Source organism: Streptomyces clavifer, from assembly GCF_036345975.1.
GTDB classification, from domain to species: Bacteria; Actinomycetota; Actinomycetes; order Streptomycetales; family Streptomycetaceae; genus Streptomyces; species Streptomyces clavifer.
In genome coordinates, this window is sequence record NZ_CP107793.1 from 5,434,236 (window position 1) to 5,549,578 (window position 115,343).

Genomic DNA, 115,343 nt, shown 5'->3' on the forward strand with positions numbered 1-115,343 from the left:
AACCAGCGTTGGCTCGGTGGCATGCTCACCAACTTCTCCACCGTCTACAAGCGCCTTCAGCGTCTGAAGGAGCTCGAGCTCATCGACTTCGAGGACGTGGCCGCCTCCGGCCTCACCAAGAAGGAGCTCCTGGTCCTCTCCCGCGAGAAGACCAAGCTGGAGAAGACCCTCGGTGGTATCCGCGAGATGCAGAAGGTGCCGAGCGCCGTCTGGATCGTCGACACCAAGAAGGAGCACATCGCCGTCGGTGAGGCGCGCAAGCTCCACATCCCGGTCGTCGCGATCCTCGACACCAACTGCGACCCCGACGAGGTCGACTACAAGATTCCGGGCAACGACGACGCGATCCGCTCCGTCACCCTGCTCACCCGCGTGATCGCCGACGCCGTCGCCGAGGGCCTCATCGCCCGTTCCGGTGCCGCCACCGGTGACTCGAAGCCGGGCGAGAAGGCCGCCGGCGAGCCGCTCGCCGAGTGGGAGCGCGACCTGCTCGAGGGCGAGAAGAAGGACGACGCCGAGGTTCAGTCCTCCGCCGAGACCGAGAAGGCCGCCGACGCCGAGCCGGCCGCCGCCGCTGCCGAGCAGGACGAGGCCGCAGCTGCCGAGGCCCCCGCAGCCGAGGCTCCCGCCGCCGAGGCCGAGGCTCCGGCCGCGGACGGCGAGCAGGCCTGACACCCGTCAGTCACGGCTGAAGACGGCGGGGGCAGGTGCGCAGGCACCGCCCCCGCCGTTCACCCGTAGATCTTTCAGACTTCGAGAGAGAAAACAGACTCATGGCGAACTACACCGCCGCTGACGTCAAGAAGCTCCGCGAGCTCACCGGCGCCGGCATGATGGACTGCAAGAAGGCGCTCGACGAGGCCGACGGCAACGTCGACGGTGCCGTCGAGGCCCTCCGTATCAAGGGCCAGAAGGGCGTCGCCAAGCGCGAAGGCCGTTCTGCCGAGAACGGTGCCGTCGTCTCCCTCATCTCCGAGGACAAGACGTCCGGCGTCCTGCTCGAGCTGAAGTGCGAGACGGACTTCGTCGCCAAGGGCGAGAAGTTCCAGACCGTCGCCAACACGCTCGCCGCGCACGTCGCCGCGACCTCCCCGGCCGACATCGAGGCGCTCCTCGCCTCGGAGATCGAGGCCGGTAAGACCGTCCAGGCGTACGTGGACGAGGCGAACGCCAACCTCGGCGAGAAGATCGTCCTGGACCGCTTCGCGCAGTTCACCGGCGGTTACGTGGCTGCGTACATGCACCGCACGATGCCCGACCTCCCGCCGCAGGTCGGCGTCCTCGTCCAGCTGGACAAGGAAGACGCCGAGGTTGCCAAGGACGTCGCGCAGCACATCGCCGCCTTCGCCCCGAAGTACCTCACCCGCGACGAGGTCCCGGCCGAGACGGTCGAGAACGAGCGTCGTGTCGCCGAGGCCACCTCGCGTGAGGAGGGCAAGCCCGAGGCCGCCCTCCCGAAGATCGTCGAGGGTCGCGTCAACGGCTTCTTCAAGGACGTCGTCGTCCTCGAGCAGGCCTTCGCCAAGGACAACAAGAAGTCGGTCCAGAAGGTCCTGGACGGAGCCGGTGTCAGCCTGACGCGCTTCGCGCGCATCAAGGTCGGCATCTGAGTCCGTCCGCGAACAACGGTGGACCCCGATAGGGTCTGGTGCAGTCGTCGGCCGCACCCATGCCGGACGACCGCAGAACTGACGAGGAGGCCATTGCCGCTGAGGGACAACAGACCCACGGCAATGGCCTTCTTCGTATGTGCACGAGGAGAATCTCCATGAACAAGGGCGCGGACGCCACCCAGGCCGACCACAAGCGCGACGACGGCTCGATCTCCGGGCGCTTCATGCTGAAGCTGTCCGGCGAGGCGTTCGCCGGCGGCGGGGGACTCGGCGTCGACCCCGACGTCGTGCACGCCATCGCCCGCGAGATCGCGGCGGTCGTACGCGACGGCGCGGAGATCGCGATCGTCATCGGCGGCGGCAACTTCTTCCGTGGAGCCGAGCTCCAGCAGCGCGGCATGGACCGGGCGCGGTCCGACTACATGGGCATGCTCGGCACGGTCATGAACTGCCTGGCGCTGCAGGACTTCCTGGAGAAGGAAGGCATCGACTCGCGCGTCCAGACCGCCATCACCATGGGCCAGGTCGCGGAGCCCTACATCCCGCTCCGTGCCGTACGGCACCTGGAGAAGGGGCGAGTCGTGATCTTCGGTGCCGGTATGGGGATGCCGTACTTCTCCACCGACACGACGGCCGCCCAGCGAGCCCTGGAGATCGACGCCGAGGCGCTCCTGATGGGCAAGAACGGGGTGGACGGGGTCTACGACTCCGACCCGAGGGCGAACCCCGCAGCGGTGAAGTTCGACGCGCTGGAGTACGGCGAGGTGATCGCCCGCGATCTCAAGGTCGCCGACGCCACCGCGATCACGCTCTGCCGCGACAACCAGCTCCCGATCCTCGTCTTCGAGCTGACCACCGAGGGCAATATCGCCCGCGCGGTCAAGGGTGAGAAGATCGGCACGCTCGTGAGTGACGTGAGCACCCGGGCCTGACGGCCCAAAGGATGGACAACGGCCTGCCGGTCGGACACCGTGCAGGTGAGGACGCGACGCAGGATCCGCAGGGCCCGATGATGCCGGGTCCACACAAGACACGCAGGAGCACGTGGTGATCGAAGAAATCCTCCTCGAGGCCGAGGAGAAGATGGAGAAGACGGTCGTGGTCGCCAAAGAGGACTTTGCCGCGATCCGTACCGGCCGTGCGCACCCGGCGATGTTCAACAAGATCGTCGCCGACTACTACGGCGCGCTGACCCCGATCAACCAGCTGGCCTCGTTCTCGGTTCCCGAGCCGCGGATGGCCGTGGTGACTCCGTTCGACAAGACCGCACTGCGCAACATCGAGCAGGCGATCCGTGACTCCGACCTCGGTGTCAACCCGAGCAACGACGGCAACATCATCCGAGTGACGTTCCCGGAGCTCACGCAGGACCGTCGCAAGGAGTACATCAAGGTCGCCAGGACCAAGGCCGAGGACTCCAAGATCTCGATCCGGGCCATCCGCCGCAAGGCCAAGGAGACGCTCGACAAGCTCGTCAAGGACAAGGAGTCCGGCGAGGACGAGGTCCGCCGCGCGGAGAAGGAGCTCGACGACACCACCGCGAAGTACGTCGCGCAGGTGGACGAGCTGCTCAAGCACAAGGAAGCCGAGCTGCTCGAGGTCTGATGAACGACTCTTCCTGGGGCGCCCCGCAGGGAGCCGGTTACTGGGGCGCGCCCGAGATGGGGGCCGCCCCGGCGGGTCCTGCATACGATGTGCACGGCGCCCAGCAGACTCGGCCCATGCCCATCGTGCCGGACGTTCCCGACGCAGGTAGAGACGCTGACGACCGGAACAGGGACGCCGCCGCGCGTGTCGGCGGCCCCCTGTTCCGTGACGAGAAGCCGCAGGAGCCCATGTCCACCCCGTTGCCGTCGCCCCCGCCGCCGAAGAAGCGCGCGGGGCGTGATCTGCGTGCCGCCATAGGGGTCGGTCTCGGGCTCGGCGCGGTCGTCGCCGGGTCGCTCTTCGTCGTGAAGGCCGTCTTCGTCGGCGTCGTCGTGGTCGCGGTGGTGGTGGGGCTCTGGGAGCTCACCTCCCGCCTCAAGGAGCGCAAGGGGATCAACGCCCCCCTCGTGCCGCTCGCCGTCGGCGGCGCCGCCATGGTGGTCGCCGGCTACGTGCGGGACGCGGAGGGCGCCTGGGTCGCCATGGCGCTCACCGCGCTCGCGGTGCTCGTCTGGCGGATGACGGAGCCGCCGGACGGCTACCTCAAGGACGTCACGGCCGGTGTGTTCGCCGTGTTCTACGTGCCGTTCCTGGCGACGTTCGTCAGCATGATGCTCACCGCGGACGACGGTTCGTGGCGGGTCCTGACCTTCCTGCTCCTCACGGTGGTCGCCGACACCGGTGCGTACGCCGTCGGCTGGCGCTTCGGCACGCACAAGCTGGCACCGCGCATCAGTCCCGGGAAGACCCGTGAGGGCCTTCTCGGCGCGATCGGCTTCGCGATGGTCGCCGGTGCGCTCTGCATGGAGTTCCTGATCGACGACGGCCGCTGGTGGCAGGGTCTGCTGCTGGGTCTCGCCGTCGCCGCCAGCGCCACGCTCGGCGACCTGGGCGAGTCCATGATCAAGCGGGATCTCGGCATCAAGGACATGGGCACGCTGCTCCCGGGCCACGGCGGCATCATGGACCGGCTCGACTCGCTGCTGCCGACCGCGCCGGTCGTGTGGCTGCTGCTGGTGCTGTTCGTCGGATCCGGCTGATCGGCCTTCCTGCGCACACCGCCTGACCTGCGGTTTTTCGAATGAGGGTCCGTTGTCCACAGGGCGGCGGGCCCTCACTCGTATGTCTGCGACACTGGAAGAACCATGCCTAAGCCCGGAGAACTCCAGTTTGTCGCGCCCCGCGGAGCCAAGCAGCCGCCGCGGCACCTCGCCGACCTCACCCCCGACGAGCGCAAGGAAGCAGTCGCCGCGACCGGCGAGAAGCCCTTCCGCGCCAAGCAGCTGTCGCAGCACTACTTCGCGCGGTATGCGCACGAGCCGGCGGAGTGGAGCAACATCCCGGCCGGTTCGCGGGAGAAGCTCGCGGAGGCGCTGTTCCCCGACCTGATGTCCGTGGTGCGCCACATCAGCTGTGACGACGACACCACCCGTAAGACGCTCTGGAAGCTGCATGACGGGACGCTCGTCGAGTCCGTCCTCATGCGGTATCCGGACCGGGTGACGATGTGCATCTCGTCACAGGCGGGGTGCGGGATGAACTGCCCGTTCTGCGCGACCGGGCAGGCCGGACTCGACCGCAATCTGTCGACCGCCGAGATCGTGCACCAGATCGTGGACGGTATGCGGGCGCTCCGTGACGGCGAGGTGCCGGGCGGGCCCGCGCGGCTGTCCAACATCGTCTTCATGGGCATGGGCGAGCCCCTCGCCAACTACAAGCGAGTGGTCGGGGCGATCCGGCGGCTGACGGATCCGGAGCCGGACGGCCTCGGGCTCTCGCAGCGCGGGATCACCGTCTCCACGGTGGGTCTGGTGCCCGCCATGCTGCGGTTCGCCGACGAGGGCTTCAAGTGCCGCCTCGCCGTCTCGCTGCACGCCCCGGACGACGAGCTGCGCGACACCCTCGTACCCGTGAACACGCGCTGGAACGTCCGGGAGGTGCTGGACGCGGCGTGGGAGTACGCGGACAAGTCCGGCCGGCGCATCTCCATCGAGTACGCGCTGATCCGCGACATCAACGACCAGGCGTGGCGCGGCGACCGGTTGGGCCGGCTCCTCAAGGGCAAGCGGGTCCATGTCAACCTGATCCCGCTGAACCCGACGCCAGGCTCCAAGTGGACCGCTTCGCGGCCCGAGGACGAGAAGGCGTTCGTCGAGGCGATCGCCGCCCACGGCGTGCCCGTCACGGTCCGGGACACCCGCGGTCAGGAGATCGACGGAGCCTGCGGACAGCTCGCCGCCCTCGAGCGCTGAGATCCGGGTCGGCCCGGTGCGTCCGGGCCGCACAGGCCCGGCCCGCACAGGCCCGGCAGGCTCACTTCGCCCGGCCGGCGGGCACCGGCCCGCCGGCCGGGCGGAGTGCCGGCCCCGGGACGATACGGCCGGTGCCCCGGGCCGATACGGCCGGTGCGCCGCCCCGATTCGGCCGGTGTAGCCTGGTCCGAAAATCAACTTCATATTCCGACAGGGGAGCGCCACAGCGCTGAGAGTGCGGCACCGGAACAGGTCGGCCGCAGACCCTCTGAACCTCGCCCGGGTCATTCCGGGTAGGAAGTTCGGACCTTACTCAAGCTGTTGCGCCCTGCCCGCTCACGAGCGGGCGGGGCCGCGTCTCTTCCTGGTCATCTCCAGGAGGAATCACATGAACACCACGACGAAGTACGCCGCGACGGCGCTCGCCGCCGCGCTCGGCGTCACCGTGCTCGCCGGCTGCGGGGGCTCGGGCGGCGACGCCTCCGGTTCCGAGGGCTCCGAGAAGACGGTCACCCTGGTCAGCCACGACTCCTTCAACGCCTCGGACGCCGTCCTGAAGGCGTTCACGAAGGAGACCGGGTACAAGGTCAAGGTGCTGAAGAGCGGTGACGCGGGCGCCGCGCTCAACCAGGAGATCCTGACCAAGGGCTCCCCGCGCGGCGACGTGTTCTTCGGCGTCGACAACACGCTGCTCTCCCGCGCCCTGGACAACGGTCTGTTCACACCGTACGAGGCTGAGGGCCTCGACCGTGTCGCGTCCGGTGCCCAGCTCGATTCCGCCGAGCACCGGGTCACGCCCGTCGACACCGGCGACGTCTGCGTCAACTATGACAAGAAGTACTTCGCGGACAAGAAGCTCGACCCGCCGCAGTCCTTCGACGACCTTCTGAAGCCCGCGTACAAGAACCTCCTCGTCACGGAGAACGCGGCGACCTCCTCGCCCGGCCTCGGCTTTCTCCTCGGCACGGTCGCCGCCTACGGCGAGACCGGATTCGAGGACTACTGGAAGAAGCTGAAGGACAACGGGGTCAAGGTCGTGGACGGCTGGGAGCAGGCCTACAACGAGGAGTTCTCGGGCTCCGCGGGCGGCAGGAAGAGCAAGGCGGACAGGCCGCTGGTGGTCTCCTACGCGTCCAGCCCGCCCGTCGAGGTGCTGTACGCCGAGCCGCAGCCGGCCGAGGCGCCCACCGGGGTCGCCACCGGCACCTGCTTCCGCCAGATCGAATTCGCCGGCCTGCTGAACGGCGCGAAGAACGAGGCCGGCGGCAAGGCGCTGCTGGACTTCCTGATCAGCAAGCAGTTCCAGGAGGACATGCCGCTGAACATGTTCGTGAACCCGGTCGCGAAGGACGCGGAGCTGCCGGAACTCTTCACGAAGTTCGGTGCGACCGTCGACGCGCCGGCGACGGTGGCCCCGGAGAAGATCGCCGAGAACCGTGAGCAGTGGGTCCAGTCATGGTCCTCGCTCGTCGTGAAGTAGCCACCCCGCCCGCAGGCAGGGGCAGGGGCAGGAAGACCGGCCACGGCAGCGTACGGGGGAACGCGGTGCGGTTCGGCCTGATGGCCGTGCCCGTCGCGTTCTTCGGGCTGTTCTTCGCCTACCCCGTCGTCGCGATCGTCGGCCGGGGTCTCAGGACGGACGGCGTCTGGCAGTTCGGCCGGATCGGCCAGGTGCTGAGCCGGCCGGACATTCTCGACGTCCTCCGGTTCACCACCTGGCAGGCCCTCGCGTCGACCGCGCTCACCCTGCTGATCGCGCTGCCGGGCGCCTACGTCTTCGCCCGGTTCGACTTTCCCGGTAAGCAGCTGCTGCGTGCGGTCGTGACCGTGCCGTTCGTTCTGCCGACCGTCGTCGTGGGGACGGCGTTCCTGGCGGTGCTGGGGCGCGGCGGGTTCCTCGACGAGCTGTGGGGGGTCCGGCTCGACACGTCGGTGTGGGCGATCCTGCTCGCCCACGTGTTCTTCAACTACGCGGTCGTCGTGCGGACCGTCGGCGGCCTGTGGTCGCAGCTCGACCCCCGCCAGGAGGAGGCCGCCCGAGTGCTCGGCGCCGGACGCCTCGCCGCCTGGCGGAGGGTGACCCTGCCCGCGCTGGCCCCGGCCGTGGCGGCAGCCGCGCTGATGGTCTTCCTCTTCACGTTCACCTCGTTCGGAGTCGTCCAGATCCTCGGCGGTCCGGCGTACTCCACACTGGAGGTGGAGATCTACCGGCAGACCGCGCAGCTCCTCGACCTGCCCACAGCCGCGGTGCTGACGCTGGTGCAGTTCGCCGCGGTCGGCGGGATCCTCGCCGTGCACGCCCGGACCGTGCGGCGCAGGGAGACGGCACTGAGACTGGTCGACCCCGCGCAGACGGCCCGCCCGCCGCGTGGCGCCGGGCAGCGGGCACTGCTCGGCGGGGTACTGCTGACCGTCCTGCTGCTGATCGTGGTGCCGCTCGGTGTTCTGGTGGAACGCTCCCTGGACACCTCGGGCGGCTACGGCTTCGGCTTCTACCGTGCTCTGCAGTCCGCCGATGCGAGCGGTTCCACCTTCCTGGTGCCGCCGCTCGAAGCCATCGGGAACTCGCTGCAATACGCGGCGGTCGCCACCCTGATCGCGCTCGTGGTCGGCGGTCTCGCCGCGGCGGCCCTGACCAGGCGCGCGGGCCCACTGGTCCGGGGCTTCGACGCGCTGCTGATGCTGCCGCTCGGAGTGTCCGCCGTCACCGTCGGCTTCGGCTTCCTGATCACCCTCGACGAACCGCCGCTCGACCTGCGGACGTCCTGGATCCTTGTCCCACTGGCCCAGGCGCTCGTGGGCGTCCCCTTCGTCGTACGGACCATGCTGCCCGTCCTGCGGGCGGTCGACGGCAGGCTGCGGGAAGCCGCTGCGGTGCTCGGTGCCTCGCCGCTGCGGGCCTGGCGCGAGGTCGACCTGCCGCTGGTGCGCAGGGCGCTGCTGGTGGCCGCCGGCTTCGCGTTCGCCGTGTCGCTCGGCGAGTTCGGCGCCACCGTGTTCATCGCACGCCCCGACAACCCCACCCTGCCGGTCGCGGTGGCGAGGCTGCTGGGACGGTCCGGCGAGCTCAACTACGGGCAGGCGATGGCCCTCAGCACGATCCTGATGCTCGTCTGCGCGGTGTCGCTGCTCCTGCTCGAACGTATCCGCACCGACCGATCCGGGGAGTTCTAGAGATGCTGGCACTGGACGCGGCCACGGTCCGCTTCGGGGAGCGGACCGCGCTGGACGCGGTGGACCTGGAGGTCGCCGACCACGAGATCGTCTGTGTCCTGGGACCGAGCGGCAGCGGCAAGTCGACACTGCTGCGGGTGGTCGCCGGACTGCAGCGGCTGGACGGGGGACGGGTGCTCCTGGACGGTGCCGACCAGGCCGCGGTGCCCGTGCACCGGCGCGGGCTCGGCCTGATGTTCCAGGACCACCAGCTGTTCCCGCACCGGGACGCCGGCGCCAATGTGGCGTTCGGACTGCGCATGCACGGGGTCTCCCGCGCGGAGCGGGACCGCAGGGCCGACGAGCTCCTCGACCTGGTGGGCCTGCCCGGTGCCGGCCGCCGGGCCGTCGCCGCGCTGTCCGGTGGCGAGCAGCAGCGCGTGGCTCTCGCCCGGGCCCTGGCACCCCGCCCGAAACTGCTGATGCTGGACGAGCCGCTCGGACAGCTGGACCGGAGCCTGCGCGAACGGCTCGTCGTCGAACTCCGCACCCTGTTCGGCCGGCTGGGCACGACGGTGCTCGCCGTCACCCACGACCAGGGAGAGGCCTTCGCCCTCGCCGACCGGGTGGTGGTGATGCGGGACGGCCGCATCGCCCAGACGGGCACCCCGCTGGAGGTCTGGCAGCGGCCGGCGTCCGCCTTCGTCGCCCGGTTCCTCGGCTTCGACAACGTCGTCGGGGCGACCGTGACCGGGACGGCCGCCGACACCGTCTGGGGCAAGGTGGCCGTGCCGGACGGTTCACCCGGGGGGCGGTGCGAACTGCTGGTCAGGCCCGCGGGGGTACGGATCGGCGGACCCGAGGACGGGCTGCGCTGCACCGTCGGAGCGCGCACCTTCCGCGGCCACCACGTCGCCGTGACCCTGCGCCCCGACGAGGGGCCGGACCTGGAGGCGGAGTGCGCCCTGCGGGACGCCCCGGACGAGGGTGCCACGGTGGGTGTGACGTTCGACGTGGCGGAGACCGTGGTGCTGCCCCCGGCCGGCCCGCGCTGAACCGGTACGGTCAGCCGGTCAGCCGGGCGAGCGCCTCCGGAGCCTCGTCGACCGTGTCGACGAGGGCGATGCGCGACTCCATCGTCCGGCCCGAGGCGAGGGCGCTCAGCAGCGGCCAGGCCGGCAGCTTCTCCGTCCAGTGCGCACGGCCCACCAGCACCATCGGGGTGGGGGCCGAACGCGACTCGTAGTAGTTCGGCGTCGTGTTGTCGAAGATCTCCTGCACGGTCCCGGCCGCGCCGGGCAGGAAGATCACACCCGAGGTCGAGCGGGCCAGCAGCCCGTCCTCGCGCAGGGCGTTCGCGAAGTACTTGGCGATGTGGTCGGCGAAGGCGTTCGGCGGCTCGTGGCCGTAGAACCACGTGGGGATCGCGACCGACGAACCGCCCTCCGGCCAGCGCTCCCGTACGGTGAAGGCGGCGGTCGCCCAGTCGGTGACCGAAGGGCTGAACGACGGTGCGGCGGACAGCAGCTCACAGGCCTTGACCAGCATCGCGTCGGAGTGCGGCGCGGCGTAGGCGCCGAGGTTGGCCGCCTCCATGGCCCCGGGGCCGCCGCCCGTCGCCACCGTCAGACCGCTGCGGGCCAGCTCCCTGCCCAGCACGGCGGCCTCCCGGTACGCACCGGTGCCGCGCGCCATCGCGTGGCCGCCCATGACGCCCACCACCCGGGTCCCGGCGAGGTGTTCGTCCAGCGCGTCGGAGACCGCGTCGTCGTGGAGGGCCCGCAGCATCGAGGAGAAGACGTCACCGTCGGCCTTCGTCCGCTGGAACCAGCGGTACGCCCGCGCGTCGGGCGTCACCTCGTAACCGCCGCCCGCCAGACCCTCGTACAGGGCGTCGGGGGTGTAGAGCAGGCCCCGGTACGGGTCGAAGGGAAGCCCGGGCACGGGCGGGAAGACGAAGGCTCCGTCCGCCCGCACCTTCGCCTCCGCGCCGGAATCCATCCGGCAGCCGAGGAAGACAGCACCTCGGGTGTCGGTCGCGAACAGCGCCGCACCGCGCTCCGTCAGGTCGACGGACTGGATCCGATGATCGGTCAGGGTCCCTGCGGTGACCGCCAGGTCGAATGCGGCGAGCGTCTCTATCTCGACGCCGGGTGCGTACGTGTTCTCGTCCGGGTTCTCCACCCGGCCATGCTACGTACCGGCCGGCGGGGGCGTCACCCCGTCAGAGGCAGCGCCGCCAGCTCCGCGATCACCCAGGTCAGCGGGGCGAACACGGCCAGCAGCACCGTCGCACGAAGGACCGTGGCGATGCGCAGGGCGGACATCGGTGCGCCCACCCGCACCAGCGCCTCCGCCGTGCGCGCCCGGGCCTGCTTGGCCTCCAGGGCGGAGGTCAGCAGCGTCGCCGTCGTGCAGCCCACGACGAGTACGGCTCCGAGCGCGGTGAGCGGGCCGAAGGGGCGCGGCCCGTCGGTGTACAGCACCGAGGCCGCGACGACTCCGGACACCACCGCGCAGACCACTCCGAGCGGGCGCCCGATCCGGGACGCCTCGTCCATCAGGACCCGGCCCGCCAGCAGCCGTGCGGCTCCGGGGCGCACGGCCTGGAGGAGCCGCCCGCAGAGGTGGGTGAGCCCGGGGCCCGCCATGGCCAGACCGATCGCGGTGAGGGTCCAGCCGGCCAGCACGCTCGCCGGGGTCGAGTCCAGCCGTCCGGGCAGCGGGAGGGGACTGCCCGCCGAGCCGCGGCTCGCGTACGCCTCGACCGCCAGTCCGGCGGCGGTGAGCGCGACACCCCAGGGCAGTCCCGTCGGCGCGGGTGCGGGGGTGAGCAGGTCCTCGGCCTCCTGGGCCTCGGACGGCGCGGCCGGCCGGGAGCGCAGCGCGAGTCCGCCGGCCGCGGAGGAGACCAGCGGGACGAGCGCCAGCAGCGTGAGCGCGGCGGCGAGGGGCAACGGTGTGCCGCCGCCCAGGAACTCCGCCGCACCGCCGTCGAAGGGCAGTCCGGTCAGATCGCCCCGCAGGTGGAGGAAGAAGAGGAGCGCCACCATCGAGCCCAGCGTGGTGGACACCGCCGTGGAGACCGCGGCGAGCACGGTCAGCCGGACCGGCCCGAGTCCGGCGGCGAAGAGCCCGGGGCGAGGGCGGGTGCTCGGGTCCGTACGGGCCACCGCGACCGCGAAATGGACGGTCGCGGCCAGCGGCACGGCGCACCACAGCAGCCGCAGGAGGGAGCCGGAGGCGTGCGCGGGGTGTCCGGAGGCGTATCCCAGGGTGCACAGGAGCAGGAAACCGACGCCCGCCGACGCCGCGGCGAGGAGCAGCCGCCGCATGAGCACCAGGGGATGGGATCCGCGGGTCAGACGGAGAGCGAGCACGCCGAGCGGCCTTCCGGATCGGACACGGCGGGCAGGGCGGCGGTGGCGACGCGGCGGCCGTCGAGCAGCGAGACCGTACGGTCGGCGAGGGCGGCGACCTCCGCGTCGTGGGTGGCGAGCACGACCGTGATGTCGTGGGACCGCGCCGCCGTGGTGAGGGTGCGCAGCAGCTGCGAGCGCTCGGCCCGGTGAAGCGTCGCCGTCGGTTCGTCCGCGAAGAGCACGGTCGGCGCGGCGGTCAGCGCCCTGGCCACGGAGACGCGCTGGCGCTGCTCCTGCAGCAGGGTGTGCGGCCGCTTCTTCGCGAGTGCGCCGATGTCCAGGCGCTCCAGCCACTCCGTCGCCGCCTTCTTCGCGGCCCGGTGCGGGACACCACGCAGCAGCAGCGGCAGGGCGGCGTTCTCCCAGGCGGTCAGCTCCGGTACGAGCTGGGGTTCGGCGGCGATCCAGGCGAAGCGGTCGCGGCGCAGGTGTTCGCGCAGCCGCGGGCCCATGGTGTGCACCGGGACGTTGTTGAACCAGACCTCGCCCTGCTGGGGCACCAGTTGGCCGGACAGGCAGTGCAGCAGCGTCGTCTTGCCGCTCCCGCGCGGACCTGTCACGGCCAGGATCTCCGCGTCGCGGACACCGAGGGAGACACCGTCGAGCCCCGGGGATCCGTTGTGGGAGTGCTGCAGGGAACGAGCCCAGATCACGTCGTTGTCCGGCGGGGCCACCATGGCGTACACCTCGGTTCAGATCAGATTTCCCGTTCCCCCGAACGGGGGAACCAAGACAGGGCCGATCGGTCACTCGGCACGCTAGGGAGTCGGACCGGGGTGTCGGCACAGCACGCGGCCCGGATGCACCCCTTCTCACTCGAACGGGTGCATCCGGGCCGTGTGGACCGTATGAAATGACTGCTGGAAGCGGTGCTGCCGGTCGTCGGAGCGCCGGTCAGAGCTTCGTCCAGGCCTCCGTCAGGACGGCCCGGAGAATGCCTTCGATCTCGTCGAACGTCGACTGGTCGGAGATCAGCGGCGGCGCGAGCTGGACGACCGGATCGCCGCGGTCGTCGGCCCGGCAGTAGAGGCCGTTCTCGTACAGCGCCTTGGACAGGAAGCCGTACAGGACGCGCTCGGTCTCCTCGTCGGTGAACGTCTCCTTGGTGGCCTTGTCCTTCACCAGCTCGATGCCGTAGAAGAAGCCGTTGCCGCGGACGTCGCCGACGATCGGCAGGTCGTGCAGCTTCCGCAGCGTCGTGAGGAAGGCGTTCTCGTTGTCCAGGACGTGCTGGTTGAGGCCTTCGCGCTCGAAGATGTCGAGGTTGGCGAGACCGACCGCGGCGGACACCGGGTGGCCGCCGAAGGTGTAACCGTGCAGGAAGGTGTTGCCATCCCGGTAGAACGGTTCGGCCAGCCGGTCCGAGATGATGCAGGCGCCGATGGGGGAGTAGCCCGACGTCATGCCCTTGGCGCAGGTGATCATGTCCGGCACGTAGCCGAACTTGTCGCAGGCGAACATCGTGCCCAGCCGGCCGAAGGCGCAGATGACCTCGTCGGAGACGAGCAGTACATCGTGCCGGTCGCAGATCTCGCGCACCCGCTGGAAGTATCCGGGCGGCGGCGGGAAGCAGCCGCCGGCGTTCTGCACGGGCTCCAGGAAGACGGCCGCGACGGTGTCCGCGCCCTCGAAGAGGATCTCCTGCTCGATCTGGTCGGCGGCCCAGCGGCCGAAGGCCTCCGGGTCGTCGCCGAAGAGCGGAGCGCGGTAGATGTTGGTGTTCGGCACCTTGTGCGCACCGGGTACGAGCGGCTCGAACGGCGCCTTGAGCGCGGGCAGTCCGGTGATCGACAGGGCTCCCTGGGGGGTGCCGTGGTAGGCGACCGCACGCGAGATGACCTTGTACTTGGTCGGCTTGCCCTTGAGCTTGAAGTACTGCTTGGCCAGCTTCCAGGCCGTCTCCACGGCCTCGCCGCCGCCCGTGGTGAAGAAGACCTTGTTGAGGTCGCCCGGGGCGTAGTCCGCGAGTCGTTCGGCGAGCTCGACGGCCTTGGGGTGGGCATAGGACCAGATCGGGAAGAAGGCCAGCTCCTGCGCCTGCTTGTACGCCGTCTCGGCGAGCTCGTGGCGGCCGTGCCCCGCGTTCACGACGAACAGGCCGGAGAGCCCGTCGAGGTAGCGCTTGCCCTTGTCGTCGAAGATGTAGGTGCCCTCGCCGCGCACGATGGTGGGAACGGGCGCGTTCTCGTAGTCCGACATGCGGGTGAAGTGCATCCACAGGTGGTCGTACGCGGTCCGGCTGAGGTCCTTGCTCACGGCTATCGGGTTCCCCACATGTAGGTCTGCTTCTTGAGCTTGAGGTAGACGAAGCTCTCGGTGGAGCGCACACCGGGAATGGCCCGGATGCGTTTGTTGATCGTCTCCAGCAGGTGGTCGTCGTCCTCGCAGACGATCTCCACCATCAGGTCGAAGGAGCCCGCGGTCATCACCACGTACTCGCACTCGGTCATCGCCGACAGGGCCTCGGCGACGGGATCGACGTCGCCCTCGACGTTGACGCCGACCATGGCCTGGCGACGGAACCCCACGGTCAGCGGATCCGTGACGGCGACGATCTGCATCACGCCCTGGTCGAGCAGCTTCTGCACGCGCTGGCGCACGGCCGCCTCGGACAGGCCCACGGCCTTGCCTATCGCGGCGTACGGCCTGCGGCCGTCCTCCTGGAGCTGTTCGATGATCGCGAGGGAGACGGCGTCGACCGCTGGTGACGATCCGTTCCCGGTCCTGGAGTCTGCGCTACGACTGGCCACGCATCCACTCTGCACCGCTACTCGTCTGTCTGGCAAGCCTGAATCGATGAAATTCGTTGTCTGAGCGCCCTAATGTCACTGAATCCGAAGTGTGCGGCGGGTGGGTATGTCGAAAGCGTCACCGGAGCGATTAGGGTGGATGTCTCACCCATCGGACAGCCGACAGGAGGGGTGGTTGTGACCACCGAGGTGCGCCGTCTGCGCAACTACATCAACGGACAGTTCCGGGACGCCGCGGACGGGCGGACCATCGACGTGGTCAACCCGGTGACGGAGGAGGTCTACGCGACCTCGCCGCTCTCGGGACAGGCCGACGTCGATGCCGCCATGGACGCGGCCGCCGCCGCGTTCCCCGCCTGGCGGGACGTGACGCCCGCCGAGCGCCAGAAGGCACTGCTGAAGATCGCGGACGCCTTCGAGGAGCGGGCGGAGGACCTGATCGCGGCCGAGTCGGAGAACACCGGCAAGCCGCTGGAGCTCACCCGCACCGAAGAGATCCCGCCGATGGTGGACCAGATCCGCTTCTTCGCGGGCGCCGCACGGCTGCTCGAAGGCCGCTCGGCCGGCGAGTACATGGAGGGTCTGACCTCGATCGTGCGCCGCGAGCCGGTGGGCGTCTGCGCGCAGGTCGCACCGTGGAACTACCCGATGATGATGGCCGTCTGGAAGTTCGCCCCGGCGCTCGCCGCGGGCAACACGGTCGTCATCAAGCCGTCCGACACCACCCCGGCGTCGACGGTGCTGATCGCCGAGATCATCGGACAGATCCTCCCCAAGGGCGTCTTCAACGTCATCTGCGGCGACCGGGAGACCGGCCGCGCGATGGTCGAGCACCCGACCCCGGCGATGGCCTCCATCACCGGTTCGGTGCGGGCCGGCATGCAGGTGGCCGAGTCCGCCGCCAAGGACGTCAAGCGCGTACACCTGGAGCTCGGCGGCAAGGCGCCCGTCGTCGTCTTCGGGGACACCGACATCGCCAAGGCCGTCGAGGGCATCTCCGTCGCCGGCTACTTCAACGCCGGCCAGGACTGTACGGCCGCGACCCGCGTCCTGGTCCACGAGTCCATCCACGACGAGTTCGTCACGGCGCTCGCCAAGGCCGCGGCCGACACGAAGACCGGCCTGCCGGACGACGAGGACGTGCTGTACGGCCCGCTCAACAACGCCAACCAGCTGGCCCAGGTCAGCGGGTTCATCGAGCGGCTCCCCGCGCACGCCAAGGTCGAGGCGGGCGGCCACCGGGTCGGCGACAAGGGGTACTTCTACGCCCCGACCGTCGTCTCCGGCCTCCAGCAGGACGACGAGATCGTCCAGCACGAGGTCTTCGGGCCCGTCATCACCGTCCAGTCCTTCACGGACGAGGCCCAGGCGCTCGCGTACGCCAACGGCGTCGAGTACGCCCTCGCCTCCTCGGTGTGGACCAAGGACCACGCCCGCGCGATGCGGATGTCCAAGAACCTCGACTTCGGCTGCGTGTGGATCAACACCCACATCCCGCTCGTCGCCGAGATGCCGCACGGCGGCTTCAAGAAGTCCGGCTACGGCAAGGACCTCTCCGCGTACGGCTTCGAGGACTACACCCGGATCAAGCACGTCATGACGTCGCTCGACGACTGACCCGCGCGGCGCCCGCCACGGCCCCGGACTCCGGTCCGGGGCCGTCCCTGTGCCCGGGGGCGCGCTCCCGGGCGCCCCGCGTCGGGGGCGGAGTGCCGGCCCGGGCAGGTGGGCGGAGGAGGCGCCGGCGAAAGACCGGGAAGGGTCCGGGACCGGGTCGCCGGAGCCTCGCGGTGAACCCGTACAGGAGCTGCCGGTGCGTGAGAACCCCGGCTTTTGAACGTGTTCATGATGGGCGTACGCTGCGGGCATGAGCGAGCGAGCCCTCTTGCGGCGCATACGCGTGTGGTTGGTCGTCTTCATCGTCTGCCTGGTGCTGAGCGGCCTGACCGCCTTTCCGCTGGTGCATGAACTCCGGTGGACGGAGGACCTGTTGATGTCCTCCGCCTCCCCCGCCCCCGAGCACTTCCCGGCCCTGACGGAATGGATCACCAGGGTCCGCACCGGACTCGACGAGGCCGATGCGAAGCACCCCTTCCTGCTCTACGGCACCGACTGGCTGGCCTTCGCCCACCTGGTCATCGCGGTCGCCTTCTACGGGCCCTACCGCGATCCGGTCCGCAACATCTGGGTCATCGAATTCGGCATGATCGCCTGCGCCGGCATCATCCCGCTGGCGCTGATCTGCGGCCCGATCCGGGACATCCCCTTCTGGTGGACCGTCATCGACATGTCCTTCGGAGTCTTCGGCGTCATTCCCCTGCTCCTCGTCCGCCGCATGATCAAGCGACTGGAAGGGATGCGGGAGGGCTCCGCGACGGTGTGAGGTCATTGCACCGGCGGGGGTCCGAAGGCCGCCACCACGATGTCCCTCAGGGTGGACATCTCTTCGCTGTGCGGGTCGAAGCGGTGGTCGTACGCCTCCTCCAGGGTGTCACCCGGCATCTCCGGCACCGGTATCCGGTCGGCGTCGTCAGCCCGTACGCGGCCCAGGTGGCCGGTGGCAGCCCGGCCGGGCGGGGCACCACGAAACGGCATGGTCACCGCGGCCTGGACCAGCAGTGCGACGCCGATGTCGGTGGCCCACGGCTCCCGCGGAAGCCATCGCGCCCCCGGTCTCCGCACCATTGGGCCCCGCGTCGGACGTCCTCGCGCCGGGGGCCCGTGCATCAGGGCTTCCGGCCCACCGCACCGAACTGGGCGACCGGCGCGGGCAGGAGGCGGCCGTCGGGGCGCCAGTGCGCGCACGACACGATGCCCGGGTCCAGGACGTCGAGGCCGTCGAAGAACGAGGCGAACACGGGGCGGCTGCGGGCCGTGATCGGCGGCGTGGCGTTCTTGTTCCAGAAGCTCATCGCGGCCTCGTTGCCCTCACCGCCCAGCTCCAGCGTGGGGTGGGTGAGCACCAGGTGGCTGCCGGACGGCAGCGGGCCCATCAGTCCGTCGACGACGGACCGTGCCTCGTCCGTGTCCAGGACGAAGTTGAGGATGCCGAGCATCATCACCGCCACCGGGCGCCGCAGGTCCAGGGTCCCTTCCGCGGCCCGCAGGATGCGCTCCGGATCGCGGGCGTCCGCGTCGAGGTACTCGGTCGCCCCTTCGGGGGAGCTGGTGAGCAGGGAGCGGGCGTGTGCCAGCACGGTCGGGTCGTTGTCGACGTAGACGACCCGGGCGTCGGGTGCCGTGTGCTGGGCGACCTCGTGGGTATTGTCCGCGGTCGGCAGGCCGGTGCCTATGTCGAGGAACTGGCCGATGCCGACGTCCCCGGCCAGGTGCCGCACCACCCGGCCGAGGAACGCGCGGTCGGCGCGCGCCACTTCGCCGATGCTGGGATACATGCCGGTGACCCGGTCGCCGACCACCCGGTCCACCGGGTAGTTGTCCCGGCCGCCCAGCCAGTAGTTCCACACCCGGGCGTTGTGGGCGATGTCGGAACGTATGCGGGCGGGTGTGGTGCGGGGGTCGTTCACATCTGCTCCTCTGGTGCCGGGCCGGGCATCACGCGTGATGCGGCACCCATGATGCCGGACCGATCAAGAGGAGGCGTGGGAAAGGGACTTGGCCAACCGGGTACGAAGGGTGTCGATCCGGTTGGTGGTGATCGAGTCGACGCCGTACGCGATCAGCCGGCGCATCGTGCGACCGGTGTCGGCCGTCCAGGCGGAGACGAGCAGGCCGTCCCGGTGGACACGGTCCGTCAGTTCGCGGCTCACCAGGCCGAAGCGGTAGTTGAGCCAGTGCGGGCGCACCGCGTCGAGCAGGACGGGCCGGGGTGGGGCCAGGGTGGTCCAGGTCAGCGCGATCTCGGCGGACGGTTCCGCCGCGCGCACCCGCAGCATCGCGTCCGTGTCCGCGCAGTAGTACACGCGCTCGCCCGCCCCGCACTCGCGGACCACGCCCGTGACCGCTCGTACGGACGCGTCCGTCGAGCCCGGCAGGTCGATCATGAGCCGTCGGGCACCGACGGCGGACAGGGCCTCACGCAGGGTGGGGACGCCGCCGTCGGTCAGCTCCAGCAGCTCCCGGTGGTCGATCCGGTCCAGGCGGACGTCATGGCCCCACAGGCGCTCCAGAGTGGAGTCGTGGAGCAGGACGGGCACCTTGTCACGGGTGACGCGGACATCGATCTCGACCGCGTCCGCCCCCCGCTCCACGGCGGACCGGATCGAGGGGAGCGTGTTCTCGCGGGCGCGGTACGGATCGCCGCGGTGGGCCACGGCGGTGACGGTGAGGGCCATGGGTCCATTGTGACCACGCGGGTCACCGAGCGGGGGAGGCCTCCAGCCAACTCGTCGTGTACGTGTCGATCTCGGCGGCCAGCGTCCGCTTTCCGGCCGCGTCCAGGAAGGACGCCTCGACGGCGTTCTTCGCCAGGCCGGCGACACCGCGCTCGTCCAGGCCGAGCAGCCGCGCCGCCACCGCGTACTCGTTGTTGAGATCGGTACCGAACATGGGCGGGTCGTCGCTGTTGACGGTGACGAGGACGCCCGCCTCCGCCATCTCCCTCAACGGGTGCCGCTCGATGTCGGCGACGGCGCGGGTGGCGATGTTCGACGTCGGGCACACCTCCAGCGCGATGCGGTGCTCGGCGAGGTGCTCCAGCAGCTTCGGGTCCCGGACGGAGCTCGTGCCGTGCCCGATGCGCTCGGCGCGCAGGGCCGTCAGCGCGTCCCAGACGGTCTGCGGGCCCGTGGTCTCCCCGGCGTGCGGGACCGAGTGCAGCCCTTCGGCGATCGCCCGGTCGAAGTAGGGCTTGAACTGCGGGCGGTCCACCCCGATCTCGGGTCCGCCGAGACCGAAGGAGACGAGCCCCTCGGGCCGCAGGTCCACCGCGAGGCGGGTCGTCTCCTCGGCGGCCTCGAGACCGGCCTCGCCCGGAATGTCGAAGCACCAGCGCAGGACGACGCCCAGCTCGGCCTCGGCGGCCTTGCGGGCGTCCTCGATGGCCTCCATGAAGCCCTGCTCGGGGATGCCCCGGCGGGTCGAACTGAACGGGGTCACGGTCAGCTCGGCGTACCGGATGTTCTGCCGCGCCATGTCCCGGGCGACCTCGTACGTCAGCAGCCGGACGTCCTCGGGCGTGCGGATCAGGTCCACCACCGAGAGGTAGACGTCGATGAAGTGGCCGAAGTCGGTGAAGGTGAAGAAGTCCGCCAGCGCCTCCGGGGCCGTGGGGACCTTCGAGTCGGGGTGGCGGCCCGCCAGCTCGGCCACGATGCGGGGCGAGGCGGAACCGACGTGGTGGACGTGGAGTTCGGCCTTGGGCAGCCCCGCGATGAAGGGGTGCAGATCGTTCATCGGATTCTCCCGGATCTCGGATATCGGCCGGGCACACCGGCTGCACCGATCATCGTAGGCGGGGCCCGGAGGCTCGGAGGCGGGCCGTAGCATGGCGGGACCACGATGGGGGAGGCCCATGTCAGACAACACGCAGCAGCCCGGGGGCGGGGCCGCGCCACGCGATCCGTGGGCGCCGCCGGACAGCAGGGTGGAGCTCGGCAAGCAGGCCGAGGCGCGCCCGCCGGCCGTGCACGACCAGCCGACGGTCACGTCCATGCCGAGTGCCGAGCCGGGCACCGGACCGATACCGGGGGCGGTCGGAGCGTTCGGTCCGCCGCAGGCGGACGTGCCCCCGCCGCCCGTCGCGCCGAACGGACCCGGAGGGCCGGCCACGCCGCCCGCCGGGCAGTACGGCTACCCGGCGCCCGCCCCGCCCGCGGTCCCTTACGGCGGCTACCCGGGATACCCCGGCTACGGCGGTCAGCCCGCCTGGGGCGGCCAGGCTCCCGCGAACGGTCTCGGGACCGCGGCGATGGTGCTCGGCATCATCGCGGTGGTCGGCTTCTGCCTCTACGGGGTCAACATCATCCTGGGGATCCTCGCGCTGATCTTCGGCATCATCGGCCTCGGCCGTGCCAAGCGCGGTGAGGCCACCAACCGGGGCATGGCGATCGCCGGGATCATCCTCGGCTCCGTCGGCGTGGTCCTCGGCTCGGTGATCCTCGGCATCATCATCTGGGCGGCCACGAACGCCGAGAGCGACGAGGATTTCGGCGACTCCTACGACCCGTACCCCACCTCGCTGGTCGTCGGCTCCACGCGCTGACCGCGGGAGAACCGCCGTCCGTGGCGGGGGACCGGGATCTGTGCCCCGGCCCCCCGCCACGGGCCGTTTCACAGGGCGCGCAGCCGTGTACGCGCCTCCATGAGCGCGAAGCCCAGCAGATTCAGCCCGCGCCAGGCAGCCGGGTCCCCGGTCCGCGCGTCGTCCTTCGCCAGCCCGATGCCCCAGATCCGGTCCATCGGGCTCGCCTCGACGAGCACCCGTTCCCCCGTGCCCAGCAGGTACGCCCGAAGCGCCGGGTCCTGCCCGAACTTGTGGACGCTGCCCGCCACCACCAGGCCGAACCGTTCACGTGCCCACACGGCGTCGTCGAAGTGCCGGACCAGCCTGCCCACCTTCTTCGCCGCGGCCGGGCTGCTCGCGGCCACGGCCTTCGCCTCGGCCTCCGCGTCACCGAAGAGGCGGGCCTTCGCGGCCATCATCCAGTGCTCGGCCGAGGCGTAGGTCACCGAGTCCACCGTGAACGGCGCGGGCCACCACTGACTGAGGCAGCTCTCCCCGAGCCGGCCGTCGGGGCGGGGCCGGTGCCCCCAGAACGGCAGGTACTTCACACGCTCACCGCGTGCCGCCCGAGCGATGAGATCGGCCATGCAACTCTGCTCCATGACAGCCGAGTCTGGCATCCACCACGGACAGTCCGTAGGGGGATTTCCGCAACCACACGACACATCGTCGACAGATTCCGTCGCGTAACCAAAAGGAAACAACGGAATCCCTTGTTGGTGAAGGTCTCCTCTGTCAGGATCGGCACTCAATTCGACAAAGGACTACGCCGCCCCGGTCCCCGGGGACGGCGGAGGAGAGCGTCATGGGCAACGGCTTCCAGATGCAGGACCGCTTCGCCGACGGTGCGCAGTACATCGGCGGACGGCTGCGGCCCGGCACGTCGGGACGCCACCAGGAGGTGGTGAACCCCGCCACGGGCGAGACGGTGTACCGCTACGAACTGGCCGGAACCGACGAGGTGGACGCCGCCGTCGCCGCCGCCCGCGAGGCGTTCCCCGGATGGTCCGGGGCCACCCCCGCCGAACGGTCCGACCTGCTGCACCGTTTCGCCGCCGTACTCGCCGGACAGGCCGAGGACTTCGCCCACGCCGAGTCCCTGCAGTGCGGCAAGCCCGTCAAGCTCTCCACCGAGTTCGACGTGCCCGGCACCGTCGACAACACCGCGTTCTTCGCCGGCGCGGCCCGTCACCTGGAAGGGAAGTCGGCCGCCGAGTACAGCGGGGACCACACCTCCTACGTACGCCGGGAGCCCCTCGGGGTCGTCGGGTCCATCGCACCCTGGAACTACCCGCTCCAGATGGCGGCCTGGAAGATCCTCCCGGCCGTCGCCGCGGGCAACACCGTGGTGCTGAAGCCTGCCGAGATCACCCCGCTGACCTCGCTGATGTTCGCGCAGGCGGCCACGGAGGCCGGCCTCCCCGACGGCGTGATCAACATCGTCTCCGGAGCGGGCAGGGACGCGGGCGAGCACCTCGTGGGACACCCCGACGTGGTGATGACCTCCTTCACGGGCTCGACCGCGGTCGGCAGGCGGGTCGCCGAACTCGCCGCCTCCACCGTCAAGCGCCTCCACCTGGAGCTCGGAGGCAAGGCGCCGTTCCTCGTGTTCGACGACGCCGACCTCGGGGCCGCGGTCAACGGGGCGGTCGCCGGAGCCCTCATCAACACCGGCCAGGACTGCACCGCCGCCACCCGCGCGTACGTGCAGCGCCCGCTGTACGACGCCTTCGTCGCGGGCGTCGCAGGACTCATGGAGACCGTACGGCTCGGCGACCCCTTCGACCCGTCCACCGACCTCGGCCCGCTGATCAGCCACCAGCAGCGCGACCGGGTGGCCGGATTCGTCGAGCGCGCGCGGGCGTACGCCACCGTCGTCACCGGCGGCGAAGCGCCCGGCGGAGCCCTCGCGGAGGGGGCGTACTACCGGCCGACCCTGATCACGGGGGCCGCCCAGGACAGCGAGATCGTCACCTCGGAGATCTTCGGCCCCGTCCTCGTCGTCCTGCCCTTCGACACCGACGACGAGGGAATCCGCCTCGCCAACGACACCCCCTACGGACTCGCCGCCTCAGCGTGGAGCCGCGACCTGTACCGGGCCAACCGCGCCACCCGCGAGCTCAGGGCGGGATGCGTGTGGATCAACGACCACATCCCGATCATCAGCGAGATGCCGCACGGCGGATACAAGGCCAGCGGCTTCGGCAAGGACATGTCGTCGTACTCGTTCGACGAGTACACGCAGGTCAAGCACGTCATGTACGACAACACCGCGGTAGCCGCGAAGGACTGGCACCGCACCGTCTTCGGGGACCGATAGCAGGCCGCCGCCCGGCGGCCCCACCCACCCGAAAGGGCAACGCGTATGCAGGAGTACGAGGCCGAGAGCCTCTCCGCGCCACAGCTGGCCGCCATGCGGCGGAGCCTGGCGGGCGGCAGGGGTGCCCTCACCCGCCGTTCACTTCTCCGTGCTTCGGGCACGGGCGCGCTGGCGCTCGGCGGCCTCGGCACACTGAGCGCGTGCGGCATCCCGCCCGCGAAGCGGGAAGGGGACGCCGCGGCGGCCTCGGACGACCACTCGGCCCGGGAGAAACGGATCACGTTCTCCAACTGGACCGAGTACATGGACGTCGGTGAGGACGAGAAGAGCCGTCCGACCCTGGAGGCGTTCACGAAACGCACCGGGATCACGGTCAAGTACACCGAGGACATCAACGACAACGTCGAGTTCTTCGGGAAGGTCAAACCGCAGCTCGCCGCGGGTCAGGACACCGGCCGTGACCTGATCATCGTCACCGACTGGCTCGCCGCGCGCATCATCCGGCTGGGCTGGGCGCAGAAGCTGGACCCGGCGAACCTGCCGCACGCGTTCGCCAACCTCTCGGCACAGTTCCGCAGCCCGGACTGGGACCCGGGACGCGCCTACTCCTACCCCTGGACCGGCATACCCACCGTCATCGCCTACAACGAGAAGGCGACCGGCGGCCGGAAGGTCGACTCCGTGACCCAGCTGCTCGACGACCCGAAACTCAAGGGCAGGGTCTCCTTCCTCTCCGAGATGCGCGACTCGGTCGGCATGACGCTCCTCGACATGGGCAAGGACCCCGGCTCGTTCACCGACGCCGACTACGACGCGGCGATCGGCCGGCTCCAGAAGGGCGTCGACAGGAAGCAGATACGGCGCTTCACCGGCAACGACTACACCGCGGACCTCAGCAAGGGCGACATCGCGGCCTGCGTCGCCTGGGCCGGCGACATCATCCAGCTGCAGGCCGACAACCCGGACATCAAGTTCACGATCCCGGCCGCCGGCTACATCACGTCGAGCGACAACATGCTGGTCCCGGCCAGGGCCCGGCACAAGACCAATGCCGAGAAGCTCATGGACTACTACTACGAGCCCCCGGTCGCCGCCCAGCTCGCCGCGTACATCAACTACGTCTGTCCGGTGGACGGGGTCGCCGCGGAGCTCGCGAAGATCGACGAGTCGATGGCCTCGAACACGCTGATCCTCCCCGACAAGGAGATGGCCGCGAAGTCGCGCTCCTTCCGCTCGCTCAGCGCCGAGGAAGAGACGGCGTACGAGGAGAAGTTCGCCGAGCTCATCGGTGCCTGACCGGGCCGGCCCCTGACGGGCCCGTCCTGTCACCGGCACCCGACCGGGCCGGTGCCCCTCGGTATCCGTACGGCCCGTCCCCCTTCCTCCCGAACTCCCCCGACACCACTGGGACTGCGACCCATGACACAGCGGCAGACAGCGGGCGGCGACGTCCGACTCACCGGGATCAGCAAGACCTACGGCTCCTTCACCGCAGTACGGCCACTCGACCTCACCGTCCCGCAGGGCTCCTTCTTCGCCCTGCTCGGCGCGTCCGGCTGCGGCAAGACCACGACCCTGCGGATGATCGCGGGCCTGGAGGATGCCACCACCGGCACGGTCTCGCTCGGTGGTACGGACATCACGGGCCTGCCCCCGTACAAACGGCCCGTCAACACCGTCTTCCAGAGCTACGCGCTCTTCCCGCACCTCGACGTCACCGAGAACATCGCCTTCGGGCTGCGCCGCCGCGGCATCAGGTCGGTGAAGAAGCAGGTCGGCGAGATGCTGGAGCTCGTCCAGCTCGGCGACTTCGCCCACCGCAAGCCGCATCAGCTGTCCGGCGGCCAGCAGCAGCGCGTCGCCGTGGCCCGCGCGCTCATCAACCACCCCCAGGTCCTCCTCCTCGACGAGCCGCTCGGAGCCCTCGACCTCAAGCTGCGCCGCCAGATGCAGCTCGAACTCAAGCGGATCCAGACCGAGGTCGGCATCACGTTCATCCACGTCACCCACGACCAGGAGGAGGCCATGACCATGGCCGACACCGTCGCGGTGATGAACGGCGGCCGGGTCGAACAGCTCGGCGCCCCCGCCGATCTGTACGAGAACCCGCGGACCACCTTCGTGGCGAACTTCCTGGGGACGTCCAACCTCATCGAGGGCGAGGTCGTCTCCGCGGGCACGAAGGGCGCCGGCACCGACATCGTCGTCGCCGCGGGGGGCGGGAGGATACGGCTGTCCGCCGGCCGATGTCCCGCCCCGGTGACGAGCGGCGGCAGGCTGCTGGTCGGCGTCCGCCCCGAGAAGATCTCCCTCGCCCACGCCGACGAGGCGGAGTCCATAACCGACGGCCGCAACCGCGTCACCGGAAGGATCGTCGACTCCAGCTTCATCGGCGTCTCCACCCAGTACGTCGTGGAGAGCCCGGCGGGCAAGGCGCTGCAGGTGTACGAGCAGAACATCGAGCGGGACACCCGGCTCGTCCCCGGCGCCGAGGTCGTCCTGCACTGGAATCCCGCCCACACCTTCGGCCTGGACGCGGGCCAGCCGATGGACGCCGGTGTGGAGAGCGTGGAGGACGCCGCGTGAGCGTCACCGACGCGCCACCGGCGCCGGACACCGGACCGGAGGTCCGCAGGCCCTCCACCCGCAGGCGGCTCGTCCCGTACTGGCTGCTGCTCCCCGGCATCCTCTGGCTGCTCGTCTTCTTCGCGCTGCCGATGGTCTACCAGGCGTCGACCTCCGTGCAGACCGGATCCCTGGAGAAGGGCTTCGAGGTCACCTGGCACTTCCGGACGTACTGGGACGCCCTCGCCGACTACTACCCGCAGTTCATCCGGTCCCTGCTGTACGCCGGATCCGCCACGCTCCTGTGCCTGCTGCTCGGCTACCCGCTCGCGTACCTGATCGCCTTCAGGGCGGGCCGCTGGCGCGGTCTGGTGCTCGTGCTGGTCATCGCGCCGTTCTTCACGAGCTTCCTGATCCGGACGCTCGCCTGGAAGACGATCCTCGCGGACGGCGGTGCGGTCGTCGACGTGCTGGACGCCCTGCACGTCCTGGACGTCACCAGCCGGCTCGGCTGGACCGAGAACAACCGGGTCCTGGCCACCCCGCTGGCCGTCGTCTGCGGTCTGACGTACAACTTCCTGCCCTTCATGATCCTGCCGCTCTACACCTCCCTGGAGCGGATCGACGGCCGGCTGCACGAGGCGGCGGGCGATCTGTACGCGACTCCCGCCACCACCTTCCGCAAGGTGACGTTCCCGCTGTCCATGCCCGGGGTGGTCTCCGGCACCCTGCTGACCTTCATCCCGGCCAGCGGTGACTACGTCAACGCGGAACTGCTGGGTTCCACCGACACCAAGATGGTCGGCAGCGTCATCCAGAGCCAGTTCCTGCGGGTACTGGACTATCCGACGGCCGCCGCGCTCTCGTTCATCCTCATGGCGGTCGTCCTGCTCGTGGTCACCGTCTACATCCGCCGCTCCGGCACGGAGGACCTGGTCTGATGCCCGTACTCCGCCTGCTGCGCCGGAACCTGGTCGTGATCGCGGGTCTGCTGACCCTCGCGTACATGATCCTGCCCAACGTCGTCGTCATGGTGTTCTCCTTCAACAAGCCGAACGGGCGCTTCAACTACGCCTGGCAGCGCTTCTCGCTGGACGCCTGGAAGGACCCCTGCGGTGTCGCCGACCTCTGCGGGTCGCTCTCGCTCTCGCTGCGGATCGCCTTCTGGGCGACGCTCGGCGCGACGGTGCTCGGCACGATGATCGCCTTCGCACTGGTCCGCTACCGGTTCCGGGCGCGCGGCGCGATCAACGCACTGATCTTCCTTCCGATGGCGATGCCCGAGGTCGTCATGGCCGCCTCGCTGCTCACGCTCTTCCTCAACATGGGCGCCGAGCTCGGCTTCTGGACCGTGCTGATCGCCCACATCATGTTCTGCCTCAGCTTCGTGGTGACGGCGGTCAAGGCGCGCGTGATGTCGATGGACCCGCGGCTGGAGGAGGCAGCCCGCGATCTCTACGCGGGGCCCCTGCAGACCTTCCTCCGGGTGACCCTGCCCATCGCCGCCCCCGGAATCGCCGCGGGAGCCCTGCTCGCCTTCGCTCTCTCCTTCGACGATTTCATCATCACCAATTTCAACGCGGGTTCGACCGTCACGTTCCCCATGTTCGTCTGGGGATCGGCACAGCGCGGAACGCCCGTGCAGATCAACGTCATCGGTACGGCCATGTTCGTCATCGCCGTCGCGGTGGTGCTCCTCGGCCAGCTCATAGCGAACCGGCGGAAGAGCAGAGCAGGTAAGTAGACACCTCTAAGGAGTTGGAAACCATGGCCCCGGACGCCATGCGTACTGCCGCGCATTCACTCGCCGACGCACAACCCCTCTCCTACTGGCTCGACGATCCGGGAAAGCCCGGAGCGCTCCCCGCGCTCACGGGCGACGAGAGGTGCGACCTCCTCGTCGTCGGTGGTGGCTACAGCGGGCTGTGGACCGCGCTGCTCGCCAAGGAACGGGATCCCGGGCGCGATGTCGTTCTCGTCGAGGGACATGAGGTGGGCTGGGCCGCTTCGGGCCGCAACGGCGGATTCTGTGCGGCCTCCCTGACCCACGGCCTGGCCAACGGGCTGGAACGCTGGCCGGACGAGATCGGGGAACTGGAGGAGCTGGGCGCGCGGAACCTCGACGCCATCGAGTCGGCCGTCGCCCGCTACTCCCTCGACTGCGACTTCGAGCGCACCGGTGAGATCGATGTGGCCACCGAGCCGCACCAGCTCGACGAGCTGCGGGAACGGCACCGCCGGACCCGGCAGCTCGGCTTCTCCGGGGAGGAGTTCCTGGACCGCGACCAGGTGCGCGCCCAGGTCGACTCACCGACCTTCCTGGGCGGTCTGTGGGACCGGCGCGGGGTCGCGATGCTGCACCCGGCGAAGCTCGCCTGGGGACTGAAGCGAGCCTGTCGGGGGCTGGGCGTGCGGATCTACGAGCACACCCCGGCCCTCGAACTCGCCAGGTCGGGCGCGGGCATGGCGGTGCGCACCCCCTACGGGAGGGTCTTCGCCCGTGACGTGGCCCTCGGTACGAACGTCTTCCCGTCGCTGGTCAAGCGGGTGCGTCCGTACACCGTCCCGGTGTACGACTACGCGCTGATGACGGAACCCCTCACCGACGGCCGGCTCGCCTCGATCGGCTGGGGGAACCGCCAGGGCCTGGGCGACAGCGCCAACCAGTTCCACTATTTCCGGCTCTCCGCGGACAACCGGATCCTCTGGGGCGGGTACGACGCGATCTATCCCTACGGCGGCCGTCTGGATTCCTCGCTCGACCACCGGCCGGAGACCTTCCTGAAACTCGCCGGGCAGTTCTTCGAGTGTTTTCCGCAGCTTTCCGGAGTGCGGTTCAGCCATTCTTGGGGAGGTGCCATCGACACCTGTTCGCGCTTCTCCGCATTCTTCGGAACGGCCTTCCGCGGACAGGTCGCCTACGCGGCCGGATACACCGGACTGGGCGTCGGAGCCACACGCTTCGGGGCGGACGTCATGCTCGATCTGCTGTCCGGCGGGAGGACGGAACGCACGGCCCTTCGCATGGTCCGCTCGAAGCCGATGCCCTTTCCGCCCGAGCCGTTCGCCTGGACGGGGATCGAGCTCACCAAACGGTCGCTCGCCCGCGCGGACGCCCACGGCGGCCACCGGAACCTGTGGCTGCGCACCATGGACCGGATGGGGCTCGGGTTCGACAGCTGAGCAGCGGCGGCGTGACCCGGCTCACTGCCGAGGAACAGCCGAAACCCGCGTCATGATCCGGGCCCACCCCTCTCTCCCCCTGTGAACGCACCGGCGGGACCCCGCCGGTGCCCACGGGGAAAGAGGGGCAGTCCATGGCCGCCACGGAGGCGAAAGCCGCAGTCGAATGGCTCGTATCGGTCGCACCGGATCCGGACGCGTGCCGGCGGGAGTGGGAGCGGGACCCCCGGGGGATCGCGCTCCTTCCCGCCGGGAAGCGCTGGGACGTGCTGATCCTCCCGGGGGAGCTGGGCCGTCCGACGCTCGACGTGCTCACCCGTCTCATCGACCGGCCGGGACCCGTGCTCGCCGATTTCGGGGACGCCCGGATGGGCTTCCTCGTGCCACCGGGAACGGCCGCGCGCTGGCTCGGCACAGGTGTCCGCGGGGCGGGCCCCGGCACCTGGATCGTCGTCCCCTACCCGGGTCGCACCGTCGGCCGGGTGCGGTGGCTGATCAGGCCGGACGGGTCGGGGACGCTCACCGATCCGGCGCTCCTGGAACTCGCGATGCACGAGGCCGCGGCCGTACGCGGGGCCCGCGGCGCGGGGCGCGGCGGAAGGTGACGTACTGCCGGAAGCCTTGACAACAGGATTGGTCTGGACCATGTTGTGCGCGGCCCCACTCGATTCCCCCTTGCACGGAGGCTGTTGTGGCACGCACTGGACCACCCGTCCGATTCACCGGACTCCTGGCCGCGTTCTCGGCCGCCCTGCTCGCCGTCGGCGGTCTGGTCGCGTCGGCGCCGGCCGCGGGGGCGGCCGACGCCGATCTCGCGCGCAACGGCGGCTTCGAGGCCGGCCTCGACGGCTGGAACTGCACGGGGGCGAGCGGAGCCGCCGTCACCACGCCGGTGCACAGCGGTTCGTCGGCGCTGAGGGCGACCCCCGCCGGCAGCGACAACGCCAGGTGCTCCCAGACCGTGACGGTGAAGCCGGACTCCGCGTACACACTGAGCGCGTGGGTGCAGGGCGGTTACGTCTACCTCGGCGCGTCCGGCACCGGGACCACCGACGTCTCGACCTGGACCCAGTCCGCCGGCGCGTACAAGCAGCTCACCACCACGTTCAGGACCGGTGCGGCGACGACCTCCGTGACCGTCCATCTCCACGGCTGGTACGGCACCCCGGCCTACTACGCCGACGACCTCACCCTGACCGGCCCGGGAGGCGGGCCCGTCACCGTGCCCGCCGCGCCCTCCGGGCTGCGGGCCGGTGCGGCCACCTCGTCCTCGGTCCCGCTGTCCTGGACGGCGTCCTCCGGAGCGACCGGCTACCACGTCTACCGCAACGGCACGAAGGTCCTCGACACCACCGGCACCTCGGCGACCGTGACGGGACTGGCCGCGTCCACCGCGTACAGCTTCCAGGTCACCGCCTCCAACGCCGCCGGAGAGTCCGGCAGGTCCGCCGCGGCCGCTGCCACCACGACCGCGGGCGGCGGCGGGAACAGCGGCCTCCCGGCCCGCGCCCTCGTCGGATACCTGCACTCCAGCTTCGCCAACGGCTCCGGCTACACGCGGATGGCGGACGTGCCCGACTCGTGGGACGTCATCAACCTCGCCTTCGGCGAACCCACGTCCGTCACCTCCGGCGACATCCGCTTCTCGCTCTGCCCGGCCGCCGAGTGCCCGGGTGTGGAGTCCGAGGCGGAGTTCAAGGCGGCCATCAAGGCCAAGCAGGCCGCGGGCAAGAAGGTGCTGATCTCCATCGGCGGCCAGAACGGGCAGGTGCAGCTCGCCTCCACCGCCGCGCGCGACACCTTCGTCTCCTCCGTCAGCAGGATCATCGACACCTACGGCCTCGACGGCCTCGACATCGACTTCGAGGGCCACTCGCTGTCGCTGAACACCGGGGACACCGACTTCCGCAGCCCGACGAGCCCCGTCATCGTCAACCTGATCTCCGCGGTGAAGTCCCTCAAGGCCCGGTACGGCGCCGACTTCGTCCTCACGATGGCCCCCGAGACCTTCTTCGTCCAGCTCGGCTACCAGTACTACGGCTCGGGCCCCTGGGGTGGCCAGGACCCGCGCGCCGGCGCGTATCTGCCGGTCATCCACGCTCTGCGCGACGACCTCACCCTGCTCCACGTCCAGGACTACAACTCGGGCTCCGTCATGGGTCTCGACGACCAGTACCACTCCATGGGCGGCGCCGACTTCCACATCGCCATGACCGACATGCTGCTCACCGGCTTCCCCGTGGCCGGCGACCGGACCAGGGTCTTCCCGGCGCTGCGCCCCGAGCAGGTCGCCATCGGCCTCCCCGCCTCCACCCAGGCGGGCAACGGCCACACCTCGCCCGCCGAGGTCACCAAGGCGCTGAACTGCCTCACGAAGAAGACCGACTGCGGCTCCTACCAGACCCACGGCACCTGGTCCGGGCTCCGCGGGCTGATGACCTGGTCCATCAACTGGGACCGGTTCAACGCCTGGGAGTTCTCGAAGAACTTCGACGCCTACTTCGGTAGCTGACTGGCCCGGGGACCGCCCGGAGGGCGGGTGCCCGCCCTCCGCAGCGCCGCCCGCAGGGCGAGCAGCAGTACCGCGCCCAGGCACCAGCTGGCCAGCACGTCCAGCGGCCAGTGGTACCCGCGCAGCACCAGACCGGTGCTCGTCGTCGCCGTGAGCAGGACGGCGGCGACGAGCGCCACCCATGACCGACGCACGTAGGGCGCCAGCAACAGCGCCGCGGCCCCGTACGCCACGGCTGCCGTGGCCGTGTGGCCCGAGGGGTAGTAGCCGGTCGCGTCCGTCAGCGGACCCTGCCGGTCCGTCCACAGCTTGAGGGGCACGACCAGCGCCGGTACGGCCGCCATGACCGCCACGCCGTACAGCGCCGCACGGCGGGCACCGCGGAACCACGCGAGGAGGACCGCGCACGCCAGGACCGGAACGGCGACCTGCGTGTTGCCGAGATCCGCGAAGAGGTCGGCGAGCCCGGCCGGACCCCGCCCGGCCAGCTCCAGACCGAGCCGCTCGTCGGGCCCGAGCAGCGGGCCGTCGGCCAGGACCTGCCAGGTGACCACCGCGAAGACCGCCAGCAGCGCCGACACCTGGACAACGAGAGAGACCGGCCACCGGGGAACAGGGGGGATTGTTCCGGGGTGGCCGGTCGGATCGGTTTGCCGCGCGCCCCGGGGGGTGTGGGGCGAGCGGCCATCCGATCGGTGAGGAGTTCCGGAGCCCGAAGCTCCAGCGGTGTGCGCAAGGGCACGGCCGGGTCGGTGCGGGGGGAGCCCCGTCCCGGCATCGCCCGCAGTCTCCTGCGAGCGGGGTGTTTCTCTCATCTGTGGAAACCGTACGTCAGGGGAAGGGGGACGGACAGCGTCCACGGTATCCCGCCATTGCCCTCGCACACCTTCTTCACAGGGCCTGACCCGGGGGCCGGTCATTACCGCCGAAAACGGCACATGGCGCCGGTCCCGCACGTCAGCCCCGGAGTGTGGCGCCCGTCCCGGGCGGCCCGCACGGATCAGACCCCGGCGAAGGCCCGCTCGATGATGTCCAGCCCCTCGTTCAGCAGGTCCTCGCCGATGACGAGCGGCGGCAGGAAGCGCAGGACGTTGCCGTACGTGCCGCAGGTCAGCACCAGCAGGCCCTCCGCGTGGCAGGCCTTGGCCAGTGCCGCCGTGGTGGCCGGGTCGGGGTCCTTCGTGCCGGCCTTCACCAGCTCGATCGCGATCATGGCACCGCGGCCGCGGATGTCGCCGATGATCTCCCCGTTGGGGAGCTTCGCCCGCATCTCGGCCAGGCGGCCCTTCATGACCTCCTCGATGCGCCGGGCCTTCCCGTTCAGGTCCAGCTCACGCATCGTCTCGATGGCACCGAGCGCGCCCGCGCACGCCACCGGGTTACCGCCGTACGTGCCGCCCAGGCCGCCGGAGTGCGCGGCGTCCATGATCTCGGCGCGGCCGGTCACCGCGGACAGCGGAAGACCTCCCGCGATGCCCTTGGCCGTGGTGATCAGGTCGGGGACGATGCCCTCGTCCTCACAGGCGAACCACTGACCGGTCCGGCAGAAACCGGACTGGATCTCGTCCGCGACGAAGACGATGCCGTTGTCCTTCGCGAACTGCGCGATCGCGGGGAGGAAGCCCTTGGCGGGCTCGATGAACCCGCCCTCGCCGAGGACCGGCTCGATGATGATCGCGGCGACGTTGTCCGCGCCGATCTGCTTGGTGATCTCGTCGATGGCCTGCGCGGACGCCTCGGCACCGGCGTTCTCGGCACCCGTCGGCCAGCGGTAGCCGTACGCCACCGGGACGCGGTAGACCTCGGGCGCGAACGGGCCGAACCCCTGCTTGTACGGCATGTTCTTCGCGGTCAGCGCCATCGTGAGGTTCGTCCGGCCGTGGTAGCCGTGGTCGAAGACGACGACCGCGGTGCGCCTGGTCCAGGCACGGGCGATCTTCACGGCGTTCTCGACGGCCTCGGCGCCCGAGTTGAACAGCGCCGACTTCTTCGCGTGGTCGCCCGGCGTCAGCTCGGCGAGCTGCTCGCAGACCTCGACGTACCCCTCGTACGGCGTGACCATGAAACAGGTGTGGGTGAAGTCGGCGAGCTGTGCCGACGCGCGGCGTACGACCGCCTCGGCCGAGGCGCCCACCGACGTCACGGCGATGCCGGAGCCGAAGTCGATCAGCCGGTTGCCGTCCACGTCCTCGATGATTCCGCCGCCCGCCCGGGCGGTGAACACCGGCAGCGTGGAACCCACGCCCGCGGCGACCGCCGCGACACGGCGGGCCTGCAGCTCCACCGACTTCGGGCCGGGAATGGCGGTGACGACGCGGCGCTCCTGCGGAATGTCGGACATGCGGGGCTCCTGGGGGTGTATCGGACGCTTCTCCTCCGCAGGCTAGGGGCGGGTACGGGCCGCGGTCATGCTCCGATCGGGAGTGGTGGGGGCGTGTCCTTGTCCGCTGCGGACAGATGACCGGGCGGCGGCACCGTGCGCCCGGCACCGGCGCCATCCGGCCGGGTTGCTGAACTCCCCGTGTCCTGGCACTAGATTGGCCGGTGCAGAGGCGGGACCTGGCTGGTCAGGGGGCAGCGGTTCATGGACACCGAAGGCACGTACGAGGCACGCGGCACGGGTGCGGCGCCACCCCGCCCGGCGGGACCACCGCCGTCCGCACCGCCACGCCCGGCGGCACCGCCCCCCGGGCACGCCCCGGCCGCCGGCCCGGGCCTGGCGGAATGGCTGCGCACCCCGCGCCCCGAGCGGGAACCCGGCGTCTGGCGGTACGGGCACACCCCGCGCCCGCCCGAGAAGCCCGAAGGGGTGTCCGACCGCTCACTGCTGGTGGGCGTGCTGATCTCCGCGCTCTGCGGGCTGCTCCTGTGGTCCCTGTGGCGCAACGGCTACATCCCCTACCGCCTCGTCCCGCTGAAGCTCTTCACACCGGGCGAATGGTGGTACGCGGGCACCTTCGGCGGCCCCAGGACGATCGAGGGCGGGGACGCCCTCACCGTCTACGAGGCCGTCCTCTTCGGACTGCTCGTCTACGGGTGCGGACGCCTGGGCAACTGGTCCGAGATCTTCCGGCGCCACGTCGTCGCACGGGGCCTGCTCTTCCTCGCCCTCACGACGGCCGCTGCCGGGGCCCTGGCCCAGCTCCTCGTCTGGAAGGACGCCGTGCCGGTCGTCCGGCCGGTGCTGATCCTCGTGGCCTCGGTCGCGGGCGGGGAGGTCTTCCAGAGCCAGACCGTGGTGAACGTGATCTACACCCTGATCACCCTCGGGGTGCTCTGGCCCTTCGCCCGCCTCGGCCGCTGGCGCGAGCTGATCGCCGGGCGCCGGAAGGGCGCCGCGGCCCCCGAGGCCCCCTCCGTACCCCCGCACGCCGAAACCCCCGAGCGATGGCCGGAGATGCGCGCGGCGGGACGGACCGATGCCGCCGAGGCACTGACCGCCGAGGTGCGCACCGGCCGGATGAACGACGTCGACGTGGCGCGCCTGCGCCACGCGTGGGCCGTGGGCCGGTCGCACCCGGACCGTCTGGCGACGCTCACCGAGGCCGTGCTGCGCACCGGCGGCGCCGCCGCGCTGCACCCGTCCGGTGCCCGCGACCTCCCCCGGCGCACCGCCCGCCACGACCTGCTCACCGGCCAGGTCCGCATCGGCAACTGCGCGGAGGACCCGCACAATCCGTACGTCCGCCGCGGCTCGGGCGTCGCCCTGGAACCCGCACTGCTCGGCACCTCTCTGCTGGCGGTCGGACCGCCCGGGGCCGGGAAGTCCGACCGTCTGGTCCGGCCGGTCGTCGAGTCCCTCGCCCTCCAGGCCCTCGCCGGACGGGCCGCGGTGCTCGCCGTCGGCGGCGCAGGGGAGCAGCTCGGCCCCGACGAGGCGTACGACGTCGTCGTGCGGATCGGCGACCCGGCGTCCGTGCACGACTTCGACCTGTACGGCGGCACGACCGACCCGGACGAGGCCGCGGGCGTACTCGCGGAGGGGCTGGTCGGCGACGTGACCAACCTGGACAGCAGGCGGGCCGCCACGGTCCTCGCCCAGCTGCTCGGCCCGTACCGCGCGGTGCACGGGCACTTCCCCGGGGTGCCCGCGCTCCGGGAGCTCCTCGACGGCGACCTGGACGCGATCGGCGCGCTGCGGGAGGCACTCGGAGCGGGCGGCCACCAGGCCATGCTGCGCGAGCTGGAGGCCCGTACCCGGCAGAAGGGCGGATCCGGGGACCCCGGTCCGGTGCTCGCCGACCGGATCGCCCTGCTCGACCGCCCCGCGTTCGCGTCGTTCTTCGCCACCGGGCCGCTGGCCCGGCCCTTCTCGCTGCGGTCCCTGGAGCACCTGCCGCTGCGGGTCAGGATCGACCTCCCCGAACGTGCGCACGCCGAGGCGTCCCGGCTGCTGGCGCGGCTCGTCCTCGCCCAGTTCACCGCGATCGCCGCCGCCCGCACCGACCGGTCGCTCTTCGTCTGCCTCGTCCTGGACGACGCCACGCACACCGTCACCGCGGAGACGGTCCGGGGTGTCAGGCGGCTGCGTTCCGTCAACGCGGGAGCCGTCCTCACCCTGCGCACCGTCGACGACGTGCCGGAGGGGCTGCACACCGCGCTGCTCGGCGCGGTCGGCTGCTGCATGGCCTTCTCCGGCGTCACCACCTGGGACGGCAAGCGCTTCGCGGAGGTCTGGGGCAAGGAGTGGGTGGAGACCCGGGAGGTCGCCCAGCACGCGGTCTTCGCGGACCAGCCGTTCACCCGCGCCCTGCACGGCCTGCGCAAGCTCGTCACCGGCAAGGCCGTGACGAGGGACGCCGTGACCGTGCGGCAGGTCGAACGCGAGCGCTGGTCGGCCTCCGAGCTGGCCTACTCGCTGCCCACCGGACACGCGGTGCTGTCGCTGACGACCGTGGACGGTGAGCACGCACCCCCGCTCCTGGTCGACCTGGGCGGCTGAGCGCGGGGCCGGTGACGCCGACCCTGCCGCCCTGGCAGAATCGAATGCGGCCGTCTGTACGGGACGGCGCAATCGACTCCCAGAGGTCCGGCGGTCCCATGCCCCCCACTCTCGCCTCGCTCGTCCAGCACTCGGTGCTCAAGCTCACGGTCCGTGCGGGTGCGGACCGGCTCGGCACGCCGGTCCGCTGGGCGCACGCCAGCGAGCTCGCCGACCCCGTCCCGTACATGGAGGGCGGCGAGCTGCTCCTCGTCACCGCGACCAACCTCGACGCCGAGGACCCCGCCACGATGCGCAGGTACGTGCGGCGCCTGGCGGGCGCCGGAGTCGCCGGGCTCGGCTTCGCCGTCGGCGTCACCTACGAGGACATCCCGCCGGCCCTCGTCGACGCGGCGGAGGAGGCCGGGCTGCCGCTCCTCGAAGTGCCCCGGCGCACGCCGTTCCTCGCGATCAGCAAGGCGGTGTCCGCGGCGATCGCCGCCGACCAGTACCGTGCCGTCACCGCCGGATTCGAGGCCCAGCGCGAGCTGACCCGCGCCGCGCTCGCCGGGGACGGGCCCGCCGAACTCCTCACCCGCCTTGCCGCACACGTCGACGGCTGGGCCGCGCTGTACGACACCGCGGGCGCCGTCGTGGCCGCCGCACCCGACTGGGCGGCCCGTCGCGCCGCCCGGCTCACCCCCGACGTGGAACGCCTGCGCGACCGGCCCGCCCCGGCCAGCGTCGTCGTCGGAGACACCGACGACCGGGTCGAGCTCCAGTCCCTGGGCACCGGCCGCCGCGCCCGCGGTGCGCTGGCCGTCGGCACGGGCGCGGCGCTGGGCACGGCGGAGCGGTACGCGGTCCACTCGGCGGTCGCCCTGCTGACCCTGACCACGGCGCGCTCCCGCGCACTCCTGGGTGCCGAGCAGCGGCTGGGCGCCGCGGTCCTGCGGATGCTGCTGGCCGGGCAGTCCGACCACGCCCGGGCCGTCGCCGGCGACCTGTACGGGGAACTGCTCGACGCCCCCTTCCGGCTGCTCATCGCGGAGGCGCCCGAGCCCGCAGCCCCCGAGCTGCTCGCCGAGACGATGGAGGCAGCGGCGGCCCGGTCCGGCGAGACGCTGCTGATGGTGCCCGAGGGCGGACGGATCGTGGTGCTGGCCGCCGACGGCGGCGCCGCGGTCGCGGCCTGCACGGCCTACGCGCAGGCGCAGGACGACCGCCCGGCGCGTGAGCCGGGCAACGAGGACGGCGACGTGGTCGTCGGCCTGTCCGCCCCCTCGGGGCCGATCGCCGTCGCCGCCGCGTACAAGCAGGCCGAGCAGGCGCTCTCGGTCGCCCGCCGACGGGGCAGGGCGCTGGTCGAGCACGAGGAGCTCGCGGCCGGCTCGGTCCTGCCGCTCCTCGCCGACGACGCCGTACGGGCCTTCGCCGACGGGATACTGCGCCCCCTGCACGAACACGACGCGAAGGGCCGCGGCGACCTGGTCGCGTCGCTGCGCGCCTGGCTCTCCCGGCACGGCCAGTGGGACGCGGCCGCCGCGGACCTGGGGGTCCACCGCCACACGCTGCGCTACCGCATGCGCCGGGTGGAGGAGATCCTGGGCCGCTCCCTGGACGACCCGGACGTACGGATGGAACTCTGGCTCGCCCTGAAGACCACGGCGGCCTCCGGGACGCCGTGAACCGTCCGCGTCCTTGCCGACGCGCTCCCGTCCACCCCGGGTGCCCCCGGTCCGGCCGCACCGCGACCCCCGACAAACCGGCGCATCGCCGTTCCCCTCCGCTCCACGCCGGACAAACGCCATCGGCGTCCGGTCGCCCTACGGTGGGGGCCGGAAGGGTGCCCCCGCGGTGCCCGCGATCTTTGTCTCACCACCCCCGAAGGGCCGGAACCGCCATGACTTCCACCCACGCCTTCTGGCTGGCCGGCCGACGGGCCACCGGCGAGGACAGCTTCGACGTCTCCAACCCGTGGGACGGCCGTCTCGTCGGCACGGTCGGCGTGCCGACCGACGCCCAGGTCGAGGAGGCCGTCGCCGCCGCGTACGCCGTCCGCGAGGAGTTCGCCGCGACCCCCGCCCATGTACGGGCCGCCGCGCTCGACCACGTCGTACGGCGTCTCACGGAGCGCACCGAGGAGATCGCCCAGCTGATCTCCGCCGAGAACGGCAAGCCCATCAAGTGGGCCCGCGGCGAGGTCGGCCGTGCCGTCTCCGTCTTCCGGTTCGCCTCCGAGGAGGCCCGCCGCTTCAACGGCGGCGACGCCCAGCGGCTGGACACCGACGCCGGCGGCACCGGCCGCCTCGCGCTGACCCGGCGCTTCCCGCGCGGCCCGGTCCTCGGCATCGCGCCCTTCAACTTCCCGCTCAACCTGAGCGCCCACAAGGTCGCCCCGGCCATCGCCGTCGGCGCCCCGATCATCCTCAAGCCCGCCCCGGCCACGCCCCTCTCGGCCCTGGTCCTGGGCGAGCTGCTCGCCGAGACCGACCTCCCGGCCGGTTCCTGGTCCGTCCTGACCGTGCCCAACGACCGGATGCCCGCCCTGGTCAAGGACGAGCGGCTGCCCGTGATCTCCTTCACCGGATCCGGGCCGGTCGGCTACTCGATCATGGAGTCGGTACCGCGCAAGCACTGCACCCTGGAGCTCGGCGGCAACGGCGCGGCCGTCGTCCTCGCCGACTGGGCCTCGGAAGAGGACCTGGACCTGGCCGCGACCCGCATCGCGACCTTCTCCAACTACCAGGGCGGCCAGTCCTGCATCTCGGTCCAGCGGGTCATCGCCGACGCCTCGGTGTACGACCGGCTCGTCCCGAAGATCGTCGCGGCCGTCGAGGCCCTGGTGACCGGCGACCCCTCCGACGCGGCCACCGACGTCGGCCCGCTGGTCGACGAGAACGCCGCCCGCCGCGTCGAGTCCTGGGTCGACGAGGCCGTCGCGGCCGGCGCCCGGCTGCTCACCGGCGGCCGGCGCGACGGGGCCACCTACGCCCCGACGGTCCTCACCGACCTCCCCGCCGACACGAGGATCGCCTGCGAGGAGGTCTTCGGCCCGGTCCTGTCCGTCCAGCGGACCGAGGGCGAGGCCGAGGCCTTCGCCGCCGTCAACGCCTCCCCGTACGGGCTGCAGGCCGGCGTCTTCACCCACGACCTGCAGACGGCGTTCCGCGCCCACCGCGCCCTGGAGGTCGGCGGTGTCGTCATCGGCGACGTCCCCTCGTACCGCGCCGACCAGATGCCGTACGGCGGCGCCAAGCAGTCCGGTGTGGGCCGCGAGGGCGTCCGTTACGCGATGGACGACTACACCTACGAGCGGGTCATGGTCCTCACCGGCCTGGCCCTGTAGCCGCACCCGCGATAGGGACCGGCCGGAGCCCGCGGTGCGCGGGCCCCGGCCGGTCCCCCACCCCGCCCCGGGGGTGCCGCAGGGGTGGTGGGGGTGACGCGGATCGGGTAGATACGGACGAGTGGTACCGATCGGTACGCGTACGGCCCGACCCTGACCCGACTCGCGGCGAGGTGAGCTCCTCATGTCCGCCCCATCCGACATCCCCCAGGCCCCCAAAGTCACCGAGCGTGAAGCACGGCAGGTGGCCGAGGCCGCCCGCGAACAGGACTGGCGCAAGCCGAGTTTCGCCAAGGAACTCTTCCTCGGACGCTTCCGGCTCGACCTGATCCACCCGCACCCCGTGCCACCCGCCGACGACGTACGGCGCGGCGAGGCCTTCCTCGCCCGGCTGCGCGAATTCTGCGAGACCCGCATCGACGGGGCGCTGATCGAGCGCGAGGCCAGGATTCCCGACGAGGTCGTCAACGGCCTCAGGGAACTCGGCGCCCTCGGCATGAAGATCGAGACCAGGTACGGAGGCCTGGGGCTTACCCAGGTCTACTACAACAAGGCGCTGGCCCTGGTCGGTTCGGCCAGCCCCTCGCTCGGCGCGCTGCTCTCCGCCCACCAGTCCATCGGCGTACCGCAGCCGCTGAAGATGTTCGGCACCCAGGAGCAGAAGGACGCCTTCCTGCCCCGCCTGGCCCGCACGGACATCTCGGCCTTCCTCCTCACCGAACCCGACGTCGGCTCCGACCCGGCCCGGCTCGCGACCACGGCCGTGCCCGACGACGACGACTACGTCCTGGACGGGGTCAAGCTCTGGACGACCAACGGCGTCGTCGCGGACCTGCTCGTGGTCATGGCCCGGGTCCCGCGGTCCGACGGCCACAGGGGCGGCATCACGGCCTTCGTGGTCGAGGCGGACTCCCCGGGCATCACGGTGGAGCACCGCAACGCCTTCATGGGGCTGCGCGGGATCGAGAACGGGGTGACGCGCTTCCACGGGGTCCGGGTGCCGGCGGGCAACCGGATCGGACCCGAGGGCGCCGGTCTCAAGATCGCCCTCACCACGCTCAACACCGGACGCCTCTCGCTGCCCGCCATGTGCGTCGGCGTCGGGAAGTGGTCCCTGAAGATCGCCCGCGAATGGTCCGAGGTCCGCGAGCAGTGGGGCAGGGCGGTCGCCCGGCACGAGGCGGTCGGCGCGAAGATCTCCTTCATCGCCGCCACCACCTTCGCCCTCGAAGCGGTCGTGGACCTCTCCTCGCAGATGGCCGACGAGAGCCGCAACGACATCCGCATCGAGGCCGCCCTGGCCAAGCTGTACGGCTCCGAGATGGGCTGGCTGATCTCCGACGAGCTGGTCCAGATCCGTGGCGGACGCGGCTTCGAGACCGCCGACTCGCTCGCCGCCCGCGGCGAACGCGCCGTCCCCGCCGAGCAGATGCTCCGCGACATGCGGATCAACCGGATCTTCGAGGGCTCCACGGAGATCATGCACCTGCTGATCGCCCGTGAGGCCGTCGACGCCCACCTCAAGGTCGCCGGGGACATCATCGACCCCGACAAGCCACTCGCCGACAAGGCGAAGGCGGGCGCCAACGCCGCCGGGTTCTACGCACGCTGGCTCCCGAAGCTGGTCAGCGGCCCCGGACAGCTCCCCGGCGCCTACGCCGAATTCCGTGTTCCGGGCCACCCCGACCTCTCCGCCCACCTGCGGTACGTCGAGCGCTCCGCCCGCAAGCTGGCCCGCTCGACCTTCTACGCGATGTCCCGCTGGCAGGGCCGCATGGAGACCAAGCAGGGCTTCCTCGGCCGGATCGTCGACATCGGCGCCGAACTCTTCGCGATGAGCGCCGCCTGCGTCCGCGCCGAACACCTGCGGGTCAACGACGACCACGGCCGCGAGGCGTACCAGTTGGCCGACGCCTTCTGCCGGCAGTCCCGCATCCGGGTGGAGGAGCTCTTCAACCGGCTCTGGTCCAACACCGACGACATCGACAGGCGCGTCGTCGACGGAGTCCTCTCCGGGACCTACACCTGGCTGGAGGAGGGCGTCATCGACCCCAGCGGCGACGGCCCCTGGATCGCGGACGCCACCCCCGGCCCGGCCACCGGGGAGAACGTCCACCGCCCCATCCGCTGAACCCGGCACCCGCGGGGCGCGTCCACAGCCTGGACGCGCCCCGCGGGCATGCCCGCCGGACGGCAAAATGGACGCCCGTGACCGTCATCGACATCCCCGGCTCCAAGTCCGTCACCGCCCGCGCCCTCTTCCTGGCCGCGGCGGCGGACGGCACCACCACCCTCCTGCGGCCCCTGCACTCGGACGACACCGAGGGGTTCACCGAAGGGCTGACGCGCCTCGGATACGGGGTGACGCGCGAGCCGGACCGCTGGCACATCGAGGGCCGCCCCGCCGGCCCCGCCGTCACCGATGCCGAGGTCCACTGCCGTGACGGGGCCACCACCGCGCGCTTCCTGCCGACGCTCGCCGCCGCCGCGTCCCGGGGCACCTACCGCTTCGACGCCTCCGCGCAGATGCGGCGCCGCCCCCTCGCCCCGCTCACCGAGGCCCTGCGGACCCTCGGCGTCGACCTTCGGCACGAGGGGGTCGAGGGCCACCATCCGCTCACCATCGAGGCATCGGGCGTCAAGGGCGGCGAACTGACCCTCGACGCGGGGGAGTCGTCCCAGTACCTCACCGCCCTGCTCATGCTCGGGCCGCTCACCGCCGAGGGCCTCCGGATCGACGTCACGGAGCTCGTCTCGGCCCCCTACATCGAGATCACCCTTTCGATGATGCGCAGCTTCGGTGTCGAGGTCACCAGGGAGGGGAACACGTTCACCGTCCCTTCCGGCGGCTACCGCGCCACCACGTACGCCGTGGAGCCCGACGCCTCCACCGCGAGCTACTTCTTCGCCGCGGCGGCCCTCACCGGCCGCGAGGTCACCGTCCCGGGCCTCGGCGCGAACGCGCTCCAGGGCGACCTGCGCTTCACCGAGGTGCTGCGCCGCATGGGCGCCGACGTCCGCACCACCGCGGACGCCACGACCGTACGGTCCTCCGGACGGCTCTCCGGCCTGACGGTCAACATGCGCGACATCTCCGACACGATGCCGACCCTCGCCGCGATCGCGCCGTTCGCCACCTCGCCGGTGCGGATCGAGGACGTCGCCAACACCCGGGTGAAGGAGTGCGACCGGCTGGAAGCCTGTGCGCAGAACCTCCGCGCCATGGGGATCACCGTGCACACCGGGCCCGACTGGATCGAGATCCACCCCGGTACGCCCCGTCCCACCGAGATCGTGACCCACGGCGACCACCGCATCGTGATGTCGTTCGCGGTCGGCGGGCTGCGCGCGCCGGGAACGACCTACGACGACCCCGGCTGCGTACGCAAGACGTTCCCCGGATTCCACGCGGCGTTCGCGGAGTTCACCGCCGGAAGCGCCGGCTGACCGGAAGACTGCGTGCACCCGGACGGCGGCGGCGCCTGCCCCTGCCCCTGCGCCCGCGATGTCCACGATGCGGTGATCGCCGGTGGCCGGGGCATCGACGCCCCTCACGGTCCTGGGCTCCGGCTCGACCACGCCCGCCTTCCGCGGAGGGCCCCCCGGCGCCGAGGACATCGGCGGGGCCCCGGAGGACGCCGTGGCCGACCGGTGGAAGGGATTCCGTGCCGGCCGGGCCCGAGGCACGTGCCGACGGGGACGCACTGTCGGAGCACACAGCGGATGCGGCAACAATGGGGGGCATGAGCGACAGCCCCGTACCCCTCGCCGATCCGCATCTCGTATTCGACGCCGCGGACGGACGCCGGGACCTTGTGATCCTCGGCTCCACCGGGTCCATCGGCACCCAGGCCATCGACCTGGTGCTGCGCAACCCCGACCGCTTCCGCGTCACGGCGCTGTCCGCCGCGGGCGGCCGGGTCGAGCTCCTCGCCGAGCAGGCGCGGCAGCTGCGGGTGCGTACGGTCGCGGTCGCTGCCGAGGACAAGGTGCCCGCGCTGCGCGAGGCCCTGCGCGCGGCGTACGGGGCGGGGGAGCCGCTCCCCGAGGTCCTGGCCGGCCCCGACGCCGCCACGGACCTCGCCGCGAGCGACTGCCACACCGTGCTGAACGGGATCACCGGCTCCATCGGCCTGGCCCCCACGCTCGCCGCGCTCCGGGCGGGCCGCACGCTGGCCCTCGCCAACAAGGAGTCGCTGATCGTCGGCGGTCCGCTCGTGAAGGCCCTCGCGGCCCCCGGGCAGATCATCCCGGTCGACTCCGAGCACGCCGCTCTCTTCCAGGCCCTCGCCGCCGGCAAGCGCGCCGATGTGCGCAAGCTCGTCGTGACCGCCTCCGGCGGCCCGTTCCGCGGCCGGACGCGGAGCGAGCTGGCCGACGTCACCCGTGAGCAGGCCCTGGCGCACCCGACCTGGGCCATGGGCCCGGTCATCACCGTCAACTCGGCGACCCTGGTCAACAAGGGCCTGGAAGTCATCGAGGCGCATCTTCTCTACGACATTCCGTTCGACCGGATCGAGGTCGTGGTCCACCCCCAGTCGTATGTTCACTCGATGGTGGAGTTCACCGACGGTTCCACCCTTGCCCAGGCGACCCCGCCCGACATGAGGGGCCCGATCGCCATCGGGCTCGGCTGGCCCGAGCGCGTCCCCGACGCGGCCCCCGCGTTCGACTGGACGAAGGCCTCCAGCTGGGAGTTCTTCCCGCTGGACACCGAGGCGTTCCCGTCCGTGGGCCTCGCCAGGCACGTGGGCACCCTCGGCGGCACGGCGCCCGCGGTGTTCAACGCGGCCAACGAGGAGTGCGTCGACGCCTTTCTGGCCGGACGGCTGCCGTTCAACGGAATCATGGATACGGTCACCGCAGTGGTGGCCGAACACGGCACCCCCGCCACGGGAACTTCACTGAGGGTCGCGGACGTCCTGGAAGCGGAGACCTGGGCCCGGTCCCGGGCCCGGAAACTCTCGGCGGAAGCGACAGCGGAGGCGCGCGCATGAGTATGACGTCGATCCTGATGACGATCCTGGGGATCGCCATCTTCGCCGTGGGCCTGCTGTTCTCGATCGCCTGGCACGAGCTGGGCCACCTGTCGACCGCCAAGCTCTTCGGCATCCGGGTGCCGCAGTACATGGTCGGCTTCGGCCCGACGGTCTGGTCGCGTAGGAAGGGTGACACCGAATACGGCATCAAGGCCATCCCCGCGGGCGGCTACATCCGGATGATCGGCATGTTCCCGCCGGGAGCCGACGGGCGGCTCGAGGCGCGCTCCACCTCCCCCTGGCGCGGCATGATCGAGGACGCCAGGTCCGCCGCCTTCGAGGAGCTCCGGCCGGGCGACGAGAGCCGGCTCTTCTACACGCGCAAGCCGTGGAAGCGCGTGATCGTGATGTTCGCCGGACCGTTCATGAACCTGGTCCTGGCCGTCGCGATCTTCATGGGCGTGGCCATGACCTTCGGCTTCCAGACCCAGACCACCGAGGTCGCGGGCGTCCAGCAGTGCGTGATCGAGCAGAGCGAGAACCGCGACGCCTGCAAGACCTCCGACCCGGTCTCGCCCGCCAAGGCCGCCGGACTGCAGGAGGGCGACCGGATCGTCGCCTTCGACGGGAAGCCGATCGACGACTGGGCGACGCTCTCGGACCGGATCCGGCAGACCGTCGGCCCGGCCACCCTCACCGTGGAGCGCGACGGCCGGGAACAGACGCTGAACGCGGTGCTGCAGGAGAACACCGTCGCGAAGAAGGACGCCGACGGCGAGGTGGTCCCCGGCGAGTACATCACCGCCGGCTACCTCGGCTTCGCCGCCAACACGGAGATCCTGCCGCTCTCCTTCGGCGACTCGGTCGTCCGCATGGGCGACATGATCGAGAACGGCGTCGATTCGATCATCGCGCTGCCCTCCAAGATCCCCGACCTGTGGAACGCGGCCTTCAGCGACGGCGAGCGTGCCGACGACTCACCGGTCGGCGTGGTGGGCGCGGCCAGGATCGGCGGCGAGGTGATGAACCTCGACATCCCGGCGCAGAACCAGGTCGCGATGATGCTGTTCCTGCTGGCCGGCTTCAACCTCTCGCTCTTCCTCTTCAACATGCTGCCCCTGCTGCCGCTGGACGGTGGACACATCGCGGGCGCGCTCTGGGAATCCCTGCGCCGCAGTCTGGCCCGGGTCTTCAAACGCCCCGACCCCGGCCCGTTCGACGTGGCCAAACTGATGCCGGTCGCCTATGTCGTCGCCGGGATCTTCATCTGCTTCACGCTGCTGGTGCTGGTCGCCGACATCGTGAACCCCGTCAAGATCACCTGACACCTCTCCCGTCCCACAGGTGACGGCCGGGCACACAGGTGGTGTCCGGCCACTCACCGTCCGGCGGACTTGCCGACGGGGTGCGCCCGGTATTCCTCCGGTGCCGTAACCTCGAAGCCTGGAGCCCGCCGTTCTCGGGACCTCGATCCACACTGATCCACACCTTGGGGATGCACAGCGCATGACTGCGATTTCTCTCGGAATGCCGGCCGTTCCGACCAAGCTCGCCGACCGACGCGTCACCCGTCAGATCCAGGTCGGGTCGGTGGCGGTCGGTGGGGATGCTCCCGTGTCGGTGCAGTCGATGACGACGACGCGTACGTCGGACATCGGTGCGACGTTGCAGCAGATCGCGGAGCTGACGGCGTCGGGCTGTCAGATCGTGCGGGTGGCGTGTCCGACGCAGGACGACGCGGACGCGTTGTCGACGATCGCGCGGAAGTCGCAGATCCCGGTGATCGCGGACATTCATTTCCAGCCGAAGTACGTGTTCGCCGCGATTGACGCGGGGTGTGCGGCGGTGCGGGTGAATCCGGGCAACATCAAGCAGTTCGACGACAAGGTCAAGGAGATCGCGAAGGCTGCCGGGGATGCGGGGACGCCGATCCGGATCGGTGTGAACGCGGGTTCCCTGGACGCGCGGCTGTTGCGGAAGTACGGGAAGGCGACGCCGGAGGCTCTGGTGGAGTCGGCGCTGTGGGAGGCGTCGCTGTTCGAGGAGCACGGGTTCCGGGACATCAAGATCTCGGTGAAGCACAACGACCCGGTCGTGATGGTGAACGCCTACCGCCAGCTGGCCGCGCAGTCCGACTACCCGCTGCATCTGGGTGTGACCGAGGCCGGCCCCGCGTTCCAGGGGACGATCAAGTCCGCGGTGGCGTTCGGTGCGCTGCTGTCGGAGGGGATCGGGGACACGATCCGGGTGTCGTTGTCGGCTCCTCCGGTGGAGGAGGTCAAGGTGGGTCTGCAGATCCTGGAGGCGCTGAATCTGAAGCAGCGGCGTCTGGAGATCGTGTCGTGTCCGTCGTGCGGGCGGGCGCAGGTGGATGTGTACAAGCTGGCGGATCAGGTCAGTGCGGGGCTGGACGGTCTGGAGGTCCCGCTGCGGGTCGCGGTGATGGGCTGTGTCGTGAACGGTCCGGGTGAGGCCCGTGAGGCTGATCTGGGTGTGGCGTCGGGCAACGGCAAGGGCCAGATCTTCGTGAAGGGCGAGGTCATCAAGACCGTCCCGGAGTCGAAGATCGTGGAGACCCTCATCGAGGAAGCCATGAAGATCGCCGAGCAGATGGAGAAGGACGGCATCGCCTCGGGCGAGCCCCAGGTCTCCATCGCGGGCTGACCCCGCCCCCACTGTGCCCCGCAGGGCCCCCTGCGGGGCACAGCCGTGTCCGCGGCGGGTTCCGCACCCCTACCCGTACGGACCGGCATCCCGTGCGGGCGGCGTCTCCCGGGCTTGTTGGGTACAGTGCGGAAATCAGCAGACCATATGGTGAGGCCCCCCAGTGTTGACGCAGACCACCACCCGGGTCCTCGACCCGAGCGAGCTCCCTGCCGCGCTCGCGATCCTCGAGAGCCAGCCCGTGGACAATGCGTTCGTGATGTCCCGCGTCCAGGTCGCGGGCCTCGACCCCTGGCGTCTCGGCGGCGAGATGTGGGGCTGGTACGCCGACGGCAGGCTGCGCTCGCTCTGCTACTCCGGCGCCAATCTCGTACCCATCTGCGCCACCCCCGAGGCCATCAGGGGCTTCGCCGACCGCGCCCGGCGGGCCGGGCGCCGCTGCTCGTCGATCGTCGGCCCCGCGGGCCCCACCGCCCAGCTGTGGCGGCTGCTCGAACCGAGCTGGGGACCCGCCCGCGAGGTCAGGCCCAACCAGCCCCTCATGGTCACCGAGAGCCCTTCCGCCGAGGTCGTGCCCGACCCGCTCGTCCGCCGTATCCGCAAGGACGAGGTGGCGGTGCTCATGCCGGCGTGCGTGGCCATGTTCACCGAGGAGGTCGGCATCTCCCCGCTCGCCGGTGACGGAGGGCTCCTCTACCAGGCCCGGGTCGCCGAGCTGATCGGCACCGGCCGCTCCTTCGCCCGGATCGAGGACGGCAAGGTCGTCTTCAAGGCGGAGATCGGCGCGGCCACCAGCCGGGCCTGCCAGATCCAGGGCGTCTGGGTCGCCCCCGAATTCCGCGGCCGCGGCCATTCCGAGACGGGCATGGCGGCCGTCCTGCGCTACGCGCTGGCCGATGTGGCACCGATCGTCAGCCTGTACGTCAACGACTACAACACCGCGGCACGCAGGGCCTACAGCCGCGTCGGCTTCCGCGAGACCGGTACGTTCATGAGCGTGCTGTTCTGACCGGGCGGCCCGGCCAGTAGGGTTCCGGCATGGCAGCAGCAACCCCCGCTTCCCCCCGGGGCTCCGGGGCCCCCGACTTCGTGGTCGGACCGCTCGACCTCGTCGCGCACGTCGACGAGGCACTCGCCGTCCAGGCCGTCGCCTTCGGCCTCTCCCAGGACGAGATCGACGTGCGCCGCCATATCGTGCTCAGGCACCTCGACCACCCGCAGGCCCGCGCCCTCGGCGCCACCACGCCCGCCGGCCGGCTCGTCGGATTCGTCTACGGCCTGCCGAACAACCGTGCGCACTGGTGGTCCACGGTCGTCGAGCCCTATCTGCGCGCGACCGGCTCCGAGCGCTGGCTCGACGACTCGTTCGTGATCACCGAGCTCCACGTGCACCCGGACTTCCAGCAGCGGGGCATCGGGCGCAGCCTGATCACCACCATCACGGACGCCGTCGTACAGCCCCGTTCGATCCTCTCCGCGATCGACACGGAGAGCCCGGCCCGCGGCCTCTACCGCGCCCTCGGCTACCAGGACCTGGCCCGGCAGGTGCTCTTCCCCAGCGCCCCCATGCCCTACGCGGTGATGGGCGCGCCCCTCCCGCTGCGCCGCCGCTGAACGAATCGATTTCCGCCCGCGCGGGGCGCCCGGCTAACCTCGGGCCCACCACCCTTCCGAGCAGGAGTTCATCATGGCCCAGGTCCAGCGCATGTCCCGATTGCTGATCAAGACACTGCGCGACGACCCGGCGGACGCCGAGACGCTCAACCACAAGCTCCTCGTCCGGGCCGGATACGTACGTCGCACCGCAGCCGGCATCTGGACGTGGCTCCCGCTCGGCAAGAAGGTCCTGGAGAACATCACCCGCGTCGTCCGCGAGGAGATGGACGCCATCGGCGGCCAGGAGGTCCTGCTGCCCGCGCTGCTCCCCAAGGAGCCGTACGAGGCGAGCGGCCGGTACGACGAGTACGGCGACCTGCTGTTCCGGCTCAAGGACCGCAAGGGTTCCGAATACCTCCTCGGCCCGACCCACGAGGAGATCTTCACCCAGGTCGTCAAGGACATGTGCTCGTCCTACAAGGACCTGCCCGTGATCCTCTACCAGATCCAGACCAAGTACCGCGACGAGGCCCGCCCCCGCGCCGGTGTGCTGCGCGGCCGCGAGTTCCAGATGAAGGACTCGTACTCCTTCGACACCACCGACGAGGGCCTCGTCGAGGCGTACCAGGCGCACCGCGCCGCCTACATCCGGATCTTCGACCGCCTCGGGCTCGACCACCGCATCGTCTCGGCCGTCTCCGGCGCCATGGGCGGCTCGGCATCCGAGGAGTTCCTGGCGCCCGCCCCGGCCGGCGAGGACACCTTCGTCGACTGCCCGGACTGCGACTACGCCGCCAACACGGAGGCCGTGACCTACAAGGCCGCCCCCGCCGACGGTTCCGCGACCGCACCCGTCGAGGAACTGGACACCCCCGACACCCCGACCATCGAGACCCTCGCCGCCCACCTCGGCGTCCCGGCCTCCGCCACCCTGAAGAACCTCCTGGTCAAGGTCGACGGCGAGATCGTGGCCGTGGGCGTGCCCGGCGACCGCGAGGTCGACCTCGGCAAGCTCGGCGAACACCTCGCCCCCGCCGTCGTCGAGCTCGTCACCGCCGAGGACTTCGTGGGCCGCCCCGACCTGGTGCGCGGTTACGTCGGCCCGCAGGGCCTGGAGAAGGTCCGCTACATCGCCGACCCGCGCGTCGCCCCCGGCACCGCCTGGATCACGGGTGCCAACAAGGAGGGCAAGCACGCGAAGAACGTCGTCGCGGGGCGCGACTTCGAGGTCGACGACCACCTCGACGTCGTCGTCGTCCAGCCGGGCGACCCCTGCCCCAACTGCGGCGCCGGCCTGCGGGTGGACCGGGCCATCGAGATCGGCCACATCTTCCAGCTCGGCCGCAAGTACGCCGACATCTTCTCCCTCGACGTCCTCGGTCAGCAGGGCAAGCCCGTCCGCGTCACGATGGGCTCGTACGGCATCGGCGTCTCCCGCGCGGTGGCCGCCCTCGCCGAGCAGACGGCCGACGACAAGGGCCTGTGCTGGCCCCGTGAGATCGCGCCGGCCGACGTGCACGTCGTCGCCGCGGGCAAGGCGCTCCAGACCGAGCTCGCCCTCGACGTCTCCGAGAAGCTCGGCGCCGCGGGCGTCCGCGTCCTGGTCGACGACCGCCCGGGCATCTCGCCCGGCGTGAAGTTCACCGACTCCGAGCTCATCGGCGTCCCGCAGATCCTCGTCGCGGGCCGGCGTTCGGCCGAGGGCGTCCTGGAGCTCAAGGACCGCCGTACGGGCGAGCGCGAGGAGCTCACCGTCGACGAGGCGATCGCCCGCCTGACCGCACGGAGCTGATCCGCACACAGCGGAACGCGCAGGGCCCCCCACGAGCTCGTGGGGGGCCCTCCGCGTTCCGTGCTACAGCCAGCCGGCGAACTCCAGCGCCATCTCCCCGTCCTGCCGGCGCCCCACCGACAGAGCGCGGGAGCCGGACTCCACGGCCCGGAAGAGCGTCCAGCCGCGCAGCCGGGCCTGGTCCACCTCCAGCGAGTCCGCCAGCTTCCTGACCCGGCGCCGTGCCGTCGCCGCGCCGCCCGGCGAGGCGATCAGGTCCTCCACCCGGTCACGCACCAGACGGGCCAGATCGTAGGCACGCTCGCCGACGAGCGGCTCGGGGCCGACCGCCAGCCACGGTGCCCGGTCGCCGGACAGCACCTTGCTCTGCCGGAAGTTGCCGTGCAGCAGCAGGAGTTCGGGGGAGTGCGCGACCAGTTCGTCACGGGCCTCGAGCGCCGAGGCGACCAGTGGTCCGAGCGCCGGGTCCGACTCCGCGGAGGCCCGCATCGGCCCCGTCCGCCGGGCGGTGCGCTCGGCGACCGTCTCGAAGGGATGACCGGCCGGCGGCTCGACCCACAGCCGCCGCACCGTGCCCGCGGCCTCCAGCAGGGCCTTGGCCTCGGGGAGGGAGCGCAGGGACACCTCGTGGTGCAGCCGCTCCAGCAGCAGGCCGGCGTCGGTGGCGTCGGGGGCCGCGGGGGCCAGCAGCTCCACCGCACCCCAGCCGTTCCAGTGGGCGAGCGCCGCCCGCTCCTGGGCGGGCGCGGCACCGGGCGGGGCGATCTTCAGGACGGCCGCCGAGCCGTCCGCCCGCGTCACCAGCAGGACGAGGCTGCTGCGCCCGCCGGGGGCGACCACCCGGTCGAGGGTGACCTCGTTGCCCTCGGCGGACAGCGCCTCGGCGGTGAGCGCGGGGAGCCGCTCGAGCCAGTCGGCGGCGTCGGCGTCCCCGCACGTCTCGCCGAGCGCTCGCACCAGACGCTGCGGCGGTTCGAAACCCATACGTGCCTTGTTCCCTTTCAGCATGTGCTTCAGCGCGTGACGCCCTCGGCGCCTGCCTCCGCCGTTCCGTCCGACGGATCGGCCGCGGCCTTCTCGGCGAGCCCCGGAAAGGCTACGCCGGTGCCGCGCCAGCGCACCGCACGCACGGCGGCCTCCCGGAGCGCGCCCGCGGCCTCCTGCCGCAGCGCGCCCCCGGCGGCCCGTACGAGATCGGAGTAGACGCCCGCGACCCGGTCCTCCAGCACGGCGGCGAGCCGCAGCGCGGCCGAGGGGTCCGGCACCGCGAACGGCAGAGCGTACGCGGCGTCCGCCGCGACCGGCGTACCGCCGAGGTCGCGCACGCTCCGCACCAGCGCGTCACGCCGGGCCCGGTGCGCGTCGTGGGCCGCCTTCGCGTCGGTGCGCCGTCCGCCCTCCAGCCGTCCGCCCAGCACCCCGTAGCCGTAGACCGCGGCGTGCTCGGCGGCCAGCGCCGCCTGCGCCGCGGGCAGGGGGCCCGACTCCTCGTCCTGCCCGGTGCCGTCCGTCATGACGAGGTCTCCTTGGCCAGCTCGGTGAGCAGGTAGGCATGGGCCGCACCGGCGGCCGCCACCGAGGCGAGCAGCCGGGCCAGCTCGGGTCCGGTCCTCAGCAGGGTGCCGGCGCGTTCGTCGGCGACCCGGCGCTCCTCCGCCGCCAGTTCCCGCAGGGCCGCCCCCGGGTCCGTGGGGGGTGCCGGGAGTGCGGCCGCCTTCGGGTCCTCGGCGGCCGGCTTCTCCGCCGCTCCTCCGGAGAACACCGTGGCGTGCTCCCGCACGGCGGCCCGCAGCGGTGCGAGGCCGGCCACCGTCGCAGGGTGGGCGGCCGCCACCTGTTCGTACCGGGTGAGCAGCGTGGTGCTGGCGCGTGCCGCGGCCGTCCGCAGGGCTGTCTCCGCACGCAGTGAGGCGGCCCGCGCGTCAGCGCTGGCGGACGCACGGCCCGCGCCGTCCCCGCCGCCGCACCCTGTCAGCACCGCGGCCAGGGCGACCGCTCCCGTACCGGCGAGCGCGTTCCTGCGCGTCGTCCCCGTGCGCCGCACTTGTCTCCTTCGACCTGGTTTCTGACAGATTCTGTCCCGAAGTGATCACCGCTGAGCGTACCCGCGGCCCGGCGGGAGGCGGACGGCAACACCCCTGCGGACCGGATACCCTTTGACCTGACACGCGACGATCCCCACAACAGCACACGCGGCCGAGGAGTCACCCGGATGAGCACCACCCAGAGCGAGAGGCTGCGCGGGCTGCTCGAACCGCTCGTCAGCGCCAGAGACCTGGATCTCGAGGAGATCGAGGTGTCCCGGGCGGGCCGCCGGGGGGTGCTGCGGGTCATCGTGGACTCCGAGGACGGCGTGGAGCTCGACACCTGCGCCGAGCTGAGCCGCACGATCTCCGCGGCGCTCGACGAGACCGACGCGATGGGCGACGGCGAGTACGTCCTCGAAGTGAGCTCTCCGGGCGCGGACCGCCCGTTGACCGAGCACCGCCACTACGTACGCGCCCTCGGCCGGCTGGCGAAGCTGACCCTGACCGACGGCGACGAGCTGGTCGCCCGCATCATCGCCGTCGACGACGAGGGGCTCGACCTCGAAGTGCCGGGCGTCAAGGGCCGCAAGCCCACGGCGCGGCGCGCCGCTTTCGCCGACATCGCCAGGGCGCGCGTGGAGATCGAATTCAACCGCAAGGACAAGAAGGAAGAGGAGGCGTAGCCGTGGACATCGATGTGAAGCTTTTGAAGGGCTTGGCGCAGGACAAGGAGATCCCCTTCGACGTGCTCGTCGGGGCGATCGAGTCGGCCCTCCTCATCGCGTACCACCGCACCGACGGCAGCCACCGCCGGGCGCGCGTGGAGCTGGACGCCAACGGCCACGTCACGGTGTGGGCGAAGGAGGACCCGGCCGACCTCGAGGAGGGCCAGGAGCCCAAGGAGTTCGACGACACCCCGTCCGGCTTCGGCCGTATCGCCGCGACCACCGCCAAGCAGGTCATCCTGCAGCGGCTGCGCGACGCCGAGGACGACAGGACGTTCGGCGAGTACGCCGGCCACGAGGGTGACGTCGTCACGGGCCTGGTCCAGCAGGGCAAGGACCCGAAGAACGTCCTCGTCGACATCGGCAAGCTGGAAGCGATCCTGCCCGTGCAGGAGCAGGTGCCGGGCGAGGAGTACACCCACGGCCTGCGGCTCCGCACGTACGTCGTCCGGGTGGCCAAGGGCGTGCGCGGCCCGTCCGTGACGCTCTCGCGGACCCACCCGAACCTCGTGAAGAAGCTCTTCGCCCTGGAGGTCCCGGAGATCGCGGACGGCTCGGTCGTCATCGAGGCCATCGCCCGCGAGGCCGGCCACCGCACCAAGATCGCCGTACGTTCCACCCGGGCCGGTCTGAACCCCAAGGGCGCCTGCATCGGCCCGATGGGCAGCCGTGTGCGCAACGTCATGGCCGAGCTGCACGGCGAGAAGATCGACATCGTCGACTGGTCGGACGACCCGGCCGAGATGGTCGCCAACGCCCTGTCGCCCGCGCGGGTGAGCGAGGTCGAGGTCGTGGACCTCGGCACCCGGTCCGCACGGGTGACCGTGCCCGACTACCAGCTGTCGCTGGCGATCGGCAAGGAGGGCCAGAACGCCCGCCTCGCCGCCCGGCTGACCGGCTGGCGCATCGACATCAGGCCGGACACCGAGACCGGTGCCGAGCGTGACATCGCCGACCGTGAGCGGGCCGAGCGCGCCCGGGAGCGGTCCCAGCGCGGCTGAATCCGTACGTCCGGGGGAGCCCGCTCCGGCGGCTCCCCCGGGTCTCCGAAGGAATAGATCGAGGCGCCACACCGCTGAGATCACGACAACATCCGTTCGATTCTTGCCCCCAACGGGTGAGGTCGGTACGGGGAGGTAGACTTAGACGTGTCTGGCCGGACGCACGCCCGCGCTTGCCCCGAACGAACCTGTGTGGGATGCCGGGAGCGGGCGGCCAAGAGCGAGCTGCTGCGCATCGTGGTGGACGAGGGTGAAGTCGTCCCTGATCCACGCGGTACGCTGCCCGGCCGGGGTGCGTACGTGCACCCGGTCTCCGCCTGTCTCGACCTGGCGGTCCGCCGCCGGGCATTCCCCCGGGCCTTCAAGGCCAAGGGGCCGTTCGATCCCGCGGCACTGCAGCGGTTCGTCGAGCGGGTGACACCGCAAGAAAAGTGAACGGCACGGGTCCCCGTGCGGTCAGGTACCTCGCGAGTTGGAAGTAGGTCGAGATTGCGATGAGCACTCGATGAGTACGCGATGAGTACGCCCATGAAGTAGCGACGGTCCGGCGGTAACCCGGACCTAAAAGGAGCGAAGTGGCTAAGGTCCGGGTATACGAACTCGCCAAGGAGTTCGGGGTTGAGAGCAAGGTCGTCATGGCCAAGCTCCAAGAACTCGGTGAATTCGTCCGTTCGGCGTCCTCGACCATCGAGGCGCCGGTCGTACGCAAGTTGACTGACGCACTGCAGGGTCCCGGTGGCAACGCCGGCAAGTCCGCTGCAAAGCCTGGCGCGCCCCGCAAGGCCGCCCCCTCGAAGCCCGCAGCGCCCTCCCCGGCCGCTGCGGCACGTCCCGCCGCTCCGAAGCCCGGCGTCCCGGCCCCCAAGCCGGCCGCCGCCGAGGCTCCGGCGAGCAGCGCCCCCGCGGCACCGTCCGCAGGCCCGCGTCCGGGTCCGAAGCCGGCGCCCAAGCCCGCTCCGGTCACCCCGGTGCCCGCCGCCGAGTTCTCGGCTCCGGAACCGGCCCAGCCGGCCGCACCCCAGCAGCCCCAGGCCCCGCGTCCCGCGGGTGCCACCCCGGGCCCCCGCCCCGCCCGTCCGGCTCCGGCCGGCGGTCAGCGTGACGGTGGCCGCGGTGGCGAGCGTGACGGCGGCCGCGGCGGCGAGCGCGGCGGCGACCGTCCGGCGCGTCCCGCGGGCCAGGGCGCACCCCGCCCCGGCGGCGCACGTCCGGCGGGTCCCCGTCCGGGCAACAACCCCTTCACCTCCGGCGGTTCCACCGGTATGGCGCGCCCCCAGGCGCCCCGTCCCGGCGGTGCCCCGCGTCCCGGCGGCGGTCAGGAGCGCCCCGGCGCCCCGCGCCCGCAGGGTGGTCCCGGCGGCGCCCCGCGCCCGCAGGGCCAGGGTGGCGCACGTCCGTCTCCGGGCGGCATGCCCCGTCCGCAGGCTCCCCGTCCGGGCGGTGCCCCCTCGGGTAACCGTCCGAACCCGGGCATGATGCCGCAGCGTCCCGCTGCGGGCCCGCGTCCCGGTGGTGGCCCCGGCGGCGGTGGCCGCGGTCCCGGTGCCGGTGGCGGTCGTCCCGGCGGTGCCGGCGCAGGTCGTCCCGGTGGCGGCGGCTTCGCAGGCCGTCCGGCCGGTCCCGGTGGTGGCGGCGGCGGCTTCGCCGGCCGTCCCGGTGGCGGCGGTGGCGCTCCCGGTCGTCCGGGTGGTGGCGGCGGCTTCGGCGGTCGTCCCGGCTTCGGTGGACGTCCCGGCGGCCCGGGTGCCCGTGGTGGCACACAGGGTGCGTTCGGCCGTCCCGGCGGTCCCGCGCGTCGTGGCCGCAAGTCGAAGCGGCAGAGGCGCCAGGAGTACGAGTCGATGCAGGCCCCGTCGGTGGGCGGCGTCATGCTGCCCCGCGGCAACGGGCAGGCTGTCCGGCTGTCTCGCGGTGCTTCGCTCACGGACTTCGCGGAGAAGATCAACGCGAACCCGGCGTCGCTCGTCGGCGTGATGATGAACCTCGGCGAGATGGTCACTGCCACGCAGTCCGTCCCCGACGAGACGCTGAAGATGCTCGCGGACGAGATGAACTTCGTCCTGGAGATCGTCAGCCCCGAGGAGGAGGACCGCGAGCTGCTCGAGTCCTTCGACATCGAGTTCGGCGAGGACGAGGGCGGCGAAGAGGCCCTGGTCTCCCGTCCGCCGGTCGTGACCGTCATGGGTCACGTCGACCACGGTAAGACCCGACTGCTGGACGCGATCCGCAAGACGAACGTCGTTGCGGGCGAGGCCGGCGGTATCACGCAGCACATCGGTGCGTACCAGGTCGGCGCCGAGGTCAATGGCGAGGACCGCAAGATCACCTTCATCGACACCCCGGGTCACGAGGCGTTCACCGCCATGCGTGCACGTGGTGCGAAGTCCACCGACATCGCGATCCTCGTGGTGGCGGCGAACGACGGTGTGATGCCCCAGACGATCGAGGCGCTGAACCACGCCAAGGCGGCCGACGTGCCGATCGTGGTCGCGGTCAACAAGATCGACGTCGAGGGTGCCGACCCGGTCAAGGTGCGCGGTCAGCTCACCGAGTTCGGTCTGGTGGCCGAGGAGTACGGCGGCGACACGATGTTCGTCGACATCTCCGCCAAGCAGGGCCTCAACATCGAGGCTCTTCTGGAGGCCGTCGTCCTCACCGCCGACGCCTCGCTCGACCTGCGGGCCAACCCGGAGCAGGACGCGCAGGGTATTGCGATCGAGTCCCACCTCGACCGCGGTCGCGGTGCCGTCTCGACCGTCCTGGTCCAGCGCGGAACGCTGCGCATCGGTGACACGGTGGTCGTCGGCGACGCGTACGGCCGTGTCCGGGCGATGCTCGACGACAACGGTCAGAACGTCCAGGAAGCGGGTCCGTCGACCCCCGTCCTGGTCCTGGGTCTCACCAACGTCCCGGGTGCCGGCGACAACCTCCTGGTGGTCGACGACGACCGTACGGCCCGTCAGATCGCTGAGAAGCGTGCCGCTCGTGAGCGCAACGCCAACTTCGCCCGCAAGGGTGTCCGGTTCTCCCTGGAGAACCTGGACGAGGCGCTCAAGGCCGGTCTGGTCCAGGAACTCAACCTCATCATCAAGGGCGACGCGTCCGGTTCGGTGGAGGCTCTCGAGTCCTCACTGCTCCAGCTCGACGTCGGTGAAGAGGTCGACATCCGGATCCTGCACCGCGGTGTGGGTGCGGTCACCGAGTCGGACATCAACCTGGCGACCGGCTCCGACGCCATCGTGATCGGCTTCAACGTGCGCGCCGCAGGGCGTGCCGAGCAGATGGCCGAGCGCGAAGGCGTGGACGTCCGGTACTACTCGGTCATCTACCAGGCGATCGAAGAGATCGAAGCGGCCCTCAAGGGCATGCTCAAGCCGGAGTACGAAGAGGTCGAGCTCGGCACGGCGGAGATCCGCGAGGTCTTCCGCTCGTCCAAGCTGGGCAACATCGCCGGTGTGCTGGTCCGCTCCGGCGAGGTCAAGCGCAACACCAAGGCGCGCCTGCTGCGCGATGGCAAGGTCATCGCGGAGAGCCTCAACATCTCCGGTCTGCGCCGCTTCAAGGACGACGTCACCGAGATCCGCGAAGGCTTCGAGGGCGGTATCAACCTCGGAAACTTCAACGACATCAAGATCGACGACGTCATCGCGACGTACGAGATGCGCGAGAAGCCGCGAGGCTGATCCACGGGGAACCCCGGGGGGTGACCCCCGGACTCTCCTGCACGGTCGGGGCCGGTCGACGGGTCGTATTTCCGTCGATCGGCCCCGGCCGTTCCGTGTACGGTTCGGGTGTCCCCGCCCAGTGACGGCGGGGCGTGGCTGTGCCAGTCCGGAGGGCGACCTCCGGACCCCCGAACCCGAACCGGCGGGACATCCGGACACACATGTATGTGGGGACACTGTCCTTCGATCTGCTCCTCGGCGACGTACGGTCGTTGAAGGAGAAACGCTCCATCGTCCGCCCGATCGTCGCCGAGATCCACCGCAAGTTCGCGGTGAGCGTCGCGGAGACGGGCGGCCAGGACCTCTACCGCAGGGCCCAGATCGGTCTTGCCGTGGTCTCCGGGGACACCGGACACCTCACAGACGTACTCGACCGGTGCGAACGCATGATCGCGGGCCGGCCGGAGGTGGAGCTGCTGTCCGTACGGCGGCGGCTGCACAACGACGAAGAAGATTGAGCACGTATCAGAAGGAGACGGACCAGTGGCCGACAACGCGCGGGCGAAGAAGCTGGCGGACCTCATCCAGGTGGTGGTCGCCGAGAAACTGCAGCGCGGTATCAAGGACCCGCGTCTGGGCACGCATGTGACCATCACGGACACCCGGGTCACCGGTGATCTGCGGGAGGCCACGGTCTTCTACACGGTCTACGGCGACGACGAGGAGCGGGCGTCGGCGGCGGCGGGCCTGGAGAGCGCCAAGGGCATCCTGCGCTCGGCGGTCGGTGCGGCGGCGGGGACGAAGTTCACCCCGACCCTGGCCTTCGTGGCGGACGCCCTGCCGGACAACGCCAAGGCGATCGAGGACCTCCTCGACCGGGCCCGGGCCTCGGACGCCAAGGTCCGGGAAGCCTCCTCGGGCGCCACGTACGCCGGTGGAGCGGACCCGTACCGCAAGCCGGAGGACGAGGACGAGAACGGCGAGGGTTCACCTTCCGCATGACGCAGAACAAAACGCCGGACGGCCTTGTCATCGTCGACAAGCCGTCCGGCTTCACTTCGCACGACGTCGTGGCCAAGATGCGCGGGATCGCCCGGACCCGGCGGGTCGGCCACGCCGGCACGCTGGACCCGATGGCGACCGGCGTCCTCGTGCTCGGCGTCGAGAGGGCGACGAAGCTGCTCGGCCACCTCGCCCTGACCGAGAAGGAGTACCTCGGTACGATCCGGCTCGGCCAGGACACCGTGACCGACGACGCGGAGGGCGAGATCACCTCGTCCACCGACGCCTCCGGTGTCACCCGTGAGGGCATCGACGCGGAGGTCGCCGCGCTGACCGGCCCGATCATGCAGGTGCCGTCGAAGGTCAGCGCCATCAAGATCGACGGCAAGCGCTCGTACGCCCGGGTGCGCGGCGGCGAGGAGTTCGAGATCCCGGCCCGACCGGTGACCATCTCGTCCTTCCGCGTCTACGACGTCCGCGAGGCGGTCGCCGAGGACGGCACCCCCGTGGTCGACCTGGTCGTCTCGGTCGTCTGCTCCTCGGGTACGTACATCCGCGCCCTGGCCCGCGACATCGGCGCCGGGCTCGGCGTCGGCGGGCACCTCACCGCACTGCGCCGCACCCGGGTGGGGCCGTACGGGATCGACGCGGCCCGGACGCTGGAGCAGCACCAGCAGGAGCTCACCGTGATGCCGGTGGCCGAGGCCGCCGCCTCGGCGTTCCCCCGCTGGGACGTCGACGAGAAGCGCGCCAAGCTGCTGCTCAACGGTGTCCGGCTCGACATGCCGGCGTACCCGCCGGGGCCGGTCGGGGTCTTCGGACCCGACGGGACCTTCCTGGTGCTCGTCGAGGAGCAGAAGGGCAAGGCCAGGAGCCTCGCCGTCTTCGCCTGAGGGACGGATCCACCGTGGAGCGGGCAGCGCCCCCGTGCCCGCTCCACGATCCCCCTCCCGCGACCATTCCTGTCCAGGCGGACGCGCCGATTCACCCCAATGGACGGGCGCTCGGAGTGACCGAGGGGTGTGAGGGGGGCGCTTTCGCCACCTCCATTTCTCGCACCGATCACCCGGGACCTACCGTCGGACCATGGGCAGCGGGGACCGGTCGAAACTGGTAAGAATCTGCGATCAGGCCGGCCGGCCGCGAGGAACCGGATTCGTGGCGGACGACCGGGGGACGGTCGTCACCGGCCATCAGGCCGTCGCTTCCCGCGCGCCCCTGGTGGTGCACGGCGCGGACGGCCGCACCTGCCCCGTGGGGCCCGACGACATCACCGCTCTGCCCGGCCTCGGGATCGCCCTGCTGCGCACCGCGGGTCCCGAGGCCCTCGGCGTGGACCCGCTCCCCATCGCCGTACGCGAGCGGATCGAGACGGGCACCTATGTGCGGATCGCCGCCCACGGCTGGCGGGAGGCCCGGGTGCTCGGCACGACCCCCGCGACGTACGCCGAGGGCGGGCACAGCCACCTGGTGGAGGAGGCGTTGGAGCTCGCCCTCGGTACGGACGGGCGCGACGCGCTCAGGTCGGGCGGGGCAGCCGTCGGCGGGCCGGTGACCGACCCGTGCACCGGAGCCGTCCTGGGCGTGCTCTCCACCGCGCTGCGCGCCGGGCACGAGGCGGCGGGGCTCGCCGTGCCGCTCACCGGCCCGGACCACCTCCGGGGTGCGGAGGGTCCGCTGGCCGAGCTGCTGCGGCGCAACGCAGGCGGAGTCCCGGGATACGGCTGCGACCTCAACCTCGCGGGAGCCCTGCAGCTGACCGGGACCTCGCTCGGGCACGCGGGGCACGCGGGCCGCCCGGGAGGCGCCGACGCGGTCGAACGCCCGGGCGTCGCAGCGGAGTTCACCGCGTTCGAGGCCGGTACGGGCTCCGTGCTCGGCCTCGTCGGCGGACCCGGTACGGGCCGGACCACCGAACTGGCCGCGCTGGCAGGCCGCCGGGCCCGCGGGCCCGTGCCGGCGCTCACGCTCTGGCTGCGCGGCGCCGATCTGCACGCCGACGACACCTCGGTCGCCGACGCGATGGCACGGGCGCTCCGGGCCTCCGGGCGGATCGTCGCCGCCGCCGGGGCCCGGGGCGACATGACGACGGCCACCCCCGAGCGGGTGGCCACGCTGGCCGCCGAGTCCGGGAACCCGCTGCTCGTCGTCGTGGACGGCCCGGAGGAGATGCCGCCGCTGCTGGCCCACCGCCTCGCCGGGTGGACCGTGGCGACAGCCGCGTGGCTGGGGGCGCACGGGGTGCGGATGGTCGTCGCGTGCCGCCCCGAGCACTGGGAGACCGCCGGCGCCCTGTACCCCTCCGGCGCCCTGCACCGCCCCGATCGGACCGCCCGCGGCCTGCCGCCCGCCTTCCGGCTGGGCGACCTGACGGCGGAGCAGGCCGAGACGGCCAGGGAGCGGTACGGCATCCCGCCCGAGGCGATGGCCCCGGGCCACGACCGGCATCCGCTCACCCTGCGGCTGCTCGCCGAGGTGCGGGCGGCGCTGCCGCCCGACGTACCGGGCAGGCCCGGCACGGAGGAGGTCTTCGCCGCCCACCTGGACCTCGTGTGCGTCCGGATCGCCGTGCGTATCGGGGCCGAGGCCGAGCCCCGGCTCCGGGGCTCGGCCGTCCGCCGGCTCGCGGCGAAGGTGGCGGGCCAGGTCCACGAAGCGGCCCGGCGCTGCCTCGGTCCGGGGCAGGGGGAGCTGGACGGGGCCACCTTCGAGGAGATCTTCCCCTGGCGCACCGGATGGGCCCCGGCGGTCCTCACCGAAGGGCTGCTGGCCCCGGCGGGCGCCGGATACCGCTTCGCCCACGAGGAGCTGGGCGACTGGGTCCAGGGCGCGCACCTGGACCTCGACGCCGCGCTGCGTTCACTGGTGCACCGGTGGCACGCCGAGGGGGCGCACGCTTCCGCGCCCCCTCGGGGCGAGGAGGCGCTGCGGTCCGTCGCCCGGCCGAAGGACCCGGAGGGCGCTCCGGAAGCAGGGCCCCGCAACCTCCCGGTACCGCGCCATCGCATCGGCCCGGTGATCCAGGCGATGCTCCTGCTGGGACGCCGTCAGGGAACCGCCGCCCTGGCCCACCGGATGGCCGACCTCATCGAGGCGATGGACCGTCTGCCGGACGCGGGGGCCGCCGGGACGGCGGTCCGGCCCGTCGACGCCTCGTGGTGGGCCTCCCACCTGCTGCGGGAGAGCCTGCTCAGGGCCCCCGACGCGCGGCCGTACCTCGGGGTGCTGCGGGTGCTCACAGGGCGGATCACCCGGCGCTCCGTGACCGGTGGCGGACCGACGGGGCTCGGGCCGTACGCCGTGTTCGAGCCGTGGTTCTGGCGGCGGATCCGGCTGCCCGAGGACGACCGGATCGATCTGCTCCGTCGGCTCGTGCCCGCAGACGGCGCCCCGCGCGCGGCCGCCTCCCCGCGCTCGACCGGGGCTCCACGGGCTGACGGCTCGCCGGGTGCGGCCGGCTCCCCGCGCACCGTGGGCGGCGCGCCACGTACCGATGACCCCTCGCGCACGGGCGGTTCCCCGTCTGCCGACAGCGCTCCGCGGACCGAGGGGGACGAGCGGTACCTGGACGCGGTGGACCGGCGCCTCGCAGCCGCCCCCCGGACCGTGCAGCCCCTGCTCTGCCGATGGTTCACCGACGAGACACCGCTTCCCGCCCACGGGACCGGGCCGTCCGCGGAGGGGGGCGCGCGGTTGCGGCGCACGGTGGCCGCCGCCGCCCAGGCGCTGCTGTACGCCCGCCGCGCCCTTGCCGTCGACGATCTGACCGAGGCACTCGTCGACTCCGCCCACCCGAGGGCCGCCGAACTGCTCACCGCCCTCGCCGTGGACGAGCCGTCCGCGCTCTGCCGTGCCGTCGACCGGTGGGCACGCGACGAGGAGCGCCCGGAGAGGCGGGCCGCCGCCGCGGTCCACGCCACGCTCACCGCGGATCTCGCCACCACGGACTCCGACCGCGCCCTGCTGCGCGATGCCGCACTCCTCCTGCTGGCCCGGCCCGACGACACCGCCCTGCACGCGCAGGCACTCACTCTCCTCGTACGCGACCCGCGCACCCGGGGCCGCTACCTGCCGCAGGCCCTGCGGCTCTTCGCCGCCGGGGACCGCAGGCTGCCCGTGGCCCTGCTGACCGAGGTCTTCCCCGAGTTCCCGGAGCCGGTGCTCGCCGCCCTGGAGGTCAGGCTCTCGCTGCCGGGAGAGCCCGCCGACGGCGTCCTGCGGACACTGGCCGGGCTGGACACCCCCGCCCTCGCCCTGCACGCCCCCGGCCTCGTGCGGCAGTACATCGACAGCCACCCCGCGAGCGGCGCGCAGGCCGCCGCGTACGTGGAGCGGCGGCTGGAGCACAGCCCGGCCGCCCGTGCCCTGCTGCTGCCCCTGGTGACCGGGCTGCTGCGGGAGCGCCCCGCGCCGCCACCGGTGCGCTCCGCACTGGCCCGCGTGCTCGCCGCCCCGGGAAGTACGGCGTCACGGCCGCTGCGCGCCCAGCTGCTGGAGGTCCTGCTGGACTTCGAGCTGGACACCGGCCGGGACCCGGAAGTGCTCTGCGCCCTGCTGCGGGCGGCTGCGACAGGATCCGGCCGGCGCCCCGAGGCCCGCACGAGGGCACTGGTGCACCGCGCCGGGACGCTGCTCGTGCGGACGCCCGAAGGTGCCGCACGCTTCGACCGCACGCTGGTGGAGATCTCCCGGGACGTACCCGGATTCGCGGCACTCGTCACCCGCTGGCTGGACGACGCCCCCCAGGAGTGGGCGGCCGTCGTGGGCCCGAGTGCCCGTCGGACGAGGGAAACGACGGACAGATCACAGTCCGCGTTGTCGATGCCGATGCAGGCAGCGGGGCGTGAGCATGGCAGTCTTAGACCTGCGTAAGGGACACACACACGTACACAGGTTCGGGCGAGGAGCGGTCACAGTGCAGTGCTGGCGCGGCTTGGAGGACATCCCCGAGGACTGGGGACGCAGCGTCGTCACCATCGGCTCCTACGACGGGGTACACCGCGGGCACCAGCTGATCATCGGCCGGGCCGTCGAGCGGGCGCGTGAGCTCGGAGTTCCCTCCGTGGCCGTCACCTTCGACCCGCACCCCAGCGAGGTCGTGCGCCCCGGCACCCATCCGCCGCTGCTCGCCCCGCACCACCGGCGTGCCGAACTGATGGCGGACCTGGGCGTGGACGCGGTGCTGATCCTGCCGTTCACCGCCGAGTTCTCGAAGCTCGCCCCCGCCGACTTCATCGCGAAGGTCCTCGTCGACAAGCTGCACGCACAGCTGGTCATCGAGGGCCCGAACTTCCGCTTCGGCCACCGCGCGGCCGGCAACGTCGAGCTCCTCGCCGAGCTCGGCGCGACGTACGACTACCGTGTCGAGGTCATCGACCTCTTCGTCAGCGGAGAGGCGGGCGGCGGCGAGCCGTTCTCCTCCACCCTCACCCGCCGGCTGGTCGCCGAGGGCGATGTGTCGGGAGCAGCCGAGATCCTCGGCCGCCCCCACCGGGTGGAGGGCGTCGTGGTGCGAGGTGCCCAGCGGGGCCGCGAGCTCGGCTTCCCGACGGCGAACGTGGAGACCCTCCCGCACACCGCCATCCCCGCGGACGGGGTCTACGCGGGCTGGCTGACGGTGGACGGCGAGGCCATGCCCGCCGCGATCTCCGTCGGGACGAACCCGCAGTTCGACGGCACGGAACGGACGGTGGAGGCGTACGCGATCGACCGTGTCGGCCTCGACCTGTACGGGCTGCACGTCGCGGTCGACTTCCTCGCCTACGTGCGGGGCATGCTGAAGTTCGACTCGATCGACGACCTCCTCGTGGCCATGGCCGCCGACGTGAAGCGGTGCAGCGAGCTGATCGCCGCGTACGACCGCGCCTGACGCACCCCGCCGTGCGCGCGGCGTCGCACCGGGGCATCGTCGAGGGAGGACCCGTCGAGCCGGGAGGTCGACCGCACCGTGCGTGAACTGCTGGCGGAACTGCGCGCCTGGCACGACGCCGGTATGCCCTTCGCCCTGGCAACCGTCGTGGCGGTCCGGGGCAGCGCACCGCGCGCCCCCGGCGCCGTGATGGCGGTGACCGCCGACGGAGCGGTGGCCGGCAGTGTCTCGGGGGGATGCGTCGAGAGCGATGTGTACGAGGCGGCCGGCGAGGCGCTCGCCACGGGCAGCCCGCTGCTGCGGACGTACGGCATCTCCGACGACGAGGCCTTCGGGGTCGGACTGACCTGCGGCGGCACGATCGAGGTCCTGGTCGAGCCCTACGCCACGGCGGCCGGCCGGGACCGGCTGCGCGAGCTCCTCGACACCATCGCGGGCGGGGAGCCCGTGGCGGTCGCGACGGTTGTCTCCGGAACGGCACCCGCGGGCGCCCGGCGGACCGTCCTGGCCGGCCGGGCCGCCGGATCGCTCGGCAACGAGGGACTCGACGCCGCCGTCACCGACGACGCACGCGGGCTGCTCGCCCAGGGAGCGACCGGAACCCAGCGGTACGGTGCGCACGGCGAGCGCCGCATGCAGGACGTGACCGTCTTCGTCCAGACGTACGCCCCGGCGCCCCGCATGCTCGTCTTCGGAGCCATCGACCATGCGGCGGCCACGGCGCGGATCGGTTCCTTCCTCGGCTACCGCGTGACGGTCTGCGACGCACGGCCGGCCTTCGCCACCAGGGAGCGCTTCCCCACGGCCGACGACGTGGTCTGCGCCTGGCCGCACACCTATCTGGAATCGACCGCGGTGGACGCGCGCACGGTCATCTGCGTGCTGACGCACGACCCGAAGTTCGACGTGCCCCTGCTGGCCGCGGCGCTGCGCACGCCGGCCGCCTACATCGGCGCGATGGGGAGCAGGCGCACCCACCAGGACCGGATCGACCGGCTACGGGAGGCCGGGGTGGACGAGGCGGGGCTGACCCGGATCGCCTCACCCGTGGGCCTCGACCTCGGAGCCCGCACCCCGGAGGAGACGGCCGTCTCCATCGCCGCCGAGATCATCCAACACCGCTGGGGCGGCACGGGGCGCCCGCTGGGCGAGCTGACCGGGACGATCCACCACCGGCCCTGAGCGAGGCGCCGACCGGCCGCCGGCCGCCGGATGCCGGCCGAGCAGCCGGGCCGGGTGGGCCGGTGGCCGGGCCGAGCGACCGGCCGGGCTCGGCGGGCGGGCGTGGCCCGGCCACTACGGGCAGGCGGGCTGCCGGTCGGGCGGCCGGCGTGGCCCGGCCGCGACGGGCAGGCTCGGGCGGGTGCCGGCCTCAGCCGACGGCCGGGTCCGGTTCGGCCATCGCCTCCGCCGCTGCCCAGTGGCAGGCCACCTGGGTCCGGCTCCCGCCCTCCAGCACCGGCAGCTCCTTCGTGCGGCACGCGTCCGCGACCCCCGCGCGCTCCGCCTCGCCCGAGGCGAGGACCTGGCACCGGACGTGGAAGCGGCAGCCCGACGGCACCTTCGAAGGGTCCGGCGGTTCCCCGGTCAGGATCACCGGTTCGCCGGACGCCTCCGGCAGCACGGACAGCAGGGCCTGTGTGTACGGGTGCCGGGGCGCCGTGAGGATCTGCTCCACATCGCCCGTCTCGACGATCCGGCCCAGATACATCACCGCCACCCGGTCCGCGATGTTCCAGGCCAGACCCAGGTCGTGCGTGACGACCAGCGCCGACAGGCCCAGCTCGTCGCGCAGCCGCAGCAGCAGGGCCAGGATCTCGCCGCGCACCGACGCGTCCAGGGACGCCACCGGCTCGTCCGCGACGATGAGCTCCGGCTCCAGGACCAGTGCGCCCGCGATCACGACGCGCTGACGCTGGCCGCCGGACAGCTCGTGCGGATACCGCAGGAGGAAGCGTTCCGGCGGACGCAGCCCCGCCCGTGCCAGCGCGCCCGCCACCGCGGCCCGCTCGTCGCCCGCGTACCCGTGGATGCGCAGGCCCTCCGCCACCGCGTCGTAGACCGTGTGCCGGGGGTTGAGGGAGCCGCTGGGGTCCTGGAGCACCAGCTGCACCCGCTTGCGGTACGCCCTGAGCGCCCGGCCCGCGTAGTCGAGCGGCTTGCCGCCGAACGTGACCCGGCCGGACGTGGGCGGCACCAGGCCCAGCAGGGAGCGGGCCAGTGTCGTCTTCCCGCAGCCCGACTCGCCGACCAGGGCGACGATCTCGCCCGGCCCGATGTCGAGGTCGACGCCGTCGACGGCATGCGCCGTCGCCGCCCCGCGCCGGCCGGGGAAGGCGACCCGCAGGGCCTCCGCGCTGAGCAGGGGAGCGGGGGGAATGGCGGTCATGAGGTGCTCCTCACCGTGTCGCCGTCATGCGGCCGGGACGCCGTGACGGCGTCCGGGTCCACCAGCACGCAGGCCGCCCGCCGGTCCTGGCCGGCGGCCCGCAGTTCCTGGTCCTCGGTGGCGCAGGAGTCCAGTGCCACCGGGCAGCGCGGATGGAACGTACAGCCGGACGGCAGGGCGGACGGGTCCGGAGGGTCGCCCGGCAGACCGCGCGGCGCGTGCCGGGACGAGAGGTCGCCGATCCGGGGGAAGGCGGCCGACAGCGCGTTGCCGTAGGGGTGCCGGGCGTCCTCGTACACCTGCTTGGCGGGCCCCTCCTCGACGACCCGCCCCGCGTACATCACCGACAGCCGGTCGCAGGTGTCGGAGAGCACCGCCAGGTCGTGGCTGATCATGATCAGACCGAGGTCCTGGTCCGCCACGAGCTGTTCGATCAGCCGCAGGATCTGCGCCTGGATCATCACATCGAGTGCGGTGGTCGGCTCGTCGGCGATGATCAGCCTCGGATCGCAGGCCAGCGCCATGGCGATCATCACGCGCTGGCGCTGCCCGCCGGACAGCTCGTGGGGATAGGCGTCCGCACGCGCGGCGGGCAGTCCCACCTGCTCCAGCAGCTCGCCGGCCCGCCTGTGCGCGGCGGCCGGGGCGGCCTTCCCGTGCAGCAGGATCGGCTCGGCGATCTGGTCCCCGATCCGGTGCACGGCGTTCAGCGAGTGCATCGCGCCCTGGAAGACGATCGACGCCCCCGCCCAGCGCACGGCGCGCAGCCGGCCCCACTTCATGGTGAGGACGTCCTCGCCGTCCAGCAGGATCTCGCCGCTGAGGGTCGCGGTCGGGGGCAGCAGCCGCAGCAGGGCGAGCGCCAGCGTCGACTTCCCGCAGCCGGACTCCCCGGCGATGCCGAGCTTCCGGCCGGCCTCGACCCGCAGGTCGACGCCCCGCACGGCAGGGACGGCGGAGGCCCCCGTGCCGTACGTGACATGGAGGTCGCGGACGACGAGCAGCGGCTGCCGGACCTCCGGTTCCGTCATGGTCTCTGTCTTCACCGCGGTCAACGGGACACCCCCAGCTTGGGGTTGAGCACGGACTCGACGGTGCGGCCGCACAGCGTGAACGCGAGGGCGACGGCCGCGATGGCGAGTCCGGGCGGAGCGAGGTACCACCAGTTGCCGGAGCTGACGGCGCCGGCCTCACGGGCGTCCTGGAGCAGCCCGCCCCAGGAGATGATCGTGGGATCGCCCAGTCCGAGGAAGGCGAGGGTCGCCTCGGTGAGGATGGCGGTCGAGATCACCAGCGTGGTCTGCGCGAGCACCAGCGGCATCACGTTGGGCAGCACATGACGGGACATGATGTGGCCGTGGCCCCCGCCGAGTGCCCTGGAGCGCTCGATGTACGGACGTGACTCGACGGACAGTGTCTGCGCGCGGACCAGTCGCGCGGTCGTCGGCCACGTCGTCACGCCGATGGCGAGGATCGTCGTCCAGACCGACCGCGAGAGCACGGTGGCCAGCGCGATGGCCAGGACCAGGGTCGGCATGACCAGGAACCAGTCGGTGATCCGCATGACGATGTTGCCGTACCAGCCCTTGAAGTGGCCGGCCGTGATGCCCACCAGCGTGCCGATGGCCACCGAGAGGAAAGCCGCGAGCAGGCCGACGGTCAGCGAGACCCGCGTCCCCCACACCATCAGGGCCAGCAGACTGCGGCCGAACTGGTCGGTGCCGAGGGGGAACTGCGCGCTCGGCGCTTCCAGCGGGCCGCCGGGGGCGTCGGTGACGCTCCGCGAGCCCTCGCCCACGAGCAGGGGGGCGAACAGTGCGGTCAGCGCGATCAGGGCGAGCACGGCGAGGCCGGCGAGACCGGCCCGGTGGCTGCGGTACTGGCGTCGGAAGCGGGCGGCGGCCTGTCGCCTGCGGGCCCGGGCGAGGGCGCGCGGGCCGGCTGCCGGTGCCGCGTCGGTCGTGGTCGTCATCGGCCCACCCGGGGATCGAGGAGCGGATAGATCACATCGGCGAGCGTGTTCATCAGGATCACCGCTGCGGCGAAGACGAAGAACAGGGCCTGCACCAACGGCAGATCGGGCACGCTCAGCGCTTGGTAGAACAGCCCGCCGAGGCCGGGCCAGGAGAACACCGTCTCCACCAGGATCGCCCCCGCCACCGTGTTGCCCAGGTTGACGAAGAGCAGGGTCACCGTCGGCAGCATCGCGTTCGGCACGGCGTGACGACGGCGTACGAGGTCGTCACGCAGTCCCTTCGCCCGTGCCGTCGTCAGATAGTCGCTGCCCATCTCGTCGAGCAGCGAGGAGCGCATCACCAGAAGCGTCCGCGCGTATTCCACGGCGACGAGGGTGACGACCGGCAGCACCAGGTGGTGGGCCACGTCGAGGACGTGGCCGAAGCCGCTCGAGTTGCCCGATTCCATACCGCCCGTCGGGAAGAGACCGGGGATCGGGCCGACACCCACCGACAGGGTGACGATCAGCAGGAGGCCGAGCCAGAACGACGGCACCGAGTACAGCGTCAGGGCGAAGGCCGTGTGGAAGCGGTCACCGGCCCTGCCGTTGCGCCAGGCCGACCGGGCACCCAGCCAGATGCCGATCACCGTGTAGATCACGAAGGCGGTACCGGTGAGCAGCAGTGTCGCGGGCAGCGCCTCGGAGATCTTGTCCATGACCGGGGCGCGGAACTGGTACGACGTACCGAAGTCCCCGGTCAGGGCCTTGCCGCAGTACTCGGTGAACTGCTGCCAGAGCGGCAGGTCCAGGCCGAACTCCCGGCGCATCGCGACGATCTGCTCGGTGGAGACCTGCCGGCCGCCGGTCATCTGCTTGACCGGGTCGCCGGGAATCAGGCGGAAGAGGAAGAAGCTGGTGACGAGCACGGCGAACAGTGAGACGGCGGCACCGGCCAGCTTGCCCGCCACATGGCGGAGGTACGCGGTCGTGCTGCGGGTGCGTGGACCGCGGGCCGACGGCCCGGCCGGAGCCGGGCCGTCGGCCCCCACCGCGTCCGCGCCCGCCGCGCCCTTCAGGAGCGCGGGAGTGCTGTCTGTACTCATGGACTATTCACGGTCTTCCGCGGTGGAACGGCGACGCATGGCGAACAGCAGCCCGCCACCGGCGAGGACGACTACGGCGATTCCGGCGCCGACGAGGACTCCGGTGGAGCCGCCGCCGTCGGACGAGCCGTCCGACGCGCCGGCGGCCGGGACCGCCGACCACCAGCTCCAGTAGCCGTCCTGGCCGAAGATGTTGCCCGCGTCCGAGGGCATGGTCGTGATCGACTCGATCTGGTCGGTGCGGTAGGCCTCGACGGCATTCGGGTACGCCATGACGTTCATGTATCCCGTGTCGTACAGCCTCGACTCCATCTGCTTGACGAGGTCAGCCCGTTTGGCGGGGTCGTACTCCGCCAACTGCTTCGCGTAGAGGTCGTCGTACTGCTCGTCGCAGATGAAGTTGTCGGTCGCCGCCGACTCCTTCGCCCTGGCGGGGAGCGCCGCGCAGGTGTGGATCGACATGACGAAGTCGGGGTCCGGGTTGACGGACCAGCCGTCGAAGGCCAGGTCGTACTCACCCGCGTACCAGGGGTCCGAGACGTTGTCGCGGCAGTCGACCTCCAGACCGACGCCGAGGTCGCCCCACCACTCCTGGAGGTACTTGCCGACCGCCTTGTCGTTCGGGTCCGTGGCGTGGCACAGGATGCGCAGGTCGAGCGGCCTGCCGTCCTTGCCCACCCGCTTGCCCGCGCTGTTCTTCCTGTACCCCGCCCGGTCGAGGAGGGCGCCTGCCTTCGCCGGGTCGTGGCCGAGCTTCTGTCCGGCCGCCGGCTTCCAGAAGTACGAGTCGTAGCGGGGCGGGATGTAGCCCTCGCCCTCCACGGCGTGGCCCCGGAAGACCTTGTCGATGATGGTCGTACGGTCGACGGCCATGAAGAGTGCTCGACGGACCTTCTGGTCCAGCAGCGCGGGGTGCCCGTTGCCGAACTTCTCGCCGTCCCTGGTCCGCGCGCCGGGGTTGGCGGCCAGCGCGTAGAAGCGCCGGCCGGGGGCGTCGTTCACCTTGACGTGGTCGGCGGTCTTCAGCGAGGCGGCCTGCGCGGGGGTCAGGCTCGGGCTGCCGGCGACGAAGGAGACCTCACCCTTCCGGAGGGCGGCCACGGCCGCGTCCTGGTCTTTGTAGTACCGGAAGACGAGCTCGTCGAACTGGGGCGCGCCGCGCCAGAAGTCCTTGTTGGCCTTCAGCTTCACATAGCTGTCGACCTTGTAGTCCGTCAGGATGAACGGTCCGTTGCCGACGACCGGGAACTTCGTGTCGTTGTTGAACTTCGAGAAGTCGCCGACCTTCTCCCAGACGTGCTTGGGGACGATGGGCACGTCCAGCGCCGTCATCGTGGCCTGGGGCTGCTTCAGCTCTATGACCAGCTTGTCCGGACCGGCCGCGGTCACCTTCTTGAAGTTGCCGACGAAGCTTCCGTTCGAGGTGGCGGCGCCCTCGTCGGTCATCATCTTGTTGAAGGTCCAGGCCGCGTCCTCAGCGGTCGCCTTCTCGCCGTCCGACCACCTCGAGTCGCCCCGGATGGTGTACGTCCACGTCAGCTTGTCGGCGGAGGTCTCCCACTCGGTGGCGAGCCCGGGGATCGTGCGGCTGTCCTTCGCGTCGTAGTTGGTGAGGTAGTCGTACATCAGCCGGTGGATGCTCGTGGACAGCAGCCGCTGCGCGAGGAACGGGCTCAGGGAGTCGACGCTCTGCGCGACGGCGACCGTGAGGGTCGACCCGCCGTCGGCGGCCTGCGCCTCCCGCGGGGCGGGGCCGAACGGGTTGCCGGGGACCACCGATCCGGCGGCCAGCGCCAGGGCGGCCGCTCCGGAAGCCAGGACGAGGCGCGCGCGTCCCGGCGGACGGGGGGAGCGTGGGGGGAAGCTTGTGACCATAGGACGTAGACCTCGCGTCTTGACTCGCACGGTGGAGGCGGGGCAGATCTCTGGTTCGCCAGCTGGTGAAGCGAGGTTCTACCAGCGCCGGTCGAGGCAAGTCAACGGTCGGTCAAACCGCGTGTGGGCTGCGGGAATGCGATGAGGGCCCGCACCGTGGATACGGTGCGGGCCCTCATTGGTCGAGACCTCTACTGCCCTACTGGTGAGGCGCCGGCGGTGGCTGCGGGGGGTACTGCTGCCGGCCCGCCGGCGGAACAGGGCCCTGCAGCCCGGGCTGTCCCGGCTGATGTGCCTGGCCATCGGTCTGCGCGGACCCCGGAGGCGGTCCGGCCGGGTTCACGCCCGAAGGCGCCTGGGAAGGCGGTGAGTGCTGCGGGCCGTTCTGCTGCACCCCCGGCCCGGGGTGCGGCGGATACGGCTGCTGCGGTGCGGCGGCCTGCTGCTGCCCGCCGTAGGGCTGCTGTCCCCCGTACGGAGATTGTCCTCCGTACGGCTGCTGCGGATACGGCTGTTGGGGGTGCTGCTGGGGCGGATACGGGTGCTGCGGCTGTCCGGGGTAGGGCTGTCCGGGCTGCGGCTGTCCGGGGTAGGGCTGCCCGGGCTGCTGCTGTCCGGGATACGGCTGCCCGGGGTACGGCTGGCCGGGCTGCTGCGGGGGTGCGTACTGCTGCTGTCCGGGCATCGGCGGGGCGAACTGCGGCGGCGGGTTGCTGCCCTCCGCCGTCCACAGTCCCTGCTGCTGCTGGGCCCGCTGGAAGTCCTCGGCGACGAGCGCGGAGAGGTTGAAGTACGCCTCCCGCGTCTTCGGGCGCATCATGTCGAGGTCGACCTCGGCACCCGCCGACAGGTGCTCGTCGAACGGCACGACCACCACACCGCGGCAACGCGTCTCGAAGTGCTGGACGATGTCGTCCACCTTGATCATCTTGCCGGTCTCGCGGACTCCGGAGATGACGGTGAGCGAGCGCTGCACCAGGTCCGCGTACCCGTGCGCCGACAGCCAGTCCAGCGTGGTGGACGCGCTGGACGCGCCGTCGACGGAGGGCGTCGAGATGATGATCAGCTGATCGGCGAGGTCCAGTACGCCGCGCATCGCACTGTAGAGCAGGCCGGTGCCCGAGTCGGTGAGGATGATCGGGTACTGCTTGCCCAGCACGTCGATCGCCCGGCGGTAGTCCTCGTCGTTGAAGGCGGTGGACACCGCCGGGTCCACGTCGTTGGCGATGATCTCCAGACCGGAGGGTGCCTGCGAGGTGAAGCGGCGGATGTCCATGTACGAGTTGAGGTACGGGATCGCCTGTACCAGGTCGCGGATGGTGGCCCCGGTCTCGCGGCGCACCCGGCGGCCGAGCGTGCCGGCGTCCGGGTTGGCGTCGATGGCGAGGATCTTGTCCTGCCGCTCGGTGGCCAGGGTCGAGCCGAGCGCGGTGGTCGTCGTGGTCTTGCCGACGCCGCCCTTGAGGCTGATGACGGCGATCCGGTAGCAGGACAGCACCGGAGTGCGGATCAGGTCCAGCTTGCGCTGCCGCTCGATCTCCTCCTTCTTGCCACCCAGCTTGAAGCGGGAGGCACCGGACGGGTTGCGGCTGCTCTTCGCCTTCTGCTTGCCCCGGACCAGCCGGTCGGAGGAGAGCTCGACCGCGGCCGTGTAACCGAGCGGAGCGCCCGGTACGGAGCGCTCGCGCTGGTCGTGGGTGACCGGAGTGGGCCAGGCGGCTCCCGCTCGCGGATCGACGGGAGGGGCCTGAGGGCCGGGCTGCTGCGTCTGGTGCGCCGGGGGCTGGTGCGGTTGCTGCTGGGGGGAGGCCGGAGCGGGCAGGTTGGGCGTGGCCGGGGCCGGCTGCTGCGGGATCTGCGCGGGCAGGGGAGCGCCCTGGGCGGGGAGGGGCGGGGCCGCCTGCGGGGCCTGCGGCGGAAATCCGTAACCGGGCTGCGGCGGGAACCCGTAGCCGGGCTGGGGCTGAGCCTGCGGCTGAGCGGGGGGCGGCTGAGGCGCACCTTGCACCGGTGCGTGGGGCGGGAACCCGTAACCGGGCAGGGCCGGAGGCTGCGCCGAGACCGGGGCCGGAACCGGGGGCAGCTGCGGCGCGCCCTGCCCCGGGAACTGCTGCTGCGGCGCCTGCGGGAACCCGTAACCGCCCTGCGGCGCGGGCACGTGCGGCTGAACCGGCTGCTGAGGCACCGCCGGAGGTGCGGGAGCGGTCGGGGGCGTCTGCTGCGCGGGCCACTGCGGTGCCGGCTGGGGCGTCCCGGCCTGCGGTGCGGCCGGCTGGAAGGCGGGCGGCAGCGGCGGGAGGGCTCCCTGCGCGGGCGGCGCGGGCGACCACGCCGCAGGTGCGTTCGGCGGCGCGGCGTCCTGGGGGGTGTCGGCCGGAGGCGTGGCCGAGGGGACCGCGTCCGTGACGAGGTCCGCGGGCCCGGCGGCCTCGGCGGCTGCCGTCCCCGGTGCCTCGTCGGCCGCCCGCACGGAGTCCGTGTCCGGCTCGGGAGCCGGCACGGAGGCATCCGCTTCCGTACTCTCCTCGGATCCGCCGGACTCCTCGTTCACCGGAACGGAGGGGCCCGTGCCGGCGTGCTCGGACTCGTCCGCGGAATCGGCGTCCGCCTCGGGCGCGGGGGTGCCGCCACCGGACGCGGCGGGCACTCCGGCCTCGGTCCCGGCCGGAGCCTCGCGCTCCGCGATCTCCCGCTTCAGCGCGGCAGGGGAGAACCGCATCGTGGCGCCGCTCTCCAGGTCACCGCCGCCGAACGGATCCGGCGCGCCGCTCCCGGCAGCCGTTCCCTCGGAACCCGCCGTAGCCGAAGCCGAACCCGACGCGGGCGCCGAAGCCGGAGTCGAAGCGGACGCCGGAGCCACCGCCCCACCTTCGGACGACGGTACGGACGGTGCCGGCGGCTCGTAGGGCGCGGTCGGCGCAGGCGGCGCGGGCGGCGTGGAATCGGACGGCACGGGCGGAGCCGGCGACCAGTTCGACTCGAATCCACCCCCGGAGGGCAGCCCCGGCAGAGGAGCTCCGTGCGGCGGCGGGGGCGGCGCCAGATGCGACCCCGCCCCGCCCGACGAGTCCCCCGACGCGTTCTGCGTGTACCAGGCGGGCGGGGTGTAGTCGATGGTGAACTCACCCGTCATCTCTGCGGGCTCCGCGTCGGACGACTCGTCGACGGGCGTGTTCCATCCCCCGCGGATCTCGTCCCGATCGCCGTTCACTTTGCCTCCTGGTGTGGTCGAGCACCCTTGTGCCGTGGTGGGTGGGGGCGACCGTTCCCGTTGTCCGGTCCGCCCGGCTCTCCCCCTTGCGACGCGCAGTGCCTGTCCGCAGGTTCCTCTGCCGCGCCCGCACCCACCCTAATCGCCATGGGGCGAGCTACGGCAGGCCGTATCGCACGGGAGAACTGTCCAGTAGGTCACGCACCGCCCACAAGTGAACCAACTGTGAAGGAGCGGGCAGGTCGAAGCGGTCGAATCCGTACATCTGCCGACGGAATGCGGCCCGTTGGTCACGAACCGCCCCGCAGGGACGCTCAGTCCATCCGGCGCGCGCTGCCCAGCAGCCCGGACTCGGCATCGGTGGCCCGGGTCATCACGAACTGCCGGTCCCGGTCCGTGCACCACAGCGTGACGCCGTCGGCCAGGGTGGACAGCGCCTGCGTCTCGGCGGGCGGCAGATTCATGATCCGGCCGATCTGCGCAGCCTCGTCGGGTGAGACCCGCTGGACGCCGACGAGTGACGACTTGTCCATCAGGCGCGGCGCCACCGGGCTCAGGTACGGCAGCAGGGTGACGACGGACTGCCAGGGCCCTGCCACCACGCGGCCCCGCGGCGGCCGCATGCCGCAGTCACGCACGACGACCACCGGGGACCCGGCGGAAGCGCCCTGCGGCGGTACCCGCCCCACGTCGTGCAGCGAGATGCACGGCTGACCACCGCCCGCCGCCTGCGCGAGAGCGGTCCAGGCCTGCGAACGCCCCGTCTCCACAGCGATCCGGGCTCCGGTCGCCGCCGCCCGCAGCGCCAGGACCTGCGCGGTCCACAGCCCGCCGATCAGCGTGACCTCGTACGGAGTGGGCCGGTTGATGCCCAGCACCGCGGGGCGCCCCTCCGCGTCCACGCCGATGACCGTGCCGTCGTCGCCGACGGGCAGTGCCAGTGAGGCCAGTTCGTCGAGGGAGACCGTGTGCCGGCCGCGGCGCGGACCGATCAGTCCGAAACCCAGCCGGGACCGGGCGCTCGTGGTGGCGGACATCAGCGGGTACCCCCGAGCGGCAGCGTGGCGAGCACACCGGGCAGCTGCTCGCGGTCCAGCCGCACCAGCGACGCCTTGACGCCGCGTGCGGTGCGCTCCAGTTCATGGCGGGCGGCGAGGAGTTCCTCGTCGCTCCGCCCGGTGATACGGACGTGCCCCGTGACCGAGACGGCCGAGCGGTCGCCGTGCCCCAGCGTCAGGCTGAACGTCGTGGCGAGAGCCGGGATCGACGTCAGCAGGGCGACGAGCTGCGGCATCGACGCTCCGCCGCCGCCCAGGTTCGGCCAGCGGCTCACCCAGTAGCTGGTGTGCCATCGGTCGTCACAGCGCCAGGTGCGCGAGGACTCCTCGGTGCGGCGGCCCGGCGTCTCCGCCCGGCCCGCCTGCGCCATGGCCGACGGGCTGACGCACGCCGAGGTCGCGACCGCCGAGATCAGCTCCTCCTCGGTGAGCACGGTCGCGCGGAACCCGGCTCCCGTCAGCCGGCTGGCCAGCTGGTCCGCCGCGCGTACGGCGCACTTCTGCGCCCCGTCGATCCCGCCGCCGCGCGCCGCCACCGCCTCCGGGCAGAGCTCCGGGTCCAGCTTCAGCGCGATCCAGGTGACCCGGAGCGCGGGCGAACCCGTCTGTGCCTGCAGCGGTGCGTAGTTCCGCGCCGCCACCGACTGCGGCGGCAGGTGCGGAGCGGGAGCGGGCTGGGTGTGCTGCACGATCTGCGCCGACTCCAGCCGGATCCCGTCGACCTCCAGTACGTCCCGTACGAGTGTCAGGGGCAGTGGCCGTGCCGAGCGGTCCGGGCGGAGCGCGGTGCCGTGCGACTCGACCTGGACGACGGCCGACAGGTAGGTGCCGTCACCGATCATCCCGACCGGGCGCCGGTCGCGGTCGCTGAACGAGTAGGTGCGCAGGGCCGGTTCGCACTCCACGGCCGGGGCCAGACCCGGCTCCGTGCCCGCCGGCAGGACCAGGGAGGCGGCCCTGCGGCTGCGGGCGCGCAGCGCGAGGACGGTGCTCAGCCACTCCGGCAGCGACCGGCGGTGCCTGCGGACGACGGCGAGCAGCACCAGCACCACGGCGACCGCACCGGCGGGCACCAGGAGCAGCGGCTCGATCACCCACGCGGTCAGCAGCAGCGCGGCCGCGATCTCGACCAGTACGAGTTGTTGCAATCGGAACGAACCGATCTGTCCGGCCCGTCCGTTCAGCCGCGGAGCGGCGCCGCCGCCAGGGCCGTCGGGGGCCGTGCGCGAACCTCTGCGGGAGGCCCCCCGGCGGCCGGTCCCGGGCCCCCCGGACGGCTCCGTGTTCCCGGCCGGACGCGTCCGTGTCGCGGAAGCCATCATTCCGGCATTCCCCCGTTCATAAGGCCCCAACTCGACCCGATCGCCCCTGTCCCGCCGGGGCTTCGGCGGCTGGATCACCCTACCCGCCCCCTCGGCACGCACGATCAGCAGGCATAGTAGGGGGCCGGTCCGGCACCAGGGTCCGGCATCCGGGGTCCGGCACAGGGGACGGGGACGCGTACACCCCTGGGCCGCGCGGGGAGACACGGGAGACAGACACACTCATGGCATCACGGCGGGACGAGCTCAACGCGTACACCTTCGCGAAGAAGCGCACGGTGGCCGCATTCCTCCAACCCTCGCCCACGGGTACCGAGGAGGGGGCCCCGCGCCCGCTGCGTGCCGTCGTCCCGAGCCTGATCGTCGGCGCACTGATCATGGCGGGCTTCGGCGCCTGGGGGATGTTCAAGCCCACGGCGCCCAAGGACTGGGACAAGCCCGGCACGAAAGTGATCGTCGGCAAGAAGTCCACCACCCGTTACGTCGTACTCGCCACGGGCAAGGGCAAGGACAGGAAGACGCTGCTCCACCCCGTGCTCAACCTGGCATCGGCCCGACTGCTGCTGAACCCCCAGCAGTTCGACGTCGTCCAGGTAGCCGACGACGTCCTGGACGCGGGCAAGCCCCCGCGCGGGCCGATCCTCGGCATCCCGTACGCCCCCGACCGGCTGCCCGAGGCGAAGGACGCGGGCACGGCCAAGCGCTGGGCGGTCTGCGAGCAGCCCGGCGGCAAGGGCAACACCGTGCAGAAGGCGGCCTTCGTCTTCGCCGAACGGGACAACGGGCTGACCGAGGGCGAGCAGCAGCTCAGCGGCGGCCAGGTGCTCTACGTCCAGGGACAGGACCAGGCCCGCTACCTCGTCGACGCGAGCGGCACCAAGTACCGCATCGACGAGAGCGCGACCGACGACGGCCACCTGACCAACGCCCTCGTCGGCAGCAGGCAGCCGCAGGCGGTCACCGACGACTGGCTGGCCACCCTGCACGACGGCAGTCCGCTCGTCTTCCCGCGGATCCCCGGCACCATCGGTGCTCCCGCGCACATCGATGGACAGCTCTCCGCCGAGGAGAACAAGATCGGCATGGTCCTGCGGACCAGGACCGGCGAGGGCACCGCCCACTACGTCGTCCTGGACGGCAAGGTCCAGCCGGTCTCCGAGTTCACCGCCTGGCTCCTGATCAGCTCCCCGCAGACCGCGCAGCTGAACCTCGTCGGCGGGGCACGCGCCGTCGGACTGCAGGACTTCGTGCCGGACGCGCAGACCTTCGCCGGCCAGCCGAGCCGCTGGCCCGCCCGCAAGGCGGAACAGGTCAACTCGGCCGGTGCCTCGGGCAGTCGGGACACCGTGTGCAGCGTGCTGCGCAAGACCGACGACAAGGGCCGGACGACGCTGTCCACCTGGGCGGGCACCGCCTATCCGGCGGTGATCAACGCCGGGGGCACCAGCACCTACGTCACGCCCGGCAGCGGACTGCTCTACACCCAGGTGCAGGGCCGGCAGACGAGCCCCGACGGTTCGCTCTTCCTGGTGACCGACACCGGGCTGCGGTACGCGGTCCAGGCGAACGGCGACAGCGACGCGGAGCGCTCCGACATCGGCGCCGGGGACCAGCAGACCCAGGACGGCAGGCCCGAGGCCAGCCAGGCGCAGATCCGGCTCGGCTACGAGAAGGTGACCCCCGCGCTCGTACCCATCGCCTGGTCGGACTTCCTGGCCAAGGGCCCCCGGCTCGACACCAACAGCGCGCGCCAGCCCCAGGGCTCGTGACGGCGCGGGCATCCGGACGAACGCGGGACCCGGGGGAGAGGAACAGATGTTGTACCGGAAGACGGCCGCGGTGACGGCGGCCACCGCCGCACTGGCGGCACTGGCTGCACCGCACACCGCGTACGCAGCCGACGGGCCGCGGGACACCGCCCGGCCGGCCCTCGACGGCAGCGGCGAGTGCACCTTCCCGATGAAGGAGCAGTTCGCGGGCCGGCCCTGGCCGCTGCAGCGCGTCCTGCTCGACGAACTCTGGCAGGACACCAAGGGCAAGGGCGTGAAGGTCGCGGTCATCGACACCGGCGTCGACATCGCCAATCCGCAGCTCACCGGGGCCGTCGACACCTCCGCCGGCCGCAACCTCCTCAAGGGCGGCAGGAGCGACGTCACCACCGACGAGGTCGGCCACGGCACCAAGGTCGCCGGCATCATCGCGGCCCGTCCCCGCAAGGGAACGGGATTCGTCGGGCTCGCCCCCGAGGCCACGATCATCCCGATCCGGCAGAACGACGAGAAGAACAGCGGCAAGGACACCACCATGGCCACCGCGATCGACCACGCGATCGCCGAGGGGGCCGGGGTCATCAACATCTCCCAGGACACCACCAAACCGCTCGGCGAGGACTCCGCGCTGGGCAGGGCCGTGGCCAGGGCGCTCGCCAAGGACATCGTCGTCGTCGCCTCCGCCGGCAACGACGGCATGGACGGCACGTTCAAGAAGACATACCCGGCGGCCTTCCCCGGAGTCCTCGCCGTCGCCTCCTCGGACCGCAACAACGAACGGGCGGCCTTCTCCCAGGCCGGAGAGTTCGTGGGCGTGGCCGCCCCGGGCGTCGACATCGTCTCGACCGTCCCGGGCGACGGACAGTGCACCGACAACGGGACCAGCTTCTCCGCTCCGTACGTCGCAGGTGTCGCTGCCCTCCTCGTCGCCAAGTACCCCGACTGGAAGGCCTCGGAGATCGTCGCCCGTATCGAGCAGACCGCCGAGCGCTCCGTCAACGGCCACGACGCCTTCGTCGGCTGGGGCGTCGTCGACCCGGTACGCGCACTCGCCGGGGACGAGGACGACGTCCCCCTGGCGGCCGCGCGCCCCGACCCGGCACCGCCCAGGGCGCCGGCTCCGGAGCCCGCGCACCTGGCGATGTACGAGACCTCGCAGGAACGCAGCGAGCGGTACGCCACCTACGCCCTCGCCCTGGCGGCCGTCCTGGTCTGCGTCGTGGCGGGCACCGCGACGGTCGTCCGTGACGTCCGGCGACGGCGCGAAGTGCGCTGACGGTGTCCGACGGTGAGGTGCGTTACTCGCCGCGGAGCCCGGTTGGGCGGCGATGACGAAGTGGCTAGGGTGGTAGCAGACTTCACGTGTGTGACGGGGGAACGAGAAGTGGACGAGCTCGATCACGGGGTGTGCGCACACCGCCGGACGCTTCTTGGAACCCGTACTGAACCCCTGTCCGCGACCTGCGGACAGGCCCGGGAACTGAGAGATAGGACTTCCGGATGAGCAACACCGGTTCCGGTTTCGGACTTGCCGACGATCCGATCGTCCAGGCGAAGAACAAGGTCATCGAGACCGCCGAGGCGGTCTCCAAGCAGTCCCGCGAACTCGCCGACATCCTCGCCACCGTCAGCGCGGGCTGGACGGGTGTCGGCGCCGGCGGGTTCACATCCGCACAGATCGCGATCAACGAGGACCACGACGAGATCCGCCGCCTGCTGCAGGTGCTCCTCAACGGTGTGAGCCAGACGAAGAACCTCAGCAACGCCAACGACGACGAGGTCCGTGCGGCCTTCGCCGCCGTGAAGGAATCGGCGTCCTCGGGCAACACGTCCGGGCTCAACAACTACTGAGCGGACCGCCCCACCCACGCACACGCCGCACGCCTGATCACGGAGGAGCAGACAGATGGCCGGAGATCCGAACACCCGGGTCAAGTACGAGAGCGTCCAGGAGATGGCGAACCGCATCCGTGTGGTCTCGCGCAACATCATCAAGGACCTCGAGGAGATGGACGCCGCCCTGAAGGTCGTCACCGACACCTGGGACGGTGACGCCCACGCCGGGTACGTCGTCCTCCAGGGGAAGTACAAGGGCAAGGCCGACCACATGAAGAACCGTCTCGAGCAGACGGCGAAGATCATCGAGAACGGCAAGGACAGCTACCGCTCCACGGACATCAAGGCCTCGCGCCTGTTCGACGAGGCGTACTGACCGACGCACGCACGGAAGAGGGGCACGCCCACCGGGCCGTGCCCCTCTTCCGTGCGTCCACGCAGGCGAAGGCCGCCTACTTCAGGTCGAACTCGCCGTCCCGCGCGCCCAGGACGAAGGCCCGCCACTCGGCCTCCGTGTAGCGCAGCACGGTCTCCGGATCCAGGGAGGACCGCATCGCGACGGCACCGCCCGGCAGGTGGGCGATCTCGACCCGCTCCTCGGCCTCCTCGGTACCGGGGGCGCTCAGCCACTCCACCCCCGAGATGTCGAGTGCGTACAGCTCGTCCTTCTCCTGCTGAGTGCCCATCAGACGCCTTTCTCTCCGGCGGCGAAGCGCCCACCACCGGGTATTCGTGCTTACGGCCTGACTGCTGATTATCCCTGCTCCTGCGCGCGGGGTCACCGGAACCGGACGATCGCCGACTCCGCCCGCGCGGCGGCCGTCGCATCAGCCGCAGAGGTCCTCGAGCGCTCGCCGGCAGGCGGTCCGAGCACTGCTCCGGCAGCGTTGTGCCTCTTCATCTCCGATCGCGCAGAGGTCATGGGCGTACCCCGCGTCGCCCCGCCGGGGGGCGGCGCAGCCGTACCGAGTGTGCGCCAGGAGTGGGCCTCAGGGATCACCACCGGATCACGGCGTCGTGGTGGAGCAGCCGTGGTTCTTGCCGACGGAGGTGACGAAGTCGGCGAAAACCGCCTTGGCCGGAGGGGTGCCGGGGGATTCCAGGGAGGCTGTGTAGGCGGGGCCGAGCTCCATCGAGAAGTACGTCGGTGTGCCCGAGCAGTCGGCCACCACATGCCGTTGGTCGAAGCCCGAGACGCGCAGGCCCGCGAGGCCCGGCTGTTCCCCGAAACCGGGGGAGGAGGCGATGGCTTCCAGGAGTCGCGGTTCCTGCGTCACGACGAAGGTGGCGTGCCCGCTCACTTCGCAGGCCCAGACGGGGCCGTTCCGCTCCTGGACCGTCTGGTGTGCCGTTTCCCTTTCTGCGGCCGATCCGGGGAAGGCCAGGCCCTTGATGCCGCACACCGCGTCGTCCGGGACCGTCCGGGGGGCCGGGGCGGCCTGGAGTGCGCCGGGCACGGTGAGCGGCCGGTCGGTCGCGCACCCCGCCCGTTGTGCGGCCCTGTTCGCCACGTCGGTCAGCAGCCGGGCCAGTGCGGTGGGGTCGGAGCCCTGGGGCGCGTAGCCCTCGATGATGCGCGGGGCCGTATCCGCGCAGTCGGCCGGCAGGAGTACCCAGCCGTGGTCCTTGCCCACTCCGCCGGTCGCCGGTCCGGAGAAGAAGGACGCCGTGGCAGGACTGGGCCAGCGGCCGTCGGTGAAAGCGAAGTCACCCCGCTCGTGGGTCCCCGAGATCCTGATATGCCCCGCTCCGGCCCCGGACGGGAAGGACGGGGCCTCGACGGTGCAGGAGAACTCCAGCTCGTCGCCCGGCCGGGCATCCAGGCCGTTCCCGTCGGAGATACGGCCGCCCCCGGACAGCACGGAGTCGGCCCGCGCGGTGGACACGAGGCCCCCGCACACCTCGTCCGCGGCGGCGAGGTTGGTGTTCAGCCACACGTGGACGGCCGCGAGCACGACACCGAGTGCCAGTACCGGAGCGATCCACTTCCACCGGAGTGCCCGGTGACCCTTGCCCTGTGTCATGTCCTACTTCCTCGTGCGTAGCGCCGAGTACGCGTCCTCGCGCCCCGTGATGTAACTCTGCTTGGCTTCTCCCTTGGCATGGTCGTGTGCCTCCGAGCCGGCGAAACTCCGTTCGTTCCCCCACGCGTCGAGGAGGTTGTTCGTGCCCGCGATCCCCGCCGAGGTGTTGGTGCTCTCCTCGGCGCGGGCCGCGTCCTCCGCCTCGGCGGCGACGTCCTTCGAGTACTCGTAGGTGGCCGCGTCGACCATGCGCTGGACCGGATCGCCCACGACGGGGATCTGGGTGAAGAGGCCACCGACGCCGTGGTACGTGTACCGCATCTGGTCGTTGAGGTTCCCGATTTTGGTGTCGCGGTCGTCGAGGGTCATGTCGGAGCCGATGGCGTTCATCGCTCCGTACACCTCGCCGACGTGGCGTGCCTTGTTGTCCCAGTCGCCGACGACATTGCCCACCTGCTCCGGCGGAGCGTCCTTCGCGGTGAGGAGGTATTCGGCCGCGTACCGCTTCTCGTTCTCGTACAGGAGGTCGTAGACGAGTACGGGCTCGCCATCGGCCGTCTCCCCGTACGGGGCATCCGAAACCCCGCGCATCACACGCAGAAGGCTGTGCTTGGAACTGGTGATCCCGGACTCGTCGCCGCGGCCGCTGATCTCGTCGAGGCCGGTGGGGCTGCCCGGGGCCGTGCCGCTGAGAATGGCGTGGGTGTCGACCGTGTAGTCCGACAGGGCACGGCCGAGGGGCACCTTCAGGTTCTGCGGGACCGTGTCGCCCTTCGAGCCCTGGTCCAGGACGCTGATGGTTTCCTGCATGACCCGGGCCTGGGCCTCCGAGTGGTGGCCGAACGACGCGCCCTCCGAGCCGGGTTCGCGGCCCGTGGTCGCCGCCTCGAGGGCAAGACCGAGGCCGATCCTGGACGTCGGGTCGTCCATGGTCGTGACGCCGTAACCGGTCACGTGCAGCTCCGGCCACTTCCTGGCGTCCTCGCCCTGGCCCGCCAGATACGCCAGGTGGTTGTTGTCCACGTGGTCGCCCCCCGAACCGTTGCCGTCCGGGTCGAAGAAGGCGGTCGCGGCGTCGGGGTTCTTGCTCATGACACCGAGCAGGCCGTCCAGCGGGTCCGTCTCGACGCCGTCCCGAAAGGCTCCCCACTGGGTGAAGTAGTTCGGCGACTCCTTGTCCAGGGCGATGAGGTCGTCACCCATGTCGTACAGGAACTGGTCGTCGTAGGGCTGGTCCGCGTGCTGCATGAGACTGACGAGCGACTGGTATCCGTAGAGCGGTTGGGTCCCGCTGCCGAAATTCTCGGTACCGGCCTTGTCGAGCTTGTCCGTCCACTCCCGGTAGAACGTCCCGTCGCCGCTCTCGACCCACTTCTTGAAGGCCGGCGATCCGGGCGGGGCGTCCTTCACACTGCCGGGGACCTTCGTTGCGGTGGCGATGGTGTTGGCCAGCCCGCGCTGGATGTCCTGGTACTGGCCCCTGTGCTTCGTGTCCGAGTCGAAGGCACGGTCGTTGAGCTTGGTGTTGACCTTCATGAGGCCGTCCGGGCCGAGCCCGTTCAGCAGTGTCTGCGAGAACGCCTTGTCATGGGAGTTGTCCCGGACCGAGCGCTGGAACTCCGCCATGTCGGCGGCGGAGACCTTGTCGCCGTTGTTGATCCGGGTCGCTATCTCCTGGGTGTTCTCCGCTTCGTACTTCTCGACGTCGCCCTGTGCCTGCCCGTTGAAGCCGACACCCGCCGTCGCGTCGTTCCTGCCGCCGATGCCGTCCACCGTGACGGCGTCCAGAGCGATCTTCACCCCCTGGTCGGCGTCGTCCACGGCCTTGACGCAGTCGTCTATCGCGCCGGACCACGAGCTCACCGCCGTGCGCACACTCGCCGCGTAGTCCGGGTCGTGACGCATGGCGTTGCGTTCGCCCTCGGTGAGATCACTGGTGTCGTACGTGACGACCCCGGCCTCGGACACCCGCATCCCCGCCTTGACGGCCTCGGCGACCTTGTTCTCGAGGTTTCTCTTCAGCCGGACGAAGTCGGCGTGGGCATCACGCAACAACGAAGCTATGGCCTTGGCCTGAACCTGCGCGGCGGAGTACTCGTAGCGCGTCGCGGCGAAGTTGGTCTGGGCGGTGAAGGCGCTCCGGCCCATCCAGGTCGGCCCGAGGGTGATGCTCTGGACGCTCTCCCCGTACCGGCCCTCCACCTTCTTCAGCTCCGCGGCCATGCCGTCCCACTTGCCCGCCGCGGTGGTCAGCTGGGAGAGGTCGGTCGTCATGACCTCGTGATACGTGAGCATGTGGTCCCCCGTCGGTTCGTCGTTCGTCGGCCGCGGTGGGCGGCGCTGTCCGTCCGGCTACGTGATCTGTGCGTACAGGGCCCGGCTCAGGTCCGTCAGCTGCTTCCCGTCGAGGCGGTCCGTGTCCGCGTCGCCCGGCGTGAGCAGCAGAGCGGCGTGGCCCTCACCGTCGGGCTCGACCCGCACCGTGGCGTAGTCGCCGGTCGAACCGAGCACCGGACGGCCCGGCGCGCCCTTCTCCGTGCTGCGCAGATAGGAGTTGACCGCGTCGACTTCCTGCCCGCTCACGCTCACCAGCAAGGGGGCCAGCAGGTACTCCGGCTGCGGCTTCTCCGCCGCGATGAGGTGGACCTGCACCGACTGCTCGCCGACGTGGAACCAGCAGCTGACCAGCGCCCCGGGGTTACCGGCGAACGGCTCGTCCTGCTCGGCCTCGAAGCCGTTCTCGGCCGTGGCCGTGGACTCGTCGCCGCCGCCGGGTGCGAGGCCGGGGCCGGCCTCGCCCGGGATCTCCGCGGCGGACGCGGCCTTCGCGAAGTCGTACGGGAGCGGGCAGGTGTCCGCGCCCTCGGGGCCCACCTCGTCCGCCGTCTCCGCGAGGCCCTCGACGCTCACGGACGGACCGGTGCCGCTGCCGGTGTCCGTCTGGCAGCCGGTGAGCAGCGCCGTCATCAGCACCGCCGCACAGCACACCGCGTAGCGCGATCCGCGCATGGGCGCACCCGTCTCTCGTCGTTCCGCTGTCGGACGCATACCCCTACAACCCGTCGAGACCGGAGGCGTACGGCCCGGTCGGGGGCCTGAGGACGGGAGAGAACTGGGAGTTGACCTCGAGTTCGTTGCCGCCGAACAGGGTGGAAGCCCCGCGCAGCGAGTTCTTCTCCGCGGAGAGCCGGCCCATCAGCACCTTGACCTGCTTGTCCCAGGTCTCCGTCACCTTCTTCAGACCCGCCCCGGTGTCCCAGCCGGCGAACTCCTTGACCGCAGTGGCGGAGGACTCGTCCGCCCAGTCGGCGGCCTTCCTGGTGTCCGGCTCCAGCTCGGTCTCTATGGTGTTCGCCGCGGCCTTCTTCTCCGCCGGGGTGGACGCCAGGTCGGCCCGGCCCCCGAGACCGGGCAACGGACCCTCGTCCACGCCGTTCAGCCGCATGGACGTGCCCTGCGGTGCCGGGGGCTGCGCACGCAGCAGGCCCCAGTCCTCGTCGAATCCCACGCGTCCCCCGTATGCCGGTGTGTGCCCGGACCTGCCGTCGCGCGACCCCGTTCCGGGCCTTTGTGTGTAGGCCGCACAGGAAGCCAAAGCTAACGCATGGCTCACCCGGCCCCGGCTCCGGCCCGGGAACCGGAACGGCGGGTACCGGGTGCGGGAGGCCCGCGCCCGGTACCCGCCCCGGCCCTCAGTGCTGTTGCGGCAGCCGCCCCGTCTGGACCAGCGGGGTCCCGCGCCGGCGTGAGGCGAAGTAGCCGCGCCCCGGCGGCATCGCGTGGCCTCGCACGGACCCGATCAGCTCGCCCTCGGACGGGTCGCCGGCCAGCACCACACCCTGCGCGCCCAGTTCCTTGATGCGCTGCATGAAGCCCTCGTACATCGCCCTCGACGCACCCGCCGAGTTGCGCGCGATGATGAAGCGGACCCCGGTGTCCCGGGCGAACGGCAGGTACTCCGCGAGCGGCGCCAGCGGATTGCCCGCGTTCGTGGCCACCAGGTCGTAGTCGTCGACGATGATGAAGATCTGCGGCCCCGACCACCAGCTGCGGTCCCGCAGCTGCTGCGGCGTCACATCGGTCGGAGGCTGGCGGCGCGAGAACACCCCCGCGAGCGCCTCCATGTGCATCTGCATCGCGCTCGCCATCGGCGCGTACTCCAGCAGATGGGACTCGGGCAGCGCCCCCAGCAGGGCCCGCCGGTAGTCACCGACGACGATCTTCGCCTCGTCGGGGGAGTAGCGCTCCGCGATCTGCTTGGCGATCAGCCGCAGCAGGTTGGTCTTGCCGGACTCGCTCTCACCGAAGACCAGGAAGAACGGGTCCGTCTCGAAGTCGACGAACACCGGCTCCAGCGAGGTCTCGTCGATACCGATCGCGATCCCCCGCTCGGGGAACTCGAAGCCCTTCGGCAGCTGGTCCGCGGGCAGTTTGCGCGGCAGCAGCCGCACGGACGGCGCCGCCGGCCCCGCCCAGTTCGCCTTCACGGCCTCCACGAACGCGGCGGTGCCCTCCGAGAGGTCGTCACCACTGCTGACGGAGTCGATACGCGGCAGGGCGCTCATGAAGTGCAGCTTCTCCGGAACCTGGCCACGGCCGGGCACACCCGTCGGGACGTTCGCCGCGACCTTGCGGTCGAACTCCGAGTCCATGACGTCACCGAGCCGCAGTTCGAGCCGCCCGAGGATCTGGTCCTTCAGCGCCGCCCGCACCTCCATGTAGCGGGCCGCGGTGATCACCACATGGATGCCGTAGCCGAGACCGCGCGAGGCGATGTCCGTGATGACCTGCTCGAGCCCCTCGTACTCTGCCCGGAAACCGCCCCAGCCGTCGATGACCAGGAACACGTCGCCCCAGGCCTCACCGGGCAGTTCGCCCCGGGCACGCTTGCGCCGGTAGGTGGCGATGGAGTCGATGGAGTGGGCCCGGAAGAACTCCTCGCGCCGTGTGAGGACGCCCCCGACCTCCGCGACCGTCCGGCGCACCCGCTCCGGATCCAGCCGTGACGCCATCCCGCCGACATGCGGGAGGCCCGCCAGCGAGACGAGACCGCCACCGCCGAAGTCCAGACCGTAGAACTGCACCTCGTGAGGAGTGTGGGTGAGGGCGAACGAGGAGACCAGGGTCCGCATCATGGTCGACTTCCCGGACTGCGGACCACCCACGACCAGCATGTGACCCGCCGCGCCGGAGAAGTCGCGGTACAGCACCTCACGCCGCTGCTCGAACGGCTTGTCGATCAGGCCGAGCGGTACGGTCAGACCACCGGGCCGGGTGTACTCGGTCGACGTGAACCCGCGGTCCGCGGTGGCCGCCAGCCCCGGCAGCAGCTGGTCCAGCGTCGGCGCCCGGTCCAGCGGAGGCAGCCACACCTGGTGGGCGGGCACGCCCTGTCCCTCCAGCCGCCGCACGATCACGTCGAGCACCGTGTCGGCGAGCGCGTCGTCGTCCGCCGTGCGCGCCGGCAGGTGCGCCGGATCGGGTGCCGCGTACACGACGGGCACGGGCGCGGCGCTGAACACCGCGGGCCGCCGCTCGATCGGCAGCTGTCCGACCGACAGGTCCGGGCCGCCCGTGCGGTAGGTCCCCGACACGTACGCCGCCTTGAAGCGGGTCATCTCGTCCGTGCCGAACTTCAGGTAGCCCGACCCCGGCACCGACGGCAGGTGGTACGCGTCCGGCACGCCCAGCGCCGTGCGCGACTCGGCCGCCGAGAAGGTCCGCAGACCGATCCGGTACGAGAGGTACGTGTCCAGGCCGCGCAGCTTGCCCTCCTCCAGACGCTGCGAGGCGAGCAGCAGATGCACGCCCAGTGAACGGCCGATCCGGCCGATCTGGATGAACATGTCGATGAAGTCCGGCTTCGCGGTCAGGAGTTCGGAGAACTCGTCGATGACGAGCACCAGCGAGGCCAGCGGCTCCAGGGCCGCGCCCGCGCCCCGGGCCTTCTCGTAGTCGTGGATGTTGGCGTAGTTGCCCGCCGAGCGCAGCAGCTCCTGCCTGCGCTGCAGCTCACCGCGGATCGCGTCGCCCATGCGGTCGACCAGGGTCAGGTCGTCCGCGAGGTTGGTGATGACCGCCGCCACGTGCGGCATCTGCGACATCCCGGCGAACGTCGCACCACCCTTGAAGTCGGCGAGCACGAAGTTCAGCGTCTCCGAGGAGTGCGTCACCGCGAGCCCGAGCACCAGGGTCCGCAGCAGCTCCGACTTGCCGGAACCCGTCGCCCCGACGCACAGCCCGTGCGGCCCCATTCCCTCCTGCGCGGCCTCCTTGAGGTCCAGCATCACCGGCTGGCCGTCCTCGCCGACACCGATCGGCACCCGCAGCCGCTCCGAGACCGACCGGGGCCGCCAGGTGCGCGCCACGTCGACCGAGGCCGCGTCCCCCAGATTCAGCAGATCCGTGAAGTCCAGGTTGGCCAGCAGCGGTTCGTCGTCGTCGCCCCCGCCCATACGCAGCGGCGCCAGCTGACGGGCCAGTGCCTCCGCGGCCTCCAGGGAGATGCCGTCCGGTACCCCCTCGTACGCCAGACCCGCGCCGGACTCCAGCCGCAGCAGCCCCGGCCGCACCACGATCGACAGCCCGCCGCGCGGCTCGTCGAGCTCACCCGGCACCACCTCGACGATCGTCACGCCCTGCAGGCCCTCGGCCGCCGCGAACAGCGAGTCCGGCGGAACCATCCCGCCGTCCAGGACCACCACGATGTGCGGCTGGTCCAGCACCGGCCGGTTCTCCCGCCCGAACCGCGGACGCCCGTCGAGCCGGCCTGCCAGCAGCGGCTCCAGCTCACCCAGGTCGTCCCCGAACAGCCGCTTCGTACCGGCCCCGTCGACCTGCCCCGGTACCTGCGTGTGCGGCAGCCACTTCGTCCAGTCCCAGCGCCCCACCGCACCCGGCGCCGCCACGACGGCGACCATCAGGTCATCGGGGGAGTGCATCGTCACCAGCTGCGCCACCAGCGACCGCGCCGTCGACTGGGCCGCGTCGGGCCGGCCGGACACGGTCACGTGGTAGAAGGCGCGCATCGAGACCGCCATCGGCAGGCCGTCCAGCGTCCCGTGCACCGCGAGGAACTGCTGCATCGCCCCCGCGGACATGGGTTCCAGCTCATCCACCGGGGCGGTGTCCGGAGCGACCAGGGGAGTCGACAGCTGCTGCGCCCCGAGCCCCACCCGTACCTGCGCGAAGTCCTTGTCGCCGACGCGCCGCTCCCACACCCGGCTGCCCTCGGCCACCACCGACCAGAGCTGCTCCGGCGCGGGGTGCAGGTACAGCTGCACGTCGCGCTGGGAACGCGCCGTCCGGCGCACCGTCCGACGCGTCTGGGCAAGGTACTTGAGGTAGTCACGCCGGACATCGCCCATTTGCCCCTGCGTACCGCGACGGTGCCGGACGATCTGGGCGACCACCATCGCGACGGTCGAGACGAGCATCAGCACACCCATGATCCGCATGAACGGAGGTGCCTGCGGAGAGAAGAAGAAGACCACCGACGAGCCCATGCCGAGGACCGGCAGGATCTGCATCAGCATGCCCTCCTGCTGCCCGCGCGGCAGTTCGGGAGGAGCCTCCAACGTCAACGCGTCCGCGGGTACTTCCGGCGGCAGGGACCGCGGGGGTCGTTTCACGACGATCTGGCTCACCGGAACACCAATCCCTCCATACGGACGGGCGGAGGGCCGGTCTGGTCCGCGCCGACGCCCCCGTGGCTGCGTGTGCTGCGGACGTGCCTCCGCGCGACGGTGATCCTACGTGCAGGCCGCCTTCAGCCCTCCCGGTAGGGTGGCGCGCGCACTGTGCGCAACCGCGAATCAGGGGGACCAGACACGTGAGTACGAACGCAGCGACGGGTTTCTGCCGCGTCACTGTCGTGGCACCCGACAGCCGCATCGACGTCGCCCTCCCGGAGGACATCGCAGTCGCCGACGTCTACCCCGAGATACTGCGTCTCACGGGCCAGACCCAGGCTGCCGGCACACCCACCGGCTATCACCTCGTACGCCGCGACGGCACCGTCCTCGACGGCGCCCGCACGCTCTCCGCCCAACAGGTGCTCGACGGCGAACTCCTCAGCCTGCGGCCCTTCGCGCAGTCGCTGCCGCCCGCAGTCTTCGACGACGTCTCGGACGCCGTCGCCTCGGCCGTCACCCGCGACCGCCACCTGTGGAGCGACGAACTCCTGCGCGGCGCGGGACTGGTGGGCGGCGTCCTGCTGCTCGTACTGATGGGCTTCGTCCTCTGGTTCGCGGACCCCGTACGCCACGACATGCACAGCCTGCCCGGCATCATCGCGGGCTCCGCGGGACTCCTGCTGACCGCCTTCGCGGGGGTGCGCGCCCGGGTCTACGCGGACCGGTCCACGGCCGTCGCGCTCGGGCTCGGCGCGCTCCCCCTCGTCCTCATCGCGGGCTCCGGCATCATCGGCGCCGACGCCGGCCAGGGCCCCGGACGGCTGCAGTTCCTGCTCGGCTGTGTCGCCGTCCTGCTCGCCTCGGTCGTCCTGGTCGCCCTCACCCCGAGCGGCGACGCACCGTTCGTCGCGGCGACCTTCCTCGCCACCGTCGGCACCCTCGCCACCTTCGTCGCGATCCTCACCGAGGTCTCGGCCACCGAGACCGCGTCCGTCACCCTCGTCGTCGCCCTCGGCCTGGTCGCGTTCCTGCCCGGCCTCTCCGCCCGCTTCGCCCGGCTGCCCATCGGCTACGCGTCCCCGAGCACCGCCGCCGGCTACGACGACACCTTCACCGAACCGGGCACCGCACCCGAGGCCGGTCCCGAGCCCGTCGACGCCGACCGCATCGCCGCCCAGGCCCGCCGCGGCCACGAGATGCTCCTCGGCCTGGTCGGCGGCTGCGCCGCGGTCGTCGTCGGCTCCGCCGCCGTACTCGGCTTCTCGCACAACATCTGGGGCCAGGTGCTGGCCCTCACCGCCGGACTCGCGATGCTGCTGCGCGCCCGCCTCTTCCGCTACACCTCCCAGGTCGCCTGCGTCCTGGTGGCCGGCATCGGCGCCACGGGCCTGCTCGTCCTCGGCCTCGCACTCAACCCGCCGGCCGACCTGCTGTACGACCTGGTGCGCTACGGGGACCGGGGCTCCCTGGACATCCGTACGATCTGGCTCTCGGCAGCGGTCGCCGCGGGAGCGGCTCTCCTGACCGCCATCGGCCTCGTCATCCCGCGCAAGGGCCTCTCCCCCTTCTGGGGCCGGCTCCTCGACCTCACGGAGAGCGCACTGCTGCTCTCCCTGGTCCCGCTCTGCCTGGCCGTGCTGGACGTCTTCACGCGCGCCAGGGCCATGACCGGCTGACGCCCGTCGGAGGTACCCCGAACGGCTGGTACTCTGACCAGTGGCCGTTTGTGTACGCGTCTCCGGATCATCCTGGGGACTGCGCTCATCGGACCTTCGCCTCCGAGTCACGGAAGCTCCCCTGAGATCAAGACCAGGGGCACTCGTGGGCGCATCGAACACCAAGAGGAGTACGCGTGCCGCTCGACGCCGCTACGAAGAAGCAGATCATGTCCGAGTTCGCCCAGAAGGAGGGTGACACCGGATCCCCCGAGGTCCAGGTCGCCATGCTCTCCCGCCGGATCTCGGACCTGACGGAGCACCTCAAGACGCACAAGCACGACCACCACTCCCGTCGTGGTCTGCTGATCCTGGTCGGCCAGCGTCGCCGCCTCCTTCAGTACCTGGCCAAGAAGGACATCCAGCGCTTCCGTGCGCTCGTCGACCGCCTCGGCATCCGCCGCGGTGCGGCCGGCGGCGCCAAGTAAGGACGCTGTGAGAGGGAGCGGTTCCCCCATTCCAGGGGGCCGCTCCCTTTGCTGTACGTGCGCGACCGGGGTCAGGCTCAGTAACCTGGACGCACGACAACAGAACGAGGAGAGGCGCGCCACGGCCGCCGCCGGTCCTCGGTAGTGGCCTCCGGGACAACGCCCGGTGGCTTCGATCGAAGACCGGCCCGCACACACGGGCGCGCTTCTCCACACCGTCCTCCGCCACACGGGCGGAAGGACGAAAGACGACGAGTATGGAGAAATCACTAGTGGAGAACGAGACCCACTACGCCGAAGCCGTGATCGACAACGGCACCTTCGGCACCCGCACCATCCGCTTCGAGACGGGCCGCCTGGCCAAGCAGGCCGCCGGCTCCGCCGTCGCGTACCTGGACGACGACACCATGGTGCTGTCGGCCACCACCGCTTCCAAGCGGCCCAAGGACCAGCTCGACTTCTTCCCCCTCACGGTGGACGTCGAGGAGCGGCAGTACGCGGCCGGCAAGATCCCCGGCTCCTTCTTCCGCCGCGAGGGCCGGCCCTCCGAGGACGCGATCCTCACCTGCCGCCTGATCGACCGCCCGCTGCGCCCCTCCTTCAGGAAGGGCCTGCGCAACGAGATCCAGATCGTCGAGACGATCATGGCGCTCAACCCCGACCACCTGTACGACGTGGTCGCCATCAACGCCGCCTCCGCCTCCACGATCCTGGCGGGCCTGCCCTTCTCCGGCCCCATCGGCGCCACCCGCGTCGCCCTGATCAAGGGCCAGTGGGTCGCCTTCCCGACGCACACCGAGCTCGAGGACGCCGTCTTCGACATGGTCGTCGCCGGGCGCGTCCTGGAGGACGGCGACGTCGCGATCATGATGGTCGAGGCCGAGGCCACCGAGAAGACCATCCAGCTCGTCAAGGACGGTGCCGAGGCCCCGACCGAAGAGGTCGTCGCCGCCGGTCTCGAGGCCGCGAAGCCCTTCATCAAGGCGCTCTGCAAGGCCCAGTCCGACCTCGCCGCCAAGGCCGCCAAGCCCACCGGCGAGTTCCCGGTCTTCCTCGACTACCAGGACGACGTCCTGGAGGCGCTCAGCAAGGCCGTCAGCACCGAGCTCTCCAAGGCGCTCACCATCGCCGGCAAGCAGGAGCGCGAGGCGGAGCTGGACCGCATCAAGGAGATCGCGGGCGAGAAGCTCCTCCCGGCCTTCGAAGGCCGCGAGAAGGAGATCTCCGGTGCCTACCGCGCGCTGACGAAGAAGCTGGTCCGCCAGCGCGTCATCAAGGACAAGGTCCGCATCGACGGCCGCGGCGTCACGGACATCCGTACGCTCGCCGCCGAGGTCGAGGCCATCCCGCGCGTGCACGGCTCGGCGCTGTTCGAGCGTGGCGAGACCCAGATCCTGGGCGTCACCACCCTCAACATGCTCCGTATGGAGCAGCAGCTGGACACCCTTTCCCCGGTGACCCGCAAGCGCTACATGCACAACTACAACTTCCCGCCGTACTCCGTCGGCGAGACCGGCCGCGTGGGCTCGCCCAAGCGCCGCGAGATCGGCCACGGCGCGCTCGCCGAGCGCGCCATCGTGCCGGTGCTGCCGTCGCGCGAGGAGTTCCCCTACGCGATCCGCCAGGTCTCCGAGGCGCTGGGCTCCAACGGCTCGACGTCCATGGGCTCGGTCTGCGCCTCCACCATGTCCCTGCTGAACGCCGGTGTGCCCCTCAAGGCCGCCGTCGCCGGTATCGCCATGGGCCTGATCTCCGAGGAGATCGACGGCAAGACCCACTACGTCGCCCTCACCGACATCCTCGGTGCGGAGGACGCCTTCGGCGACATGGACTTCAAGGTCGCCGGTACGAAGCAGTTCGTGACCGCGCTCCAGCTCGACACCAAGCTCGACGGCATCCCCGCCTCGGTCCTGGCCGCCGCGCTGAAGCAGGCCCGTGACGCGCGTCTGCACATCCTGGACGTCATGAACGAGGCCATCGACGTCCCGGACGAGATGTCCCCGAACGCCCCGCGGATCATCACCGTCAAGATCCCGGTGGACAAGATCGGTGAGGTCATCGGCCCCAAGGGCAAGATGATCAACCAGATCCAGGAGGACACCGGCGCCGACATCACGATCGAGGACGACGGCACCATCTACATCGGTGCCCAGCAGGGCTCGCAGGCCGAGGCCGCCCGCGCCACGATCAACGCGATCGCCAACCCGACCATGCCGGAGGTCGGCGAGCGCTACCTGGGTACGGTCGTCAAGACCACCACCTTCGGTGCCTTCGTCTCCCTGATGCCCGGCAAGGACGGTCTGCTGCACATCTCGCAGATCCGCAAGCTCGCCGGTGGCAAGCGCGTGGAGAACGTCGAGGACGTGCTCGGCGTCGGCGCCAAGGTCCAGGTCGAGATCGCGGAGATCGACTCCCGCGGCAAGCTCTCCCTCATCCCCGTCATCGAGGGCGAAGAGGACGAGAAGAAGGACGACACCGACAAGTGACGTCCCGTAGTTCCGTGACGACGGCCCGCCCCTCCTCGGAGGGGCGGGCCGTCGCCCGTACCCAAACGCTTCTCAAGGGCACCAACGGCATCGGCACCGTCCGCCGCACCGTTCTCCCCGGCGGCCTCCGTGTGGTCACCGAGACCCTGCCCTCCGTCCGCTCCGCCACCTTCGGGATCTGGGCCAACGTCGGATCACGCGACGAGACGCCCACCCTGAACGGCGCGACGCACTACCTCGAACACCTCCTCTTCAAGGGCACCGCCCGGCGCAGCGCCCTCGACATCTCCTCCGCGATCGACGCGGTCGGCGGCGAGATGAACGCCTTCACGGCGAAGGAGTACACCTGTTACTACGCGCGGGTCCTGGACACCGACCTGCCGCTGGCCATCGACGTCGTCTGCGACATGCTGACCGGCTCGCTGATCGCCCCCGAGGACGTCGACGCCGAGCGCGGCGTCATCCTCGAGGAGATCGCGATGACGGAGGACGACCCGGGCGACTGCGTGCACGACCTGTTCGCGCACACCATGCTCGGCGACACCCCGCTGGGCCGCCCGGTCCTCGGCACCGTCGACACGATCAACGCGCTGAACCGCGGCCAGATCGCCCGCTTCTACAAGAAGCACTACGACCCCACGCACCTGGTCGTCGCAGCGGCGGGCAACGTCGACCACGCCACCGTGGTGCGCCAGGTCCGCAGGGCCTTCGAGCGCGCCGGCGCCCTGAGCCGCACCGACGCCGTCCCCACGGCGCCGCGCGAGGGCTCACGCACCCTGCGCACCGCCGGCAGGGTCGAGCTGCTGAACCGCAAGACCGAGCAGGCCCACGTGGTCCTCGGCATGCCGGGTCTGGCCAGGACCGACGAGCGCCGCTGGGCGCTCGGCGTCCTGAACACCGCCCTCGGCGGCGGCATGAGCTCACGCCTCTTCCAGGAAGTACGGGAGAAGCGCGGCCTGGCCTACAGCGTCTACTCGTACACCTCCGGCTTCGCCGACTGCGGGCTCTTCGGGGTGTACGCGGGCTGCCGGCCCAACCAGGTGCACGACGTCCTGAGGATCTGCCGCGACGAGCTCGACCGCGCGGCGACGGACGGCCTCGGCGACGAGGAGATCGGCCGCGCCATCGGACAGCTCTCCGGCTCCACGGTCCTCGGCCTGGAGGACACCGGGGCACTGATGAACCGCATCGGCAAGAGCGAGCTCTGCTGGGGCGAGCAGATGTCGGTCGACGACATGCTGGCGAAGATCGCGGCGGTCACCCCCGACGAGGTGCGAGCCGTGGCGGCCGACGTCCTCGGCCACCGCCCCTCGCTGTCGGTCATCGGGCCACTCAAGGACAAGCAGGCGGACCGCCTCCACGAAGCGGTCTCCTGACCGCTCACGGCCCCCTCTCACCTCTCAGTCAGGAAGCAGAGCACATGAGCAAGCTGCGCGTGGCCGTTCTCGGCGCCCACGGACGCATCGGGTCCGAGGCGGTACGAGCCGTCGGGGCCGCCGACGACATGGAGCTGGTGGCCGCCCTCGGCCGCGGCGACACGCTGGAGACCCTCACGGACGCCGGCGCCCAGGCCGTCGTCGAGCTCACCACACCCGCATCGGTGATGGACAACCTCGAATTCTGCGTCCGGCACGGCATCCACGCGGTCGTCGGCACCACCGGATGGACCGACGAGCGGCTCACGCAGCTGAACACCTGGCTCTCCGGCTCCCCGGAGACAGGCGTGCTCATCGCGCCGAACTTCTCGATCGGCGCGGTCCTCACCATGAAGTTCGCGGAGCGGGCCGCCCGCTACTTCGAGTCCGTCGAGGTCATCGAGCTCCACCACCCCAACAAGGCGGACGCCCCCTCCGGGACCGCCACCCGCACCGCCCAGCTCATCGCCGCGGCCCGCGACAAGGCCGGCTGCGCCCCGCAGCCGGACGCCACGGACACGGCACTGGACGGCGCCCGCGGCGCGGACGTCGACGGGGTCCCGGTCCACTCGGTCCGGCTCCGCGGCCTCCTCGCCCACCAGGAGGTCCTGCTGGGCGGGGAGGGCGAGACGCTCACCCTGCGCCACGACTCGCTGCACCACAGCAGTTTCATGCCGGGCATCCTGCTCGGCACCCGCCGCGTGGTGACCACTCCCGGCCTCACCTTCGGCCTGGAACACTTCCTCGACCTGAACTGACTGGGCCCGAACCCATGCGCGCAAAGCTCACGTACGCCGTCACCGCAGCCGTCCTGGTCTTCTACTTCGTCCTGGCCGGCAGCCGCGGCGTCCTGCTCATCCGGCACGGCACCCTCCTCACGGTCACCTTCGGGGTGGCCGTGCTGATCCTGCCGGTGATCGGCGTCTGGTTCCTCTGGAAGAACACCCAGTTCGTCCGCCGGGCCAACGCCCTCGCGGCGGAACTGGACGCCGAGGGCGGCCTGCCCGTCGACGAGCTGCTGCGCACCCCGTCCGGGCGCATCGACCGGGACTCCGCCGACGCCGTGTTCGCACAGCGCCGTGAGGAGACCGAGGACAGCCCGGACGACTGGCGCTGCTGGTTCCGGCTGGCCGTCGCCTACCAGGACGCCAGGGACACGCCACGGGCCCGCAAGGCGATGCAGCGCGCCATCGCCCTGCACGCGAACAAGCCGGTACGCGCCTGAGAGGCGCCGTACCGGCTCGTCCTACGGTGCTGCCGTGCTGTCGGGGCCGTCCTCACGGGCGGCCCCGACCGCGTCATCCGGCGACGCTGTACTCGTCGCTCCAGGCCTCTATCGTGTCGGTGGCACGCTCGAACGCCTCCGCACGGGCCAGGAAGTCCGCGTTGTGATCGGTGACCAGCGGAGGCAGCGTCTCGCCGCTCCGCCGCACCACGACCAGGGCCTGTCCCTGGACGGTGCGCGGGAATCCGAGCCACTTCACCGGCTGCTGGACCGTACGGACCGACGCCGCACCGCCCCACGGCACGGTGGTGGTCCGGAAGAAGCCCACCCGGCGTACGCCGTGTCGGCTGACCCAGGCGCCGACCCGCAGCAGACGCAGCGCGCAGGCGATCACCAGGCCGGCGAGCACGAAGCACGCGGTGGCCGCGGACAGTGATCCGGCCAACGAGATGATCATCGCCGCGAGCAGCACGAACGACGCGAGCAGCAGCTGGGTGGCCGCTGCTGCGACCCGCCACGGTCCGGGACGGTAGGGCCGCCGCCAGACGTCGTGGTCGTCGAACGGCAGCGCGATGTCCTCTGCGCCCGCGTCGAATGCGCGGTCGGCCGTCAGAAAGGGCAGGGGCACGACTGATCCTTACTCACAAGCACGCTCGATTGCTGTGCCCGGTGAGGCTACCGAGCAGCCCTCCGGCCGACCACCCCAGGGGGCCCGTCGGGAGCGGCGGGAGGGGTTCAGCGGTGCTGGGAGGCCTCGGACGTCTGACCGTGCGAGGGCGCCGGATCGGTGTCGAGAGCCGGCAGCCCGAAGAGCAGCGACCCGGCGAAACCGGCGATCAGGGTCAGCCCCACGAGAGAATGACCGACCAGCTGGGAGACGCTGGCACGCGCGCGGGGCGGTGGAGTGACATTACTGCGGAACCGGTCGGCCTCGGCCACGAACGAGAACGGGACGGATTCACGCCGGCGGAACATGAGGAAACTCTCCTTGAACTCTGTAACGGGTGCTGCTAATGAGTCAGACGTACGGGAGACCCGATCGGTGCCCCGAATCGCCGAACCCGCCGAAGATTTCCTACGGACGGATGCGTGCCCCCTACGGCGGTGGCGGGCCTCTCACTACGTTCCGGCCGCCGGCCGCAAGCCGGTGAAAGGTGCGCCGCTCCGCGGCCGTAAAGTGGGCGCCGCCCGAGCGACGCCATTGGAAGGACCCCCGCCGGTGACCGACACCCCCGAGCCCACAAAGGCCCACTTCCGCAGCGATGTCACCGTTGACCTGGTGAAATCCGCCGCCGGTGACTCCGATGTGCTGTTCGCAGCCCGTGTCTCCACGGCCGGTGAGCAGTCCCTGGAAGAGGTCACCAAGGACCCCGAGCGCTCCAAGGGACTCATCAACTACCTGATGCGGGACCGGCACGGAAGCCCGTTCGAGCACAACTCGATGACCTTCTTCATCAGCGCCCCGATCTTCGTGTTCCGCGAGTTCATGCGGCACCGGGTGGGCTGGTCGTACAACGAGGAATCGGGCCGCTACAGGGAGCTGGAGCCGGTCTTCTACGTCCCGGGGGAGTCCCGCAAGCTCATCCAGCAGGGCCGCCCCGGCAAGTACGAGTTCGTCGAGGGAACCCCGGAGCAGCACGCGCTCACCAGCCGTGCCATGGAGGACTCCTACCGCCAGGCCTACGACGCCTACCAGGAGATGCTCGCAGCCGGAGTCGCCCGCGAGGTCGCCCGCGCGGTGCTCCCCGTCGGACTGTTCTCCACGATGTACGCCACCTGCAACGCACGCTCACTGATGCACTTCCTCGGTCTGCGCACCCAGCACGAGCTGGCGAAGGTTCCGTCCTTCCCGCAGCGCGAGATCGAAATGGTCGGGGAACAGATGGAACAGCACTGGCAGCAGCTCATGCCGCTCACTCATGCGGCCTTCAACAAAAACGGACGGGTAGCCCCGTAGGCGGTGTCCGTATTGCGGCGTTTCATGAAATTCATCTAGGCTGATGAAACGGACCCGGTACTGCCTGAACCCCCGAGCAGGCAGTGCCGGGCTCCTCTTCGCCGTCCCCCCGAGGGGACACGGCGCTCCGAGCAACGAGTAGCGTGTTACCCATGGCTCCGATCTCCACTCCGCAGACCCCCTTCGGGCGGGTCCTCACCGCTATGGTCACGCCCTTCACGGCGGACGGCGCACTCGACCTCGACGGTGCCCAGCGTCTCGCCGCCCATCTGGTGGACGCAGGCAACGACGGCCTGGTCATCAACGGCACCACCGGCGAGTCCCCGACCACCAGCGACGCGGAGAAAGACCAGCTCGTAAGGGCTGTACTCGAAGCAGTGGGGGACAGGGCCCACGTCGTCGCCGGCATCGGCACCAACGACACCCGGCACAGCGTCGAGCTCGCCCGCACCGCCGAGCGCGCCGGAGCCCACGGCCTCCTCGCGGTCACGCCGTACTACAACAAGCCGCCGCAGGAGGGCCTGCTCCGGCACTTCGGCGCCATCGCGGACTCCACCGGTCTGCCCGTCATGCTGTACGACATTCCGGGCCGCAGCGGTGTGCCGATCGACACAGAGACGCTCGTACGCCTCGCCGAGCACCCCCGCATCGTCGCCAACAAGGACGCCAAGGGAGACCTGGGCCGCGCCAGCTGGGCCATCGCCGAGTCCGGCCTCGCCTGGTACTCCGGCGACGACATGCTGAACCTCCCGCTGCTCTCGGTCGGAGCGGTCGGCGTGGTCTCGGTCGTGGGCCACGTCGTCACCCCCGACCTGCGTGCGCTCATCGAGGCCCACCTGGGCGGCGACGTGCAGAAGGCCACCGAGATACACCAGAAGCTGCTCCCGGTCTTCACCGGGATGTTCCGCACCCAGGGTGTGATCACCAGTAAGGCCGCACTCACCCTGCAGGGCCTGCCGGCCGGTCCGCTGCGCCTGCCACTGGTGGAACTCACCGCGCAGGAGACGGCCCAGCTCAAGATCGATCTGGCAGCCGGCGGGGTACAGCTGTAACCACGGACTTCACAACTGAATACGCGAGGTCACTCGCACGAGAAACACGACCTGACAACAGCAAGTGCACGAATGACATACGCGCCACGTGCCCTCAGCGGTACGTGGCGCGCGTGGTAAGGAGAGTCTTTTGAGTCATCCGCATCCTGAACTCGGTACGCCGCCGAAGCTGCCGAAGGGCGCCCTGCGGGTAACCCCGCTCGGCGGCCTGGGCGAGATCGGCCGCAACATGACGGTCTTCGAGTACGGCGGCCGTCTGCTCATCGTCGACTGCGGTGTGCTCTTCCCCGAGGAGGAGCAGCCGGGCATCGACCTGATCCTGCCGGACTTCACCACCATCAGGGACCGCCTGGACGACGTCGAGGGCATCGTCCTCACGCACGGCCACGAGGACCACATCGGTGGCGTCCCGTACCTGCTCCGGCTGAAGCCGGACATCCCGCTCATCGGCTCCAAGCTGACCCTCGCGCTCATCGAGGCCAAGCTGCAGGAGCACCGCATCCGCCCCTACACCCTGGAGGTGACCGAGGGGCAGCGCGAGCGCATCGGTGTCTTCGACTGCGAGTTCATCGCGGTCAACCACTCCATCCCGGACGCCCTCGCGGTCGCCATCCGCACGCCTGCTGGCATGGCCGTCGCGACCGGCGACTTCAAGATGGACCAGCTGCCGCTGGACGGCCGCCTCACCGACCTGCACGCGTTCGCCCGGCTGAGCGAGGAGGGCATCGACCTGCTCCTCTCCGACTCGACGAACGCCGAGGTTCCCGGCTTCGTACCGCCGGAGCGGGACATCTCCAACGTGCTGCGCACGGTGTTCGCGAACGCCCAGAAGCGCATCATCGTGGCCAGCTTCGCCAGCCACGTGCACCGCATCCAGCAGATCCTGGACGCCGCCCACGAGTACGGCCGCAGGGTCGCGTTCGTCGGACGCTCCATGGTCCGGAACATGGGCATCGCCCGTGATCTGGGCTATCTGAAGGTGCCCGCCGGCCTGGTCGTCGACGTCAAGACGCTGGACGACCTGCCGGACGACGAGGTCGTGCTGGTCTGCACGGGTTCCCAGGGCGAGCCGATGGCCGCGCTCTCCCGCATGGCCAACCGCGACCACCAGATCCGGATCGTTCCGGGCGACACCGTGATCCTGGCGTCGTCCCTGATCCCCGGTAACGAGAACGCGGTCTACCGCGTGATCAACGGCCTCACCCGCTGGGGCGCCAACGTCGTCCACAAGGGCAACGCCAAGGTCCACGTCTCCGGCCACGCCTCGGCCGGCGAACTGCTGTACTTCTACAACATCTGCAAGCCGAAGAACCTCATGCCGGTGCACGGCGAATGGCGCCACCTCAGGGCCAACGCCGAACTCGGTGCGCTGACCGGTGTGCCGAAGGACCACATCGTCATCGCGGAGGACGGCGTCGTCGTCGACCTCATCGACGGCAAGGCCAAGATCGTCGGCAAGGTCCAGGCCGGCTACGTCTATGTCGACGGCCTCTCGGTCGGCGATGTCACGGAGACCTCCCTCAAGGACCGCCGCATCCTCGGCGACGAGGGGATCATCTCGGTCTTCATCGTGGTGGACAGCTCCTCGGGCAAGATCGTGGGCGGCCCCCACATCCAGGCCCGCGGCTCCGGCATCGACGACGGTGCCTTCACGGCCGTGGTGCCCAAGGTCGAGGAAGCCCTGAACAAGTCGGCGCAGGACGGCGTCATGGAGCCGCACCAGCTCCAGCAGCTGGTCCGTCGCACGGTGGGCAAGTGGGTTTCCGACACCTACCGCCGGCGCCCGATGATCCTTCCGGTCGTCGTCGAGGTCTGACCGGACCTCACCGACCTGGAGCGGGGCGCCTCGATTTGCATCGAGGCGCCCCGCTCCAGTAGGTTTACGGCTCCGCCCGACCGGGAACCACCGCGCGCAGCCATGCGCCGGGGCGCACCGAGTGGGGGCGGGAATTCCGACTCAGAATCTCTGATAAAGTCGGATCCGCCGAAAGGCAAAGGCCGCTCCAACTGGCCGCCGGAATCAAATTCGGACCGGAAACGGAACGGAAAAGAGTCTGGTAAAGTCGGACTCGCCGGAAAGGGAAACGCGAAAGCGAAGAACTGGAAATCGGCACCCGCTTCGACCGGGAATCGGACACGAAAGAGTCTGATAGAGTCGGAAACGCAAGAACGAAGGGAAGCGCCCGGAGGGCCCCGGTGAAACGGGACCGAAGGAAGCGTCCGTTCCTTGAGAACTCAACAGCGTGCCAAAAGTCAACGCCAAATTTGTTGATACCCCGGCCCACTTCGGTGGGTTGGTGGTTCCTTTGAAGTCCTACTGGCCCATGTGGCGGGTAGGCAACATCAGCGAGGACGCTGTGGATGACCAGCCCTATTCCGGTTGGTTGTCCCGCTCTTCTATGGTGCTCTCCCGATTACGGGAAAACATTCATGGAGAGTTTGATCCTGGCTCAGGACGAACGCTGGCGGCGTGCTTAACACATGCAAGTCGAACGATGAAGCCCTTCGGGGTGGATTAGTGGCGAACGGGTGAGTAACACGTGGGCAATCTGCCCTTCACTCTGGGACAAGCCCTGGAAACGGGGTCTAATACCGGATAACACTCTGTCCCTCATGGGGCGGGGTTAAAAGCTCCGGCGGTGAAGGATGAGCCCGCGGCCTATCAGCTTGTTGGTGGGGTAATGGCCTACCAAGGCGACGACGGGTAGCCGGCCTGAGAGGGCGACCGGCCACACTGGGACTGAGACACGGCCCAGACTCCTACGGGAGGCAGCAGTGGGGAATATTGCACAATGGGCGAAAGCCTGATGCAGCGACGCCGCGTGAGGGATGACGGCCTTCGGGTTGTAAACCTCTTTCAGCAGGGAAGAAGCGCAAGTGACGGTACCTGCAGAAGAAGCACCGGCTAACTACGTGCCAGCAGCCGCGGTAATACGTAGGGTGCGAGCGTTGTCCGGAATTATTGGGCGTAAAGAGCTCGTAGGCGGCTTGTCACGTCGGATGTGAAAGCTCGGGGCTTAACCCCGAGTCTGCATTCGATACGGGCTAGCTAGAGTGTGGTAGGGGAGATCGGAATTCCTGGTGTAGCGGTGAAATGCGCAGATATCAGGAGGAACACCGGTGGCGAAGGCGGATCTCTGGGCCATTACTGACGCTGAGGAGCGAAAGCGTGGGGAGCGAACAGGATTAGATACCCTGGTAGTCCACGCCGTAAACGTTGGGAACTAGGTGTTGGCGACATTCCACGTCGTCGGTGCCGCAGCTAACGCATTAAGTTCCCCGCCTGGGGAGTACGGCCGCAAGGCTAAAACTCAAAGGAATTGACGGGGGCCCGCACAAGCAGCGGAGCATGTGGCTTAATTCGACGCAACGCGAAGAACCTTACCAAGGCTTGACATATACCGGAAAGCATCAGAGATGGTGCCCCCCTTGTGGTCGGTATACAGGTGGTGCATGGCTGTCGTCAGCTCGTGTCGTGAGATGTTGGGTTAAGTCCCGCAACGAGCGCAACCCTTGTTCTGTGTTGCCAGCATGCCCTTCGGGGTGATGGGGACTCACAGGAGACTGCCGGGGTCAACTCGGAGGAAGGTGGGGACGACGTCAAGTCATCATGCCCCTTATGTCTTGGGCTGCACACGTGCTACAATGGCCGGTACAATGAGCTGCGATGCCGCGAGGCGGAGCGAATCTCAAAAAGCCGGTCTCAGTTCGGATTGGGGTCTGCAACTCGACCCCATGAAGTCGGAGTTGCTAGTAATCGCAGATCAGCATTGCTGCGGTGAATACGTTCCCGGGCCTTGTACACACCGCCCGTCACGTCACGAAAGTCGGTAACACCCGAAGCCGGTGGCCCAACCCCTTGTGGGAGGGAGCTGTCGAAGGTGGGACTGGCGATTGGGACGAAGTCGTAACAAGGTAGCCGTACCGGAAGGTGCGGCTGGATCACCTCCTTTCTAAGGAGCATCTAGGTTTCCTTCGGGGAATCCAGAGACCATTACGTCGGCAAATGTTCGACGGTGGTTGCTCATGGGTGGAACGTTGACTATTCGGCACAACAGGTTGTTTTCGTGAGTACTGCTTCGGCGTGGAAAGTGAAGAGGATCGGTTGGGTCGGGCACGCTGTTGGGTATCTGAAGGTACGGGCTCGTTGAGTCACGGTCTTCGGTTGCCGGCCCCAGTGAACTCACCTGTAAGGGTGGGGTGATGGGTGGCTGGTCGTTGTTTGAGAACTGCACAGTGGACGCGAGCATCTGTGGCCAAGTTTTTAAGGGCGCACGGTGGATGCCTTGGCACCAGGAACCGATGAAGGACGTGGGAGGCCACGATAGTCCCCGGGGAGCTGTCAACCAAGCTTTGATCCGGGGGTTTCCGAATGGGGAAACCCGGCAGTCGTCATGGGCTGTCACCCGCTGCTGAACACATAGGCAGTGTGGAGGGAACGCGGGGAAGTGAAACATCTCAGTACCCGCAGGAAGAGAAAACAACCGTGATTCCGGGAGTAGTGGCGAGCGAAACCGGATGAGGCCAAACCGTATGTGTGTGATACCCGGCAGGGGTTGCGCATACGGGGTTGTGGGATCTCTTTTTCATAGTCTGCCGACTGTGAGACGAGTCAGAAACCGTTGGTGTAGGCGAAGGACATGCGAAAGGTCCGGCGTAGAGGGTAAGACCCCCGTAGCTGAAACATCAACGGCTCGTTTAAGAGACACCCAAGTAGCACGGGGCCCGAGAAATCCCGTGTGAATCTGGCGGGACCACCCGCTAAGCCTAAATATTCCCTGGTGACCGATAGCGGATAGTACCGTGAGGGAATGGTGAAAAGTACCGCGGGAGCGGAGTGAAATAGTACCTGAAACCGTGTGCCTACAAGCCGTGGGAGCGTCGCTGTTGTTCTTCGGAACAGCAGTCGTGACTGCGTGCCTTTTGAAGAATGAGCCTGCGAGTTAGCGGTGTGTAGCGAGGTTAACCCGTGTGGGGAAGCCGTAGCGAAAGCGAGTCCGAATAGGGCGATTGAGTTGCACGCTCTAGACCCGAAGCGGAGTGATCTAGCCATGGGCAGGTTGAAGCGGAGGTAAGACTTCGTGGAGGACCGAACCCACCAGGGTTGAAAACCTGGGGGATGACCTGTGGTTAGGGGTGAAAGGCCAATCAAACTCCGTGATAGCTGGTTCTCCCCGAAATGCATTTAGGTGCAGCGTCGTGTGTTTCTTGCCGGAGGTAGAGCACTGGATAGGCGATGGGCCCTACCGGGTTACTGACCTTAGCCAAACTCCGAATGCCGGTAAGTGAGAGCACGGCAGTGAGACTGTGGGGGATAAGCTCCATGGTCGAGAGGGAAACAGCCCAGAGCATCGACTAAGGCCCCTAAGCGTACGCTAAGTGGGAAAGGATGTGGAGTCGCAGAGACAACCAGGAGGTTGGCTTAGAAGCAGCCACCCTTGAAAGAGTGCGTAATAGCTCACTGGTCAAGTGATTCCGCGCCGACAATGTAGCGGGGCTCAAGCGTACCGCCGAAGTCGTGTCATTCATACACATAGGGCCAACGCCCGTATGGATGGGTAGGGGAGCGTCGTGTGCCGGGTGAAGCAGCCGCGGAAGCGAGTTGTGGACGGTTCACGAGTGAGAATGCAGGCATGAGTAGCGATACACACGTGAGAAACGTGTGCGCCGATTGACTAAGGGTTCCTGGGTCAAGCTGATCTGCCCAGGGTAAGTCGGGACCTAAGGCGAGGCCGACAGGCGTAGTCGATGGACAACCGGTTGATATTCCGGTACCCGCTTTGAAACGCCCAATACTGAATCAGGCGATGCTAAGTCCGTGAAGCCGGCCCGATCTCTTCGGAGTTGAGGGTAGTGGTGGAGCCGATGAACCAGACTTGTACTAGGTAAGCGATGGGGTGACGCAGGAAGGTAGTCCAGCCCGGGCGGTGGTAGTCCCGGGGTAAGGGTGTAGGCCGTGTGGTAGGTAAATCCGTCACACATTAAGGCTGAGACCTGATGCCGAGCCGATTGTGGTGAAGTGGATGATCCTATGCTGTCGAGAAAAGCCTCTAGCGAGTTTCATGGCGGCCCGTACCCTAAACCGACTCAGGTAGTCAGGTAGAGAATACCGAGGCGTTCGGGTGAACTATGGTTAAGGAACTCGGCAAAATGCCCCCGTAACTTCGGGAGAAGGGGGGCCATCACTGGTGATCCGATTTACTCGGTGAGCTGGGGGTGGCCGCAGAGACCAGCGAGAAGCGACTGTTTACTAAAAACACAGGTCCGTGCGAAGCCGTAAGGCGATGTATACGGACTGACGCCTGCCCGGTGCTGGAACGTTAAGGGGACCGGTTAGTGCACTTTCGGGTGTGCGAAGCTGAGAACTTAAGCGCCAGTAAACGGCGGTGGTAACTATAACCATCCTAAGGTAGCGAAATTCCTTGTCGGGTAAGTTCCGACCTGCACGAATGGCGTAACGACTTCTCGACTGTCTCAACCATAGGCCCGGTGAAATTGCACTACGAGTAAAGATGCTCGTTTCGCGCAGCAGGACGGAAAGACCCCGGGACCTTTACTATAGTTTGATATTGGTGTTCGGTTCGGCTTGTGTAGGATAGGTGGGAGACTTTGAAGCGGCCACGCCAGTGGTTGTGGAGTCGTCGTTGAAATACCACTCTGGTCGTGCTGGATGTCTAACCTGGGTCCGTGATCCGGATCAGGGACAGTGTCTGATGGGTAGTTTAACTGGGGCGGTTGCCTCCTAAAGAGTAACGGAGGCGCCCAAAGGTTCCCTCAGCCTGGTTGGCAATCAGGTGTTGAGTGTAAGTGCACAAGGGAGCTTGACTGTGAGACCGACGGGTCGAGCAGGGACGAAAGTCGGGACTAGTGATCCGGCAGTGGCTTGTGGAAGCGCTGTCGCTCAACGGATAAAAGGTACCCCGGGGATAACAGGCTGATCTTCCCCAAGAGTCCATATCGACGGGATGGTTTGGCACCTCGATGTCGGCTCGTCGCATCCTGGGGCTGGAGTCGGTCCCAAGGGTTGGGCTGTTCGCCCATTAAAGCGGTACGCGAGCTGGGTTTAGAACGTCGTGAGACAGTTCGGTCCCTATCCGCTGTGCGCGTAGGAATATTGAGAAGGGCTGTCCCTAGTACGAGAGGACCGGGACGGACGAACCTCTGGTGTGCCAGTTGTCCTGCCAAGGGCATGGCTGGTTGGCTACGTTCGGAAAGGATAACCGCTGAAAGCATCTAAGCGGGAAGCCTGCTTCGAGATGAGTATTCCCACCACCTTGAGTGGTTAAGGCTCCCAGTAGACGACTGGGTTGATAGGCCAGATGTGGAAGCCCGGTAACGGGTGGAGCTGACTGGTACTAATAGGCCGAGGGCTTGTCCTCAGTTGCTCGCGTCCACTGTGTTAGTTCTGAAATAACGAACGGCCGTGTTTTCATCCGGTGTTGGTTAATTTCATAGTGTTTCGGTGGTCATTGCGTTAGGGAAACGCCCGGTTACATTCCGAACCCGGAAGCTAAGCCTTTCAGCGCCGATGGTACTGCAGGGGGGACCCTGTGGGAGAGTAGGACGCCGCCGAACAATTATTCCGGGAAAGCCCCGTGCCCTTGTGGCACGGGGCTTTTCTGCGTTCCGGGCCGGTTCTGCCGCGCTCGCGGGCCCGATTCAGGTCGGGCGCCTCTGCGGAGTGGGGGACGTGCCGGCGCGGCCGCGGCGGAATCGCCGCACGCCTGGTTTTGAGCACCCCCTGATGCAGGGTATGCTTTAGCTCGTTGCCGCAGGGCAGCAGGCCCCAATAGCTCAGTCGGTAGAGCGTCTCCATGGTAAGGAGAAGGTCTGCGGTTCGATTCCGCATTGGGGCTCCGCAAAAGGAAAGGCCCCCCGCCACTGGCGGGGGGCCTTTCCCGTGTCCGGGGCCGGTCTCTAGAAGTGCTGCGGCTCCGGGACGCGCATCGCCAGGATGGCCATGTCGTCCGATGCGGGCTCCGCGGCGAAGCGCTCGACCGCCCGCAGGATGCGTCCCGCCACCGCGCCGGCCGTCAGGCCCGTACACATGGAGAGGACGTCGGCCAGGCCGTCGTCACCCAGCATGCGGGCACCCTCACGCCGTTCGGTGACTCCGTCCGTGACGCAGAGGAGCACGTCACCCGGGTCGAGGGTGACCTCCTGCTCGTACAGCTCCAGGTCCTCGATGACACCGAGCAGCGGCTGCGGCTCCGCCGCCGCCTCCACCGAGCCGTCCTGCCGCAGGCGCAGCGGGAGGGGATGTCCCGCACAGACGACCTTGAGGAGGGCGCTGCCGTCCTCCTGGGGCCACAGTTCCCCGTAGAGGAGCGTGAGGAAGCGGCTCCGTGCGCCCTCGTCGAGGATGGCGGCGTTGAGGCGCTCCAGCACCGCAGGGCCTCCGAAGCCCTCCCGGGCGAGCAGGCGCAGGGCATGCCGGGCGAGACCCGTGACGGCCGCTGCTTCCGGCCCCGTACCGCAGACGTCGCCGATGGCGAATCCGTAGGCTCCGTCGCGGATGGGGAACACGTCGTAGAAATCGCCGCCGACCTCGTTGCCTTCGCCCGCCGCGCGGTAGATGACCTCGATCTCGACGTTCGGCACATCGGGCAGGCCAGGCGGCAGCAGGCTGCGCTGGAGGGACTGGCTGATGGCCATGCGCTCCGAGTACAGGCGTGCGTTGTCCAGGGCCAGGGCGGCCCGTCGGGACAGGTCCTCGGCCAGTTCCAGGATCTCCTGGCGGAAGTGGTCGTCGGACGGCTTCCCGAGCGTCAGCATGCCGATCACCCGGTTCCTCGCCACCAGCGGCAGCACCACCGTCTCGCCACCCACCGCGGCAGCGGTGGCCAGCGTCGTGCGGGCCGCCACTCCCATGCTCAGGGGCGCGTCCCTGCCGAGCGTGCGCGTGGACACCTGCAGAGCGGCCCGGTGGCCGGCCGCGGCCGGGGCGGGCCAGATACGGGCTCCCGGCGCCGGGACCGGGTCCGGCGGGTCGATGGAGGACAGCAGCGCCTTCAGGCCGTCGATGCGCTCCTCGTCCTCGTGCAGGACGTAGGAGAGGTACGGGTCCGACGACTGGTCGGCGATCGTGTAGACGGCGCACCAGGTCGCCAGCGTCGGCACGGTCATCTGGGCCATCAGCGCCAGTGTCTGGTCCCTGTCCAGAGTGCCGGCCAGCAGGTCGGACGCCTCGACGAGGAACGACAGCGAACCGCGGCGCAGGCGCTCCAGCTCGCCGAGCCTGGCCGACTCGACGGCCAGCGCGATGCGGTCGGCGGCGAACTGGAGACGCAGGGCCTCCTCGTTGGTGTACCGCCCGGCCGCTTCGGCCGCGACACCCAGCGAACCGGTCAGCCGGCCCTCGACCTTGAGCGGGACCGTGACGACGGAGCGCATTCCCGTGTCGCTGAGCAGCGGCACGGCGCCCGGGACCGCTGTCAGGTCCTCGTGGACCGCCGGCATGCGGGCGGAGCCGTAGCGGCCCGTTCCGGCCTCGACGGGCACCCGGGCGAAACGCTGACGGGCCGAAGGCAGACCGGTCGTCGCCCGGACCTCCAGCTCCGTCTCGTCGTCCGTGGCGAGCAGCAGGAAGGCGGAGTCGGCGTCGAGCATGTCGCGCGCCCGTTCGACCGTGCGCTGCAGCAGCCCGTCGAGGTCGTCCGGAGCGGGGGAGCCGATGAACACCTCGAACGGGTCCGTGGTGCGGTGCTCGGCCGAGAAGTCGGAGACGGGGGCGCGTGCGGGGGTCTGCAGCACCGCGCGCTCGTCGTCCCGTACGAGGAGGCAGACCGTGGACGGCTCGCCCTCGGTGTCGCGGACCCTGAGGTGCGAGGCGTACACCGGGATGACCCGGCCGTCCGCGCCGCGGATGCCGTAGCTGCCCTCCCAGCGGGAGAGCAGCAGGGCGTCGGCGACGCCGGTGCTGGTACCGGGGGTGTGCGGCCAGGCGGCGATGTCGGTGAGCTGCTTGCCGGTGACCTGCTCCGCCGCGTACCCGAAGAGGAAGTCCGCGTCGTCGTTCCACGCGGTGATGGAGCCGGAGCGGTCGATCTGGACGACGGCCACCCGCACGCGCTCGTCGGTGACCGGAAGCAGAGCCGTGGGCAGCAGCGGTCCCGCCGAACGGATGCCCACGGGCCGGTCCGGGAGATCGAGCTGGAACCAGACGTGCTTGTGCGCGGGGGAGTACTCCACCCCCCAGCGCGAGGCGAGGGCGGCGCAGAGCAGCAGGCCGCGGCCGCCCTCCCGGTCGGGGCTGCCGAAGTCCGGACCGGAACTCTGGAGCGGGATCTCCCGGTCCGGATAGTGGTCGGCGACCTCGACCCGTACGCCGTCCTCGGTACGCAGACAGAGGACGTCCGCGGCCGTACCCGCGTGCACGACCGCATTGGTCACGAGCTCGCTGGTCAGGACGACGGCGTCGTCGACGACATCGCTGTACCCCCACCCCTGGAGGGTGTCGCGGACGAAGGCGCGGGCTGTCGCCACCGAGCGTCCGACCGGATCGAAGGTGGCAGCCGCGCGCGCGGTGATCACAGCACTCCCCATATGGTGTCTCGTCGCTTCCCCGAGTCCTGTGCCCGTTTCTCGCCGCTTCGATTCGCCTGCCAGGCTAGACGCTCACCGGGTGTCCCGGGTACACGAGGGCGGACTCGTGCACGCGGGCCCCACGGAGGTTGTGCGCGGGCGCACAACTATGGGGTCCCCGGTGAGGGAAATGAGGCAACCAGGGGACCTCGCACCCCGTCCGGTTCCCGCCTGGTACGTTTCAACGATTTGACGTCCGCATAGTCACCCGTCGACGGTGTGCTGTGGCGGTGAGTCAAAGTGGAAGTGGGCAAGCTTCCGATAACGGCCCGAGCGATACGGTCAACCCCTGCGGGAGGGACACGGTGGAGTCTGGCGTGGCGGCGCGGGGTTCAGGAACGCGCACAAAAGGCGGACAGCCCGTGAAGAAACAGCGCAATGGGACCATCGACGTGGACGCGGCAGCTCTGAACAGACTGCTGGCGGCCCTCGTGGCGATGCGCGACGGCAATTTCCGCAGGCGGCTGACCGTCTCGGGCGACGGCGTGCTCACGGAGATCGCTGCGGTCTTCAACGAGGTGGCCGACCGCAATCTGCACCTGACGGGCGAGCTCGCCCGGGTACGCCGCGTGGTCGGACGCGAGGGCAAGCTCACGGAACGCCTGGAGACCGGCGCCTGCGAGGGATCCTGGGCAGCCGCGATCGATGCCTCGAACGAGCTCGTCGACGACCTGGCACGCCCCGTGTCCGAGGTCGGCCGGGTGCTCGCCGCCGTCGCCGACGGTGATCTCGAGCAGCGCATGGAGCTGCGGTCGCACACCGCGGACGAGACGGTACGGCCGTTGCGGGGCGAGTTCCTGAGAGTCGCCCGTACGGTCAACAACCTGGTCGACCAGCTCTCCGCGTTCACCGAGCAGGTGACCCGGGTCGCGGTCGAGGTGGGCACCGAGGGCAAGCTGGGCGGGCAGGCCCAGGTGCGCGGCATGTCCGGGTCGTGGAAGGACCTCACGGACTCCGTGAACACCATGGCGTACCGGCTCACCGCGCAGGTCCGCGACATCGCCCTGGTGACGACGGCGGTCGCCAAGGGGGACCTGTCGCGGAAAGTCACCGTCCATGTGGCCGGCGAGATGCTCCAGCTGAAGAACACCGTCAACACGATGGTCGACCAGCTGTCCTCGTTCTCCTCCGAAGTGACCCGGGTCGCCCGTGAGGTGGGCACCGAGGGCGAGCTCGGCGGACAGGCGACGGTCCCGGGGGTGGCGGGGGTCTGGAAGGACCTCACGGACTCCGTCAACACGATGGCCGGGAACCTGACCTCCCAGGTGCGTGGCATCGCCGAGGTGACGACGGCGGTCGCCAACGGCGACCTGTCCCAGAAGGTCACGGTGAGCGCGCGCGGAGAGGTCGCGCAACTCGCCGAGACGATCAACCAGATGACCGAGACGCTGCGCACCTTCGCGGACGAAGTGACGCGGGTGGCCAGCGAGGTCGGTGGCGAGGGTCTGCTCGGCGGCCAGGCCCAGGTGCCCGGGGCGGCCGGGACGTGGAAGGACCTCACCGACTCGGTGAACACCGTCTTCCGGAACCTGACGACGCAGGTGCGGGACATCGCCCAGGTGACGACGGCGGTGGCCAGCGGTGACATGACGCAGAAGGTCACGGTCGACGTGGCCGGCGAGATGCTGGAGCTGAAGAACACCGTCAACACGATGGTGGACCAGCTCCAGGCATTCGGTTCGGAGGTCACCCGCGTCGCGCGCGAGGTCGGTGTCGAGGGCCGGCTGGGCGGGCAGGCCGAGGTGCCGGGGGCGGCCGGGACGTGGAAGGACCTCACCGACTCGGTGAACACCGCCTTCCGGAACCTGACGGGCCAGGTCCGTGACATCGCCCAGGTGACCACGGCCGTCGCCAACGGCGACCTCTCGCAGAAGGTCACGGTCGACGTGGCCGGCGAGATGCTGGAGCTGAAGAACACCGTCAACACGATGGTGGCGCAGCTGTCGAACTTCGCCGACCAGGTGACGCGGATGGCCCGCGACGTGGGCACGGAGGGCCGCCTCGGCGGCCAGGCGCGTGTCGACGGTGTCTCGGGTACGTGGAAGGAGCTCACCGACTCCGTCAACTTCATGGCGGGGAACCTGACCTCCCAGGTGCGTCAGATCGCCCAGGTGACGACGGCGGTGGCGCGGGGCGACCTGTCGCAGAAGATCGACGTGGACGCCCGGGGCGAGATCCTGGAGCTGAAGAACACCATCAACACGATGGTCGACCAGCTCTCGGCGTTCGCCGACCAGGTGACCCGGGTCGCCCGCGAGGTGGGCACGGACGGGCGGCTCGGCGGCCAGGCCCAGGTCCCCGGCGTGGCCGGCGTGTGGCGTGACCTGACGGACTCGGTGAACGGCATGGCGGGGAACCTCACCGCCCAGGTCCGCAACATCGCGCAGGTCGCCACGGCGGTGGCGCGGGGCGACCTCTCGCAGAAGATCGACGTGGACGCCCGGGGCGAGATCCTGGAGCTGAAGAACACCCTCAACACGATGGTCGACCAGCTGTCGAACTTCGCGGAGCAGGTGACCAGGGTCGCCCGCGAGGTGGGCACGGAGGGCATGCTGGGCGGCCAGGCGGAGGTGCAGGGTGTCTCCGGTACGTGGAAGGACCTCACCCAGTCCGTCAACGGCATGGCCAACAACCTGACGCTCCAGGTGCGCAACATCGCCGAGGTGACCACCGCGGTCGCCAAGGGCGACCTCTCCAAGAAGATCACCGTCGACGCCAAGGGCGAGATCCTCGAACTGGTGACGACGGTCAACACGATGGTCGACCAGCTGCTCAACTTCGCCGACGAGGTGACGAGGGTGGCGCGCGAGGTGGGTACCGAGGGCATCCTCGGCGGCCAGGCCCGGGTGCGCGGTGCGACGGGCATCTGGAAGGACCTCAGCGACAACGTCAACCTGATGGCCAACAACCTGACCAGCCAGGTGCGCAACATCTCCCGGGTCTCGTCCGCGGTCGCCAACGGTGACCTGACGAAGAAGGTCACGGTGGAGGCGCGCGGCGAGGTCGCCGAGCTCGCCGACACCGTCAACACGATGGTGACGACCCTGTCCTCGTTCGCCGACGAGGTCACCCGGGTGGCGCGCGAGGTGGGCACCGAGGGCGAACTGGGCGG

The 115,343-nt window shown here is 70.5% G+C and carries 86 protein-coding genes, 1 tRNA gene, 3 rRNA genes and 1 pseudogene (2 of these 91 cut by a window edge); 59 read left to right on the forward strand and 32 right to left on the reverse strand.

Annotated elements, in window-relative coordinates:
• From rpsB to OG927_RS24000, 9 genes are all read left to right on the forward strand, one after another.
• A protein-coding gene (rpsB, locus tag OG927_RS23960) for a 30S ribosomal protein S2 (protein ID WP_056791153.1) crosses the window boundary here: on the forward strand, nucleotides 1-672 show its 3' portion. 276 nt of this gene lie to the left of the window's left edge; 672 of the gene's 948 nt are visible here — the last part of the coding sequence; its start codon lies off the left edge, out of view; it ends in the stop codon at nucleotides 670-672.
• A gap of 101 nt (nucleotides 673-773) precedes the next feature.
• Nucleotides 774-1,610 (forward strand): translation elongation factor Ts, encoded by an 837-nt coding sequence (tsf, locus tag OG927_RS23965; protein ID WP_056791156.1) that lies wholly within the window; start codon nucleotides 774-776, stop codon nucleotides 1,608-1,610.
• 158 nt (nucleotides 1,611-1,768) lie between these two features.
• Nucleotides 1,769-2,545 (forward strand): UMP kinase, encoded by a 777-nt coding sequence (gene pyrH, locus OG927_RS23970; RefSeq protein WP_056791159.1) that lies wholly within the window; start codon nucleotides 1,769-1,771, stop codon nucleotides 2,543-2,545.
• Between the two features lie 115 nt (nucleotides 2,546-2,660).
• Nucleotides 2,661-3,218, forward strand: coding sequence for a ribosome recycling factor (gene frr / locus OG927_RS23975; RefSeq protein WP_056791162.1), 558 nt, complete (start codon nucleotides 2,661-2,663; stop codon nucleotides 3,216-3,218).
• Nucleotides 3,218-4,300, forward strand: coding sequence for a phosphatidate cytidylyltransferase (locus OG927_RS23980; RefSeq protein ID WP_124281065.1), 1,083 nt, complete (start codon nucleotides 3,218-3,220; stop codon nucleotides 4,298-4,300). The genes frr and OG927_RS23980 overlap by 1 nt, the downstream gene beginning before the upstream one ends.
• A 105-nt stretch (nucleotides 4,301-4,405) precedes the next feature.
• A complete protein-coding gene (rlmN, locus tag OG927_RS23985) occupies nucleotides 4,406-5,512 on the forward strand; it encodes a 23S rRNA (adenine(2503)-C(2))-methyltransferase RlmN (RefSeq protein ID WP_209469658.1) in 1,107 nt (368 codons plus the stop codon).
• A 388-nt stretch (nucleotides 5,513-5,900) separates the two neighbouring features.
• Nucleotides 5,901-6,992 carry a thiamine ABC transporter substrate-binding protein gene (locus tag OG927_RS23990; protein WP_124281063.1) on the forward strand — a complete coding sequence of 364 codons (1,092 nt, stop codon included), beginning with the start codon at nucleotides 5,901-5,903 and terminating at the stop codon, nucleotides 6,990-6,992.
• An 80-nt stretch (nucleotides 6,993-7,072) separates the two neighbouring features.
• Nucleotides 7,073-8,686 carry an ABC transporter permease gene (locus tag OG927_RS23995; protein ID WP_056791259.1) on the forward strand — a complete coding sequence of 538 codons (1,614 nt, stop codon included), beginning with the start codon at nucleotides 7,073-7,075 and terminating at the stop codon, nucleotides 8,684-8,686.
• A gap of 2 nt (nucleotides 8,687-8,688) precedes the next feature.
• Complete coding sequence (locus OG927_RS24000) at nucleotides 8,689-9,720, forward strand: ABC transporter ATP-binding protein (protein ID WP_056791173.1); 1,032 nt, start codon at nucleotides 8,689-8,691, stop codon at nucleotides 9,718-9,720.
• A 10-nt stretch (nucleotides 9,721-9,730) separates the two neighbouring features.
• Here the strand turns inward: OG927_RS24000 and OG927_RS24005 are convergent, their stop codons facing one another.
• From OG927_RS24005 to OG927_RS24025, 5 genes are all read right to left on the reverse strand, one after another.
• On the reverse strand, nucleotides 9,731-10,849 hold the full coding sequence (locus tag OG927_RS24005) for an LOG family protein (protein ID WP_056791175.1): 1,119 nt from the start codon (nucleotides 10,847-10,849) through the stop codon (nucleotides 9,731-9,733).
• 32 nt (nucleotides 10,850-10,881) lie between these two features.
• The gene (locus OG927_RS24010) at nucleotides 10,882-12,045 is read right to left on the reverse strand and encodes a hypothetical protein (protein WP_124281062.1); all 1,164 of its coding nucleotides are present in this window, start codon (nucleotides 12,043-12,045) and stop codon (nucleotides 10,882-10,884) included.
• Nucleotides 12,027-12,764 carry an ABC transporter ATP-binding protein gene (locus OG927_RS24015; RefSeq protein WP_056791178.1) on the reverse strand — a complete coding sequence of 246 codons (738 nt, stop codon included), beginning with the start codon at nucleotides 12,762-12,764 and terminating at the stop codon, nucleotides 12,027-12,029. Before OG927_RS24015 ends, OG927_RS24010 begins: the two co-directional genes overlap by 19 nt.
• A gap of 217 nt (nucleotides 12,765-12,981) precedes the next feature.
• Nucleotides 12,982-14,361, reverse strand: coding sequence for an aspartate aminotransferase family protein (locus tag OG927_RS24020; protein ID WP_079099263.1), 1,380 nt, complete (start codon nucleotides 14,359-14,361; stop codon nucleotides 12,982-12,984).
• Nucleotides 14,346-14,837, reverse strand: a complete 492-nt coding sequence (locus tag OG927_RS24025) for an Lrp/AsnC family transcriptional regulator (RefSeq protein WP_199862700.1) — start codon at nucleotides 14,835-14,837, stop codon at nucleotides 14,346-14,348. The genes OG927_RS24020 and OG927_RS24025 overlap by 16 nt, the downstream gene beginning before the upstream one ends.
• A gap of 177 nt (nucleotides 14,838-15,014) precedes the next feature.
• Between OG927_RS24025 and OG927_RS24030 the strand changes: the two genes are divergently transcribed.
• Nucleotides 15,015-16,454 (forward strand): gamma-aminobutyraldehyde dehydrogenase, encoded by a 1,440-nt coding sequence (locus OG927_RS24030; protein WP_056791188.1) that lies wholly within the window; start codon nucleotides 15,015-15,017, stop codon nucleotides 16,452-16,454.
• A 250-nt stretch (nucleotides 16,455-16,704) separates the two neighbouring features.
• Nucleotides 16,705-17,220: a hypothetical protein gene (locus OG927_RS24035; protein WP_206431737.1), complete on the forward strand. Its 516-nt coding sequence runs from the start codon at nucleotides 16,705-16,707 to the stop codon at nucleotides 17,218-17,220.
• Between the two features lie 79 nt (nucleotides 17,221-17,299).
• Here OG927_RS24035 and OG927_RS24040 read toward each other — a convergent pair.
• The 4 genes and pseudogenes from OG927_RS24040 to OG927_RS24055 form a co-directional block, all read right to left on the reverse strand.
• A pseudogene (locus OG927_RS24040) lies at nucleotides 17,300-17,522 on the reverse strand (hypothetical protein); the annotation flags it as partial.
• A 41-nt stretch (nucleotides 17,523-17,563) separates the two neighbouring features.
• Complete coding sequence (locus OG927_RS24045; protein WP_330320750.1) at nucleotides 17,564-18,364, reverse strand: SAM-dependent methyltransferase; 801 nt, start codon at nucleotides 18,362-18,364, stop codon at nucleotides 17,564-17,566.
• Between the two features lie 63 nt (nucleotides 18,365-18,427).
• Complete coding sequence (locus OG927_RS24050) at nucleotides 18,428-19,132, reverse strand: glycerophosphodiester phosphodiesterase (RefSeq protein ID WP_124281060.1); 705 nt, start codon at nucleotides 19,130-19,132, stop codon at nucleotides 18,428-18,430.
• A gap of 22 nt (nucleotides 19,133-19,154) precedes the next feature.
• Nucleotides 19,155-20,192 carry an adenosine deaminase gene (locus OG927_RS24055; RefSeq protein WP_056791200.1) on the reverse strand — a complete coding sequence of 346 codons (1,038 nt, stop codon included), beginning with the start codon at nucleotides 20,190-20,192 and terminating at the stop codon, nucleotides 19,155-19,157.
• A gap of 118 nt (nucleotides 20,193-20,310) precedes the next feature.
• Between OG927_RS24055 and OG927_RS24060 the strand changes: the two genes are divergently transcribed.
• Nucleotides 20,311-21,000, forward strand: a complete 690-nt coding sequence (locus tag OG927_RS24060) for a DUF4190 domain-containing protein (RefSeq protein ID WP_209469653.1) — start codon at nucleotides 20,311-20,313, stop codon at nucleotides 20,998-21,000.
• Between the two features lie 68 nt (nucleotides 21,001-21,068).
• Here the strand turns inward: OG927_RS24060 and OG927_RS24065 are convergent, their stop codons facing one another.
• The gene (locus OG927_RS24065; RefSeq protein ID WP_330320751.1) at nucleotides 21,069-21,608 is read right to left on the reverse strand and encodes an NADAR family protein; all 540 of its coding nucleotides are present in this window, start codon (nucleotides 21,606-21,608) and stop codon (nucleotides 21,069-21,071) included.
• 218 nt (nucleotides 21,609-21,826) lie between these two features.
• Here OG927_RS24065 and OG927_RS24070 point away from each other — a divergent pair, with 218 nt between their 5' ends.
• The 8 genes from OG927_RS24070 (at nucleotide 21,827) to OG927_RS24105 (ending at nucleotide 31,601) form a co-directional block, all read left to right on the forward strand.
• The gene (locus tag OG927_RS24070) at nucleotides 21,827-23,341 is read left to right on the forward strand and encodes a gamma-aminobutyraldehyde dehydrogenase (protein ID WP_056791209.1); all 1,515 of its coding nucleotides are present in this window, start codon (nucleotides 21,827-21,829) and stop codon (nucleotides 23,339-23,341) included.
• A gap of 45 nt (nucleotides 23,342-23,386) precedes the next feature.
• Nucleotides 23,387-24,637: a polyamine ABC transporter substrate-binding protein gene (locus OG927_RS24075; RefSeq protein WP_056791212.1), complete on the forward strand. Its 1,251-nt coding sequence runs from the start codon at nucleotides 23,387-23,389 to the stop codon at nucleotides 24,635-24,637.
• Between the two features lie 123 nt (nucleotides 24,638-24,760).
• Nucleotides 24,761-25,927 (forward strand): ABC transporter ATP-binding protein, encoded by a 1,167-nt coding sequence (locus tag OG927_RS24080; RefSeq protein WP_330320752.1) that lies wholly within the window; start codon nucleotides 24,761-24,763, stop codon nucleotides 25,925-25,927.
• Entirely contained in the window at nucleotides 25,924-26,847 is a 924-nt protein-coding gene (locus OG927_RS24085) for an ABC transporter permease (RefSeq protein WP_209469650.1), read from the forward strand. Before OG927_RS24080 ends, OG927_RS24085 begins: the two co-directional genes overlap by 4 nt.
• Nucleotides 26,847-27,650, forward strand: a complete 804-nt coding sequence (locus OG927_RS24090; RefSeq protein WP_056791218.1) for an ABC transporter permease — start codon at nucleotides 26,847-26,849, stop codon at nucleotides 27,648-27,650. Before OG927_RS24085 ends, OG927_RS24090 begins: the two co-directional genes overlap by 1 nt.
• Before the next feature lie 23 nt (nucleotides 27,651-27,673).
• Complete coding sequence (locus tag OG927_RS24095; protein WP_056791220.1) at nucleotides 27,674-29,089, forward strand: NAD(P)/FAD-dependent oxidoreductase; 1,416 nt, start codon at nucleotides 27,674-27,676, stop codon at nucleotides 29,087-29,089.
• 134 nt (nucleotides 29,090-29,223) lie between these two features.
• Nucleotides 29,224-29,694, forward strand: coding sequence for a bifunctional DNA primase/polymerase (locus OG927_RS24100; protein ID WP_056791223.1), 471 nt, complete (start codon nucleotides 29,224-29,226; stop codon nucleotides 29,692-29,694).
• 86 nt (nucleotides 29,695-29,780) lie between these two features.
• Nucleotides 29,781-31,601, forward strand: a complete 1,821-nt coding sequence (locus OG927_RS24105) for a chitinase (protein ID WP_319099221.1) — start codon at nucleotides 29,781-29,783, stop codon at nucleotides 31,599-31,601.
• On the opposite strand, the gene OG927_RS24110 is transcribed toward OG927_RS24105, so the two are convergent.
• Both OG927_RS24110 and gabT read right to left on the reverse strand, forming a co-directional pair.
• On the reverse strand, nucleotides 31,586-32,182 hold the full coding sequence (locus tag OG927_RS24110; RefSeq protein WP_408058089.1) for a phosphatase PAP2 family protein: 597 nt from the start codon (nucleotides 32,180-32,182) through the stop codon (nucleotides 31,586-31,588). The two genes, OG927_RS24105 and OG927_RS24110, sit on opposite strands and share 16 nt — an antisense overlap.
• Nucleotides 32,183-32,601: 419 nt before the next feature.
• The gene (gene gabT / locus OG927_RS24115; protein ID WP_056791232.1) at nucleotides 32,602-33,942 is read right to left on the reverse strand and encodes a 4-aminobutyrate--2-oxoglutarate transaminase; all 1,341 of its coding nucleotides are present in this window, start codon (nucleotides 33,940-33,942) and stop codon (nucleotides 32,602-32,604) included.
• Between the two features lie 243 nt (nucleotides 33,943-34,185).
• Between gabT and OG927_RS24120 the strand changes: the two genes are divergently transcribed.
• From OG927_RS24120 to OG927_RS24170, 11 genes are all read left to right on the forward strand, one after another.
• The gene (locus tag OG927_RS24120; RefSeq protein WP_330320753.1) at nucleotides 34,186-36,543 is read left to right on the forward strand and encodes a type IV secretory system conjugative DNA transfer family protein; all 2,358 of its coding nucleotides are present in this window, start codon (nucleotides 34,186-34,188) and stop codon (nucleotides 36,541-36,543) included.
• A gap of 98 nt (nucleotides 36,544-36,641) precedes the next feature.
• On the forward strand, nucleotides 36,642-38,210 hold the full coding sequence (locus OG927_RS24125; RefSeq protein ID WP_330320754.1) for a PucR family transcriptional regulator: 1,569 nt from the start codon (nucleotides 36,642-36,644) through the stop codon (nucleotides 38,208-38,210).
• Nucleotides 38,211-38,425: 215 nt separating this feature from the next.
• Nucleotides 38,426-39,871 (forward strand): aldehyde dehydrogenase family protein, encoded by a 1,446-nt coding sequence (locus tag OG927_RS24130; protein ID WP_209469646.1) that lies wholly within the window; start codon nucleotides 38,426-38,428, stop codon nucleotides 39,869-39,871.
• A 184-nt stretch (nucleotides 39,872-40,055) separates the two neighbouring features.
• Nucleotides 40,056-42,002 carry an acyl-CoA dehydrogenase family protein gene (locus OG927_RS24135; protein WP_330320755.1) on the forward strand — a complete coding sequence of 649 codons (1,947 nt, stop codon included), beginning with the start codon at nucleotides 40,056-40,058 and terminating at the stop codon, nucleotides 42,000-42,002.
• 77 nt (nucleotides 42,003-42,079) lie between these two features.
• The gene (aroA, locus tag OG927_RS24140) at nucleotides 42,080-43,318 is read left to right on the forward strand and encodes a 3-phosphoshikimate 1-carboxyvinyltransferase (RefSeq protein ID WP_330320756.1); all 1,239 of its coding nucleotides are present in this window, start codon (nucleotides 42,080-42,082) and stop codon (nucleotides 43,316-43,318) included.
• A 296-nt stretch (nucleotides 43,319-43,614) separates the two neighbouring features.
• Entirely contained in the window at nucleotides 43,615-44,868 is a 1,254-nt protein-coding gene (gene dxr, locus OG927_RS24145) for a 1-deoxy-D-xylulose-5-phosphate reductoisomerase (RefSeq protein WP_056791250.1), read from the forward strand.
• Nucleotides 44,865-46,175, forward strand: a complete 1,311-nt coding sequence (locus tag OG927_RS24150; protein WP_330320757.1) for a M50 family metallopeptidase — start codon at nucleotides 44,865-44,867, stop codon at nucleotides 46,173-46,175. The genes dxr and OG927_RS24150 overlap by 4 nt, the downstream gene beginning before the upstream one ends.
• A gap of 181 nt (nucleotides 46,176-46,356) precedes the next feature.
• Nucleotides 46,357-47,514 (forward strand): flavodoxin-dependent (E)-4-hydroxy-3-methylbut-2-enyl-diphosphate synthase, encoded by a 1,158-nt coding sequence (ispG, locus tag OG927_RS24155; protein ID WP_330320758.1) that lies wholly within the window; start codon nucleotides 46,357-46,359, stop codon nucleotides 47,512-47,514.
• Between the two features lie 163 nt (nucleotides 47,515-47,677).
• Nucleotides 47,678-48,523 (forward strand): GNAT family N-acetyltransferase, encoded by an 846-nt coding sequence (locus OG927_RS24160; RefSeq protein WP_199862719.1) that lies wholly within the window; start codon nucleotides 47,678-47,680, stop codon nucleotides 48,521-48,523.
• A 29-nt stretch (nucleotides 48,524-48,552) separates the two neighbouring features.
• On the forward strand, nucleotides 48,553-49,128 hold the full coding sequence (locus OG927_RS24165; protein WP_056792826.1) for a GNAT family N-acetyltransferase: 576 nt from the start codon (nucleotides 48,553-48,555) through the stop codon (nucleotides 49,126-49,128).
• Between the two features lie 73 nt (nucleotides 49,129-49,201).
• The gene (locus OG927_RS24170; RefSeq protein ID WP_209469643.1) at nucleotides 49,202-50,902 is read left to right on the forward strand and encodes a proline--tRNA ligase; all 1,701 of its coding nucleotides are present in this window, start codon (nucleotides 49,202-49,204) and stop codon (nucleotides 50,900-50,902) included.
• A gap of 63 nt (nucleotides 50,903-50,965) precedes the next feature.
• Here the strand turns inward: OG927_RS24170 and OG927_RS24175 are convergent, their stop codons facing one another.
• The 3 genes from OG927_RS24175 to OG927_RS24185 are packed head-to-tail and all read right to left on the reverse strand — an operon-like array spanning nucleotide 50,966 to nucleotide 52,946.
• Nucleotides 50,966-51,886, reverse strand: coding sequence for an aminoglycoside phosphotransferase family protein (locus tag OG927_RS24175; protein WP_056792828.1), 921 nt, complete (start codon nucleotides 51,884-51,886; stop codon nucleotides 50,966-50,968).
• 29 nt (nucleotides 51,887-51,915) lie between these two features.
• A complete protein-coding gene (locus OG927_RS24180; protein WP_124281053.1) occupies nucleotides 51,916-52,416 on the reverse strand; it encodes a ferritin-like domain-containing protein in 501 nt (166 codons plus the stop codon).
• Nucleotides 52,413-52,946 carry a hypothetical protein gene (locus OG927_RS24185; RefSeq protein ID WP_330320759.1) on the reverse strand — a complete coding sequence of 178 codons (534 nt, stop codon included), beginning with the start codon at nucleotides 52,944-52,946 and terminating at the stop codon, nucleotides 52,413-52,415. The genes OG927_RS24180 and OG927_RS24185 overlap by 4 nt, the downstream gene beginning before the upstream one ends.
• A 168-nt stretch (nucleotides 52,947-53,114) precedes the next feature.
• On the opposite strand from OG927_RS24185, the gene rimP reads away from it, so the two are divergent.
• The 10 genes from rimP (at nucleotide 53,115) to OG927_RS24235 (ending at nucleotide 66,373) form a co-directional block, all read left to right on the forward strand.
• Nucleotides 53,115-53,612: a ribosome maturation factor RimP gene (rimP, locus tag OG927_RS24190; protein WP_124281051.1), complete on the forward strand. Its 498-nt coding sequence runs from the start codon at nucleotides 53,115-53,117 to the stop codon at nucleotides 53,610-53,612.
• Between the two features lie 2 nt (nucleotides 53,613-53,614).
• Nucleotides 53,615-54,655 (forward strand): transcription termination factor NusA, encoded by a 1,041-nt coding sequence (gene nusA, locus OG927_RS24195; protein ID WP_056792832.1) that lies wholly within the window; start codon nucleotides 53,615-53,617, stop codon nucleotides 54,653-54,655.
• A gap of 147 nt (nucleotides 54,656-54,802) precedes the next feature.
• Nucleotides 54,803-55,090, forward strand: a complete 288-nt coding sequence (locus tag OG927_RS24200) for a YlxR family protein (RefSeq protein ID WP_079099298.1) — start codon at nucleotides 54,803-54,805, stop codon at nucleotides 55,088-55,090.
• A 140-nt stretch (nucleotides 55,091-55,230) separates the two neighbouring features.
• Nucleotides 55,231-58,338 (forward strand): translation initiation factor IF-2, encoded by a 3,108-nt coding sequence (gene infB / locus OG927_RS24205; protein WP_079099299.1) that lies wholly within the window; start codon nucleotides 55,231-55,233, stop codon nucleotides 58,336-58,338.
• A 203-nt stretch (nucleotides 58,339-58,541) separates the two neighbouring features.
• Nucleotides 58,542-58,838 carry a DUF503 domain-containing protein gene (locus tag OG927_RS24210; RefSeq protein ID WP_056792835.1) on the forward strand — a complete coding sequence of 99 codons (297 nt, stop codon included), beginning with the start codon at nucleotides 58,542-58,544 and terminating at the stop codon, nucleotides 58,836-58,838.
• A 25-nt stretch (nucleotides 58,839-58,863) separates the two neighbouring features.
• On the forward strand, nucleotides 58,864-59,322 hold the full coding sequence (rbfA, locus tag OG927_RS24215; protein ID WP_056792836.1) for a 30S ribosome-binding factor RbfA: 459 nt from the start codon (nucleotides 58,864-58,866) through the stop codon (nucleotides 59,320-59,322).
• Nucleotides 59,319-60,215 (forward strand): tRNA pseudouridine(55) synthase TruB, encoded by an 897-nt coding sequence (gene truB, locus OG927_RS24220; protein ID WP_056792837.1) that lies wholly within the window; start codon nucleotides 59,319-59,321, stop codon nucleotides 60,213-60,215. The genes rbfA and truB overlap by 4 nt, the downstream gene beginning before the upstream one ends.
• Nucleotides 60,216-60,408: 193 nt before the next feature.
• Nucleotides 60,409-64,194 (forward strand): trypsin-like peptidase domain-containing protein, encoded by a 3,786-nt coding sequence (locus tag OG927_RS24225; RefSeq protein ID WP_330320760.1) that lies wholly within the window; start codon nucleotides 60,409-60,411, stop codon nucleotides 64,192-64,194.
• Between the two features lie 43 nt (nucleotides 64,195-64,237).
• The gene (locus OG927_RS24230; protein ID WP_057573579.1) at nucleotides 64,238-65,191 is read left to right on the forward strand and encodes a bifunctional riboflavin kinase/FAD synthetase; all 954 of its coding nucleotides are present in this window, start codon (nucleotides 64,238-64,240) and stop codon (nucleotides 65,189-65,191) included.
• A gap of 78 nt (nucleotides 65,192-65,269) precedes the next feature.
• Entirely contained in the window at nucleotides 65,270-66,373 is a 1,104-nt protein-coding gene (locus OG927_RS24235; RefSeq protein ID WP_330320761.1) for an XdhC family protein, read from the forward strand.
• Between the two features lie 190 nt (nucleotides 66,374-66,563).
• Here OG927_RS24235 and OG927_RS24240 read toward each other — a convergent pair whose 3' ends face one another.
• The 8 genes from OG927_RS24240 to eccE all read right to left on the reverse strand — a co-directional run bounded on the left by OG927_RS24240 (nucleotide 66,564) and on the right by eccE (nucleotide 78,103).
• Complete coding sequence (locus tag OG927_RS24240) at nucleotides 66,564-67,580, reverse strand: ABC transporter ATP-binding protein (protein ID WP_330320762.1); 1,017 nt, start codon at nucleotides 67,578-67,580, stop codon at nucleotides 66,564-66,566.
• Entirely contained in the window at nucleotides 67,577-68,635 is a 1,059-nt protein-coding gene (locus OG927_RS24245) for an ABC transporter ATP-binding protein (protein WP_056792841.1), read from the reverse strand. Before OG927_RS24245 ends, OG927_RS24240 begins: the two co-directional genes overlap by 4 nt.
• The gene (locus OG927_RS24250; RefSeq protein ID WP_124281048.1) at nucleotides 68,632-69,552 is read right to left on the reverse strand and encodes an ABC transporter permease; all 921 of its coding nucleotides are present in this window, start codon (nucleotides 69,550-69,552) and stop codon (nucleotides 68,632-68,634) included. The genes OG927_RS24245 and OG927_RS24250 overlap by 4 nt, the downstream gene beginning before the upstream one ends.
• On the reverse strand, nucleotides 69,549-70,640 hold the full coding sequence (locus tag OG927_RS24255; protein WP_124281047.1) for an ABC transporter permease: 1,092 nt from the start codon (nucleotides 70,638-70,640) through the stop codon (nucleotides 69,549-69,551). Before OG927_RS24255 ends, OG927_RS24250 begins: the two co-directional genes overlap by 4 nt.
• Nucleotides 70,641-70,643: 3 nt before the next feature.
• Nucleotides 70,644-72,515: an ABC transporter substrate-binding protein gene (locus tag OG927_RS24260; protein WP_330320763.1), complete on the reverse strand. Its 1,872-nt coding sequence runs from the start codon at nucleotides 72,513-72,515 to the stop codon at nucleotides 70,644-70,646.
• 199 nt (nucleotides 72,516-72,714) lie between these two features.
• Nucleotides 72,715-75,726 carry an SCO5717 family growth-regulating ATPase gene (locus OG927_RS24265; RefSeq protein ID WP_330320764.1) on the reverse strand — a complete coding sequence of 1,004 codons (3,012 nt, stop codon included), beginning with the start codon at nucleotides 75,724-75,726 and terminating at the stop codon, nucleotides 72,715-72,717.
• A gap of 314 nt (nucleotides 75,727-76,040) precedes the next feature.
• The gene (locus tag OG927_RS24270; protein WP_209469635.1) at nucleotides 76,041-76,763 is read right to left on the reverse strand and encodes a hypothetical protein; all 723 of its coding nucleotides are present in this window, start codon (nucleotides 76,761-76,763) and stop codon (nucleotides 76,041-76,043) included.
• The gene (eccE, locus tag OG927_RS24275) at nucleotides 76,763-78,103 is read right to left on the reverse strand and encodes a type VII secretion protein EccE (protein WP_372450599.1); all 1,341 of its coding nucleotides are present in this window, start codon (nucleotides 78,101-78,103) and stop codon (nucleotides 76,763-76,765) included. Before eccE ends, OG927_RS24270 begins: the two co-directional genes overlap by 1 nt.
• Nucleotides 78,104-78,330: 227 nt before the next feature.
• On the opposite strand from eccE, the gene eccB reads away from it, so the two are divergent.
• The 4 genes from eccB to OG927_RS24295 all read left to right on the forward strand — a co-directional run bounded on the left by eccB (nucleotide 78,331) and on the right by OG927_RS24295 (nucleotide 82,087).
• Nucleotides 78,331-79,875 (forward strand): type VII secretion protein EccB, encoded by a 1,545-nt coding sequence (gene eccB, locus OG927_RS24280; RefSeq protein WP_056792848.1) that lies wholly within the window; start codon nucleotides 78,331-78,333, stop codon nucleotides 79,873-79,875.
• A 46-nt stretch (nucleotides 79,876-79,921) separates the two neighbouring features.
• Nucleotides 79,922-81,151: a type VII secretion-associated serine protease mycosin gene (gene mycP, locus OG927_RS24285; protein ID WP_330320765.1), complete on the forward strand. Its 1,230-nt coding sequence runs from the start codon at nucleotides 79,922-79,924 to the stop codon at nucleotides 81,149-81,151.
• Between the two features lie 224 nt (nucleotides 81,152-81,375).
• The gene (locus OG927_RS24290) at nucleotides 81,376-81,726 is read left to right on the forward strand and encodes a hypothetical protein (protein WP_056792850.1); all 351 of its coding nucleotides are present in this window, start codon (nucleotides 81,376-81,378) and stop codon (nucleotides 81,724-81,726) included.
• 55 nt (nucleotides 81,727-81,781) lie between these two features.
• On the forward strand, nucleotides 81,782-82,087 hold the full coding sequence (locus OG927_RS24295) for a WXG100 family type VII secretion target (RefSeq protein ID WP_056792851.1): 306 nt from the start codon (nucleotides 81,782-81,784) through the stop codon (nucleotides 82,085-82,087).
• A 76-nt stretch (nucleotides 82,088-82,163) separates the two neighbouring features.
• Here the strand turns inward: OG927_RS24295 and OG927_RS24300 are convergent, their stop codons facing one another.
• The 6 genes from OG927_RS24300 to eccCa form a co-directional block, all read right to left on the reverse strand.
• Nucleotides 82,164-82,397 (reverse strand): DUF397 domain-containing protein, encoded by a 234-nt coding sequence (locus OG927_RS24300; protein WP_014048676.1) that lies wholly within the window; start codon nucleotides 82,395-82,397, stop codon nucleotides 82,164-82,166.
• Nucleotides 82,398-82,718: 321 nt separating this feature from the next.
• Nucleotides 82,719-83,735: a hypothetical protein gene (locus OG927_RS24305; protein ID WP_330320766.1), complete on the reverse strand. Its 1,017-nt coding sequence runs from the start codon at nucleotides 83,733-83,735 to the stop codon at nucleotides 82,719-82,721.
• Nucleotides 83,736-83,738: 3 nt separating this feature from the next.
• The gene (locus OG927_RS24310; protein ID WP_056792853.1) at nucleotides 83,739-86,030 is read right to left on the reverse strand and encodes a DUF6571 family protein; all 2,292 of its coding nucleotides are present in this window, start codon (nucleotides 86,028-86,030) and stop codon (nucleotides 83,739-83,741) included.
• 57 nt (nucleotides 86,031-86,087) lie between these two features.
• Nucleotides 86,088-86,744 (reverse strand): hypothetical protein, encoded by a 657-nt coding sequence (locus OG927_RS24315; protein WP_330320767.1) that lies wholly within the window; start codon nucleotides 86,742-86,744, stop codon nucleotides 86,088-86,090.
• A 43-nt stretch (nucleotides 86,745-86,787) separates the two neighbouring features.
• On the reverse strand, nucleotides 86,788-87,243 hold the full coding sequence (locus OG927_RS24320) for a hypothetical protein (RefSeq protein WP_057573580.1): 456 nt from the start codon (nucleotides 87,241-87,243) through the stop codon (nucleotides 86,788-86,790).
• Nucleotides 87,244-87,427: 184 nt separating this feature from the next.
• Nucleotides 87,428-91,381 carry a type VII secretion protein EccCa gene (gene eccCa / locus OG927_RS24325; protein ID WP_330320768.1) on the reverse strand — a complete coding sequence of 1,318 codons (3,954 nt, stop codon included), beginning with the start codon at nucleotides 91,379-91,381 and terminating at the stop codon, nucleotides 87,428-87,430.
• 185 nt (nucleotides 91,382-91,566) lie between these two features.
• On the opposite strand from eccCa, the gene eccD reads away from it, so the two are divergent.
• The 6 genes from eccD to OG927_RS24355 all read left to right on the forward strand — a co-directional run bounded on the left by eccD (nucleotide 91,567) and on the right by OG927_RS24355 (nucleotide 98,638).
• Nucleotides 91,567-93,045: a type VII secretion integral membrane protein EccD gene (gene eccD, locus OG927_RS24330; RefSeq protein ID WP_330320769.1), complete on the forward strand. Its 1,479-nt coding sequence runs from the start codon at nucleotides 91,567-91,569 to the stop codon at nucleotides 93,043-93,045.
• Between the two features lie 176 nt (nucleotides 93,046-93,221).
• Complete coding sequence (gene rpsO / locus OG927_RS24335) at nucleotides 93,222-93,512, forward strand: 30S ribosomal protein S15 (protein WP_003965855.1); 291 nt, start codon at nucleotides 93,222-93,224, stop codon at nucleotides 93,510-93,512.
• 272 nt (nucleotides 93,513-93,784) lie between these two features.
• Nucleotides 93,785-95,998: a polyribonucleotide nucleotidyltransferase gene (locus tag OG927_RS24340; RefSeq protein ID WP_056792856.1), complete on the forward strand. Its 2,214-nt coding sequence runs from the start codon at nucleotides 93,785-93,787 to the stop codon at nucleotides 95,996-95,998.
• Nucleotides 95,995-97,374: a M16 family metallopeptidase gene (locus OG927_RS24345; protein WP_330320770.1), complete on the forward strand. Its 1,380-nt coding sequence runs from the start codon at nucleotides 95,995-95,997 to the stop codon at nucleotides 97,372-97,374. Before OG927_RS24340 ends, OG927_RS24345 begins: the two co-directional genes overlap by 4 nt.
• Before the next feature lie 44 nt (nucleotides 97,375-97,418).
• Nucleotides 97,419-98,171, forward strand: a complete 753-nt coding sequence (gene dapB, locus OG927_RS24350; protein WP_330320771.1) for a 4-hydroxy-tetrahydrodipicolinate reductase — start codon at nucleotides 97,419-97,421, stop codon at nucleotides 98,169-98,171.
• A 14-nt stretch (nucleotides 98,172-98,185) separates the two neighbouring features.
• Entirely contained in the window at nucleotides 98,186-98,638 is a 453-nt protein-coding gene (locus tag OG927_RS24355) for a tetratricopeptide repeat protein (RefSeq protein WP_056792859.1), read from the forward strand.
• A 73-nt stretch (nucleotides 98,639-98,711) separates the two neighbouring features.
• Here OG927_RS24355 and OG927_RS24360 read toward each other — a convergent pair whose 3' ends face one another.
• Both OG927_RS24360 and OG927_RS24365 read right to left on the reverse strand, forming a co-directional pair.
• Nucleotides 98,712-99,266, reverse strand: coding sequence for a hypothetical protein (locus tag OG927_RS24360; RefSeq protein ID WP_056792860.1), 555 nt, complete (start codon nucleotides 99,264-99,266; stop codon nucleotides 98,712-98,714).
• Nucleotides 99,267-99,373: 107 nt separating this feature from the next.
• On the reverse strand, nucleotides 99,374-99,613 hold the full coding sequence (locus OG927_RS24365) for a hypothetical protein (protein WP_056792861.1): 240 nt from the start codon (nucleotides 99,611-99,613) through the stop codon (nucleotides 99,374-99,376).
• Between the two features lie 244 nt (nucleotides 99,614-99,857).
• Here OG927_RS24365 and thyX point away from each other — a divergent pair, with 244 nt between their 5' ends.
• The 7 genes from thyX (at nucleotide 99,858) to OG927_RS24400 (ending at nucleotide 109,503) form a co-directional block, all read left to right on the forward strand.
• A complete protein-coding gene (gene thyX, locus OG927_RS24370) occupies nucleotides 99,858-100,595 on the forward strand; it encodes an FAD-dependent thymidylate synthase (RefSeq protein WP_056792862.1) in 738 nt (245 codons plus the stop codon).
• A gap of 152 nt (nucleotides 100,596-100,747) precedes the next feature.
• A complete protein-coding gene (gene dapA / locus OG927_RS24375) occupies nucleotides 100,748-101,647 on the forward strand; it encodes a 4-hydroxy-tetrahydrodipicolinate synthase (RefSeq protein WP_056792863.1) in 900 nt (299 codons plus the stop codon).
• Nucleotides 101,648-101,777: 130 nt separating this feature from the next.
• On the forward strand, nucleotides 101,778-103,463 hold the full coding sequence (locus OG927_RS24380; protein WP_056792864.1) for a ribonuclease J: 1,686 nt from the start codon (nucleotides 101,778-101,780) through the stop codon (nucleotides 103,461-103,463).
• A gap of 611 nt (nucleotides 103,464-104,074) precedes the next feature.
• Nucleotides 104,075-105,600, forward strand: a 16S ribosomal RNA gene (locus OG927_RS24385).
• Between the two features lie 301 nt (nucleotides 105,601-105,901).
• Nucleotides 105,902-109,026 (forward strand): 23S ribosomal RNA (locus tag OG927_RS24390).
• A gap of 79 nt (nucleotides 109,027-109,105) precedes the next feature.
• A 5S ribosomal RNA gene (gene rrf, locus OG927_RS24395) occupies nucleotides 109,106-109,222 on the forward strand.
• Together the 16S, 23S and 5S rRNA genes with 1 tRNA gene alongside form the textbook arrangement of a ribosomal RNA operon.
• Nucleotides 109,223-109,430: 208 nt before the next feature.
• Nucleotides 109,431-109,503 (forward strand) — tRNA-Thr (locus OG927_RS24400).
• 61 nt (nucleotides 109,504-109,564) lie between these two features.
• Here the strand turns inward: OG927_RS24400 and OG927_RS24405 are convergent.
• Nucleotides 109,565-112,192 carry a SpoIIE family protein phosphatase gene (locus OG927_RS24405; protein ID WP_079100719.1) on the reverse strand — a complete coding sequence of 876 codons (2,628 nt, stop codon included), beginning with the start codon at nucleotides 112,190-112,192 and terminating at the stop codon, nucleotides 109,565-109,567.
• 401 nt (nucleotides 112,193-112,593) lie between these two features.
• Between OG927_RS24405 and OG927_RS24410 the strand changes: the two genes are divergently transcribed.
• Nucleotides 112,594-115,343: the 5' portion of a HAMP domain-containing protein gene (locus OG927_RS24410; RefSeq protein WP_056790942.1), read on the forward strand. It continues 2,680 nt past the right edge of the window; 2,750 of the gene's 5,430 nt are visible here — the first part of the coding sequence; it begins with the start codon at nucleotides 112,594-112,596; its stop codon lies off the right edge, out of view.

Coding starts and splice junctions, on each gene's coding strand:
- tsf (WP_056791156.1), top strand. CDS start 774: ATGGCGAACTACACCGCCGCTGACGTCAAGAAGCTCCGCGAGCTCACC.
- pyrH (WP_056791159.1), top strand. CDS start 1,769: ATGAACAAGGGCGCGGACGCCACCCAGGCCGACCACAAGCGCGACGAC.
- OG927_RS23980 (WP_124281065.1), top strand. CDS start 3,218: ATGAACGACTCTTCCTGGGGCGCCCCGCAGGGAGCCGGTTACTGGGGC.
- rlmN (WP_209469658.1), top strand. CDS start 4,406: ATGCCTAAGCCCGGAGAACTCCAGTTTGTCGCGCCCCGCGGAGCCAAG.
- OG927_RS23990 (WP_124281063.1), top strand. CDS start 5,901: ATGAACACCACGACGAAGTACGCCGCGACGGCGCTCGCCGCCGCGCTC.
- OG927_RS23995 (WP_056791259.1), top strand. CDS start 7,073: ATGGCCGTGCCCGTCGCGTTCTTCGGGCTGTTCTTCGCCTACCCCGTC.
- OG927_RS24000 (WP_056791173.1), top strand. CDS start 8,689: ATGCTGGCACTGGACGCGGCCACGGTCCGCTTCGGGGAGCGGACCGCG.
- OG927_RS24015 (WP_056791178.1), bottom strand. CDS start 12,764: ATGGTGGCCCCGCCGGACAACGACGTGATCTGGGCTCGTTCCCTGCAG.
- OG927_RS24035 (WP_206431737.1), top strand. CDS start 16,705: ATGAGCGAGCGAGCCCTCTTGCGGCGCATACGCGTGTGGTTGGTCGTC.
- OG927_RS24050 (WP_124281060.1), bottom strand. CDS start 19,132: ATGGCCCTCACCGTCACCGCCGTGGCCCACCGCGGCGATCCGTACCGC.
- OG927_RS24055 (WP_056791200.1), bottom strand. CDS start 20,192: ATGAACGATCTGCACCCCTTCATCGCGGGGCTGCCCAAGGCCGAACTC.
- OG927_RS24060 (WP_209469653.1), top strand. CDS start 20,311: ATGTCAGACAACACGCAGCAGCCCGGGGGCGGGGCCGCGCCACGCGAT.
- OG927_RS24065 (WP_330320751.1), bottom strand. CDS start 21,608: ATGGCCGATCTCATCGCTCGGGCGGCACGCGGTGAGCGTGTGAAGTAC.
- OG927_RS24070 (WP_056791209.1), top strand. CDS start 21,827: ATGGGCAACGGCTTCCAGATGCAGGACCGCTTCGCCGACGGTGCGCAG.
- OG927_RS24075 (WP_056791212.1), top strand. CDS start 23,387: ATGCAGGAGTACGAGGCCGAGAGCCTCTCCGCGCCACAGCTGGCCGCC.
- OG927_RS24080 (WP_330320752.1), top strand. CDS start 24,761: ATGACACAGCGGCAGACAGCGGGCGGCGACGTCCGACTCACCGGGATC.
- OG927_RS24090 (WP_056791218.1), top strand. CDS start 26,847: ATGCCCGTACTCCGCCTGCTGCGCCGGAACCTGGTCGTGATCGCGGGT.
- OG927_RS24095 (WP_056791220.1), top strand. CDS start 27,674: ATGGCCCCGGACGCCATGCGTACTGCCGCGCATTCACTCGCCGACGCA.
- OG927_RS24100 (WP_056791223.1), top strand. CDS start 29,224: ATGGCCGCCACGGAGGCGAAAGCCGCAGTCGAATGGCTCGTATCGGTC.
- gabT (WP_056791232.1), bottom strand. CDS start 33,942: ATGTCCGACATTCCGCAGGAGCGCCGCGTCGTCACCGCCATTCCCGGC.
- OG927_RS24120 (WP_330320753.1), top strand. CDS start 34,186: ATGGACACCGAAGGCACGTACGAGGCACGCGGCACGGGTGCGGCGCCA.
- OG927_RS24125 (WP_330320754.1), top strand. CDS start 36,642: ATGCCCCCCACTCTCGCCTCGCTCGTCCAGCACTCGGTGCTCAAGCTC.
- OG927_RS24130 (WP_209469646.1), top strand. CDS start 38,426: ATGACTTCCACCCACGCCTTCTGGCTGGCCGGCCGACGGGCCACCGGC.
- OG927_RS24135 (WP_330320755.1), top strand. CDS start 40,056: ATGTCCGCCCCATCCGACATCCCCCAGGCCCCCAAAGTCACCGAGCGT.
- dxr (WP_056791250.1), top strand. CDS start 43,615: ATGAGCGACAGCCCCGTACCCCTCGCCGATCCGCATCTCGTATTCGAC.
- OG927_RS24150 (WP_330320757.1), top strand. CDS start 44,865: ATGAGTATGACGTCGATCCTGATGACGATCCTGGGGATCGCCATCTTC.
- ispG (WP_330320758.1), top strand. CDS start 46,357: ATGACTGCGATTTCTCTCGGAATGCCGGCCGTTCCGACCAAGCTCGCC.
- OG927_RS24165 (WP_056792826.1), top strand. CDS start 48,553: ATGGCAGCAGCAACCCCCGCTTCCCCCCGGGGCTCCGGGGCCCCCGAC.
- OG927_RS24170 (WP_209469643.1), top strand. CDS start 49,202: ATGGCCCAGGTCCAGCGCATGTCCCGATTGCTGATCAAGACACTGCGC.
- OG927_RS24175 (WP_056792828.1), bottom strand. CDS start 51,886: ATGGGTTTCGAACCGCCGCAGCGTCTGGTGCGAGCGCTCGGCGAGACG.
- OG927_RS24180 (WP_124281053.1), bottom strand. CDS start 52,416: ATGACGGACGGCACCGGGCAGGACGAGGAGTCGGGCCCCCTGCCCGCG.
- rimP (WP_124281051.1), top strand. CDS start 53,115: ATGAGCACCACCCAGAGCGAGAGGCTGCGCGGGCTGCTCGAACCGCTC.
- OG927_RS24210 (WP_056792835.1), top strand. CDS start 58,542: ATGTATGTGGGGACACTGTCCTTCGATCTGCTCCTCGGCGACGTACGG.
- truB (WP_056792837.1), top strand. CDS start 59,319: ATGACGCAGAACAAAACGCCGGACGGCCTTGTCATCGTCGACAAGCCG.
- OG927_RS24225 (WP_330320760.1), top strand. CDS start 60,409: ATGGGCAGCGGGGACCGGTCGAAACTGGTAAGAATCTGCGATCAGGCC.
- OG927_RS24240 (WP_330320762.1), bottom strand. CDS start 67,580: ATGACCGCCATTCCCCCCGCTCCCCTGCTCAGCGCGGAGGCCCTGCGG.
- OG927_RS24250 (WP_124281048.1), bottom strand. CDS start 69,552: ATGACGACCACGACCGACGCGGCACCGGCAGCCGGCCCGCGCGCCCTC.
- OG927_RS24255 (WP_124281047.1), bottom strand. CDS start 70,640: ATGAGTACAGACAGCACTCCCGCGCTCCTGAAGGGCGCGGCGGGCGCG.
- OG927_RS24260 (WP_330320763.1), bottom strand. CDS start 72,515: ATGGTCACAAGCTTCCCCCCACGCTCCCCCCGTCCGCCGGGACGCGCG.
- OG927_RS24270 (WP_209469635.1), bottom strand. CDS start 76,763: ATGTCCGCCACCACGAGCGCCCGGTCCCGGCTGGGTTTCGGACTGATC.
- eccE (WP_372450599.1), bottom strand. CDS start 78,103: ATGGCTTCCGCGACACGGACGCGTCCGGCCGGGAACACGGAGCCGTCC.
- eccB (WP_056792848.1), top strand. CDS start 78,331: ATGGCATCACGGCGGGACGAGCTCAACGCGTACACCTTCGCGAAGAAG.
- mycP (WP_330320765.1), top strand. CDS start 79,922: ATGTTGTACCGGAAGACGGCCGCGGTGACGGCGGCCACCGCCGCACTG.
- OG927_RS24290 (WP_056792850.1), top strand. CDS start 81,376: ATGAGCAACACCGGTTCCGGTTTCGGACTTGCCGACGATCCGATCGTC.
- OG927_RS24295 (WP_056792851.1), top strand. CDS start 81,782: ATGGCCGGAGATCCGAACACCCGGGTCAAGTACGAGAGCGTCCAGGAG.
- OG927_RS24300 (WP_014048676.1), bottom strand. CDS start 82,397: ATGGGCACTCAGCAGGAGAAGGACGAGCTGTACGCACTCGACATCTCG.
- OG927_RS24305 (WP_330320766.1), bottom strand. CDS start 83,735: ATGACACAGGGCAAGGGTCACCGGGCACTCCGGTGGAAGTGGATCGCT.
- OG927_RS24310 (WP_056792853.1), bottom strand. CDS start 86,030: ATGCTCACGTATCACGAGGTCATGACGACCGACCTCTCCCAGCTGACC.
- OG927_RS24315 (WP_330320767.1), bottom strand. CDS start 86,744: ATGCGCGGATCGCGCTACGCGGTGTGCTGTGCGGCGGTGCTGATGACG.
- dapB (WP_330320771.1), top strand. CDS start 97,419: ATGAGCAAGCTGCGCGTGGCCGTTCTCGGCGCCCACGGACGCATCGGG.
- OG927_RS24355 (WP_056792859.1), top strand. CDS start 98,186: ATGCGCGCAAAGCTCACGTACGCCGTCACCGCAGCCGTCCTGGTCTTC.
- OG927_RS24365 (WP_056792861.1), bottom strand. CDS start 99,613: ATGTTCCGCCGGCGTGAATCCGTCCCGTTCTCGTTCGTGGCCGAGGCC.
- dapA (WP_056792863.1), top strand. CDS start 100,748: ATGGCTCCGATCTCCACTCCGCAGACCCCCTTCGGGCGGGTCCTCACC.
- OG927_RS24405 (WP_079100719.1), bottom strand. CDS start 112,192: ATGGGGAGTGCTGTGATCACCGCGCGCGCGGCTGCCACCTTCGATCCG.